107 protein-coding genes, 6 tRNA genes, 1 other RNA gene and 1 CRISPR repeat array (2 of these 115 only partly in view) are annotated in these 111,465 nt (G+C 67.6%); of the genes, 71 read left to right on the plus strand and 43 right to left on the minus strand.

Annotation, left to right across the window (positions count from 1 at the left end; all coding sequences use genetic code 11):
- The 4 genes in view from MARKY_RS07050 to MARKY_RS07065 are tightly spaced (each overlapping or abutting the next) and all read left to right on the plus strand, a layout consistent with a single transcriptional unit that may run on beyond the window.
- Positions 1–172 carry the final stretch of an aspartate carbamoyltransferase catalytic subunit gene (locus MARKY_RS07050; RefSeq protein ID WP_013704185.1) on the plus strand. 746 nt of this gene lie to the left of the window's left edge, so 172 of the gene's 918 nt are visible here — the last part of the coding sequence; its start codon lies beyond the left edge, outside the window; the stop codon is at positions 170–172.
- Positions 169–1,464: a dihydroorotase gene (locus MARKY_RS07055; protein ID WP_013704186.1), complete on the plus strand. Its 1,296-nt coding sequence runs from the start codon at positions 169–171 to the stop codon at positions 1,462–1,464. Before MARKY_RS07050 ends, MARKY_RS07055 begins: the two co-directional genes overlap by 4 nt.
- Positions 1,451–2,236: an iron-sulfur cluster-binding protein gene (locus MARKY_RS07060; RefSeq protein WP_013704187.1), complete on the plus strand. Its 786-nt coding sequence runs from the start codon at positions 1,451–1,453 to the stop codon at positions 2,234–2,236. Before MARKY_RS07055 ends, MARKY_RS07060 begins: the two co-directional genes overlap by 14 nt.
- A complete protein-coding gene (locus tag MARKY_RS07065) occupies positions 2,217–3,116 on the plus strand; it encodes a dihydroorotate dehydrogenase (protein ID WP_013704188.1) in 900 nt (299 codons plus the stop codon). The genes MARKY_RS07060 and MARKY_RS07065 overlap by 20 nt, the downstream gene beginning before the upstream one ends.
- Before the next feature lie 51 nt (positions 3,117–3,167).
- On the opposite strand, the gene MARKY_RS07070 is transcribed toward MARKY_RS07065, so the two are convergent.
- The 3 genes from MARKY_RS07070 to speD form a co-directional block, all read right to left on the minus strand.
- Positions 3,168–3,812 carry a DsbA family protein gene (locus MARKY_RS07070; protein ID WP_013704189.1) on the minus strand — a complete coding sequence of 215 codons (645 nt, stop codon included), beginning with the start codon at positions 3,810–3,812 and terminating at the stop codon, positions 3,168–3,170.
- Positions 3,813–3,899: 87 nt separating this feature from the next.
- Complete coding sequence (gene speE, locus MARKY_RS07075; RefSeq protein ID WP_013704190.1) at positions 3,900–4,847, minus strand: polyamine aminopropyltransferase; 948 nt, start codon at positions 4,845–4,847, stop codon at positions 3,900–3,902.
- Between the two features lie 3 nt (positions 4,848–4,850).
- Positions 4,851–5,270, minus strand: a complete 420-nt coding sequence (speD, locus tag MARKY_RS07080) for an S-adenosylmethionine decarboxylase (RefSeq protein WP_013704191.1) — start codon at positions 5,268–5,270, stop codon at positions 4,851–4,853.
- 42 nt (positions 5,271–5,312) lie between these two features.
- Between speD and MARKY_RS07085 the strand changes: the two genes are divergently transcribed.
- A complete protein-coding gene (locus MARKY_RS07085; protein WP_041657930.1) occupies positions 5,313–6,449 on the plus strand; it encodes an acetate/propionate family kinase in 1,137 nt (378 codons plus the stop codon).
- Here the strand turns inward: MARKY_RS07085 and MARKY_RS07090 are convergent.
- Both MARKY_RS07090 and MARKY_RS07095 read right to left on the minus strand, forming a co-directional pair.
- Positions 6,446–7,186, minus strand: a complete 741-nt coding sequence (locus MARKY_RS07090) for a ZIP family metal transporter (protein ID WP_013704193.1) — start codon at positions 7,184–7,186, stop codon at positions 6,446–6,448. The genes MARKY_RS07085 and MARKY_RS07090 overlap by 4 nt on opposite strands.
- Before the next feature lie 49 nt (positions 7,187–7,235).
- Positions 7,236–7,523 (minus strand): winged helix-turn-helix transcriptional regulator, encoded by a 288-nt coding sequence (locus MARKY_RS07095; RefSeq protein WP_013704194.1) that lies wholly within the window; start codon positions 7,521–7,523, stop codon positions 7,236–7,238.
- Between the two features lie 118 nt (positions 7,524–7,641).
- Between MARKY_RS07095 and MARKY_RS11905 the strand changes: the two genes are divergently transcribed.
- The 4 genes from MARKY_RS11905 (at position 7,642) to MARKY_RS11960 (ending at position 10,380) form a co-directional block, all read left to right on the plus strand.
- The gene (locus MARKY_RS11905; protein ID WP_013704195.1) at positions 7,642–7,782 is read left to right on the plus strand and encodes a hypothetical protein; all 141 of its coding nucleotides are present in this window, start codon (positions 7,642–7,644) and stop codon (positions 7,780–7,782) included.
- 51 nt (positions 7,783–7,833) lie between these two features.
- On the plus strand, positions 7,834–9,369 hold the full coding sequence (locus MARKY_RS07100) for an acyl-CoA mutase large subunit family protein (protein ID WP_041658333.1): 1,536 nt from the start codon (positions 7,834–7,836) through the stop codon (positions 9,367–9,369).
- Positions 9,370–9,386: 17 nt separating this feature from the next.
- A complete protein-coding gene (locus MARKY_RS07105; protein ID WP_013704197.1) occupies positions 9,387–9,788 on the plus strand; it encodes a nuclear transport factor 2 family protein in 402 nt (133 codons plus the stop codon).
- 64 nt (positions 9,789–9,852) lie between these two features.
- Positions 9,853–10,380 (plus strand): hypothetical protein, encoded by a 528-nt coding sequence (locus MARKY_RS11960; RefSeq protein WP_013704198.1) that lies wholly within the window; start codon positions 9,853–9,855, stop codon positions 10,378–10,380.
- A 42-nt stretch (positions 10,381–10,422) separates the two neighbouring features.
- On the opposite strand, the gene MARKY_RS07115 is transcribed toward MARKY_RS11960, so the two are convergent.
- Positions 10,423–11,403: a YpdA family putative bacillithiol disulfide reductase gene (locus MARKY_RS07115; RefSeq protein ID WP_013704199.1), complete on the minus strand. Its 981-nt coding sequence runs from the start codon at positions 11,401–11,403 to the stop codon at positions 10,423–10,425.
- A gap of 74 nt (positions 11,404–11,477) precedes the next feature.
- Between MARKY_RS07115 and MARKY_RS07120 the strand changes: the two genes are divergently transcribed.
- From MARKY_RS07120 to MARKY_RS07160, 9 genes are all read left to right on the plus strand, one after another.
- A complete protein-coding gene (locus MARKY_RS07120) occupies positions 11,478–12,878 on the plus strand; it encodes a class II fumarate hydratase (RefSeq protein WP_013704200.1) in 1,401 nt (466 codons plus the stop codon).
- 143 nt (positions 12,879–13,021) lie between these two features.
- Entirely contained in the window at positions 13,022–13,639 is a 618-nt protein-coding gene (locus MARKY_RS07125) for a superoxide dismutase (RefSeq protein WP_013704201.1), read from the plus strand.
- A 118-nt stretch (positions 13,640–13,757) separates the two neighbouring features.
- Positions 13,758–13,833 (plus strand) — tRNA-Lys (locus MARKY_RS07130).
- Between the two features lie 24 nt (positions 13,834–13,857).
- Entirely contained in the window at positions 13,858–14,760 is a 903-nt protein-coding gene (locus MARKY_RS07135) for a sensor histidine kinase (RefSeq protein WP_013704202.1), read from the plus strand.
- Positions 14,757–15,353 (plus strand): response regulator transcription factor, encoded by a 597-nt coding sequence (locus MARKY_RS07140; RefSeq protein ID WP_013704203.1) that lies wholly within the window; start codon positions 14,757–14,759, stop codon positions 15,351–15,353. Before MARKY_RS07135 ends, MARKY_RS07140 begins: the two co-directional genes overlap by 4 nt.
- Before the next feature lie 60 nt (positions 15,354–15,413).
- The gene (locus tag MARKY_RS07145; RefSeq protein ID WP_013704204.1) at positions 15,414–15,767 is read left to right on the plus strand and encodes a FixH family protein; all 354 of its coding nucleotides are present in this window, start codon (positions 15,414–15,416) and stop codon (positions 15,765–15,767) included.
- Complete coding sequence (locus MARKY_RS07150) at positions 15,764–17,173, plus strand: 4Fe-4S binding protein (protein WP_013704205.1); 1,410 nt, start codon at positions 15,764–15,766, stop codon at positions 17,171–17,173. Before MARKY_RS07145 ends, MARKY_RS07150 begins: the two co-directional genes overlap by 4 nt.
- Positions 17,174–17,725 carry a hypothetical protein gene (locus MARKY_RS07155; protein WP_013704206.1) on the plus strand — a complete coding sequence of 184 codons (552 nt, stop codon included), beginning with the start codon at positions 17,174–17,176 and terminating at the stop codon, positions 17,723–17,725.
- The gene (locus MARKY_RS07160; RefSeq protein WP_013704207.1) at positions 17,718–17,945 is read left to right on the plus strand and encodes a hypothetical protein; all 228 of its coding nucleotides are present in this window, start codon (positions 17,718–17,720) and stop codon (positions 17,943–17,945) included. Before MARKY_RS07155 ends, MARKY_RS07160 begins: the two co-directional genes overlap by 8 nt.
- A gap of 44 nt (positions 17,946–17,989) precedes the next feature.
- Here the strand turns inward: MARKY_RS07160 and MARKY_RS07165 are convergent, their stop codons facing one another.
- Together MARKY_RS07165 and MARKY_RS07170 are read right to left on the minus strand one after the other, a co-directional pair.
- Complete coding sequence (locus tag MARKY_RS07165) at positions 17,990–19,630, minus strand: CTP synthase (protein WP_013704208.1); 1,641 nt, start codon at positions 19,628–19,630, stop codon at positions 17,990–17,992.
- Positions 19,631–19,699: 69 nt separating this feature from the next.
- Positions 19,700–20,509 carry an MBL fold metallo-hydrolase gene (locus MARKY_RS07170; RefSeq protein WP_013704209.1) on the minus strand — a complete coding sequence of 270 codons (810 nt, stop codon included), beginning with the start codon at positions 20,507–20,509 and terminating at the stop codon, positions 19,700–19,702.
- Positions 20,510–20,641: 132 nt separating this feature from the next.
- On the opposite strand from MARKY_RS07170, the gene miaB reads away from it, so the two are divergent.
- The 3 genes from miaB to MARKY_RS07185 are packed head-to-tail and all read left to right on the plus strand — an operon-like array spanning position 20,642 to position 23,214.
- Positions 20,642–21,979, plus strand: coding sequence for a tRNA (N6-isopentenyl adenosine(37)-C2)-methylthiotransferase MiaB (gene miaB / locus MARKY_RS07175; protein ID WP_013704210.1), 1,338 nt, complete (start codon positions 20,642–20,644; stop codon positions 21,977–21,979).
- Between the two features lie 10 nt (positions 21,980–21,989).
- Positions 21,990–22,328 (plus strand): protein BatD, encoded by a 339-nt coding sequence (locus MARKY_RS07180; RefSeq protein ID WP_148230412.1) that lies wholly within the window; start codon positions 21,990–21,992, stop codon positions 22,326–22,328.
- Positions 22,329–22,341: 13 nt separating this feature from the next.
- On the plus strand, positions 22,342–23,214 hold the full coding sequence (locus MARKY_RS07185; RefSeq protein WP_013704212.1) for an FAD-dependent oxidoreductase: 873 nt from the start codon (positions 22,342–22,344) through the stop codon (positions 23,212–23,214).
- Here MARKY_RS07185 and lon read toward each other — a convergent pair.
- The 7 genes from lon to MARKY_RS07220 form a co-directional block, all read right to left on the minus strand.
- On the minus strand, positions 23,211–25,586 hold the full coding sequence (gene lon, locus MARKY_RS07190; protein WP_013704213.1) for an endopeptidase La: 2,376 nt from the start codon (positions 25,584–25,586) through the stop codon (positions 23,211–23,213). The genes MARKY_RS07185 and lon overlap by 4 nt on opposite strands.
- A gap of 81 nt (positions 25,587–25,667) precedes the next feature.
- Complete coding sequence (clpX, locus tag MARKY_RS07195) at positions 25,668–26,891, minus strand: ATP-dependent Clp protease ATP-binding subunit ClpX (protein ID WP_013704214.1); 1,224 nt, start codon at positions 26,889–26,891, stop codon at positions 25,668–25,670.
- Complete coding sequence (locus MARKY_RS07200; protein ID WP_013704215.1) at positions 26,878–27,462, minus strand: ATP-dependent Clp protease proteolytic subunit; 585 nt, start codon at positions 27,460–27,462, stop codon at positions 26,878–26,880. Before MARKY_RS07200 ends, clpX begins: the two co-directional genes overlap by 14 nt.
- A gap of 120 nt (positions 27,463–27,582) precedes the next feature.
- Positions 27,583–28,806, minus strand: coding sequence for a trigger factor (tig, locus tag MARKY_RS07205; RefSeq protein ID WP_013704216.1), 1,224 nt, complete (start codon positions 28,804–28,806; stop codon positions 27,583–27,585).
- Positions 28,807–29,006: 200 nt separating this feature from the next.
- Positions 29,007–29,477: a hypothetical protein gene (locus MARKY_RS07210; RefSeq protein WP_013704217.1), complete on the minus strand. Its 471-nt coding sequence runs from the start codon at positions 29,475–29,477 to the stop codon at positions 29,007–29,009.
- 108 nt (positions 29,478–29,585) lie between these two features.
- Positions 29,586–29,670 (minus strand) — tRNA-Leu (locus tag MARKY_RS07215).
- Positions 29,671–29,725: 55 nt separating this feature from the next.
- Positions 29,726–29,802 (minus strand) — tRNA-His (locus tag MARKY_RS07220).
- A gap of 123 nt (positions 29,803–29,925) precedes the next feature.
- Between MARKY_RS07220 and MARKY_RS07225 the strand changes: the two genes are divergently transcribed.
- From MARKY_RS07225 to ftsZ, 20 genes are all read left to right on the plus strand, one after another.
- Entirely contained in the window at positions 29,926–31,824 is a 1,899-nt protein-coding gene (locus tag MARKY_RS07225) for an alpha-amylase/4-alpha-glucanotransferase domain-containing protein (protein ID WP_013704218.1), read from the plus strand.
- Complete coding sequence (locus MARKY_RS07230; protein WP_013704219.1) at positions 31,817–32,392, plus strand: CPBP family intramembrane glutamic endopeptidase; 576 nt, start codon at positions 31,817–31,819, stop codon at positions 32,390–32,392. The genes MARKY_RS07225 and MARKY_RS07230 overlap by 8 nt, the downstream gene beginning before the upstream one ends.
- A gap of 64 nt (positions 32,393–32,456) precedes the next feature.
- Positions 32,457–33,734: an NADP-dependent isocitrate dehydrogenase gene (gene icd / locus MARKY_RS07235; protein ID WP_013704220.1), complete on the plus strand. Its 1,278-nt coding sequence runs from the start codon at positions 32,457–32,459 to the stop codon at positions 33,732–33,734.
- Positions 33,735–33,798: 64 nt separating this feature from the next.
- Positions 33,799–34,350, plus strand: coding sequence for an NUDIX hydrolase (locus MARKY_RS07240; protein ID WP_013704221.1), 552 nt, complete (start codon positions 33,799–33,801; stop codon positions 34,348–34,350).
- 32 nt (positions 34,351–34,382) lie between these two features.
- An RNA gene (gene rnpB / locus MARKY_RS11525) (RNase P RNA component class A) lies at positions 34,383–34,772 on the plus strand.
- A gap of 280 nt (positions 34,773–35,052) precedes the next feature.
- The gene (mraZ, locus tag MARKY_RS07245; protein ID WP_013704222.1) at positions 35,053–35,481 is read left to right on the plus strand and encodes a division/cell wall cluster transcriptional repressor MraZ; all 429 of its coding nucleotides are present in this window, start codon (positions 35,053–35,055) and stop codon (positions 35,479–35,481) included.
- Entirely contained in the window at positions 35,478–36,323 is an 846-nt protein-coding gene (gene rsmH / locus MARKY_RS07250; RefSeq protein ID WP_013704223.1) for a 16S rRNA (cytosine(1402)-N(4))-methyltransferase RsmH, read from the plus strand. Before mraZ ends, rsmH begins: the two co-directional genes overlap by 4 nt.
- Positions 36,320–36,568 (plus strand): hypothetical protein, encoded by a 249-nt coding sequence (locus MARKY_RS07255; RefSeq protein WP_013704224.1) that lies wholly within the window; start codon positions 36,320–36,322, stop codon positions 36,566–36,568. The genes rsmH and MARKY_RS07255 overlap by 4 nt, the downstream gene beginning before the upstream one ends.
- On the plus strand, positions 36,565–37,956 hold the full coding sequence (locus tag MARKY_RS07260) for a peptidoglycan D,D-transpeptidase FtsI family protein (RefSeq protein ID WP_013704225.1): 1,392 nt from the start codon (positions 36,565–36,567) through the stop codon (positions 37,954–37,956). The genes MARKY_RS07255 and MARKY_RS07260 overlap by 4 nt, the downstream gene beginning before the upstream one ends.
- 18 nt (positions 37,957–37,974) lie before the next feature.
- On the plus strand, positions 37,975–39,258 hold the full coding sequence (locus MARKY_RS07265; protein WP_013704226.1) for a UDP-N-acetylmuramoyl-tripeptide--D-alanyl-D-alanine ligase: 1,284 nt from the start codon (positions 37,975–37,977) through the stop codon (positions 39,256–39,258).
- The gene (locus MARKY_RS07270) at positions 39,245–39,988 is read left to right on the plus strand and encodes a hypothetical protein (protein WP_013704227.1); all 744 of its coding nucleotides are present in this window, start codon (positions 39,245–39,247) and stop codon (positions 39,986–39,988) included. Before MARKY_RS07265 ends, MARKY_RS07270 begins: the two co-directional genes overlap by 14 nt.
- Positions 39,985–40,848, plus strand: a complete 864-nt coding sequence (locus MARKY_RS07275) for a phospho-N-acetylmuramoyl-pentapeptide-transferase (protein WP_013704228.1) — start codon at positions 39,985–39,987, stop codon at positions 40,846–40,848. Before MARKY_RS07270 ends, MARKY_RS07275 begins: the two co-directional genes overlap by 4 nt.
- Positions 40,845–42,113, plus strand: a complete 1,269-nt coding sequence (locus MARKY_RS07280; RefSeq protein WP_013704229.1) for a Mur ligase family protein — start codon at positions 40,845–40,847, stop codon at positions 42,111–42,113. The genes MARKY_RS07275 and MARKY_RS07280 overlap by 4 nt, the downstream gene beginning before the upstream one ends.
- Positions 42,092–43,159 (plus strand): FtsW/RodA/SpoVE family cell cycle protein, encoded by a 1,068-nt coding sequence (locus MARKY_RS07285; RefSeq protein ID WP_013704230.1) that lies wholly within the window; start codon positions 42,092–42,094, stop codon positions 43,157–43,159. The genes MARKY_RS07280 and MARKY_RS07285 overlap by 22 nt, the downstream gene beginning before the upstream one ends.
- Complete coding sequence (gene murG / locus MARKY_RS07290) at positions 43,156–44,196, plus strand: undecaprenyldiphospho-muramoylpentapeptide beta-N-acetylglucosaminyltransferase (RefSeq protein WP_013704231.1); 1,041 nt, start codon at positions 43,156–43,158, stop codon at positions 44,194–44,196. Before MARKY_RS07285 ends, murG begins: the two co-directional genes overlap by 4 nt.
- Entirely contained in the window at positions 44,193–45,551 is a 1,359-nt protein-coding gene (murC, locus tag MARKY_RS07295) for a UDP-N-acetylmuramate--L-alanine ligase (RefSeq protein ID WP_013704232.1), read from the plus strand. Before murG ends, murC begins: the two co-directional genes overlap by 4 nt.
- Positions 45,548–46,384, plus strand: coding sequence for a UDP-N-acetylmuramate dehydrogenase (locus MARKY_RS07300; RefSeq protein WP_013704233.1), 837 nt, complete (start codon positions 45,548–45,550; stop codon positions 46,382–46,384). The genes murC and MARKY_RS07300 overlap by 4 nt, the downstream gene beginning before the upstream one ends.
- Positions 46,381–46,971, plus strand: a complete 591-nt coding sequence (locus MARKY_RS07305; protein WP_013704234.1) for an FtsQ-type POTRA domain-containing protein — start codon at positions 46,381–46,383, stop codon at positions 46,969–46,971. The genes MARKY_RS07300 and MARKY_RS07305 overlap by 4 nt, the downstream gene beginning before the upstream one ends.
- On the plus strand, positions 46,968–48,215 hold the full coding sequence (gene ftsA / locus MARKY_RS07310) for a cell division protein FtsA (protein WP_013704235.1): 1,248 nt from the start codon (positions 46,968–46,970) through the stop codon (positions 48,213–48,215). The genes MARKY_RS07305 and ftsA overlap by 4 nt, the downstream gene beginning before the upstream one ends.
- A 9-nt stretch (positions 48,216–48,224) precedes the next feature.
- Positions 48,225–49,295 carry a cell division protein FtsZ gene (gene ftsZ / locus MARKY_RS07315; protein ID WP_013704236.1) on the plus strand — a complete coding sequence of 357 codons (1,071 nt, stop codon included), beginning with the start codon at positions 48,225–48,227 and terminating at the stop codon, positions 49,293–49,295.
- Positions 49,296–49,366: 71 nt separating this feature from the next.
- Positions 49,367–51,215: direct repeats of the CRISPR family, unit length 30 nt; unit sequence GTTTCAAATCCCAGAAGGAACGGTGAAAAC.
- A gap of 254 nt (positions 51,216–51,469) precedes the next feature.
- Here the strand turns inward: ftsZ and MARKY_RS07320 are convergent.
- The 4 genes from MARKY_RS07320 to tsaD all read right to left on the minus strand — a co-directional run bounded on the left by MARKY_RS07320 (position 51,470) and on the right by tsaD (position 56,737).
- Positions 51,470–51,838: a response regulator gene (locus MARKY_RS07320; RefSeq protein ID WP_013704237.1), complete on the minus strand. Its 369-nt coding sequence runs from the start codon at positions 51,836–51,838 to the stop codon at positions 51,470–51,472.
- Between the two features lie 66 nt (positions 51,839–51,904).
- Positions 51,905–52,657, minus strand: a complete 753-nt coding sequence (locus MARKY_RS07325; protein WP_013704238.1) for a metallophosphoesterase — start codon at positions 52,655–52,657, stop codon at positions 51,905–51,907.
- A gap of 22 nt (positions 52,658–52,679) precedes the next feature.
- Positions 52,680–55,697: a preprotein translocase subunit SecA gene (gene secA, locus MARKY_RS07330; protein ID WP_013704239.1), complete on the minus strand. Its 3,018-nt coding sequence runs from the start codon at positions 55,695–55,697 to the stop codon at positions 52,680–52,682.
- Positions 55,698–55,741: 44 nt separating this feature from the next.
- Positions 55,742–56,737 carry a tRNA (adenosine(37)-N6)-threonylcarbamoyltransferase complex transferase subunit TsaD gene (gene tsaD / locus MARKY_RS07335; RefSeq protein WP_013704240.1) on the minus strand — a complete coding sequence of 332 codons (996 nt, stop codon included), beginning with the start codon at positions 56,735–56,737 and terminating at the stop codon, positions 55,742–55,744.
- Positions 56,738–56,808: 71 nt separating this feature from the next.
- On the opposite strand from tsaD, the gene MARKY_RS07340 reads away from it, so the two are divergent.
- The 3 genes from MARKY_RS07340 to MARKY_RS07350 all read left to right on the plus strand — a co-directional run bounded on the left by MARKY_RS07340 (position 56,809) and on the right by MARKY_RS07350 (position 60,551).
- On the plus strand, positions 56,809–57,930 hold the full coding sequence (locus tag MARKY_RS07340) for a methyltransferase (RefSeq protein WP_013704241.1): 1,122 nt from the start codon (positions 56,809–56,811) through the stop codon (positions 57,928–57,930).
- A 55-nt stretch (positions 57,931–57,985) separates the two neighbouring features.
- Complete coding sequence (gene rpoD / locus MARKY_RS07345) at positions 57,986–59,419, plus strand: RNA polymerase sigma factor RpoD (RefSeq protein ID WP_013704242.1); 1,434 nt, start codon at positions 57,986–57,988, stop codon at positions 59,417–59,419.
- Positions 59,420–59,651: 232 nt separating this feature from the next.
- Positions 59,652–60,551 (plus strand): delta(1)-pyrroline-2-carboxylate reductase family protein, encoded by a 900-nt coding sequence (locus MARKY_RS07350; RefSeq protein WP_013704243.1) that lies wholly within the window; start codon positions 59,652–59,654, stop codon positions 60,549–60,551.
- Here MARKY_RS07350 and MARKY_RS07355 read toward each other — a convergent pair.
- On the minus strand, positions 60,539–62,002 hold the full coding sequence (locus MARKY_RS07355; protein WP_013704244.1) for a DUF3084 domain-containing protein: 1,464 nt from the start codon (positions 62,000–62,002) through the stop codon (positions 60,539–60,541). The two genes, MARKY_RS07350 and MARKY_RS07355, sit on opposite strands and share 13 nt — an antisense overlap.
- Positions 62,003–62,011: 9 nt before the next feature.
- Positions 62,012–62,776: an LPS export ABC transporter ATP-binding protein gene (gene lptB, locus MARKY_RS07360; RefSeq protein ID WP_013704245.1), complete on the minus strand. Its 765-nt coding sequence runs from the start codon at positions 62,774–62,776 to the stop codon at positions 62,012–62,014.
- A 56-nt stretch (positions 62,777–62,832) separates the two neighbouring features.
- Between lptB and MARKY_RS07365 the strand changes: the two genes are divergently transcribed.
- The 4 genes from MARKY_RS07365 to MARKY_RS07380 all read left to right on the plus strand — a co-directional run bounded on the left by MARKY_RS07365 (position 62,833) and on the right by MARKY_RS07380 (position 67,684).
- A complete protein-coding gene (locus tag MARKY_RS07365; protein ID WP_013704246.1) occupies positions 62,833–63,111 on the plus strand; it encodes a hypothetical protein in 279 nt (92 codons plus the stop codon).
- Positions 63,112–63,181: 70 nt separating this feature from the next.
- The gene (locus MARKY_RS07370) at positions 63,182–65,878 is read left to right on the plus strand and encodes an ATP-binding protein (protein ID WP_013704247.1); all 2,697 of its coding nucleotides are present in this window, start codon (positions 63,182–63,184) and stop codon (positions 65,876–65,878) included.
- A gap of 61 nt (positions 65,879–65,939) precedes the next feature.
- Positions 65,940–66,653: a hypothetical protein gene (locus MARKY_RS07375; protein WP_013704248.1), complete on the plus strand. Its 714-nt coding sequence runs from the start codon at positions 65,940–65,942 to the stop codon at positions 66,651–66,653.
- Between the two features lie 68 nt (positions 66,654–66,721).
- Positions 66,722–67,684: a patatin-like phospholipase family protein gene (locus MARKY_RS07380; protein ID WP_013704249.1), complete on the plus strand. Its 963-nt coding sequence runs from the start codon at positions 66,722–66,724 to the stop codon at positions 67,682–67,684.
- Between the two features lie 302 nt (positions 67,685–67,986).
- Here the strand turns inward: MARKY_RS07380 and MARKY_RS07385 are convergent, their stop codons facing one another.
- The 6 genes from MARKY_RS07385 to MARKY_RS07410 all read right to left on the minus strand — a co-directional run bounded on the left by MARKY_RS07385 (position 67,987) and on the right by MARKY_RS07410 (position 73,839).
- The gene (locus tag MARKY_RS07385) at positions 67,987–68,724 is read right to left on the minus strand and encodes an amino acid ABC transporter ATP-binding protein (RefSeq protein WP_013704251.1); all 738 of its coding nucleotides are present in this window, start codon (positions 68,722–68,724) and stop codon (positions 67,987–67,989) included.
- A 12-nt stretch (positions 68,725–68,736) separates the two neighbouring features.
- A complete protein-coding gene (locus MARKY_RS07390; RefSeq protein ID WP_013704252.1) occupies positions 68,737–69,867 on the minus strand; it encodes an amino acid ABC transporter permease in 1,131 nt (376 codons plus the stop codon).
- Positions 69,867–71,045: an amino acid ABC transporter permease gene (locus tag MARKY_RS07395; RefSeq protein ID WP_013704253.1), complete on the minus strand. Its 1,179-nt coding sequence runs from the start codon at positions 71,043–71,045 to the stop codon at positions 69,867–69,869. Before MARKY_RS07395 ends, MARKY_RS07390 begins: the two co-directional genes overlap by 1 nt.
- A 59-nt stretch (positions 71,046–71,104) precedes the next feature.
- Entirely contained in the window at positions 71,105–72,130 is a 1,026-nt protein-coding gene (locus MARKY_RS07400; protein WP_013704254.1) for an amino acid ABC transporter substrate-binding protein, read from the minus strand.
- Between the two features lie 67 nt (positions 72,131–72,197).
- Positions 72,198–73,022: an amino acid ABC transporter permease gene (locus MARKY_RS07405; RefSeq protein ID WP_041658340.1), complete on the minus strand. Its 825-nt coding sequence runs from the start codon at positions 73,020–73,022 to the stop codon at positions 72,198–72,200.
- Positions 73,023–73,074: 52 nt separating this feature from the next.
- On the minus strand, positions 73,075–73,839 hold the full coding sequence (locus MARKY_RS07410; RefSeq protein ID WP_013704256.1) for an ABC transporter substrate-binding protein: 765 nt from the start codon (positions 73,837–73,839) through the stop codon (positions 73,075–73,077).
- Positions 73,840–73,926: 87 nt separating this feature from the next.
- On the opposite strand from MARKY_RS07410, the gene MARKY_RS07415 reads away from it, so the two are divergent.
- From MARKY_RS07415 to glpX, 4 genes are read left to right on the plus strand one after another with little or no spacing between them, the layout of a single operon-like run.
- The gene (locus MARKY_RS07415) at positions 73,927–75,153 is read left to right on the plus strand and encodes a class I SAM-dependent RNA methyltransferase (RefSeq protein WP_013704257.1); all 1,227 of its coding nucleotides are present in this window, start codon (positions 73,927–73,929) and stop codon (positions 75,151–75,153) included.
- A 24-nt stretch (positions 75,154–75,177) separates the two neighbouring features.
- Positions 75,178–75,948: an imidazole glycerol phosphate synthase subunit HisF gene (gene hisF / locus MARKY_RS07420; RefSeq protein WP_013704258.1), complete on the plus strand. Its 771-nt coding sequence runs from the start codon at positions 75,178–75,180 to the stop codon at positions 75,946–75,948.
- Positions 75,945–76,565: a bifunctional phosphoribosyl-AMP cyclohydrolase/phosphoribosyl-ATP diphosphatase HisIE gene (hisIE, locus tag MARKY_RS07425; RefSeq protein WP_013704259.1), complete on the plus strand. Its 621-nt coding sequence runs from the start codon at positions 75,945–75,947 to the stop codon at positions 76,563–76,565. Before hisF ends, hisIE begins: the two co-directional genes overlap by 4 nt.
- A 53-nt stretch (positions 76,566–76,618) precedes the next feature.
- A complete protein-coding gene (gene glpX / locus MARKY_RS07430) occupies positions 76,619–77,587 on the plus strand; it encodes a class II fructose-bisphosphatase (RefSeq protein ID WP_013704260.1) in 969 nt (322 codons plus the stop codon).
- Between the two features lie 46 nt (positions 77,588–77,633).
- Here the strand turns inward: glpX and MARKY_RS07435 are convergent, their stop codons facing one another.
- From MARKY_RS07435 to MARKY_RS07445, 3 genes are read right to left on the minus strand one after another with little or no spacing between them, the layout of a single operon-like run.
- Positions 77,634–79,658, minus strand: coding sequence for a DUF3048 domain-containing protein (locus MARKY_RS07435; protein WP_013704261.1), 2,025 nt, complete (start codon positions 79,656–79,658; stop codon positions 77,634–77,636).
- A complete protein-coding gene (locus MARKY_RS07440; RefSeq protein WP_013704262.1) occupies positions 79,655–80,047 on the minus strand; it encodes an ExbD/TolR family protein in 393 nt (130 codons plus the stop codon). Before MARKY_RS07440 ends, MARKY_RS07435 begins: the two co-directional genes overlap by 4 nt.
- On the minus strand, positions 80,025–80,648 hold the full coding sequence (locus MARKY_RS07445; protein WP_013704263.1) for a MotA/TolQ/ExbB proton channel family protein: 624 nt from the start codon (positions 80,646–80,648) through the stop codon (positions 80,025–80,027). The genes MARKY_RS07440 and MARKY_RS07445 overlap by 23 nt, the downstream gene beginning before the upstream one ends.
- Positions 80,649–80,727: 79 nt before the next feature.
- Here MARKY_RS07445 and MARKY_RS07450 point away from each other — a divergent pair, with 79 nt between their 5' ends.
- From MARKY_RS07450 to MARKY_RS07460, 3 genes are read left to right on the plus strand one after another with little or no spacing between them, the layout of a single operon-like run.
- Positions 80,728–81,165: a hypothetical protein gene (locus tag MARKY_RS07450; RefSeq protein ID WP_013704264.1), complete on the plus strand. Its 438-nt coding sequence runs from the start codon at positions 80,728–80,730 to the stop codon at positions 81,163–81,165.
- A 24-nt stretch (positions 81,166–81,189) separates the two neighbouring features.
- The gene (gene mqnE / locus MARKY_RS07455) at positions 81,190–82,314 is read left to right on the plus strand and encodes an aminofutalosine synthase MqnE (protein WP_013704265.1); all 1,125 of its coding nucleotides are present in this window, start codon (positions 81,190–81,192) and stop codon (positions 82,312–82,314) included.
- A gap of 2 nt (positions 82,315–82,316) precedes the next feature.
- Positions 82,317–83,129 (plus strand): menaquinone biosynthetic enzyme MqnA/MqnD family protein, encoded by an 813-nt coding sequence (locus MARKY_RS07460; protein WP_013704266.1) that lies wholly within the window; start codon positions 82,317–82,319, stop codon positions 83,127–83,129.
- A 61-nt stretch (positions 83,130–83,190) separates the two neighbouring features.
- Here MARKY_RS07460 and MARKY_RS07465 read toward each other — a convergent pair whose 3' ends face one another.
- Positions 83,191–84,426, minus strand: a complete 1,236-nt coding sequence (locus MARKY_RS07465; protein WP_013704267.1) for a S1C family serine protease — start codon at positions 84,424–84,426, stop codon at positions 83,191–83,193.
- A 90-nt stretch (positions 84,427–84,516) separates the two neighbouring features.
- Between MARKY_RS07465 and MARKY_RS07470 the strand changes: the two genes are divergently transcribed.
- Positions 84,517–85,572, plus strand: a complete 1,056-nt coding sequence (locus tag MARKY_RS07470) for a butyrate kinase (RefSeq protein WP_245526771.1) — start codon at positions 84,517–84,519, stop codon at positions 85,570–85,572.
- Positions 85,553–86,515, plus strand: coding sequence for a bifunctional enoyl-CoA hydratase/phosphate acetyltransferase (locus MARKY_RS07475; protein WP_013704269.1), 963 nt, complete (start codon positions 85,553–85,555; stop codon positions 86,513–86,515). The genes MARKY_RS07470 and MARKY_RS07475 overlap by 20 nt, the downstream gene beginning before the upstream one ends.
- Before the next feature lie 23 nt (positions 86,516–86,538).
- On the opposite strand, the gene mutL is transcribed toward MARKY_RS07475, so the two are convergent.
- Together mutL and mutS are read right to left on the minus strand one after the other, a co-directional pair.
- Positions 86,539–88,173 (minus strand): DNA mismatch repair endonuclease MutL, encoded by a 1,635-nt coding sequence (gene mutL / locus MARKY_RS07480; RefSeq protein ID WP_013704270.1) that lies wholly within the window; start codon positions 88,171–88,173, stop codon positions 86,539–86,541.
- On the minus strand, positions 88,170–90,707 hold the full coding sequence (gene mutS, locus MARKY_RS07485) for a DNA mismatch repair protein MutS (RefSeq protein WP_041658342.1): 2,538 nt from the start codon (positions 90,705–90,707) through the stop codon (positions 88,170–88,172). The genes mutL and mutS overlap by 4 nt, the downstream gene beginning before the upstream one ends.
- Before the next feature lie 65 nt (positions 90,708–90,772).
- Here mutS and MARKY_RS07490 point away from each other — a divergent pair, with 65 nt between their 5' ends.
- Positions 90,773–91,222, plus strand: a complete 450-nt coding sequence (locus MARKY_RS07490; RefSeq protein WP_013704272.1) for a SufE family protein — start codon at positions 90,773–90,775, stop codon at positions 91,220–91,222.
- 6 nt (positions 91,223–91,228) lie between these two features.
- On the opposite strand, the gene MARKY_RS07495 is transcribed toward MARKY_RS07490, so the two are convergent.
- Entirely contained in the window at positions 91,229–91,726 is a 498-nt protein-coding gene (locus MARKY_RS07495; protein ID WP_041657947.1) for a 2'-5' RNA ligase family protein, read from the minus strand.
- A 19-nt stretch (positions 91,727–91,745) separates the two neighbouring features.
- Complete coding sequence (locus MARKY_RS07500; RefSeq protein ID WP_013704274.1) at positions 91,746–92,987, minus strand: aspartate kinase; 1,242 nt, start codon at positions 92,985–92,987, stop codon at positions 91,746–91,748.
- A gap of 62 nt (positions 92,988–93,049) precedes the next feature.
- Between MARKY_RS07500 and MARKY_RS07505 the strand changes: the two genes are divergently transcribed.
- From MARKY_RS07505 to MARKY_RS07525, 5 genes are read left to right on the plus strand one after another with little or no spacing between them, the layout of a single operon-like run.
- Positions 93,050–93,538 (plus strand): GNAT family N-acetyltransferase, encoded by a 489-nt coding sequence (locus tag MARKY_RS07505; protein ID WP_013704275.1) that lies wholly within the window; start codon positions 93,050–93,052, stop codon positions 93,536–93,538.
- Positions 93,539–93,545: 7 nt separating this feature from the next.
- Complete coding sequence (locus MARKY_RS07510; RefSeq protein ID WP_013704276.1) at positions 93,546–94,568, plus strand: homoserine dehydrogenase; 1,023 nt, start codon at positions 93,546–93,548, stop codon at positions 94,566–94,568.
- Positions 94,569–94,570: 2 nt separating this feature from the next.
- Positions 94,571–95,626 (plus strand): threonine synthase, encoded by a 1,056-nt coding sequence (thrC, locus tag MARKY_RS07515; RefSeq protein WP_013704277.1) that lies wholly within the window; start codon positions 94,571–94,573, stop codon positions 95,624–95,626.
- Between the two features lie 27 nt (positions 95,627–95,653).
- Positions 95,654–95,944, plus strand: coding sequence for a hypothetical protein (locus MARKY_RS07520; RefSeq protein ID WP_013704278.1), 291 nt, complete (start codon positions 95,654–95,656; stop codon positions 95,942–95,944).
- Positions 95,941–96,246: a hypothetical protein gene (locus MARKY_RS07525; RefSeq protein ID WP_013704279.1), complete on the plus strand. Its 306-nt coding sequence runs from the start codon at positions 95,941–95,943 to the stop codon at positions 96,244–96,246. The genes MARKY_RS07520 and MARKY_RS07525 overlap by 4 nt, the downstream gene beginning before the upstream one ends.
- A gap of 4 nt (positions 96,247–96,250) precedes the next feature.
- Here the strand turns inward: MARKY_RS07525 and MARKY_RS07530 are convergent, their stop codons facing one another.
- Together MARKY_RS07530 and MARKY_RS07535 are read right to left on the minus strand one after the other, a co-directional pair.
- Positions 96,251–97,234 carry a S41 family peptidase gene (locus MARKY_RS07530; protein ID WP_013704280.1) on the minus strand — a complete coding sequence of 328 codons (984 nt, stop codon included), beginning with the start codon at positions 97,232–97,234 and terminating at the stop codon, positions 96,251–96,253.
- Positions 97,231–98,679 carry an ATP cone domain-containing protein gene (locus tag MARKY_RS07535; RefSeq protein ID WP_013704281.1) on the minus strand — a complete coding sequence of 483 codons (1,449 nt, stop codon included), beginning with the start codon at positions 98,677–98,679 and terminating at the stop codon, positions 97,231–97,233. Before MARKY_RS07535 ends, MARKY_RS07530 begins: the two co-directional genes overlap by 4 nt.
- Positions 98,680–98,791: 112 nt before the next feature.
- Here MARKY_RS07535 and MARKY_RS07540 point away from each other — a divergent pair.
- The 3 genes from MARKY_RS07540 (at position 98,792) to MARKY_RS07550 (ending at position 99,027) form a co-directional block, all read left to right on the plus strand.
- Positions 98,792–98,866 (plus strand) — tRNA-Cys (locus MARKY_RS07540).
- Between the two features lie 4 nt (positions 98,867–98,870).
- Positions 98,871–98,947: transfer RNA gene (locus MARKY_RS07545), tRNA-Val, on the plus strand.
- A 3-nt stretch (positions 98,948–98,950) separates the two neighbouring features.
- A tRNA-Val gene (locus MARKY_RS07550) sits at positions 98,951–99,027 on the plus strand.
- Positions 99,028–99,083: 56 nt separating this feature from the next.
- On the opposite strand, the gene MARKY_RS07555 is transcribed toward MARKY_RS07550, so the two are convergent.
- From MARKY_RS07555 to MARKY_RS07570, 4 genes are all read right to left on the minus strand, one after another.
- Positions 99,084–99,290, minus strand: a complete 207-nt coding sequence (locus MARKY_RS07555) for a hypothetical protein (protein WP_013704282.1) — start codon at positions 99,288–99,290, stop codon at positions 99,084–99,086.
- Between the two features lie 10 nt (positions 99,291–99,300).
- Positions 99,301–100,983: a cbb3-type cytochrome c oxidase subunit I gene (locus MARKY_RS07560; RefSeq protein ID WP_013704283.1), complete on the minus strand. Its 1,683-nt coding sequence runs from the start codon at positions 100,981–100,983 to the stop codon at positions 99,301–99,303.
- A gap of 18 nt (positions 100,984–101,001) precedes the next feature.
- Positions 101,002–101,616, minus strand: coding sequence for a cupredoxin domain-containing protein (locus MARKY_RS11430; protein WP_013704284.1), 615 nt, complete (start codon positions 101,614–101,616; stop codon positions 101,002–101,004).
- A gap of 175 nt (positions 101,617–101,791) precedes the next feature.
- A complete protein-coding gene (locus MARKY_RS07570) occupies positions 101,792–102,826 on the minus strand; it encodes a BtrH N-terminal domain-containing protein (RefSeq protein ID WP_169311732.1) in 1,035 nt (344 codons plus the stop codon).
- A 125-nt stretch (positions 102,827–102,951) separates the two neighbouring features.
- Here MARKY_RS07570 and thrS point away from each other — a divergent pair, with 125 nt between their 5' ends.
- Positions 102,952–104,892, plus strand: coding sequence for a threonine--tRNA ligase (gene thrS / locus MARKY_RS07575; RefSeq protein ID WP_041657950.1), 1,941 nt, complete (start codon positions 102,952–102,954; stop codon positions 104,890–104,892).
- A gap of 66 nt (positions 104,893–104,958) precedes the next feature.
- Complete coding sequence (locus MARKY_RS07580; protein ID WP_013704287.1) at positions 104,959–105,750, plus strand: PaaX family transcriptional regulator; 792 nt, start codon at positions 104,959–104,961, stop codon at positions 105,748–105,750.
- Here the strand turns inward: MARKY_RS07580 and MARKY_RS07585 are convergent.
- Positions 105,747–107,042 carry a replication-associated recombination protein A gene (locus MARKY_RS07585; protein WP_013704288.1) on the minus strand — a complete coding sequence of 432 codons (1,296 nt, stop codon included), beginning with the start codon at positions 107,040–107,042 and terminating at the stop codon, positions 105,747–105,749. The genes MARKY_RS07580 and MARKY_RS07585 overlap by 4 nt on opposite strands.
- Positions 107,043–107,061: 19 nt before the next feature.
- Here MARKY_RS07585 and MARKY_RS07590 point away from each other — a divergent pair, with 19 nt between their 5' ends.
- Both MARKY_RS07590 and MARKY_RS07595 read left to right on the plus strand, forming a co-directional pair.
- Positions 107,062–107,793: a nucleotidyl cyclase domain-containing protein gene (locus tag MARKY_RS07590; RefSeq protein WP_041657952.1), complete on the plus strand. Its 732-nt coding sequence runs from the start codon at positions 107,062–107,064 to the stop codon at positions 107,791–107,793.
- A 146-nt stretch (positions 107,794–107,939) separates the two neighbouring features.
- The gene (locus tag MARKY_RS07595) at positions 107,940–110,072 is read left to right on the plus strand and encodes an Ig-like domain-containing protein (protein ID WP_013704290.1); all 2,133 of its coding nucleotides are present in this window, start codon (positions 107,940–107,942) and stop codon (positions 110,070–110,072) included.
- Here MARKY_RS07595 and MARKY_RS07600 read toward each other — a convergent pair.
- Positions 110,069–111,184 (minus strand): pyridoxal-phosphate-dependent aminotransferase family protein, encoded by a 1,116-nt coding sequence (locus tag MARKY_RS07600; RefSeq protein WP_013704291.1) that lies wholly within the window; start codon positions 111,182–111,184, stop codon positions 110,069–110,071. The genes MARKY_RS07595 and MARKY_RS07600 overlap by 4 nt on opposite strands.
- Before the next feature lie 192 nt (positions 111,185–111,376).
- Here MARKY_RS07600 and dnaJ point away from each other — a divergent pair, with 192 nt between their 5' ends.
- On the plus strand, positions 111,377–111,465 hold the start of the coding sequence (dnaJ, locus tag MARKY_RS07605; protein WP_013704292.1) for a molecular chaperone DnaJ. Its footprint extends 997 nt past the window's final position; 89 of the gene's 1,086 nt are visible here — the first part of the coding sequence; it begins with the start codon at positions 111,377–111,379; its stop codon lies off the right edge, out of view.

Here is a 111,465-nt window from a genome sequence, read left to right on the forward strand (position 1 = left end):
CTGGGCCAAACCCCAAGCGCCGTTGCTGCACCCCGGCCCGATGAACCGGGACGTGGAGGTGGACGGGCGCCTCGCGGATTCGGAGAACAGCCTCGTCACGCGCCAAGTAGCGAACGGCGTGGCGGTGCGCATGGCCGTGCTGTACCACCTGCTCGTGGGGAGGAACCGATGAAGCGCCTCATCAAAAACGCAACCCTTGTGGACGCCCGCGGCAACCACGGAAAAGCGGACGTGCTGATCGGTGAAGGCCGTATCCTCTCGCTCTCCGGGGGTGACGCCGACGAGGCCATCGAAGCGGACGGGCTCATGCTCGCGCCGGGTTTCTTCGACCCGCACGCGCACCTGCGCGAGCCTGGCCAGGAGGTCAAGGAGGACCTGGAAAGCGGCCTCAAAGCCGCGGCCAAAGGCGGGTACACCGGCGTGGTCGCCATGCCCAACACCACCCCCCCCATCGACACTCCCGAGGCCGTCCAAGCCCTCTACAAACGGGCTCGAGCCATTCCAGGGGCTCGGCTTTACGTCTCCGCCGCGCTCACCCAGGGCCAGGAGGGCGCCCGCCTCACCGAGGCCGGCCTGCTCAAGGCAGCCGGGGCGGTCCTCCTCACCGACGACGGGCACACCAACGAGGACGGGGGGCTCCTCGCCCTCGGGCTCCGCTACGCGGCGAGCTACGGTCTGCCCGTCGCGGTGCACGCCGAGAACGCGGGGCTTCGCAGGAACGGCGTGATGAACGAAGGCCCGGTCTCGGAACGGCTCGGCCTCCCCGGCAACCCCGCGGTCGCGGAAACCGCGCGCATTGCCCGCGACCTTGAAATCCTGCGCTACGTCCAGCAAGCCCTCGAGCCCACCGGCCACACCCCGCGCCTACACGTCCAGCACCTATCCACCGCGCGGGGCCTCGAGCTGATCCGTGCGGCCAAGGCCGATGGGCTGCCCGTCACGACCGAGGTCACGCCGCACCACCTGACCCTTACGGACGCCGTCCTGGAGGGCATGGACCCGATCTACAAGGTCGCGCCGCCGCTGCGTACCCAGGCGGACGTCGAGGCCCTCATCCAGGGGCTCGAGGACGGCACGATCGACGGCATCGGCACCGACCACGCACCGCACACGCTCGCGGAGAAAGAGCAGGACCTCCTGCGGGCGCCTTTCGGCATCCCCAACCTCGAGGTGGCCTTCCCCTTGCTCTTCACCGAGCTGGTCCTCAAGCGCGGCCTGAAGCTCGAGGTGCTGATCGCGCGTTTCACCGACGGGCCGCGCCGCGCTTTGGGACTCGAACCGATCCACCTGGAGGAAGGCGCTCCCGCGGACCTGGTGCTGTTCGCTCCGAACGCGGAGCGACCGGTGGACCCGGCGCACTTCGTCTCGAAGGCCAAGTTCAGCCCGTGGAGCGGCTGGAAGCTCGCGGGATGGCCGGTCGCGACCCTCGTCGAGGGCCAGGTGGTGTGGCGTGCCGAGGCGTGAACCGGTCTGGAACGACCACGCCGCGCGCCTCGTGCACAAGACGGTGCGGGGCGCGAAGGGCGTGCTGACCTTCGAAGCGCCCACCCTCGCGCCGCTTCTCGAGCCGGGGCAGTTCGTGAACCTCGAGGTTCCCGGGCACGTGCTGCGCCGCCCGATGGCCCCCGCCTCAGGAGGGGGGCGCACCTTCGCGATCGTGATGACCGCCCGCTGGGAGGGCACCCGGGACCTCCTGAACCTTCCCCTTGGCGCGGAAGTTCGGGTCCTGGGGCCTTTAGGCAACACCTTCCCTCCCCCCACGGGCCGCGCGATCCTGGTCTCGGGCGGGAGCGGGGCGGGGCCGCTCGCGTACCTGGCGAACCGCCTCGCGGCAACCGGGCGCGAGGTCGTCGTACTGCACGGCGCGCGCGACGCTTCGGAGGCGCACCTCATCCCCCTCTTCGCCCGCGGCGGCGCGCGGGTCCGGTACTTCAGCGAGGATGGCGCTCACGGCGAGCAAGGCCTCCCCACCCAGGCTCTGCCCGAGCTGCTCGCGGCCGGGCCCGCCACGGTCTACGCGGTGGGCCCGGAAGGGTTGATGCGCGAAGCGGCCCGGCTTGCCGCGGCACACGACGCGCCGTGTTACGTGAGTCTCGAGGCCCACATGGCCTGCGGCGTGGGGGCCTGCCTCTCGTGCGTGCACCCCACCACCCGCGGCACGGTCCACCTGTGCGTGGACGGCCCCATCTTCAACGCGGAGGAGGTGATCTGGGGGGATGAACCCGCTCAGCATTGATTTTCTCGGCGTGACCTTTCCCAACCCCGTCGTGACCGCCTCGGGCACCTTCAACTTCGGCAAGGAGTACGCGCACCTCTACCCCCTCTCCCGGCTGGGCGCGATCACCACCAAGGGCACCTCCCCCCGCCCCATCCCCGGCGCGCCGCCGCCGCGCGTGACCGAAACCCCCGGCGGGATGCTGAACGCGATCGGCCTGGAGAACAAAGGGGTTGAGCGGTACGTGCAGGACGAGCTGCCCTGGCTTCGGGAGCAGGGCGCGCGGGTGATCGTCAACGTCTTCGGCGATACCCCCGAGGAGTTCGCCTACGTCGCAGAGCGGGTCAGCCCCTTCGCGCACCTCCTCGAGCTCAACCTCTCCTGCCCGAACGTGCACGGGGCGGGCCTGCCGTTTGCGCACGACCCCCAGGCCGCGGCGGAGGTTGTGCGCGCGGTGAAGGACGCGACGGACCGCCCAGTGATCGTCAAGCTCTCGCCCAACGCGCCCATCCTGCCCGTCGCCGAGGCGTGCGAAGCCGCGGGGGTGGACGGGTTCAGCCTGATCAACACCCTGCTCGGGATGCGGATCGACCTCGAGACCCGCCGTCCCGTGCTCGGCCACAAGACCGGCGGCCTCAGCGGCCCTGCGGTCAAGCCCGTCGCGGTGCGGCTCGTCTACGAACTCTACCGGCACACGGACAAGCCCATCCTCGGCATGGGCGGGATCCGTACGGTGGAGGACGCGCTCGAGTTCGCCCTCGCGGGGGCCCGCATGGTCGCGGTGGGCACCGCGACGTTTAGCGACCCGTTCGCGCCCTTAAAGCTCGTCGAGGGGCTCGAGCGGTTCTTCGCGGGGCGCACGGACACGTGGCGGGACTGGGTGGGCGCCGCGCACCGTTAAGCACCCCACCGTGGCGTTCGCCACGGTGGGATCTCATAACGAAGCGGTCCGTTACTTCTCGGCGAGCAAGGCGTCGAGGAGGCGCTGCCATTCCTCGTAGGGCAACACCCCCCGGTACATCTTGTCCCCGATGAAGAAGGTGGGGGTGCTGTTCAGGTTGAGGGCCTCCGCAGCCTTTAGGTCCTCGAGCACGATGCGTTCCTTCTCACCGCTCGCGAGGCAGGCCGCGAACGCTTCCCGATCCAGCCCGATCTGGCCCGCGTAGTCGATGAAGAGGCGGTCCAGCGCCTCCCCGCGGTACCGGCCCCACTGGCCCTGGGCGCGGAAGAGGAGGGTGTGGTACTCTAGGTACCGTCCCTGGTCCGCAGCGCACGCGGCGGCTTCCCCAGCCCGCACCACGGGGCGGTAGGTCGGCGCGCCTTTAAAGGGGAAGTCGCGGAAGACGTAGCGTACCTTGCCGGTCTCCACGTAGTCCCGCAGGATGCGGGGCAGCACCTCGAGGGCGTGGGTGCGGCAGTGCGGGCACTGGTAGTTGGCGAACTCCACGACCGTGATCGGCGCGTCGGGACGCCCCACCGCGAAGTGCGCGCCCGCCGCAGGGTCCTCGGCTGGGAGCGCGGGCCGGGTAAACACAAAAAGCCCTGCGGTGAAAAGCGTGGCTATGATCAGAACACCGAAAAACGCTTGCCGTTGCATCGCTCCTAGTATAGAACCGATCTCATGAGGAGGGTTCGCATGCGGGCCTGGCCCCCTTGAGGAGGCCAGGCCGGATGGGGTCGGAGGTCACTCCTGAGGGTACGGGGCCTGCCGGGCCTCCCCTTCGGGGGTGAGGTAGAAGGGGTTCGCGTCCGTGGAGACCAGGGTCTCGTTCTCGATCGCTTCCGTGAGGTCCTTGGGCAGCACGAACAGGGACTCGAGATACGGCGCGGTCAGGTGCTTAAGCGGCAGGTTCCGCTCGCGAATGCGGGCCTCGATCGTCCCTTCGGAAAGCGCGGCAGGATCGAAGGACTCAGAAGCGAGGATGAATCCGAAATCGAGGAAGAACCCTGGGATGTGGTTCTTGTAGCTGCGGGTGTACCGGAAGACCTCCCGCACCGTACGGTGGATCACGGGGTGGGCCTTGTGGTGGGTGAGCATGATCATGCCGGCCTGCATGCCCATCACGCCGCCCGGGTTCAGACGGGACTTGACCAGGCTGTAGAACTCCACGGTGTACAGCATGCGGGCCGGGTTGTGCTCGCCCACCGGGTCGGTCAGGTCAATGATGATCACGTCGAAGGTGTCGTCGTGGGTCTCGAGCCACTTGCGGGCGTCGTCGTAAACCACCTCGGCCCGCGGGTCCTCGAAGGCCCCCTGGTGCCACTCGGGCAGGAGGGTTTTGGCCATCTCCACCAGCTGGTCGTCGATATCCACCATGACCACCCGCTCGACGCTCGGGTGGCGCAGGACCTCGCGGAGCGTGGCCCCCTCGCCACCCCCCACGATGAGGACGCTCTTCGGCTCGGGGTGCGCCAGCATGGGGGGGTGCACCAGGGTCTCGTGGTAGATGTACTCGTCCCGCTCGGTGGATTGTACGTCCTTGTCCAGGATCAGGACCTTGCCGAAGCCTTTGGACTCGAAGATGAAGAAGTCCTGGAACCGCGTCCGACCCGAGGCCAGCACCCGTTCCATCCGGCGAACCAGCGTCTCATAGGGCGTCACGTGCTCGAAGTAGTACATCCCGTAGTCCATACTTCATCCCTCCGGATTCTTCGCGCCTGGGATTCCCCGGCGGCGAACCTCCCGCTCGCCGCCGCGCCAATAGCGAAACGCGTTCTCGCGTTTGGCGCCAAACGCGCGGGCCAAGCCCTCCAGCACCTCGTCAGGGTTCACGTCCCCCCGGTAAAAGTACAGGTCGAGGGTCGCCGAAGCATCGTCCTCCGGCCACGTGTGGATCATCACCGCCGCCACGGGGCTCACCACCGCGGCCGAAAGCCCTTGCGGGTGGAACTTGTACACCACGCTCTTCGTGCTCTGCGGGGAAGCCCCCAGCCGGATGACCGCGTCCCGAAGCGCGGCCTCAACCATCTTGGCGTTTTCGATCACCTCTACGTTACAACCGTAGATCTCCGCGACCCAGCGCCCACCCGGTGGTCCAGTGCGTACGTCCGCCACGAGGGCCAATCATACCACAGCTTCCTCCGTAGACTGGAGGAGATGAAGGTGCTTGTGCTGAACGCCGGCTCCTCGAGCCTTAAGTTCTCCGTGACCGACACGCGCGCCCGCCGCCACCTCACGCGCGGCGTTGTGGAGCGCGTGGGTAGCGAGGACGCTGTCCTCCGCTGGAACGGAACGCACCCGGTCCGCGCGCGGGACCACCGCGAGGCGCTGGAGGCCGTCCTGGAACGCGTGGATCTCACAGGAATCCAGGCCGTGGGGCACCGGGTGGTGCACGGAGGGGACCTCACGGAAAACGTGCGCATCGACGCCAGGGTGCTCGAGCGCCTCGAGGCCTTCATTCCGCTCGCGCCGCTGCACAATCCCGCGAACCTGGCGGGCATCCGCGCGGCTCAGGCTCTTTTCCCGGAGCTGCCGCAGGTGGGGGTGTTCGACACCGCCTTCCACCAGACCCTTCCCCCCGAGGCGTACCTGTACGCGATCCCCTACGCGCTCTACGAGCAACACGGCCTCAGGCGATACGGGTTCCACGGCACCTCACACCGGTACGTGGCCCGAGAGGCGGCACGCCTTCTGGAGCGGCCCCTGGAGGCACTGCGTCTCGTGACCCTGCACCTGGGTAACGGCGCGTCCGCCACCGCCATCCGGTTCGGGAAAAGCGTGGACACCAGCATGGGCTTCACGCCCCTCGAGGGGCTCGTCATGGGCACGCGCAGCGGGGACCTGGATCCCGGGGTGGTCCTCGAGCTCGTGAAGCGCTTCGGTTTAGAGGAAACCCGCCGCATCCTGAACCAAGAAAGCGGCCTCAAGGGGCTTTCCAGCCTGAGCCACGACCTCCGGGACCTCCACAAGGCCCGCCAGGAAGGGCACGCAGGTGCTGAACGAGCGCTTTCGGTGTACACCTACCGCATCAAGAAGTACGTCGGGGCGTTCGCCGCCGCGATGGGGGGGCTGGACGCGCTGGTGTTCACGGGCGGGGTCGGGGAGAACGACCCGGAAGTCCGGGCGCGGGTGGTGCAGGGCCTTGAGTTTTTGGGATTTGTGCTCGACCCCGAGCGCAACCAGGAGGGCGGACCGTACCTCACGCGTCCTGAAAGCCCGGCACACGCTCTGGTCGTACCTACGGATGAGGAGCTCGCGATCGCCCTCGAGGTCGCGCAGGTGCTGGGCGCTTAGGGGCGCAGCAGCACCTGGAAGATCATCATCGCGCTGACCGAGAGGGTGACGGTGGTGGCCACCCGGTCGTGTGGGGCGTCCTTGAGCGCGTCGGGAAGCAGCTCGGAGAAGACCATCCAGATCATGGCGCCTGCGGCGAAGCCGAGCCCTACGGGAAGGAAGGGCTGGAATACCTCGACCAGGAGGAACGCGGGGACGGCCATGAGGGGCTGGGGTAGGCTGGAAAAGACGCTCCACCCCCCGGCCTTCCACCACGGCACGCCCCGCGGAACCAGAACGAGGCTGATCGCGATACCTTCAGGAATGTTGTGCACGGCGATCGCCGCGGTGATGAAAAGGCCCAGCGCCTCTCCCCCCCCGAACGATACACCGACCCCGACGCCTTCCGTGAAGGAGTGGAGGGTCATCACCCCGACGATGAGGAGGGCTTTGCGGGCGTCGAGACCGTTGAGTTGACCGAGGCGTAATCGGTCGTAACGGTGGAGGACGGCGTGGGCCCATAGGATAAACCCAAGACCGAGGAGGACACCGAGGACCGTCCGGAGAAGGTCTTCAGCGATGCCTTCATAGATCAGGCCGAAGCTCGCCGCGAGCATTAACCCTGCGGCGATGGCGTTCGCTATGCCCAGCCAGGCGCGCGACACGCTACGGAAACGTACGAACGGAAGCGCGCCAAGTCCTGTCGCCACAGCGGTCACGAGGGCGTAAGCGAATACCGTGAGGGTGGAGACTTCCACGCCCCCATCTTAATGCAAACGATTATCATTATCAATACAAACCGGGCCGCTATCCTACGGCCTTCGCTAGGTGCTTCAAGGCCTCCAGCACCCGCTGCCCCAACGGGGTGAGCGTATACTCCACGCGCGGGGGCACCTCCGGATACGCGGTCCGCTCGATCAACCCTAGCTCGGTTAACTCCTTTAATCGCTCCGAGAGGGTGCGCGGACTCACCCGGGTGGCCTGCTCGAGCTGGGTGAAGCGCGTGGGGCCCTCGGCTACCGCGTTTAGGATGTCCCATCCCGCCTCGTGGGCCACCGCCTTAAGCACGAGTTTGAACTTGGTTACGTCCGCCATAGCTACCTCATCGTAGCACAAGCGTAAAGCTTCTTACTATACATCATGGAACGCGCCCCCAAAGGGATCCAGAGAGATGCACTGCCCACCCCCCCACTCGGGGTAGAATACACAAACGATGCCCGAGGACCTGAAACCCGACTGGAAGGACTTCCTAGCGCTCGTCATCGCCGCGTACCAGCTGCTGCTCGTACCGGTCCTGCTCATCATCGGCGGGATCGTCCTCGCGTTTCTCCTAATCAACGGGTTCTTTGGGTAGCCTACCGGTCGTGGTAGATTGGCCCCGAGAGGTGGAAGCATGGAAACCACGCTGAGCGGCCTGTACGAAACCCTCCCCGAGGACTACCGGGAAAAGCTCGGCCGACCCGGCGAGTACCCCTTCACCCGCGGTGTCTACCCCCGCATGTACCTGGATCGCCTCTGGACCATGCGCCAGTACGCCGGCTTCGGGTCCGCCGAGGAAACCAACGCCCGCTTCAGATACCTGCTCTCCCAAGGCCAGACCGGCCTCTCCGTAGCCTTCGACCTCCCCACCCAGCTGGGGCTGGACCCCGACCACCCCCTGGCCGTCGGCGAGGTCGGCCGCGTCGGGGTCTCCATCGCCTCCATCGAGGACATGAAGCGCCTCTTTGAGGGGATCCCCCTCGACCAAGTCACGACCAGCATGACGATCAACGCCCCGGCGATGATGCTCCTCGCGCTCTACCTGCTGGTCGCTGAGGAGCAAGGCGTCCCCTGGGACAAGGTCGGCGGCACCATCCAAAACGACATCCTCAAGGAGTACATCGCCCGCGGCACCTACATCTACCCCCCGCGCCCCTCGATGCGCCTCATCACCGACATCTTCGAGTACTGCGCCCAGCACGTCCCCCGCTGGAACACGATCTCCATCAGCGGCTACCACATCCGCGAGGCGGGCTCGACCGCGGCCCAGGAGATCGCCTTCACCCTGGCCAACGGCATGGCCTACGTGCGCGCCGCCATCGAACGCGGCCTCGACGTGGACCAGTTCGCGCCCCGGCTTTCCTTCTTCTTCGCCGCGCACAACGACATCCTCGAGGAGGTCGCCAAGTTCCGCGCCGCCCGGCGCATGTGGGCCCGCATCATGAAGGAAACCTTCGGGGCGAAGAACAAGAAAAGCTGGATGCTGCGCTTCCACACCCAGACCGGCGGCTCCACCCTCACCGCCCAAGAACCCCTCAACAACGTGGTGCGCACCGCCTACCAGGCCCTCGCTGCGGTCCTGGGCGGCACGCAAAGCCTGCACACCAACGCCTACGACGAAGCCCTCGGCCTCCCCACCGAAAAAAGCGCCCTGATCGCCCTCCGCACGCAACAAATCCTCGCGTACGAGTCCGGCGTCACCAAGGCCGTCGACCCCCTGGGGGGCAGCTTCTACCTCGAGCACCTCACGGACAAGCTCGAGGCGGAAGCCCAGGCGTACCTGGACGAGATCGAAAAGCTGGGCGGCGCCGTAGCCGCCGTCGAGGCCGGGTACGTCCAGAAGGAGATCGAGGAGGCCGCGTGGCGCTTCCAGCAGGAGGTGGAGTCCCAAGAACGCATCATCGTCGGGGTGAACAAGTTCACCTCCGCCACCCACGAGCCCGTCCCCGTACACAAGATCGACCCCGAGGTGGACCGCCGCCGCGCCGCGGAGATCCGGGCCTTCCGCGAAAACCGGGACGGCCAGAGCGTCCAAAACGCCCTCGAGGCCCTCCGCGCGGCCGCCCGCGGCACGGACAACCTCTTCCCCTACGTGCTCGAGGCCTTCCGCCGCCGCGCCACGCTCGGCGAGGTGTGCGGCGTGCTGCGCGAGGAGTGGGGAGAGTACCAGCCCGGTTACTGATCGGGATAGGCTGAGGTATGGAGCAAGAAATCTGGGATACCCTACACCGCCACCTCTCCGCCATCTTCGCGGGGGATTACGCGACCTACGCGGAGACCACCGCGCCGGACCTCGCGGTTTACGAGTGGTTCGTCACCCCGCACCGCCTCGACGGGCTCGAGTTCCACCGCTTCATGATCGAGCACGACTGGGCCGGGGCGGGCCAGGACTGGCGGTACGACCTGCTCGAGCCCCGGCTCCAGCGCTACGGCACCACCGCGATCGCCAGCTACACCCTCCTCTTCACGATCGCTCGCGAGCACGGCGTGGAGCACAAAACCGTGAACGAGACCCGCGTGCTGGTGCGTTTTTCCGAGGGCTGGAAGGTCGTGCACGTCCACAAAAGCCCCGGCGCGTCGCCGCCCCACCCCGCACCTTGAGACATTTGTCTCTAGCCCTGCCCCTCAATGAGCCCTAGGATGGGTTCGAAAGGGGGCGACAACCATGAAGAAAGGCGCGCTCGGCCTGATAGGGGTGCTGGCCATGGTTGCGCTGGTCGTTTTCGCGGGGAAGGCGCGCGACATCTACGAGGGCAGCCTGGAGGCGCGCGTGGACGCGCTGGCCTCGATCCAGCCAGGGCTTGGCACGGTGATGATCGAGTACGGCAACCGATTCACCGACCTGTACTTCGCCGCCCGGGGTGGCAACTGGGCGCTGGCCCAGTACCAGCTCAAGGAGGCCATCGAGATCCAGGAGGTCGGCGAGGTCACCCGTCCGGGTAAAGCCGCGATGCTGAGCACCTTCGAGCGCACCTACCTCGACCCCCTCGAAGAGGCCATCGAAACCCAGGACTGGGACGCCTTCGAGACCCGCTTCGAGGAGGCGGTCGCCGGGTGCAACGCCTGCCACGCCGCCACCGGCTATCCCTACATCGAGTACACGCTCCCGGAACAACCGGTCGAGGCCTACCTCAACTTCAACCTCAAGACAAGCCCCACGCGCACCCTCGAGGAGGAAGAGGAAAACGAGTAGCCCAAGCCTGGCGCGCCCCTGGGCCAGGGCTGGCCCAGGGGCCTAGCCCTCCACCCCGGCGGCCTCGAGCCGCCGGGCGATCTCCGCGACGGCCTGAGCCGCGTGCTCCCGGCCGTTCTCGATGAAGACGGTGCGGGTGTTGGCCCCGAACCCCGCGGACCCGGCGACGAAGAGGCCGGGCACGCTCGTCTCAAACGCCTCGCTGAGCAGCGGCTTGTCCCCCTCGTAGCGCGCGCCGGCGTTGCGGATCAGGTCGTCGACCGCGCGGTACCCGATCTGGATCACCACGAAGTCCGCGGGCACCTCGAGGCGTTCCCCCATCCGCTCCACCACGACCGCCCGCGGGGTGATCTCCGTCACCCGCGCGTTATAGAGCGCCTGGATCGCACCCTCTTTTACACGGTTCTCGAAGTCCGGACGCAGCCAGTACTTCACCCCCGGGCGCACGCTGGGCCCCCGGTGCACAAGCGTCACCCGCGCGCCCCCGCGGTACAGGTCGAGCGCGGTCTCCACCGCGCTGTTCGAGCCGCCGACCACCACGACCCGCCGCCCCCAGTACGGCGCGGCCTCGGTGTACCGGTAGGTGACGTGCGGCAACTCCTCGCCCGGCACCCCCAGCCGGTTCGGGGCGTCGAAGTACCCGGTCGCGACGAGCACGTACCGGGCCTCGAGGCTCCCCTCCCCTTCTCGGTCCCGGTAGTGCACGCGGAACGCGCCCTCGCGCCCCTCGAGGCGCGTGACCTCGGTGTAGGTCCAGACCTCCAGCCCCTCGGCCTCCACCACCCGCCGGTAGTAGGTCAGGGCTTCCTTGCGCGTGGGTTTCGGACCGAGGCTCACGAAGGGGTGCCCGCCCACCTCGATCTTGCGCGCCTCGCTGAAAAACACCATGTCCAAGGGAAAGCGGTAGACCGTGTGCGCGACCGTGCCGCGCTCCAATAACCGCACGGCGAGCCCTTTGCGCTTCGCTTCGATCCCCGCAGCGATCCCGACCGGTCCGGCGCCAACCACAACCAGGTCCAACATGTCTTCCATGTTACCGGCTTCCCAAGCCCTGGACCGTCAGCGCACCCCGATTCGCGGGTAGAATGAAACACGCTATGGAATACCGCATCGAACGCGACTCGATGGGCGAGCTGAAGGTCCCCAAGGACGCGTACTACGGCGCGCAGACCGCCCGTGCGGTGGCCAACTTCCCCATCAGCGGCCTGCGCTTCCCCCGCACCTTCATCCAGGCCTTAGGCGCCATCAAGCACGCCGCCGCCGCGACGAACCTCGAGCTCGGCCTGCTCGACGAGACCCGGGCTAAGGCCATTATGCAGGCCGCCGAGGAGGTCATCGAGGGCAAGCTCGACGATGAGTTCGTGGTGGACATCTTCCAAACCGGGTCCGGCACCTCGAGCAACATGAACGCCAACGAGGTGATCGCCTCCCGCGCGAACGAGATCCTCACCGGCAAGCGCGGCGGCAAGGAACCGGTTCACCCGAACGACCACGTGAACTTCGGCCAGTCCTCCAACGACACCATCCCCACCGCGATCCACGTCGCGGTCGCCCTCGAAACCCACCGGACGCTGCTGCCCGCCCTGCGCGAGTTGCACGCGGCTTTGCTCGAGAAGGCCCGGGCCTGGGACGACGTGGTCAAGATCGGCCGCACGCACCTGATGGACGCCACCCCCATCCGATTGGGCCAGGAGGCCTCGGGCTGGGCCCGCCAGGTCGAGCTCGGCATCCAGCGGCTCGAGGACAGCCTCACCCGCCTCTACGAGCTCGCCCAGGGCGGCACCGCGGTCGGGACCGGGATCAACACCCACCCCGAGTTCGGCCGGCGCGTAGCGGCGAAACTCGCCGAGCGTTTCGGGCTGCCCTTCCGGGAGGCGGAGAACCACTTCGAGGCGCAGCACTCCAAGGACGCCGCCGCGGAGTTCGCCGGGCAGCTCTCCACCGTGGCCACCAGCCTCATGAAGATCGCGAACGACATCCGCTGGCTGGCCTCCGGACCGCGCTGCGGCCTCGGGGAGATCCAGCTGCCCGCGGTGCAGCCCGGCTCGAGCATCATGCCTGGCAAGGTCAACCCCGTGATCGCCGAGGCCCTCATGATGGTGTGCGCCCAGGTCATGGGGAACGCCGTGACCGTACAGGTCGCGAACACGCACGGCAACCTGGACCTCAACGTCATGATGCCCGTCATCGCGCGGAACCTGCTCGAGTCCGTTACCTTCCTGGGGAACGCGGTGCGCGTGTTCACCGAGAAGGCCGTGCGGGGGATGGAGGCCAACCGCGAGCGGGCCGAAGGGTACGTGGAGTGGTCCCTCAGCATGGTGACCTCGCTCGCGCCGGTGATCGGGTACGACCGCGCCGCGGAGATCGCCAAGCGCTCCGTGAAGGAAGGCCGCACCGTGCGCGAGATCTGCCTCGAGGAGAAGGTGCTGCCCGAGGAGGAGCTCAACCGGATCCTCGACCCGCGCCGCATGACCGAGCCTGGGGTCGCCAAGGAGTAGTGGCCTGGTGCACACCTAAATGCTTCGCAGCTTGTTAGGCTGATTCTCGGCTGTAAAGCCTGGGGGCCGCGCCTCGGCGGCCCGAACCATATCGCCATCCGGCCCCTTCCGAGGCGGGGGCCGCTCATAGGGAGGGAAGACGCATGGGGTACCCGTTTAAGCTACCCGAACTCGGTTATGCCTACGACGCGCTCGAGCCGCACATCGACGCGCGCACCATGGAGATCCACCACACCAAGCACCACCAGGCGTACGTGAACAACCTGAACGCCGCTCTGGAGAAGCACCCGTACCTGCACGGGGCGGGCCTGGAGGCCCTGTTGCGGAACCTGGCGGCCCTGCCGGAGGAGATCCAGACCGCGGTGCGCAACAACGGCGGCGGGCACGCGAACCACAGCCTTTTCTGGGAGGTGATCGCGCCCGGCGGGAGCCGTGAACCCACCGGGGCGTTGGCCCAGGCGATCCAGGAGACCTTCGGCTCGTTCGAGGCCTTCAAGGAGCGGTTCGCTAAGGCTGCGGCGACCCGCTTCGGCTCGGGGTGGGCCTGGCTCGCGGTGGACGCCTTCGGGAAGCTGCACGTCTTCTCGACCGCGAACCAGGACAGCCCCCTCATGCAGGGCTTCACCCCCATCCTGGGCCTGGACGTGTGGGAGCACGCCTACTACCTGAAGTACCAGAACCGCCGTCCCGAGTACATCCAGGCCTTCTGGAACGTGGTGAACTGGGACGTGGTCGCTCAGAAGTACGAGGCGGCGAAGTAAGTCCTCACGAACCGCCGGGCAAAAGCCCGGCGGTTTTTCGTACCGGCGAGGCTTGACAGAAACCCCGTCACCGACTAGACTTCTAAGCGTGCTTCGGGCGAAGCCCGGAGGCGTTCGTGGGCCGCTAGCTCAATTGGTAGAGCAACCGACTCTTAATCGGTGGGTTACAGGTTCGAGTCCTGTGCGGCCCACCATTTTCATTTGGTAGGCTGGAGGGCGTGCGACGGGGAGCCTACCGCGCCATCATCCTCGGAGCCGGCCTCGCGTACCTCGCGCCCCTCCTCCTCCTCTTGCTGCAAGCCGCCGCAAGCGCCAGCCCCCCCCTACGCGCCTTCTACGCCACCCACCACGCCGCCGTGGACATGACCGCGGCCCTCCTCGCGGCCAGCCTGGGCGGCGGCACCGCCCTACTGGTCCTCGGCCGCGTGCTGCGCCCCTGGGTGCGCCTCGAGGCGGCCCTAAACGCCCTGCTCTCCGGAAAGGAGCGCCTAGCCCCCGTAGGCGAAGCGCACGCGGACCGGGTCGTCGCGCGGATCAACACCCTGCTCGAGCTACAGCGCGACCTGGTGCGCCTCCTTGAGCTCGAGCGCGCCCGGCTGGCCCGCGAGCTGCACGACGGCGCGATCCAATCTCTCCTCGCGGCCCGCTGGGCCCTCGAGGAAGGCGACCGGGACCGTGCTCTCGCGGCGCTCGCCGAGGCGGAAGCGGTGCTGCGCGCCGCCACGCGGGGCCTCATGCCCCCCGCCCTGGAGCACCTGCCCCTCGAGGACGCCCTCACCGAGCTCGGCGAACAGCTGGGCCTGTCCGTCACCGCCCATGTGGAAGGCACGCTGGACCCGGAGGCCCGGCTCGAGGCCTACCGGATCGTGCAGCACGCCCTCCATAACGCCAAACGCCACGGGGAGGCCGGCCGGGCCTGGGTGCGCGTCACGGGCGGGACGGAGGTCACGGTGCGCGTGGAAGACGACGGGCATGGCGAGGTGCTGCGGGAAGGCCAGGGGCTCGAGCTGCTCCGCGCCCGATTGCGGTTATTGGGCGGCCGACTGGAATGGAAGCGGTCGCGCCGGGGCAGTACGGCCCTGATCGCGGCCTGGCCGCGGGAAAGGAGTTTTGAGCCGTGAAGATCCTTCTCGTGGAGGACCACCACCTGGTACGCGAGGGGCTCACGCGCCTCCTCCGCGAGGTCCTTCCCGACGCCCAGGTGCGGACCGCCGGCTGCATCGCTGAGGCACGGGAGCGGCTGGCCTGGGCGGAACGCGTTTTGCTGGACCTCTCCCTGCCCGACGGGCACGGCCTGGGCTTCCTCGAGGAGATCGCCCGGCGGCACCCGGACCTGCCCGTGGTGATCCTCACCGCCTACGACGAACCCGCGTTCCAGCGCCGCGCTGCGGCCCTCGGTGCCGTGGCCTTCCTCTCCAAAGCCGACCCGCCCGACGCGCTCCGCCAAGCGCTCGTCGAGCTCAAGGGACCAGCGCGGTCCCTCCCGTACACGGACCGGCTCTCCCCCACGGAACAGCAGGTCCTGGCCCTGTTGGGGGAGGGGCTCAGCACCGCCCAGATCGCCCAGCGGCTCGGCGTGGAGGAGAAGACCGTGTACACGCACCGCCGGCGCCTCATGTTCAAGCTGGGCCTGAAGAGCGCGCAGGCCCTCGTGCGCTTCGCTGCCCTGTACCACACCGGGCTCACCCCCCCGTCGGGTAAGAAATTCTCTTAGGTCCCCCGTCCCTTCCCACCTCGCGAGGGACTCGCTAGGGTGCCGCGTGGAGGTACGGGTATGCGCACGCGAATCCTTCTCCTGACCTTCCTTACCCTCACAGCCTGTCGTCCCACAGGCCCCGCTGCGCTTGAAGCGAAGGTGGAGGTCCACCCCTGGCCGCCGCGCGTGGGCCCCGCGGTTGTGCAGGTCATCCCGCCCGAGGACCTTCGGGTGCAGACCCTGACCGTGACCGGGGACATGACGCACGCGGGCATGCAGCCGGTCATCGCCGAAGCCCGCGAGACGCGGCCGGGCGTCTGGGAGACCCAGGGGTTCCGCTTCACCATGCGGGGCGACTGGGTGCTCACGGTCGAGGCTACGGACGCGAACGGCCGAACCTACCAGCAGGAAGTACGGTTGACCGTGCCATGATCCAACCAGCCCCCACCCGCCGCTGGGACCTGTTGCGCCTGCCCCTGGTACGCCGCTTCGTCCGGTGGCGTTACAGCCGGTTCGTCCTGCAGTTGCCGCTTTTCCTCCTCGCCCTCCTCGCGCTTTTCGACGGGTTCACGGGCCGTCAGCTCGCCCCCAAGAACCTCGCGACCGTCTCCGTATGGCTGCACTACCGGGGGCTCGTGGTGCTCGCGATCGCCCTGCTGGGCAACGTGTTCTGTGCGGCCTGCCCCTTGATGCTCACGCGGGGCGCGAGCCGGGCGCTCAAACGCTGGCTGCCCGAATGGCGCTGGCCCCGACGGCTCCGCAATAAGTACGGGGTGCTGGGGCTCACCCTCCTCTACCTCTTCGCCTACGAGTACTGGGACCTCTGGGCGAGCCCCTGGCTCACGGCCTGGCTGATCCTGGGGTACTTCGGCGCGGCTCTGGTGGTGAACGCCATCTTCCCCTCGGGCACGTTCTGCAAGTACGTCTGTCCCCTCGGGAACTTCAACTTCGCGCTTGCCACCGCGTCCCCCACCCAGATCACCGCGCGCGACCCCGCCCGTTGCCTTACCTGCGAGGGCAAGTACTGCGTCAACGGCCGGGGCGCGGCGTACCCGGGGTGCGAAACCCGCCTGTTCGTGCCGCAGATCCAGAGCAACACGGACTGCACCCTCTGCCTCAACTGCGTGCGGGCCTGCCCCTACGACAACGTAGCCCTCGAGGTCCGGTCCCCCGTGCGCGAGTGGGTTACGGCCCGTTACCGGCCGGACTGGGCGCTGTTCGGCGCGCTGCTCCTATTCGCCGGGGTCATGAACGCCTTCGCGATGGTCCCCCCCTACTACGCGCTGGCCGAAGCGCTGGCCCGCGCGCTCGGCACGACCCACGAGGGCGTGCTGCTCGGCGTCATCTTCGCCGCGTGGGTCGGGATCGCGGGCCTGCTCAGCGTGGGACTCAGCCTGCTCTCGAGCTGGCTCGCGGGAATCCACGAGCGCCCCCTACAGGCCGTGCGCCGCTGGGGCGCGGGGTACCTTCCCATGGCCTTCGCCGTGTGGGGCGCGCACTACGCCTACCACTTCCTCACCGGGTGGGCTTCGATCGTGCCGGTCACCCAACAAGCCCTGGGCCGTTTGGGCCTCTACCCGGGAAGGCCGGACTGGGCGCTCGCCGCTCAGGTGCCTGAAGCCCTCCTCTTCCCCACCGCGGCGCTCGCGATCTACGCGGGGCTGGCCGCCTCGAGTTACGTCCTCGTGCGGCGAAGCCTCGCGCTCGGGCGGGGGTACGCGGCCCTACCGGTCCTGGCGCTGCTCGTTTACCTGGCCGCGCTCACGCTGTGGGTCCTGGCGCAACCCATGGAGATGCGGGGCACCCTGCTCGCCCCGTCCCCCTCGGGAGGGATCTAGATGCGGCGGTTGGCGATCGCCTGGCTCATCCTTGCCGGTCTCGCGTTGGCGCACGCCGAGCCCGTAACGGCCAAGGTCACGCTCTGGATCAGCGATGGGTACCTCCACATCAGCGCGGCCTTCGTCGGGGAACAAAGCGAGCAACCGGTGCTGGACGCGCGGGTGGAGGCCCTCCTGCTCGAGGCGGGGGCGTCCTTGCCAGGGGGAACGGTCCGGGGCCGTCCCCAGCTTTCCGGGATCGTCGCGCGGCAAGCGTTGCGGGAAGCCACGCCCGGGGTCTATACGGCGCGGATCGCCTCCCCCCCGACGGCCTTCCTGCTGGTCCTCGCGGACACGAGCTTTTCCGGCGAGACCGCCTTAGCCAGCGCCCCCGTACGATTGCCCTTGCCCACGGGAGGTGCGGTGCTGACGCTCGTCTTCCCAGCCACCGCTACCCCCACGCCGTGGCTAACGCGGGCGCTCGCCTGGCTCTGGCTCCCCGTAGCGCTCGGCGCGGGGCTGGCCCTCGCTGCGCAGCGCGCCAGGCGCGTATACTCGAGGAAGGATGCGTAACCTCAATCGTTGCGGCTGGGCCCTTCTGGTAGGGCTCGGTGCGGGATCGGGCCTCCTCAACCCGGGGTACGCGACGCACCTCAAGCTCGAGGGGCTCGGCCAGAACTGGTGGGTCATCCCCATCGTGGGGCTCGTGCCCTTCGTGCTGGTGGGTGGGATCGCCTACCTGTTGTACCGCGCCGCGCGCGCCAAGGGGCCCCGCTCTAAGGGCGAACGTTAAGCCCCGCGCCCGGAGGCTCCGGGCGCGGGGCTAGGGGTCAGGCCTTACCCCTCTGCAAGCACCCGCGTCTTGCGTTTGCGTGCGATGGCCGCCGCGACGAAAGCCGCAAAGGGCGGGCTCGGACGCATGGGCCGGCTTTTGAACTCGGGGTGGGACTGCAGCGCGAGGAAGAAGGGGTGGTCCGGCAGCTCGATCGCCTCCACCAACCCCTCGCCGCGCCCCTCCATGCCGGGCGTGACCCCCGAGACCACGAGCCCGGCCTGGGTGAGGCGGTCCACGAACGCCGGGTTCACCTCGTAACGGTGGCGGTGCCGCTCGCGCACCAACGGTTTGCCTTCGTACACCCGGGCTAGGAGCGTGTCCGGCTTGATCTGCATCGGCCAGTCGCCTAAGCGCATCGTGCCGCCCAAGTCCTCGACCTCGAGCTGCTCGGGCATCAGGTCGATCACGGGGTGCGGGGTGTAGGGGTCGAACTCGGTCGAGTTGGCCTTCTCCAGGCCCGCCACGTTCCGGGCGAACTCGATCACCGCGACCTGGAGGCCTAAGCAGATCCCCAGGTACGGCACGCCGTTCTCCCGGGCATACTGCGCGGCGCGCACCTTCCCCTCGATTCCGCGCACGCCGAACCCCCCGGGCACGAGGATCCCGTCCACGTCGCGGAAGGCCTCCTCAAGATCCCCATTCGCGAGCCCCTCTGCGTCTACCCACTTGATCTCGACGCGCGCTTGGTTCTTGAGCCCCCCGTGCTTGAGGGCCTCGAGGAGGGAGAGGTACGCGTCCGGCATCTGCACGTACTTCCCCGCGATGCCGATGCGGACGGTCTCTTCCGGCTCTTTGAGCACGCGCACCGCGTCCTGCCAGACCGAGAGGTTCGGCAGGACCTTCTCCAGGCCGAGCTTGCGCTCCACCGTCTTCCCCAGGCCCTGCTCCTCGAGGATCAGGGGAACCTCGTACAGGTGCTCCACGTCGTGGCTAGAGAAGACCTCGTCCGGGTGCACGTTCGTAAAGAGCGCGATCTTTTTGCGCACCTCGGGGGGCAAGGGGCGTTCGGAGCGCACCACGATCACGTCCGGTTGGATCCCAACCCCGCGCAGGGTCGCGACCGAGTGCTGGGTGGGTTTGGTCTTGAACTCCTCGGAGGTCCGCAGGTACGGCACGAGGGTCAGGTGAATGTAGAGCGTGTCCTCCGGGCCCTCGTCGAAGCGGAACTGGCGGATGGCCTCGAGGAAGGGCAGGCTCTCGATATCCCCCACCGTGCCGCCCACCTCGACCACCACGATCTCCGCCTGCTGCGCCTCGGCGACCTGCCGGATGCGGCGTTTGATCTCGTCGGTGATGTGCGGGATGACCTGCACGGTCTGGGAGAGGTACTCGCCCCGCCGCTCCTTCTGGATCACCGAGAGGTAGACCTGGCCGGTGGTGATGTTGTTACCGCGGGAGAGGTCCCGATCCAGGAAGCGCTCGTAATGCCCGATGTCCAGATCGGTCTCGGCGCCGTCCGCGGTAACGAAGACCTCCCCGTGCTCATACGGGCGCATCGTCCCCGCGTCCACGTTGATGTACGGGTCGATCTTGACCGCGGTAACCCGGTACCCGCGCGCCCGAAGAATCGCTCCGAGCGACGAGGTCACGATGCCCTTCCCCAGAGAACTCACGACCCCGCCGGTAACGAAAATGTATTTCATGCCCCCAAAACCTCCGGGGCTCTAGCCTACCACGTCCGCCCCTCCCCCTACCGCCCCGGCGCACACGGTCTAGGCGGGTGGTATACTGCTACCGTCCCGGTTCTTCCCTAAGGCCAGATCGACCGCTTGGCGGATGAGCGCCTCCTGCGAGAGTTCGCCCCGGCTTACGTGCCGCTCCAACGGCTCCGGCCCCAAGAGCTTCCGGCTGATCTCCCGCACAGGCCACCCCTTACGCCCCAGTGCCCCAGCCGCGTCGATCAGCTTCAACAACCAGTCGCGCTTGGCCCTAAGGGCCGCGCTAGGGTCTTCCACGAGGCCGGCGTGCGCGCAGTACAGGCGGTGGGGCTTGAGCTCGAGCACCCGATCCAGGCTCTCGAGGAGCGCCTCGAGATCGAACTCCGGGGTCGCAAACCGGGCCCGGCGACCCAGGTACAGGTCCCCGGTGAAAATCAGTCCGGCCTCCGGGTCAAAAAGGGCCGTGTGGTCGGGGGTGTGGCCAGGCGTGGGGACGAGCCAAAACCCTGCGAACCGCGCCTCCGCCGTTTGTACGGGCGCAGAGTGGGGCCGCCCCCAGGTGAGGTGGCGGTAGAAGGGGATGCGCGCTTCGTGGATGCGTCGCACTCGCTGGGCGGTCTCCCGACCGGCGTACACCGGTACGCCTCGCCGCGTGAGGGCCTGGGCGCCGCCCGAGTGGTCCTCGTGCCAGTGGGTGAGGAAGGCCGCCTCGGCCTCGAGACGCGCGAGGCGGTGCGCTGTCCAGCGGCACCCGGTGTCGATCAACACCCCTTTGTACCGGTACACCCAGACCGTGTACCCCATCCGGCGGGAGAAGACGGTGCCCAGGCGTACCCCTTCAACCGTGCCCAAACGCCCCATCATTTTAACCGAGTATAACATTTTACTCGGTAAATCTTTTAGGGAAGGCTCGGCTTGGTTTACACCGTGCGTATGGCGTATGCTACTTGAGATAAAGAGGACCCGGGATCCCCCCGGCCCTCCTCAGGAGGTAGCATGTCGAACGCAAACCTTCGAGCCCACCTCATCACCTTCGGCTGCCAGATGAACGAGTACGACACCCACCTGGTGCAAAGCGAGCTCGCGAGCCTAGGTGCGGAGTTCGTGGACACGATCCAGGACGCTAACTTCGTCCTGGTGAACACCTGCGCGGTGCGCGGCAAACCCGTGGAAAAGGTCAAGAGCCTGCTCGGAAAGCTGCGCAAGGAAAAGGAACGCCGCCCCCTCCTCGTGGGCATGATGGGCTGCGTGGCGCAGCTCGAGGAAGGCCAGGAGATCGCGAAGAAGTTCGACGTGGACATCCTCCTGGGCCCCGGCGCCATCACCCAAATCGCCAAGGCGCTGGAAAGCCACGACAAGTTCTGGGACCTGACCTTCCGGGACGAGGTGAACACCTACGTCCCCCCGCCCCCCAAAGGCACGCTCTCCGCGTTCGTGAGCATCATCCGGGGGTGCAACCACCACTGCACCTACTGCATCGTCCCCAAGACCCGCGGCCCTGAGGTCAGCCGCCACCCCGACCTGATCCTGGAGGAAATCGAACGCCTTAAGGCGGCCGGGGTCCTCGAGGTCACGCTGCTCGGCCAGAACGTGAACTCCTACGGGAAGGACCAGCCCGGCTACCCCTCGTTCGCGGAGTTGTTACGAATGGTCGGGCAGATCGGGATTCCCCGCATCAAGTTCACCACCAGCCACCCGGTAAACTTCACCGACGATATCATCCAGGCCATCGCGGAGACCCCCCAGGTGTGCCGCTACATCCACCTCCCGGTCCAGTCCGGCTCGAACCGGGTGCTGCGCCGCATGGGCCGCGAGTACCGGCGCGAATGGTACCTGGATCGCGTCCGCGCGATCAAAGAGGCCCTGCCGGACGTGGTGCTCTCCACCGACATCATCGTGGGCTTTCCCGGAGAGACCGAGGCGGACTTCGAGGAGACCCTTACCCTGTACGACGAGGTGGGGTACGATCACGCCTACATGTTCATCTACTCGCCGCGGCCCGGCACCCCGAGCGCGCGGCACTTCCAGGACCTGCCCCGCGAGGTGAAGGTCGCGCGGCTCCAGCGTCTCATCGAAAAGCAAAAGGAGTGGAGCTACCGCAAGAACAAACGCTGGGAAGGCCGGGTCGTGGAGGTGCTGGTGCGCGGCACGGCTAAAGAAGACGGGTACGCCGAGGGGCACGACCGCGGCAACCATCCGGTCCTTGTCCCCGCCGCGCAAGCCCCCGAGCCGGGCTTGTACCAGGTCGAGATCAAACAGGCCACCCCCCACCTGCTCTACGGCGAGGTGGTCGGCAGCACCGCCCCCACCACGATCCCGCTCACGGTGATGTGAGATGCAAGGCGTGATCCTCGCTGCATCCGCCGCTATGCTGGGATTCGCGACCCTCTGGTTCACGAGCGCGAACCTCTGGGCCTCCCTCGGGATCGGGCTAGCGCTCGCGGGGCTGGTCCTGCGCTGGCACCAGCGCCTCGTGCGCCAAGGCCTACCCCCAAACGCCCGAGAGCGCCTCGCGATGCGCCTCGCGTGGCGGCGTGGCGGGCGCATCACCGTCGACGAGCTCGCCCAAGCCGGCCTGAACCCCCACGAGGCCCGTGCTACCCTCGAGGCGCTCTGCGCCCGCGGGCTCTGCCGAGCGGACGGGGACGGGTACCGCTTCTACAACGACCCCACCGCCCGGTAGGAGGTCTGCGGCAATGGCCGACGCGATCGTGGTAGGGGCCGGCATCGCAGGCCTAGCTGCAGCGGACGCTCTCCAACGCAAAGGGCTTCGCGTCACGGTCGTCAGCCCCACCCTCGGCGAGGCCAGCCGCGTCCCGGTCGCGCTCGTGAACCCGGTGCGCGGCCGCAGGGGCGCGATCGCGCCTGAAGCGGAAACGGCCCTCGAGGCCGCCTGGCGCTTCTACCCGCGCTTCGTGCCCGTGCACCCGGGCCTCCGACGTCCCGTGCCCCCTGAGGCCCAAGCCCGGTGGGACGCTCGGCTGCGCGAACGCGCCGTAGCGTACCGCTGGGAAGGCTCCACCCTGTACCTACCGGAGGCCTTCTGGCTCGAGCCGCGAGCGCTCCTCGCTCGGCTCGCGGCGGGGCTCGAGGTGATCCGGGACCGGGTGGTGGCGGGAGCGGCTGGGCGCGTGCGGCTCGCCAGCGGGCGGGAGCTCGCCGCCCCCCTCATCGTGTACACGACCGGCGCGTCCGGCGCGGCCCTCACCGGCCTTGGGGGGCGGTTCACGGCGGGCAGCTTACTCCTCACGCATCAACGCTTCCCTGAAGCCCGCTCGTGGGGCGTGTTCGCCGCAGGGTGCGCGCTGGGCGGAAGCTACCGTCCCCACACCGACCGGTACGCGCCCCACACCCCCACCCACGGCGAGGTCGCCTGGATTCTTGCGCAAGCCGAGGCGCTGCTCGGGTTCCGCCCCACCCCCGTCGGCGTGTGGGGCGGCGTGCGGTACCGGTTGGACGGCCTGCACCTACGAGAAATTCCCGGTAAGGGCTGGGCCCTCACCGGGTTCGGTTCCACGGGGTTTCTCTACGCGCCCTTGTGGGCCGAGCGGCTCGCAGCGCGCCTCTAGACGCCCGGTTGCGCGCCCGGCCGTTCCGCCTCAGCCGGCAGTACCAGGGGTTTCGGCAAAAGCACCCGCCCCAGAACCTCCCCGACCTCCTCCACCAGCGTGATCTCGAGCTCTCCCCGGATCTCCTCCGGGATCTCCTCGAGCTCCGCCGCGTTCTCACGCGGGAGGATCACCTTGCGGATCCCAGCCTGGTGCGCGGCGAGGAGTTTTTCCTTCAATCCCCCGATCGCGAGGATCTTCCCGCGGAGCGTCACCTCCCCCGTCATGGCGACATCCATCCGCACCGGCCGGCCGGTAACCGCCGAGGCGATGGCCGTTGCGATCGTGATGCCCGCAGACGGCCCGTCCTTAGGCGTCGCGCCCTCCGGCACGTGCACGTGGATGTCCCACTTCGTGTGGAAATCCTCCGGCAATCCCCAAGCGTCCGCGTGCGCGCGGAGGTACGTAAGGGCAGCCTGGGCCGACTCCTTCATGACCTCCCCCAGGTTCCCCGTAAGGTTCAGCTTGCCCGTCCCCAGCACGGCCACGGCCTCGACCGTGAGGAGCTTCCCCCCCACCGGGGTCCAGGCCAGCCCCTGCGCCGCCCCCACCTGGGGCTCAGCCTCCATCCGGTCCGGCCGGTGCTTGGGCACGCCCAGGTAAGCCTGGATGTCGGCCGCGTCCACGGTCCGCACCCCCTCCCAGGGCTCCTCGAGGAACTGCTTGGCCGCCCGGCGGGCAAGCTTGCTCAGCTCGCGCTCGAGGTTCCGCACCCCGGCCTCCTCGGTGTACTCCGCGATCACCCGGTCCAACGCCGCGTCCGTCAGCTCGATGCGGTCCGCCATTCCCGTGGCCTTAAGCTGCCGCGGCCAGAGGAAGTACCGGGCGATCTTCTTCTTCTCGTGCGCGGTGTAGCCGGGAATCTCGATCACTTCCATGCGGTCCAAGAGGGGCCGCGGGATGGTGGAGAGGGTGTTCGCGGTGGTGATGAAGAAAACCTTGGAGAGGTCGTAGGGCACCTCGAGGTAATGATCCTGAAAGGCGTGGTTCTGCTCCGGGTCAAGGACCTCGAGCAGCGCCGAGGCCGGGTCGCCCCGCCAGTCGGAGGAGAGCTTGTCCACCTCGTCCAGCAAGAAGACCGGGTTGATCACTCCCGCGGTCTTCATTCCCTGGATGATCTTGCCGGGCAACGCCCCGATGTAGGTGCGCCGGTGCCCCCGGATCTCAGCCTCGTCCCGCACACCACCCAGCGAGATGCGCACGAACGCGCGGTTCATGCTGCGGGCGACGGACCGCCCCAGCGAGGTCTTCCCCACGCCGGGCGGCCCCACGAGGCACAGGATCGGCGCGCGGCTCCGCTCTTCCGTTTCCTGCGTGAGCTGGCGCACCGCGAGGAACTCGAGAATCCGTTCCTTGACCTCCTCGAGGCCGTAATGGTCCTCATCCAGGATCTTGCGCGTGTGGTTGATGTCCAGAACCTCTTCCCGGGCCTCGCTCCACGGCACGTCCAACAACCAGTCGAGGTAGGTGCGCACCACGGTAGCCTCGGGGCTCCCGGGTTGCATGCGCTCGAGGCGGCGGAGCTCTTTCAGGGCTTTCTCCTTCACCGCCTCCGGCATGCCTTTGGCCTCGATGCGCTCCCGCAGCTCGTCCACCTCCGCGAGCAGGTCCTCCCCACCCCCCAGCTCGCGCTGGATGGCCTTCATCTGCTCGCGCAGGTAGTACTCCCGCTGGTTCTGGTCCATCTGCTCCTTGACTCGAGCGGCGATCTTCTTGTCGATCTCGAAGCGCTCGAGGTCCCGCGTCAGGTAGCCGAGGACGAGCTTCAGGCGTTCCTCGAGGGCTTGGACCTCGAGGACCTTGATCTTGTCCTCGACGCTCCAGGTGGCGTGCTGGGTCACCATGCCCACCAGGACCACGGGGTCTAGCGTGCTCTGGATCGCCTCGATCTGGTATCGGTCCAGCCGGAGGTTCTTGTTGGCAGCGACGTAACGCTCGAAGGCTTCCTTAACCTCCTGCATCAGCACGCGGACCACCGCGTCGTCGTAGTGGGAGGGTTCGGCCAACACCTCGCCCCGCGCGCGCAGGTACGGAGCAGGCACGTAATCCAGGATCCGCACGCGGTTCTTGGCCTCCACCAGGACCTGCAGCGTGCCGTCCGGCAACCGCATGACCTGCTTGATCGCGGCCAGCACCCCGTGGGCGTACAGGTCACTCCCCAACGGATCGTCCACCTCGGGATCGCGTTGCGTCACCAGAAATAAGAACCGATCCGCGGCCATGGCCTCCTCGATCGCGCGTTTGGACTTCGCGCGCCCCACGTCGACCGGTGAGGTCACGTGAGGGAGGATGACCGTGTTCCGCAAGGGGATGACCGGCAATTCAAGTTGCATGTTGCCTCCTAAACCGATTCTACCCACCCTTGTTTAAGGCAAAGGGTCTTCAAGCGCACACACCCCTCGGGTCACGGGGTTCTACGAGGCCTGGTGCAGCCGCGCCGCCTCCAACGCCGCCAAGGGGCGATCCAGGTGCTCCCGGTCAAACACGATCACTTTCACCCCGGACCCCGGCGCTTCGTACATCAACTCCACCATGGCCTTCTCGATCACCGCACGCAACCCGCGGGCTCCCGTACCGCGCTTCATCGCGCGGCGCGCGATCTCCCGCAACGCCTCCTCGGTGAACTCCAGCCGCACCCCTTCCATGCGGAAGAGCTCCTGGTACTGCTTGATCAAGGCGTTTTTGGGTTCGGTGAGGATGCGCACCAGCGCCTCCTCATCGAGCGGGTCCAGCTGCACGATGACCGGCACCCGCCCCACGAACTCAGGGATCAGGCCGAACTTCACCAGGTCCTCGGGAATCACCTCGGGCTTCTCGTCCTTCGCCTTGCGCGCCGCGAACCCGATGGGGCTCTCGTCCACGCGGCTTTTCACGATGGCCTCGAGTCCCTCAAACGCCCCCCCGAGGATGAAGAGGATGTTGCGCGTGTTGACCGGGATGAACTCCTGGTGCGGGTGCTTGCGCCCTCCCTGGGGCGGCACGTTAGCCACGGTGCCCTCGATGATCTTGAGGAGGGCCTGCTGCACCCCCTCGCCCGAGACGTCGCGGGTGATCGAGGGCCCCTCGGACTTGCGGGCGATCTTATCGATCTCGTCGATATAGATGATGCCGCGCTCCGCGGCCTCCACGTCAAAATCCGCGGCTTGCAGCAGCCGGAGCACGACGTTCTCCACGTCCTCCCCCACGTACCCCGCCTCGGTCAGGGTGGTGGCGTCGGCAATCGCGAACGGCACGTCGAGGAGGCGGGCCAGGGTCTCCGCCAACAGGGTTTTACCGGTTCCGGTCGGGCCGATCAGGAGAATGTTCGATTTTTGGATCTCGTCGACCAGGCCGTCCTTCTGCTGGGCGTACATCAGGCGCTTGTAGTGGTTGTACACCGCGACGGAAAGCGCCTTCTTCGCCTCCTCCTGGCCGATCACGTACTGGTCGAGGTGCGCCTTGATCGCCTGGGGCTTCGGCAGGTGTCGCGGCCCGCGGTACCGGGCGCGCCCCTCCTCGTCGTAACTCATGAGGAGGTCGTACGCCCGCTCCACGCACTCGTTGCAGATGTAGGTATCCCCTCCCGGCGACTCCAAAAGGCGCTCCACCTCAGGGTGGGCGCGACCGCAGAAGTTGCAGGTGGGCTTACTCCGCTTCACGGCTCACCACCTGATCCACGATGCCGTACTCCTTAGCCATCTGGGCGTCCATCCAGAAGTTGCGGTCCGTGTCGCGCGTCACTTTTTCCAACGGTTGGCCCGTGTGCTGGGAGAGGATCTTGTTCAGGTTCTCCCGCATCTTCAGGATCTGCTCGGCCTCAATCGCGATGTCCGCAGCCTGGCCTCGAGCCCCACCCCAAGGCTGGTGAATCATCACGCGGGAGTGCGGCAACGCGTACCGCCGCCCCGGCTCCCCCGCAGCCAGGATCACCGCGGCCATGGAGGCCGCAAGCCCCACGCAGATCGTGGAGACCGGGGCCCGCACGTACTGCATGGTGTCGTAGATCGCGAGGCCCGCGTCCACCTCCCCGCCGGGGGAGTTGATGTAGAGCTTGATCTCCTGGTTGGGGTTCTGCGCCTCGAGGAACAGGATCTGGGCCACCACCGTATTCGCGACCTGGGTGTCGATCGGGGTGCCCAGGAAGATGATCCGGTCTTTCAAGAGGCGGGAGTAGATGTCGTAGACGCGTTCGCCTCGTGCGGTCTGCTCGATTACGTAAGGAACCACCATAGCCGACTCCTATTCTATCCCCTGCGCGGAGCCCAAAGGGAACGAAACCCGCATTTCACGGCGATACAAACCTGGCCCGGAACCGACGAGCGCGATTCCGGGCCGGAAAGAGCCCCCGCGTTACCCCAGGCGCTTCACGGCCTCCTCGAGCGCCTTCTCCCGCAGCAAGCCCAGCCGCTGCCGCTCCAGTTCCGTCGGCCCCACCGCCCGCTGGAACTCCGCAGGCGTCATGCCGTACGAGCGCGCCAGCGCCGCGAGGTGCTCCTTCCACTCCTCATCGGTCAGCTCCACCCCCAGGTCCTCCACGAGCTTTTCCAGCGCCAACCCCCGGCGCACGCGACGCTCGGCCTGTTGGCGGAGGTCCTGCTTGAACTCCTCGAGCTTACCTTCCTTCTCTAGGTCCTTCAGGTAGTCCCGAAGGGGCACGCCCCGCTGCGCAAGGTCCTCCTCCAAGTGGCGCAGGAGGTGGCGTTCCTCCTCCGCGATCATGGAAGGCGGAATCTCCACCTCGAGGGCCTGCGCGAGCTTATCCAAGAACTCGTCTTTCTTGGCCTGTGCGAACTCCCGGTCGGCCTGCCGCTCGAGGCTTTCCCGAACCTTACCTTTGAGCTCCTCCAGGTTCTCCGCTTCAGCGGTCTTGGCGAACTCGTCGTCCAGCTCCGGGAGGCGCACCTCCTTGACCTCGAGGATCCTCGTGCGGACCTCGCGGGTCACGTTCCCCTCTTCGTCCTTGATGGGCACCTGCACCTCATCCCCGGCCTTGGCGCCCATGAGGGCCTCCTTCACGTGCGGCTGTGCCCGCGTAAGATCCACCGGGAAGCGCGCGCCGTCCTCGGTCTCGATCACCACGTGGTCGCCCTCTCGCGCCTCCCGCTCCACCGTGACGATCTCGGCGTAGCGCTGACGCAAGCGCTCGAGCGCCTCAGCGACCATCTCCTCCGTGACCTCGACGCGCTTGGCCTCGAGGGCGAAGGACTGCCAGTCGGGCAGCGTCACCTCGGGGTAGTTCTCCACCTCAGCCACGTAGGTGAAGGGCTGCCCTTCCTCCACCGGGCTGGTCTCGTCCTCCACGATGCGGGCGCTTACCGGCAGGAGCTCGAGTTCCTTGACGGCCTCGGGATACGTGCGGTCCACCAACCGCTCGCGCGCCTCGGCCAGCAGGGCCTCCCGCCCAATCCGGGCCTCGATGACCTTGCGCGGCGCCTTGCCCGGACGGAATCCGGGGACGCGCACCCGTTTCGCATACTCCTTGACCACGGACTCGTAGGTGCGCGCGACCTCCTCCGCCGGCACTTCTACCTTGATTTTCACACGATACCCTTCGCGCTCCAGGATCTCCGCCATGCTACACCTCACAAACAGAAACGGCCCGACCCCTTTCCGGAAGCGGACTTAAGCCCTCGCGGCCCGGTTCACGTTCCGCCCCCCGTACGTCGTCGCGGCCGCGTTCTTCGGCCCACTGTGCCCACCAACGCCAGGGCACCTCCAGCGCACTGAGCATACTCCGAGCCCCTACCAGCGTCAACTCCAGCGCCCGTTTAGGGTCAAGGCCCGAGCGTGAAGCGGTACTGCCCCACCCGCACCCCGTTAAACAAGAAGTACACCTCCCACTCCCCAGCCTCGGCTCGAGCAAGAGCTGGACTGAGCTTGATGAACCAGTAGGTTCGGATGGGCCGACCAATCATGCCCGGCGTGACCTCGAAGACAAAAGCCTCCTCGCCCACCTCCCCGCTCGGCGCGAGCGTCAGCATCTCCAGCGGGTACCGGCCCACGTCCTCGGCACGAAACGCCCAGGTCAGGATCATCAGCACCGCCCTATCGCTCCCGCTAAACCGCTCGCGCGCTTCGCGGATCACGTAGGTGGAGAAGTCCTCCGGGTTCCAGTACGCTACCGGCACCCCGGCCTCCACTCGAGCGAGCGGCGGGGTCTCCGCCCAAGCCCCTCCCAGCAGGAGGGAAAGACCGGCCACAAGCACAGCGATCCCCGTTCGCTTCGCGTAGCGCGTCCCTACCACGCCCCAAGCCTACCCGGGGGCGGCTTCACCACAAGGTGACGTACCCCCCAAGGCCCAACCGTGCCCCGGTTGCGCGGCGTTAGAAACAGGAGAAGCGGCCCGGGCGCCTGGTGCGAGGAGCGGGACTTGAACCCGCACGGGTTTCCCCACCAGATCCTAAGTCTGGCGCGTCTACCAATTCCGCCATCCTCGCGCGCCGCGCCGGGCCGCTTTTCTCAAGAATACCACCCCGCGCGGGGTGGCTAATCTGGGGTGAGCGATGGGACTTGAACCCACGACCCCCGGTTCCACAGACCGGTGCTCTAACCAGCTGAGCTACGCTCACCACGCCCAGCACCCGCCATTTTAGAGGCTCACCCCCAATGCGTCAAGCGCCCCGCGCTCGAATACACTAAGGAGGAGGGCTAGACGCCCAAAGTAAGTGCAAAGACCCGAAACCGGAGGTAGCGTGGCGCGGTTAGCCCTAATCCTACACCACCATCAACCCTATGGCGCGCCATCCAGCACATACGCGGCCGCCTACGAATCGACGTACCGACCCATCCTCGAGGTGATCGAACGTACCCCCCAAGTCCACGTCCTCCTACACTACAGCGGCAGCCTGCTCGACTGGCTCGAGGCTCACCACCCCGAGTTCCTCGAGCGCGTCGCGCAGCTGGCCGCCCAAAACCGCGTGGAGGTACTCGGGGGCGCGCTGTACGAGGCGGTGCTACCGCTTTTACCCGAGCGGGACGTGGAAGGTCAGCTGGAGGACATGGCCGAACGCGTCGAGGAGGTCTTCGGGGTGGAGGCACTCGGCGCGTGGCTGCCCGAGCGGGTGTGGGAGCCCTGCCTGGCGCGCGCCTTGACCGCGGCCGGGTACCGCTATACCCTGCTCGACGAGCTGGCCTTTACCGCGGCCGGCCTCCCCCCTCAGGCCCGCGTCGCCCCGGTCATCACCGGGCACGACACGCACCTCCTGCGCGTCTACCCCATCACTCAGGCCCTCAGCGCCGCCCTGTGCGGATCCACCTCCCTTCCCGAGTTGCCTCCAGAAGGGTTGTGGGTTGCGGCGGTCCCCGCCGAGTCCGTGCGTTGTATCCAGCGCCTCGAGCGCACCCTGCGCGAGGCTTTGGATAGTGGGCACACGTGGGTGCTCTTGCGGGAGACCCTGCACGCGCCGGCCGTCCGCGCCTACCTGCCCGCCGCGGCGCATCTCGAGCTGGAGCGCCAGGCCCTCCCCCCAGAAACCCAAGCGCGTTGGCTACAGTGTAGAGAGTTGCTAGGAGAAGCGGCGACCGGGGTGATGCGCGGCGCGCCCTTCCATAACTTCCTCTCCCGATACCCACAAGCGCTTGACCTTTGGGCCAAGATGCGGTACGTCTCCGAAAAGGTAGAGGAAACCAAACGCCCTCCGGAGGAGGCCTACCGCGCCTTGTACCGCGCTCAGGCCGCCGACGCTTTCTGGCCGGCGGCCTCCGGGGGCGTCTACCGACCGGAGATCCGGATCGCTGCCTGGCGCGCTTTGATCGAGGCGGAGAACGCCTGCGAACCCCGGAAGTACGCCTGGCTCGAGATCGAGCAGGAGGACATCGATCAGGACGGGGAGGCCGAGATCATCGCGGAAAGCCACACGCTTAACCTGTACTTCCGCCCTCGCGACGGGGGCAGTTTGTTCGCCCTGGACGTTCGCGAAGTGGCTTGGCCCCTCCTCGCAGCGATGGTTCAACCCCCCGAACCGCAGATCCCCGCGCCGGGCCTTCCCACCCGCAGCCTGTTCGACTTCGTCTGGCCGGACACGACCGACCTCGAGGCCTTCCTCTCCGGAGACAGCACCTCGCTAGCGGGGTTTCACGAAACCGCATTCCAGGCCGCCAAGTACCGTGACCGCATCACCCTGAGCGCCGAGTGCACCTTCCAAACCCCGGAGGGAACGCCGGTACAGCTAGGGTTGCGGAAAACGGTTCGGGTCCTGCACCGCGACGAAACCATCGCGTTTGAGTGGCGCCTTGCGAATCTGTGCGCCCTGGAGTTCCACGGGCTTTACGCAACGAACCTGCACTTCGCCGCGCCCACCCCCGCCACGGTCGCGCTCGAGGTGGATGGGGCCGCCCGCCCGGTCGAAACGCCGTGGGTAGCGCACGACGCGACCCGCGCCTGCTGGCGGAACGCGGCCGTGCCCCTCGAGGCCTGCCTGGAGTTCGGCTCCCGGCCCGCCGCGCTTTGGCACTACCCCATCCAGGCGCGTGCGCCGCAGCAAAAAGCCGCGTGGTTCCAGGGGTTCGGCTGGATGCTGGTCTTCCCGCTGAGCTTATCGGCCAACCGCAGCCGCCGGTTCCGCGTCACGCTCCGGTTGCGCCATGGGTAGCCCCGTTCGTTTCCTTTTCCAGCTACAAGCCACGCTGCTGCTCGTGGGGCTCGTGTGGATGGGGCTCGGGGGATACGCCCTTGTCGCACGCCCGGATCCCTTTCGGGACACGGTCGCCTTCCTGGCGCTGTTCGGCGCGCTCGTGGGCCTCGAAGGCGTGTTTCGCCGGGCCTTTCCGCGATCTTTGGACCAGGCGGAAGGCATGCTGCGCCAGCTAGGGCGCGCCCTTCGGCGGCTCGGGTTTGGGCATACACACGGGCTTGCCCTGGCGCTGCTCAGCGGCACCGCGGAGGAGGTGTTCTTCCGAGGAGGGCTGCAAAACCTTTTATTAGGCTTCCTTCCGGGAGGGAGCGCTATTCTCCTGCAAGCCGGGGTCTTCGCCGCGCTTCACCCGGTTTCCGATCGACGCGCCTGGGCGTACCCGGTCTGGACGTTCCTCGCCGGCGTGCTGTTTGGGGTGACGTACGCGGTGACAGGCAGCCTCATCCCGGGGATCCTGGCGCATTATTTGTATAACGCCAAGGGGTTTTACGCCATGCTGGACTCGTCCCACCCTGATCCGCATTGATCCTCGTTCAATCAAGCACTAAGGCGCGTTTTTGGTATGATGCTGCCGCAGGGAGGTTGCACACATGGCGTACCAGAAGATTCGAGTTCCTGAGGGCGACAAGATCACGCTCGAAAACGGTAAACTCAACGTCCCGGATCAGCCCATCATCGCCTTCATCGAGGGCGACGGGACCGGCCCCGATATCTGGAGAGCCGCCCAGCCGGTCCTGGACGCTGCCGTAGAACGGGCGTACGGGGGCCGACGGCGGATCGCCTGGATGGAGGTGTACGCTGGGGAAAAGGCCAATCGGGTCTACGGCGAGGAGGTCTGGCTCCCTGAGGAAACCCTCGAGGCCATCGACGAGTACGTGATCGCGATCAAGGGTCCGCTCACCACGCCGGTCGGGACCGGGATCCGCTCGATCAACGTGGCCCTGCGCCAGAAGCTAGACCTGTACGCGTGCGTGCGGCCGGTGCGGCACTTTACGGGCGTGCCCAGCCCGGTGCGGCACCCGGAGCTCGTGAACATGGTGGTCTTCCGGGAGAACACGGAGGACATCTACGCAGGGATCGAGTGGAAGAAGGGCAGCGAGGAGGTCAAGAAGTTCCTGAGCCTGCTCCGCGAGCACTTCCCGGAAGCCTACCAGAAGATCCGCTTCCCCGAGACCTCGGGCATCGGAATCAAGCCCGTGAGCGAGGAGGGCACGAAACGCCTGGTGGAGGCCGCGATCCAGTACGCGATTGACAACGACCTGCCCAGCGTCACCCTCGTGCATAAGGGCAACATCATGAAGTTCACCGAGGGCGCGTTCCGCGACTGGGGGTACGAGGTTGCGCGGGAGCGCTTTGGGGCCGAGCCCCTCGACGGCGGTCCCTGGCACGTCCTGAAGAACCCCAAGACCGGCAAGGAGATCGTCGTGAAGGACGTGATCGCGGACGCGATGCTGCAGCAGGTCCTCACCCGTCCCGCCGAGTACAGCGTGATCGCCACGCTGAACCTGAACGGCGACTACCTCTCCGACGCCCTCGCCGCGCAGGTAGGCGGGATCGGCATCGCCCCCGGCGCGAACATCAACTACAAGACCGGCCGGGCGATCTTCGAGGCCACGCATGGCACCGCACCCAAGTACGCCGGCCAGGACAAGGTCAACCCCTCCTCGGTCATCCTCTCCGGCGAGATGATGCTGCGCCACCTCGGCTGGCACGAGGCCGCGGACCTGATCATCCAGGCCATGAACCGCACGATCCAGCAGGGCCGCGTCACCTACGACTTCCACCGCCTCCTCGTCGCCGAAGGCAAGCCGGCCACCCTCCTCAAGACCAGCGAGTTCGGTCAGGCCTTGATCGAGAACATGGGTTAATCCCCCCCCTACCCCAGGCCACCCCGCTCCCAAGGGCGGGGTGGCCTTCCTCAAAGGAGGCCGCATGCGTCCCTGGAAGCGCCTCAGCATAGAGGACCTGATCACCCACCCGGTGCACATCGTCCGCGAACGGGTCCGAACGCACACCGGGAAGGAGCTGGAGTACGTGTACCGCCCCGGCCCCGTCGAGGCGGTGTTCGTGCTCCCCGTCACCCCTCAGGGTACGGGCCTGTTCATCCGCCAGTACCGCCACCCCACGGGCCGTTTCCTCGTCGAGGTGCCCGCCGGCAAGGTAGACCCAGGGGAAACCCCGGAGGCTGCCGCGCGGCGAGAGGTGCTGGAAGAGGTGGGCGCGGCCGTGGATACCCTCACCCCCTTGCCTCCCTTCCATCCGCAGCCCTCCTTCACCGCGGTGGTCTTCCGCCCCTTCGTGGCCTTCGGCGCTCGGCAGGTGCAACCCCCCACCCTCGAGGACGGAGAGTTGATCGAGACCCTCGAGCTCCCGCTCGTTGAGGCGTACCAGCGGCTCGAGGCTGGAGAGATCGAGGACGCGGCCACCGCCCTGACCCTCTTTTACGCTGAGCGTCACCTGCGGGCCCAAGGGCTGCTCGGTTAGACAAGCTCCGGACCCTTCGCTAGAATAAGGAGCGGGAAGGGGGCACGGTCGCGCCGCCTGCCCCCTTGGGGCTGAGGCGGTGAGGAAAGTCCGGGCACCGGAGGGCAGGGTGCCAGGTAACGCCTGGGCGCCGTAAGGCGACGGAAAGTGCCACAGAGAACAGACCGCCGATCCGGCCTGGGGTTCCCCAGGTGTCATGGAGGCAAGGGTGAAACGGTGGGGTAAGAGCCCACCAGCGTCCCGGGAGACCGGGGCGGCTCGGTAAACCCCACCCGGTGCAAGGCCAAGTAGGCAGGGAGGGCTTGCCCGGCCCGAGAGAACCTGCGGGTTGGCCGCTCGAGGCCGGTGGCGACACCGGTCCCAGAGAGATGACCGTGGCCCCGCAAGGGGTACAGAACCCGGCTTACACCCCTTCCCAAGACCCCACCCGTGGGTGGGGTCTTTGCTGTGTCTCCCCCACCCCAAGACCGTTCTCATCCTCCCACGCCTCGTTTCTGCTGTGTCCGTGGGGGCAAATTTCCTATTTAATCCCTCTCGTCATACGCTAAGGTGGGAAAGGAGTGGGAGGGAAGTGGGATACGGTGGTAGATCGTGGGGGAAACGTGGTAGACTGATTTTTGAAGCAAGGCCTCGTTAGGTAAGGGAAGGTCAGGGTTCGGACGTCGGCTATTCAAGCTGCACCGCGGTGGGAGACAGTGGGGAATGCCGTTCGGTGAGTATCAGTACAGCCTGGACGACAAGGGGCGGGTGGTGATCCCGGCCCCTTTCCGGGAGTTCATCGAGGACGGCCTGGTCCTCACCCGCGGGATGGAGGGCTGCCTGTACGTCTTCCCCCTGGCGAACTGGCGCAAGATCGAGGAGCAGCTCGTCGGCCTCTCCCTCACGGACGCCGAGTCCCGCGCCTTCGTGCGCTTCTTCTACTCCGGCGCCTACAAAACCCGGCTGGACAACCAGGGGCGCGTGTTAATCCCTCCCACCCTACGCCAGTTCGCCGGCCTGGAAAACGACGTGATCATCGCCGGCGCCCCGAACCGCCTGGAAATCTGGAGCGAAGCGCGGTGGTGGGAAGCCATCCAGAACGTCATGCAGAACCCGCCCGCGCCTGAAGCCTTGAGGAGTCTCACCGGATGAGTCACGTACCCGTGCTGTACCACGAAACGCTGGAGCTCTTAGCCGTCCAACGCGGCGGCCTCTACGTTGACGCCACCCTCGGCGGCGCGGGGCACACGCGCGGCATCCTCGAGCGCGGCGGCCAGGTCATCGGGTTCGACCAAGACCCGGAGGCGATCGCTCGGGTTCGGGCCCTGCGCCTGGACGGCCTGACGCTTGTTGAGGGGAACTTCCGCCACCTCGAGGCCCACCTCAACGAGCTGGGCGTCGCCGAGGTGGACGGCGTGCTGGCCGACCTGGGCGTCTCGAGCTACCACTTCGACAATCCCGAGCGGGGTTTTAGCTACCGTCACGAAGGCCCCCTGGACATGCGCATGAGCGGGGAAGGCCCCACGGCGGCGGATGTGGTGAACACCTACCCGGTCGAGGAGCTCGCCCGCATCCTCCGCACCTTCGGCGAGGAACCGCGCGCCTGGCGGATCGCCCGCCGGATCGCGGAAGTGCGCGAGCAGCAACCGATCCGCACCACGACGCAGCTCGCCGAGGTGGTGCGCCAGGCCGTGGGCTGGCGCGGCGCGGGGCACCCTGCCCGCAAGACCTTCCAAGCTCTTAGGATCTACGTGAACGACGAGCTGGGCGCCCTGGAAGCCTTCTTAGAAGCCGCCGCGCGCGTCCTCAAGCCCGGCGGGCGGCTGGCAGTGATCAGCTTTCACTCGCTCGAGGACCGCATCGTCAAACGCTTTCTCAAGGAAGACGCGCGGTTTCAGGTCCTCACGAAAAAACCCATCACGCCCAGCGATGCGGAGCGGGCTACGAACCCCAGGGCCCGCAGCGCCAAGCTGCGCGGGGGGGTGCGGGTATGAAGCGCACGGCCTTGCGCTGGGGGTTCCTGTACGCCCTGGGGCTCATCCTGGTCGCGGTCACGGGGTTCGTAAGCCAGGCGGAGGCGGAACGCCTAGAAGCGCTTCAAGCGCAGCGCCAGGCCCTCGCCGCGCGCTTAAAAGCGCTCGAGGCCGCACGCGCCCAAGCCCTCTCGCCCGCCGTGATCCTGGCCTGGGCTGAAGCCCAAGGGTTCATCCCCATGAGCGTAGGGCGGTGGGAACCGTGAGCACCGTAGGCGTACAACGCGTCTGGGTGGTCATCGCTTCGCTGGCCGGGTGGTTGGGGCTTTTAGCCTGGGGGGTGTTGGGCATCGTTCAGGAGGTCCGCGTCCTTCCGTCCATCTGGCCGCACATCGCCCCGCCGCCCGCCCCGCCCCCCACGCGCGGCGCGATCCGCGCGGCGGACGGCACCCCCCTCGCCATCAGCCTACCCACCGGCGAACGCCTCTACCCCCTCGGCGCCTCGGCCGGGCAGGTGATCGGGTACACCGAACGCTTCCGGGACCGGACGCAGAACCGGGTGGTGTACGGCGCGGGCCTCGAGGGCGTAGAGCGCTTCGCGGAAAACAAGCTCGCCGCCGGCCAGGACGTGTACCTCACGCTGGACCCGGTCGTACAGGCCCTGGCGGAGCGGGCCTTGTGGGCAGGCGTCGCGGCCGCCGAAGCGGAATGGGGTAGCGTCGTAGTGATGGAAACCCAAACCGGGCGGTTGCTGGCGGTCGCGAACGCGCCCGCGTTCGACCCCGCCACGAAACGGGGACAACCGGGGAACGACCCGCGGCTTTTGAACTACGCCTTCCGGTACTTGATCGAGCCGGGCTCCACGCTCAAGGTCATCACCGCAGCCGCGTTGCTCGAGGAAGGAAAAGCCACCCTCGAGACCCGGGTCGAGGCCCCCATGCAGCGCAAGGTGGCGGACGCCGTGATCCGCGACGTGGTGCGCCACCCCGAAACGCTGACGCTGGCTGAGGTGCTGGCCTACTCCTCGAACGTAGGGATCAGTACACTAGCGGAGGCCCTCGAGCCCGAGACGCTCTACCGGTATTTTGAGCGGCTGCACCTCACGGACCCTGACCTGCTCACGCCCCTCTACGTCGAACGCCCTCTAGTGAACGGGCCGGAGTCCTGGGGGCCGGTGGAGTTCGCGAACGCCACCTTCGGTCAGGGGCTTGCGATCACGCCACTGCACCTGGCGGCGGCGTTCAACGCGATCGCGAACGACGGGGTGTTCGTGCGCCCCAGCCTGTTCGAGCCCGCGGGCGCGCCGCAAACGGCTCGAGTCTTCCAGCCGGAGGTGGCCCGTGCCTTGCGGGAGGTGTTGAGCGCCTACAACGCGCCGCTCGCACGGCTCGAGGGGTATGTGCTGGGCGGTAAGACCGGAACGGCGCAGGTTGCGGTGGATGGGCGGTACTCGCGGGAGGTGTTCACCGCGCTCTATGCGGGGTTCGTTCCGGCGGATCGGCCGCGCGCCACGGTCGTGGTCGTGCTGTACCACCCCCGCACCTCGATCTACGGCTCGCGGGTCGCGGCTCCCATCTACCGGGCGTTGGCGGAGGGCCTCCTGGCCTATTGGGGGATCCCCCCCGAACGGGGTAAACTGGTGAACGGTGAGTAAGTTGTGCATGGTGTGCATATGATGCATGAACCGCGGATCGACCCGAACTGGGCCGCCGCGCACACCGCCGGCGTGGCCGCCCCCGCCGCCGAAGCGGCTCGAGATCTGGTCTGGGACTCCCGCCAGGTCACCCCAGGCGCGGCCTTCGTCGCACTCCCCGGCACCCGCACCCACGGCAATGCCTTCATCGAAGACGCCGTAGCGCGCGGCGCGGCGTTCGTGTTGACCGACCGCCCCCACCCCAAGGCGGTGCAGGTCCAGGACCCCTGGCAGGCCCTATTGCGCCTCGGACGCGCGCTCAGGGACCGGTTTCCCGGCCCGGTCGTGGGCGTCACGGGCAGCGTAGGGAAAACCACCACCAAGGAAGCCCTCGCGCAAGGCCTCGCCTGGCCCGCTCCCGAAGGCAACCTGAACACCCCGCCGGCCCTCGCCCGATTCTTCCTGCACCTCCCCCCCCAGGCTCCCGGAGCCGTCGTCGAGCTCGGCATCGACCGCGTCGGTGAGATGCAGGAACTGGTCTTCCTCGCCCAGCCCACCATAGGAGTACTCACCGCGATCGCCCCGGCTCACCTCGAAGCGCTCGGCAGCCTCGAGGTCGTGGCCCGCGAAAAAAGCCAGCTCCTCCAAGCCAGCAGGGTACGGATCGCGTCCACCCAAGCCGCACGCTACCTCTCCCTGCCCGAGGTGCGAACCTACGGGTTCGAGGAAGGCACCTTCCAAGGGCGCGACCTCACGATCACCCCCGAAGGCACCCGATTCCGCTACGGTCAGCGCACCCTCCACCTCCCCTACCCCGGGTACGGCCCCGCCCTGGGAGCCCTCGCCGCTCTGGCCGTCGCCGAGGTGCTCGGGCAGGACCTCGACCAGGTTTGCCAACACCTCGAGGCCCTGCGCCTTCCCCCAGGGCGCATGCACCTCGTGCGGCGCGGCGGCGTTCTCTTCATCCACGATGCTTACAACGCGAACCCCGCCTCGGTCCGCGCCGGCCTGGAGAGCCTCGACCGCTTCCCCGGCCGTAAGATCGTCGTGCTCGGCACCATGAAGGAACTCGGCCCCCAAGCCGAGGCCTACCACCTGGAAGCGGCTCGCCTCGCAGCTCGCGTCGCGCAACGCGCCGTTTTCGTCGGGGAGTACGCCCCGCAAATGGCCCGCCTCTTCGAGGGCGCCCTCGCCGTCACGGACGCCGAGACCGCACGCCAAGCCCTAAAAGCACAAGTGCGCCCCGGGGACGTCATCTACCTCAAAGCCTCGCGAGCCGTAGGCCTCGAACGCGTACTGGAGGGGTGGGATGAGGATGCGTGAGGGCGCACGGGTGATCCTCGCGGGGCTCGGCCTCGCGCTCGGGGCCTGCGCACCGAGCCTCACCCAGCCCACCGCCCCCTCCCTGCTCGTGCCCGGCGGGCGGATCGAGGGCGGCTGGGCGGTCCTCGAGCGCCTCACCTTTCCCCTCGCCGGCCCACCCCTCGCGGCCGATCGCTCGGGAGGCACGCTGTACGCGGCCTACCCGTTCCAGCTCCTCGCGTACCGGGAGGGTCAGCTCGTCGAGGCGCTGCCCCTGCCGGGCGTGCCTCGCTTCGTGCGGGCCCGCCCCGCCCTCGTGGTGGGGCTCGAGCAGGGCCTGTTCGTTCCTGAGCGGGGCTTGCTCGAACTCCCAGCCCAAGACGCCGTACGGCGAGAGGACGGGGTGTTCTGGGTGGGGCGGGAAGGGTTCTGGCGCGGACGCGCCCGGCTCGTTCAGGGCGCCTTTCGGGCTGTCGCAGGGAACGACCGTTTCGTCTTCGCGCTTGGGGAGACGGCCTACCGCTTCCCGGACGGCCTGACCTTCCCCCTTCCCGCAGGGTGGCGGGCCGCCGGACTGGCGGAGGACCTGTACCTCCTGACCCCGGAGGGCGTGGTGCGGCTGAGTCCCGAAGGGCTCGAGCTCGACCGGCTCGAGGGGACCTTTGACGCTTTGGCCGTGGACGCGTCCGGGGTGTGGCTCCTCGCCGGGAACCGAGTCATCCGGTTGTCGCTTTCGCTGGAGGAACGATGAGCATCGCAACGGCACTCGCGCTGAGCTGGTTTCTCGTGGGGATGCAGGTGAGCCTGATGCGCAGCCTCCGGTGGGGTAAGGCTGTGCGGGCCGAAGGCCCCAAAGCGCACCTGGAGAAGGCCGGCACCTCCAGCATGGGCGGGGTGGCCTTCACGCTCGCGGCTACGCTGGTCTACCTCCTCACCCCCGACGACGGCCTGCGCTCGGTCTGGCTGCTCGCCATGGGGTACGGCCTGCTCGGACTGGCGGACGACCTGGGCGGGCTTTGGGGCCGCCCCCTAAAGGCCCGGGAGAAACTCCCCCTACAGTTCATGATGGCCGCCGTGTTCGCCGCGTACGCGCTCCGCGAGGTTTCATACACCCCGTATCCAGCGCTGGATTTCGTATTGATCGTCCTCGCCGTGGTGGGTGCAGCGAACGCCCTGAACTTCACCGACGGGCTCGACGGCCTTGCGGCCACCGTCTCCGTCGTGCTTCTGCTGCCCTTCAGCCACACCATCCTCGCCCAGAGCTTCATCGGCGCGCTCCTGGGCTTCTTGTGGCACAACGCCCCCAAAGCCAAGATCTTCATGGGGGACGCGGGCAGCCAGCTCCTGGGCGCCTTGATCGCGGGCGTGTTCATCCTGGAGGGCAAGCTCTGGTACCTGCCGCTCGCAGCGATCGTGCCGGTCCTCGAGGTCCTCTCGGTCGTGGTGCAGGTCGTGTACTTCCGCCGCACCGGCCGCCGCATCCTCAAGATGAGCCCCCTGCACCACCACTTCGAGCTCTCCGGGTGGGAAGAACCCAAGATCGTCTTCCGCTTCGCGGTCCTCACCGCGCTCGCCACCGCGCTCGCAGCGGGCCTTTGGGGGGGCGTATGAGCACCCCACGCCTCGTCTTCGGCCTCGGGCGCAGCGGCCTCGGCGTGCTGCGCTTCCTCGCGCGGCGCGGCCTTCCCGCCCGCTTCCACGACGAACACCCCCGCCCCCAGGACCTCGAGGCCGCCCGAGCCCTTGGGTTCCTGGAGGACCCGGACCCCAAGCCCGGCGCGTACCGCGAGGTCATCGCGGCGCCCGGCGTGCCGATCGATCACCCCCTCCTCCAGCGCCTCCGCGAGGGCGGCGCCGAGGTGATCGGCGAGGCCGAGCTCGCCTACCGCCACGTCCCCACCCCCCTGATCGGCGTGACCGGCACCGCCGGCAAAGGCTCCACCACCCTCTTCACCGCGCACCTCCTCCGTGCCTCCGGCCTCCGGGCCGTCGCCGGAGGTAACCTGGACCCGCCCTTAGTGGACGTGGTGGAGGACGCCGAGGTCGCCGTGGTCGAGCTCTCCAGCTTCCAACTCGAGCGCGTCGTGCATTTTGCCCCTAGGGTCGCGGTCCTCCTCAACCTGGGGGTGGACCACCTGGACCGACACCGCACCCCCGAGGCGTACCACCAAGCCAAGCTGAACCTCCTCAAGAACCTCACGGACCAAGACGCCCTGGTCTACAACGCTGCGGATCCCCGCGTGCGCCAAGCAGCGCACCGCACCCCGGCCCGACTCTACCCCTTCACCCCCGGCCCCACCCCCCGCGAAACCAACCTCGAGGCCGCCTACTGGGCGGCGCGCGCCTACCTGGAGGGGGTGGGCCTCGAGGTCGACGAGGCCCGGCTCCGCGCCGCTCTAGCCACGGCCCCCTCGCTTCCAGGGCGGTTCGAAACCTTCGGACGGGTGGGTGAGGTGGTTTTTATTGACGACTCGATCGCCACGCGGACCTTGGCCGTGCAAGCCGCGCTCGCTGCGGCGCCAGCCCCCATCGCGTGGATCCTGGGGGGCGTGAGCAAGGGCGCGGCCCTGGAGGACCTGCGGCCCCTCGTGGCGCGGAAGGTGCGCGTCCTGCTCGCGATCGGCCGGGACGGTCCCCAAATGGCTCGAGCCTTCCGCGACCTGGTGGAAGTCGTCGAGATCTCCGAAACCGACGGCAACACAGCCCTCGAACGGGCCATCGCGGAGGCGCTGGCCCGGATCCAGCACGGGAGCGTTCTCCTGGCTCCCCTCGCAGCGTCGTTCGACCAGTTCGCGGATTACAAGGCGCGCAGCCGCGCGTTTCGTGAAGCAGCCCAGCGGATAGGAGGTGCGGCGTGGACCCCCTCCTCGCCCTAGCTCAGCTCCTCCTCGTCGGGTTCTCGCTCCTGGGTGTGGTCACCGCGGCTCCGGAACTATTCCAGGAACACGCCCTCCGGATCGGGGTGGCTCTCCTAGTGACCGTCGCCGCGGCCCTCGTCTCCCCCAAGCTGGTGGTGCGCCTGGCTCGCCCCTTCTACCTGCTCGTCCTGGTCCTACTCATCGCGGTGCTGATCTGGGGGGAGGGGCCGGAAGGGGTGCGCCGCTGGCTGTACCTCGGCGGCATCGCCTTCCAGCCCTCCGAGCTCATGAAGCTCGCCATGGTCGCGTACCTCGCGAGTTTCTTCGATCAGCACGGCCCGGACTACCCGGTGATCGGCCCGATCCTCGCGGTAGGGCTCGCGGTCGGGCTGATCGCCCTCGAGCCGGACTTCTCCACCGCGGTGTTCCACCTGTTCATCGCGATCTTCCTCCTGCTCGTGATCGGCGTACCCTGGCGTCGCCTCATCGCGATCGGATTGTTTACCTCGGTGCTCGCGGTGAGCTTGCAAGGACTGTACCTCTCGCGCTTCCGCTACGTAAAAGAACGCTTTTTAAGCTTCCTCGCGCAGCTAAACCAGACCGCAGACCCTCAAGCCGAAGGGTTCCAGACCAACCAGGCCCTCGAGGCCGTACTGCAAGGCGGCCTCTTCGGGCAAGGCCCTGGCGGCCCCATGCCTTTCGTGCCCGCAGGCCACAACGACATGATCTTCGCCGCCATCGCGTTTAGCGGGGGATGGCTCGCCGCTGCGGTGCTGGTCCTCACGTACGGGCTGATCTTCGCGCGAGGCATGCAGATCGCCGCGCACAGCCACGGCGCGGTCAGCGTCCTCGCGCTGGGCCTCACCGCGGTCATCACCGTCCAAGCCGCGATCAACATCGGAGTGACCCTAGGCTTCCTGCCCGTTACCGGCGTCGCCCTGCCCTTCGTGAGTTACGGGGGCAGCGCTACCGTCGCTACCGGAATCGCGTTCGGGTTGCTTCACAGCACCGCACGCGCCGCGCTGCGCACCCCCCCGACGCGAAAGCAAAGGAGGGCATCATGAGGTTCGTCGTCACCGGCGGCGGCACCGGCGGGCACATCTTCCCCGCGATCGCGGTCGGCGCGCGCCTCGCCGAACTCGGGCACGAGGTGCACTACGTAGGTAGCCGCACGGGCCTCGAGGCTCGCCTGGTCCCTAAGCACGGCCTCCGCTTCCACGGCCTCACGGCAGGCAAGTTCGACCGGACTGCCTTCCGGCCTGGAGAAGCGTTCAAGGTCATCCGGGGACTTCTCGAAGCCCGGTCCTTGCTTCGGGAGCTCCGGCCCGACGCGGTGCTGGCCACCGGGGGGTACGCCGCCTTCCCCTTCGCGTTCGTCGCCGCACGCGCCGGCGTGCCCCTCGTCGTGCACGAGCAAAACGCGCGCATGGGCCTCGCGAACCGCTGGCTCGCTCCCCACGCCCGGCGGCTCGCCCTCGCGATGCCGATCCCCAGCGCCCCCGCGAAGGCCGAGGTGGTGGGCCTGCCCGTGCGCGAGGTGCGGCACGACCCGCAAGAAGCACGCCACGCGCTAGGCCTCGAGCCGGACCGCCCCACCCTGCTCGTCTTGGGGGGCAGCCAGGGCTCCAAAGTCCTGAACGAAGCCCTGCCCGGCCTGCTCGAACCGTACCTCGAGACGTGGCAGGTCCTGCACCAGACCGGGGAACGCTGGCTCGAGGAAACCCAAGGCCGCGTGCGGCACCCGCACTACCACCTGGCGGGGTTCGTGGACACCACCCTCGCCTGGGCCGCGGCTGAGATCGCCATCACCCGCGCGGGAGCCATGACCCTAGCGGAAGCCGCCTACCACCGGGTGCCCCTCCTGCTGGTTCCCCTCCCCCCGGAGATCGACAGCGGCGCGCAGCGCGCCAACGCCCGTCTCTACCAAGAACGCGGCGCAGCGCGTATGCTGGACCAGGGAAACTGGGAGCGGTTTCACGACGCTCTAGCCCCGCTGCTCGACCCGGCCCGGCGGGCCGAGATGCGCCGGGCCCTGGCCACGCTAAGTCCCGAGGGGGCCGCCGACCGCACGGCCCGCCTCGTTCTGGAGGTTGTACGGTGAAGCACTACCACTTCATGGGCATCTCCGGCGTAAGCATGAGCGCACTCGCTTGGTTGCTGCTGCGCAACGGGCATCGGGTCACCGGGTGCGACCTCGCCCCGTCCGAGCTCGCCTACCGCCTGGAAGGGGACGGGGCCCTGATCCTTAGGGGGCACAGCCCGGACCACCTCGAGGGCGTGGACGTCCTCGTGGCCTCGACGGCGATCCCCGACCATCACCCCGAGCTCGCAGCGGCCCGGGCGCGGGGCATCCCGGTCCTGCGCCGCATCGAGCTGCTGGGGGAGATCCTCGCACGTGGACGCTCGATCGGCGTGACCGGCACCCACGGCAAAACCACCACGACCAGCATGCTAGGCGCCGCCTTCATCCGCGCGGGGAAAGACCCCATGGTCCTCGTCGGCGGCGAGGTCGCGGACCTCGGCGGCAACGCCCGGTACGGCGAGGGCCCCTACCGGATCGCCGAAGTAGACGAGTCCGACCCTCTCTTCCAACACCTCCAGGTCAACACCGCCCTCCTCACCAACCTCGAGGACGACCACGTAGCCGCGCCGGGCCAAACCCGCCAGAACTACCACGAGAGCTTCGAGGCCCTCATCCAAGCCACCCGCCGCTTCGCCCAGCGCGCTGGCCACGTGGTGTACAACGCGGACTGGCCCCTCCTCGAGGAGGTCACGGCCGGGCTCGAGCGCGTCGGGTTCGGCCTCGAGCACGGCGCGTTCCGCGCCGAAGCGGTGGACCTCTCCCCCGAAGGCAGCCGCTTTCGCGTCGTGTGGGACGGCACGGTGCTGGGGGAGGCGCGGCTTAGGGTGTTGGGACTCCACAACGTGATGAACGCGCTCGGCGTGATCGCCGTAAGCGCGCTCGAGGGGCTGGATCTGGAGGCCGTCTTCGCTGCGCTGGCCGAGTTTCGCGGCGCGCACCGGCGGTTCGAGCGCGTTGGGGAGATCAACGGGGCCTGGGTGGTGGACGATTACGCGCACCACCCGACGGAGGTCGCGGCCACCCTACAGGCCGCGCGCGCCACGGGCCGGCGGGTGCGGGTGGTGTTCCAACCGCACCGGTACCTCCGCACCCTACAGATGTGGGAGCGCTTCGCTGAAGCCCTCCAGCTCGCGGACGAAGCCGTGGTGCTCGAGGTGTACGCCGCGGGGGAAGCCCCGATCGAGGGGGTTTCGGGCCGCCTCATCGCAGAGCGGCTTCAGGCCCTAGGGCACCCGGCCCGGTTCATGGAGTGGGACGAGGCACAGGCCTACCTCACGGAAAGCGCCCGCGCGAACGACCTGATCCTCACGATGGGCGCGGGGGACGTGTGGCGGCTCGGGGTGGAGCTCGCCCGAACTGGGGAGGGCGCATGAGGGTCGAAACCGTCCAGCTCAAAGGGTACACCACCCTGGGCGTGGGGGGACCAGCCGAGCTGTGGACGGTCGAGACCCCCGAGGACCTTAAGGAAGCCGCCCAAGCCCCGTACCGCGTCCTGGGGAACGGCTCGAACCTCCTGGTCTCCGACCAGGGGGTGCCGGAACGAGTGATCAAGCTCGGCGGGGTTTTCACCGCGTGGGACCTGAACCTCACCCCCCGAAACGGGGCGTACATCACCGGCTGGATCGGCGCAGGCGCGATGCTGCCCCTGCTGGTGCAAGAAGCTGCCCGCAAAGGGCTCTCAGGCCTCGAGGGCCTCCTCGGCATTCCCGCCACGGTCGGCGGCGCGGTGCGCATGAACGCGGGCACGCGTTACGGGGAGATCGCGGATGCCCTCGAGGTCGTCGAGGTGTTCCACGACGGCCAGCTCCGCCACTACCGGCCGGAGGAGCTGGGTTTCGCGTACCGCACGAGCCACCTGCCTCCCGGCGGGATCGTGACCCGCGTCCGGTTCCGCCTCACCCCATCCACGCCCAAGGCCGTGCGGGAAAAGATGGCCCTCGTGGACCAAGCGCGCAAGGGACAACCCAAAAAGAAAAGCGCGGGGTGCGCCTTCAAGAACCCTCCGGGGGACTCAGCAGGCCGCCTCATCGACGTGCACGGCCTCAAGGGCCTGCGCGAAGGGCAAGCCATGGTGAGCCTGGAGCACGGAAACTTCATCGTGAACCTGGGCGGGGCCACGGCGCGGGACGTGTGGCGGCTCGTGCAGCGGATCCGGAGCGTGATCCCCCTCGAGCTGGAGTGGGAGGTCTGGGGGGTGATCGAATGAGCCGTTTGTTGGTGGCCGTTCTTGCCCTGGCCACGGCGTACGTGGCGAGCCTGGTCGTCCTGCCCATCGAGAAGGTAGAGGTGGTGGGGACCGCGCACCTCACGAAACCCGAGGTGCAGCGCCTAACGGGGTTGTATCCCGGGGAGTCCTGGTTGTGGGCGACCTCCTTCAAGCTCCGCGCGTTGCGCGCCGATCCGTGGGTCAAAGCTGCGCGGATCGAACGCCCGGCCCTCGGCGTGGTCCGGGTAGTGGTCACGGAACGGGTACCCGTCGCCACGCTGGTGCGGGGAAAGGAAGAACGGTTGGGCCTCGCAGGGGACGGAACCGTCCTCCCCGGGGCTCCCCGCGTAGGGCCGGAAATCCAAGGGTTCGGGCCCGACCGAACCCGAGAAGCCCTGGAGATCGTCCGGCTCTTCCCCGACGCGACCTCAATTCACTACACCCCGGCGGGGTTTAGCGTAAACTGGCAGGGAAGGAAGCTTTGGGCTCCCGACGCCCGAAGCTTGCGGGCCGTCGCGGACCGTGCAAGAATGAGCGCGAGCACCGAGTACTACGCGTACACTTGGGGGGTGAGCCTTCGCCGATGAGTGAGCGGATCATCGTTGGACTGGACGTCGGGACCACAAAGGTGTGCACCGTGATCGGCGAACTAGCCTCGGACGGCGTTCTAGACATCATCGGGGAAGGCACCGTCCCCTCCCAAGGCTTAAAGCGCGGCGTCGTCGTGAACCTGGAACGCACCACCGAGGCCATCCGCGCGAGCGTGCGGGCCGCCGAACGGGTCGCGGGCGTACCCGCCGAGCGCGTCTACGTAGGCGTAGCCGGCGCGCACATCCGCAGCGTCACCAGCCACGGCCTCGCCGCGATCCGCCGCGGGCACAGCATCACCCCCGCCGACGTCGAACGCGCGATCGAGCAAGCCAAAGCCTTCCCCTTCGAAGGAGACCACGAACTCATTCACGCTTTGCCGCTCGAGTACCGCGTGGACGGACAGGAAGGCATCCGAGACCCCGTAGGAATGGCCGGGGTACGCCTCGAGGTGGACGTGCACCTTGTGGCGGGCGGCAAAGGGCCTTTAGCGAACCTGCGCCGCGCGGTCGAGGCCGCCGGCCTCGGTGTGCAGGGTCTGGTACTGCAATCGTACGCCTCGGGCCTTTCTGTGCTGAGCCCCGAGGAGCTAGGCATGACCGTGATGCTGGTCGATATCGGGGGCGGCACGACCGACGTCGCGGTCTTCCGGGGGGGGCGCCTCGCGCACTCCGCCGTCGTGCCGCTCGGCGGCGACCACATCACCGGGGATATCGCGCAGCTCCTCAAGATTCCCTTCGAGGAAGCCGAGCGCGTCAAGAAAAAGTACGGCGCGGCCCTCCCCGAACTCGCGGATCCCGACCTCGTTCTCGAGATCAACCACGAGGGTAACCCCATGGGCGGGATTCCCGCCCCTGAACTAGCTCGCATCATCCGTCCTCGTGTACGCGAGATCCTGCACCTGGCGCGCTCGAGCGTGGACGAGGTGCTGGGGCCGCTCGAGGTTTCCGTGAGTAAGGTGGTCCTAACCGGCGGGGCTGCCTTGATGCGCGGCATCGAGGAGCTCGCCCGCAAGCAATACAACCTGCCCGTGCGGTTGGGCCGTCCCGGCGGCATCTCCGGCCTTACGGACGTGGTTTCTTCCCCCGCCCACGCAACCGCGGTGGGACTCGTGCGGTTCGGGGCGCTCGAGGATACCGTCGCCGGGGAAGCACCTCTGCCGACACGGCCTAAACGCTCGCGCGACACCCAGGAAACCAACCTATGGGAGCGGATCAAGGGTATCTTTAAGGACTTTTTCTGAGGAGGGACGATGGAGGGGGCTGTTATCAAAGTTATCGGGTTAGGCGGAGCGGGCAACAACGCGGTCAACCGCATGATCGAGTCCGGACTTTCCGGCGTGGAGTTCATCGCCGCCAACACCGACGCGCAAGTGCTGGCGCGGTCCCTTGCGGACATCCGCATCCAGATCGGGGATAAGCTCACGCGGGGCCTGGGGGCTGGAGCGAACCCCGAGATCGGAGAGCGGGCCGCTGAGGAGAACCGCGACCTGATCGCGGAGCACCTGGAGGGGGCCGACCTGGTCTTCATCACCGCCGGCATGGGGGGCGGCACCGGAACCGGGAGCGCGCCCGTCGTGGCCGAGATCGCTCGCGACCTCGGCGCCCTCACGATCGCGGTCGTCACCCGCCCCTTCTCCTTCGAGGGTCCCAAGCGGCTCCGGGTCGCCGAGGAAGGCATCAAGAAGCTCAAGGACCGCGTGGACGCCATGGTCGTGGTGAACAACGACCGGCTGCTGTCCGCGGTGGACAAGAAAATGACCCTCAAGGACGCGTTCTTGATCGCGGACCGCGTCCTGTACCACGGCGTGAAGGGCATCACCGACGTGATCAACCTCCCTGGCCTCATCAACGTGGACTTCGCCGACGTGCGCACCATGCTTTCCGGCGCGGGACAGGTCCTGATGGGGATCGGCGCGGGACGCGGCGAGAACCGCGTCGCGCAGGCCGCGCAATCCGCGATCTCGAGCCCGCTCCTGGACCGCACGATCGAGGGGGCGCGCCGGTTGCTGGTGAACGTCGTGGGTTCCGAGGAACTTAGCCTGATGGAAGCTTCGGAGGTGGTCGAGCACGTCCGGGAAGCTACGGGTTTCGAAGACGTGGATATCCTGTATGGAGTGACCTATGACGAGCGCGCGGCGGACGAACTGCGCGTCATCTTGATCGCTGCGGGCTTCAACGAGCCTCAGGTTTCAGTCTACCCCTCGGACACCTCTCGCATCATGGACTTCGCCCCCCAGGGAACGATCGATCCTACCAATTACGAGATCCCCGCTTTTATCCGCTACGGCGACGGCGATTACCCTCCTAAACGCGGAAACTAAGCTACTGCTCCTTTTTAGGCCCCACCGCAGCGAAAACCGCGGTGGGGTTTTAAGTGTTGTTGAAGGAAGGGATTTCAAATCCCAGAAGGAACGGTGAAAACGAGACACGCGGGGTGTTTGTTCTATACTCGAGGTGTCCCGTTTCAAATCCCAGAAGGAACGGTGAAAACAGAGTTCGCGAAAGCGGTCCTTGAAGAGCTCGAGGAGTTTCAAATCCCAGAAGGAACGGTGAAAACCTCCTTAGCGCGGTGAGCGGTGAGCGCCCCCCGCGCGAAGTTTCAAATCCCAGAAGGAACGGTGAAAACCTCCTTAGCGCGGTGAGCGGTGAGCGCCCCCCGCGCGAAGTTTCAAATCCCAGAAGGAACGGTGAAAACCCCGGAAATGCTGATCACGAGCAGGCGGCACCCCGTCACGTTTCAAATCCCAGAAGGAACGGTGAAAACCTGCACAAGGGCATGGCAGGGGGGGCGGACGTATTGGCGTTTCAAATCCCAGAAGGAACGGTGAAAACCGCGGCCAGCGCCTCGCCGACGCCGAGCATGTCCAGGAGTTTCAAATCCCAGAAGGAACGGTGAAAACCTGCCCGCAACGGGTTCCAACCTCCGCGCCGCCGCTTCATGTTTCAAATCCCAGAAGGAACGGTGAAAACCCGGGCGCGGCGTGAGGCGGATATGTGGGCCAGGGAGGTTTCAAATCCCAGAAGGAACGGTGAAAACCTGCGGATCGTGATCGGTGTGGGCTACGTGGGAGCGGGTTTCAAATCCCAGAAGGAACGGTGAAAACCCCCGAGAGCCCGAGCCCGTTCCAGCGCTTCATTGACGTTTCAAATCCCAGAAGGAACGGTGAAAACCGAAAGAACTCCCGCTCCCGGAACTCCGGGAGCGATATTTCAAATCCCAGAAGGAACGGTGAAAACCGGTTTTCCGGTTAGGGGTTGTTCCTGTGTTTGGATGTTTCAAATCCCAGAAGGAACGGTGAAAACTAGTAACTCCAGGATCACATACCACGGAATGATTCGTTTCAAATCCCAGAAGGAACGGTGAAAACCTCCGTGCTATCTCTGTTTTTGGCCTCCCCTCCCCTGTTTCAAATCCCAGAAGGAACGGTGAAAACCCCCCCGCCCAATCCGGATCACGAAACTGCACTCGGGATTTCAAATCCCAGAAGGAACGGTGAAAACCGTGCTCGACAACCTAGCCAAAGCCTACGGGGTAGCGGTTTCAAATCCCAGAAGGAACGGTGAAAACCTTCATCTTGTCCCCCCTACGGCGTTCTTGAGGTTTACTTTCAAATCCCAGAAGGAACGGTGAAAACCGGGCCGCCTGAGGGTAGGCCTCCTCAATGATCTCGTCGAGTTTCAAATCCCAGAAGGAACGGTGAAAACCTGTTTCAGTTTGTATACCCCCCGGAAAAATGATGAGGTTTCAAATCCCAGAAGGAACGGTGAAAACCGACGCGATGCGCCCCAGGAGTTCACCGGCTTTTTCGCTTTCAAATCCCAGAAGGAACGGTGAAAACCCGGAACGCGCGCGCGACGCCTGAGCCCCGAGGAGCGCTTTCAAATCCCAGAAGGAACGGTGAAAACCGCTTGGTCTATTTATTCATCCGTGGGGGCCAGGACGATTTCAAATCCCAGAAGGAACGGTGAAAACCTGCAGAAGACCTGATGGAGCGGCTCGGCCGCCTGAATTTCAAATCCCAGAAGGAACGGTGAAAACCAGGAGGTTTGAGGTGGCCCAGGATCTGGAGAAACTCTATTTCAAATCCCAGAAGGAACGGTGAAAACCCAAACCCAGACGACGGGAGTGGTGCACGTGGAAAAGTTTCAAATCCCAGAAGGAACGGTGAAAACCGGGGACGTCATCGAGATCCGCAGGGGCGGCAGCTGGAATTTCAAATCCCAGAAGGAACGGTGAAAACCCCATAACATCCCCTACAGAAGGGCTCTCGTGGATTTGCGTCTTTGTTGTCAAAGAGCAACCCAGAATACAATCTGGGAAAGAATGCGCGATAAGAAAGGGCTGTGTTGAGAGCGCGTTGCTTGCATCAACCTACCGGGATTATAGCACGACCGGAGGTAGAAAAATTTTATACCAAGTCAAAATATCCGCGTAGCGTCTCCCCTACTCCTGATCCAAACCCCACACATCAAGCAGCGAACCCCGGAAGAAAAATCAGCTCGAGCCTTCAAGATGCATGCGCACCGCGGCAAGCAACCCCTCCCGCGAAAAGGGTTTAGTGATCAATCCGGCCGCGCCGAGGTCTAGGGCCCGCCGTTCGTCTTCCACGTGCCCGCGGGCGGTCAGCACGAGGACCGGGGGAACGCTTTTTCCACGCAGCGCCTCTAGCAAACCAAACCCGTCCAGTTCCGGCATGGCGAGGTCGGTGATGATCAAGTGCACCTCGGTGCCGCGCTCGAGGCAGTCCAGGGCTTCGCGTCCGTTCCGCGCCACGAGTACCTCGTACCCATCACGGACGAGTAGGTTGCGTACCAGGTGCCCCACGAACGGTTCATCGTCCACCAATAACACACGTTTCCCCATGGCTTTACCCTTCCCGTGAAGATCCCGGTAAGGAGTGTACTGTGGTCGGGAAGGCGAGGCCTACCCCTATTTGGGGGAGCGGTGGCACGGTGCCAGTTCATGCACGGCGATCTCTGGGGGGCAGTTCCAGCGTAGTGGTAGGGCACTCACCCCAAGGCCGCGGGAGATGAAGGCTCGCTGCGGGGCCTCCACCCACCCCGCGACGAAACGGCGCCCGTAGCGCGAGCCTGTGTGGATCGCTCCAATCCCCGGCAAGCACACCTGCCCGCCGTGCGTGTGCCCGGAAAGCACCAGCTCCACCGGCGTGCGTAACTCCGCTAAAAGATCTGGGTTGTGGCTGAGAAGGAGGCGCGCGCCTCCTCGCCATCCGGCCAGCGCCGCTTCAGGATCCGGCCGGCCTCGCCACAGGTCATCCACACCAGCGAGGAAGAGGTCGGGCCTGAGCTGCACGCCGTGGTTCTCCAGCATCCTTACGCCAGCCAAGGCCAGGGCCTCCCGGAGAGGATCTAGGGGGTTGAAGCGGGAGCGGTCGTGGTTCCCCCACACGCCCCATACCCCTAAAGGCGCGCGTAAGGGATCGAGGGCCTGTATGAGGCCCTCAATCCCGTCCCGCAGTCCGGCATCCACAAAATCCCCGGTAATGACCACCAGGTCCGGTGCTTCTCGAAGCGCCGCCTCCACCCAACGCGTGACTAATTCCTTGCGGATCCATGGCCCGTAGTGCAGGTCGCTCAGGTGCACCACCCGGACTGGGGCCGTAAGTCCCGCTAGTGTCCGGGTGTGCCGCGTGAGTTGGAAGCGGTCAACGCCGCACCTCATGCCATGCCGGGCACTGCCCCCTCTAGCTCCGGCCGTGGCAGTGCTTGTACTTCTTGCCGCTACCGCACCAGCACGGGTCGTTCCGGCCGATCTTCTTGGGTTTCTTCCCCGACTCCCGCGCCTGGGCCGGTTGCGGCGCGGCAGTAGCTTGACGGGCCGGGGGCGTGGCGGCCTTGGGGGGCACCGGCGCGTGCGCCCGTGGCTTGGGTGGCTCCACCTCCACCTTGAGGCGGAAGAGGAACTTCGTCACCTCCCCCTTGATGTACGCGATCATGTCGTTAAACAGGCGCGTGGCCTCGAACTTGTACTCCTGGAAGGGATCGCGTTGGCCGTAGGCGCGCAGGCCGATCCCTTGACGGAGTACGTCCAGGTTGTGCAAGTGTTCCTTCCACGCCCCGTCCACCACGTTCAGGATGACGAAGCGTTCCACCGCGCGCATCAAGGGCGGCCCCAGCTCCTCCTCGCGTTTCGTGTAGAACTCGAGCCCCGCCTGTACGATCTTCTCCACCGCATCCGCTGCTTTTTCTTGGCGTAACGCCTCGAACTCGAAGGTTTCAAAGGCTGGGATGTAGTCCAGCAGCGTGGCCTTGAGGCTGGCGAGGTCCCAGTCGTCCGGGTGGATCTCGGGGTTGATGTAGTTCTCCGCCACCCCCGCGACCGTTTCCTCAACCATGGCGAGCGCGGCTTCCTTGACCTCCTCGTCCTTCCCTAGGAGGATGGTGCGCCGCTGCGCGTAGATGACCTCGCGCTGGCGGGACATCACGTCGTCAAAGCGCAGCAGCTGCTTCCGGATCGCGAAGTTTCGGTCCTCCACGCGTTTTTGCGCCCGTTCGATGGCGTTGGTCACCATGCGGTGCTCGATCGGCTCGGAGTCATCAAACCCCATCCGATCCAGCATGGCTACCACGCGGTCGGAGGCGAACAGGCGCATCAGGTCGTCGTCGAAGGAGACGTAGAAACGGCTCTCGCCGGGGTCTCCTTGGCGTCCCGCACGACCCCGGAGTTGGTTGTCGATCCGGCGGGACTCGTGCCGCTCGGTCCCGATGATCGCGAGCCCCCCGAGTTCCTTGACTCGTTTTTCGTCCTCGCGGCACGCGTCCCGAAGGCGTTTGATCTCCTCGATCGTCTCCTCGCTCACGCCTAACTCAGCGGCCAGCGCGCGCGCTTCGCCCTCCTCGCCTTGCACCAGCTTCTTGATGAAGAGCTCGACCTTCCACTCGTACCGGTCGAACCCCTGTTTCTCGAGCAGCACGGCCGCCATGTGCTCCGGGTTCCCCCCGAGCTTGATGTCCGTACCGCGGCCCGCCATGTTGGTCGCGATGGTGACCGTGCCGCTGCGCCCCGCCTGCGCGACGATCTCGGCTTCCTTCTCGTGGTGCTTCGCGTTCAGGACCTGGTGCGGGATGCCCTTACGGATCACCTCGAGGGTGTGCACGCTGCGCTTTAGCTCTTCCCAGGCGTCCTTCAGGGCTCCTTTCGCGTTCTCCAGGAGCGGCTCGAACTCGCGAAGGGCTTCCTCCCTTAGGTTCGCGGGGCGCTCGAGCAGCCGCTTTAGCCGCTCCCACGCCTCGCCCTGCTGCTTCGCCGCAGCCTTGAGGAAGGACTGGACGCGCATCTCGAGGCGGGGCAGGTAGTGGCGCGGTTCGGTGAGCATCGCGGAGAGCCGCTCCGACTTTTCGATGCTGATCGTGCCCACCAGGACCGGCTGCCCCCGCTCGTAGCGCTCGGCGATCTCCTCCACCACCGCGAAGAACTTGCCGCGCTCGCTGCGGTAGACCACGTCCGGGTGGTCCTGGCGGATCACCGGCCGGTTGGTGGGCACCACGATCACGTCCATGCCGTAGATTTCCTGGAACTCCTTCTCCTCCGTCTTGGCCGTGCCGGTCATGCCGGCGACCTTCTCGTACTGGCGGAAGAAGTTCTGGTAGGTGATCGTGGCGAGCGTCTGGTTCTCCCGTTCGATCTTGACGCCTTCCTTAGCCTCGATCGCTTGGTGGAGGCCTTCCCCATACCGTCGGCCGGGCATCAAGCGACCGGTGAACTCATCCACGATGATGACCTGCCCGTCCTGCACGATGTAGTCCCGGTCGCGGAAGTACAGTTCCTTCGCCCGGATCGCCTGGATCAGCATGTGCGCGATCTCCATGTTCTCCGGGCTAAACAATCCTTCGATGCCCAAAAGCTTTTCGGCCTTGGCGATGCCCCGCTCGGTGAGGTGCACGCTGCGCTGCTTCTCGTCGATGGTGTAGTCCCCTGTGGGTTCCTTGTCCTTCTCGCCCGGCTCGGGCTTCTCGCCGCGCTCGAGCTTTTGCGCCAGCTCGGCCATGCGGTAGTACAGGTCCGTGGCCTTTTCCGCCGGGCCCGAGATGATGAGCGGGGTGCGCGCCTCGTCCACCAGGATCGAGTCCACCTCGTCCACGATCGCGTAGTGCAACGGCGTGTCGTGCCGCAGCACGAGCTGTTCGGGCGAGAGGGCCATGTTGTCCCGCAGGTAATCAAAGCCCAGCTCGGAGTTCGTCACGTACGTCACGTCGCACAGGTACGCCTGGCGGCGCTCGTCCGGTGTGGAGCTGTGCTGGATCACGCCCACCGTCAGGCCAAGGCCGCGGTAGACGGGGCGCATCCACTCCGCGTCGCGCCGGGCGAGGTAGTCGTTCACCGTGACCAGGTGCACGCCCTTACCGGTAAGGGCGTTCAGGGCGACCGGCAGGGTCGCGACCAGGGTCTTTCCTTCCCCGGTCTTCATCTCCGCGATCTTGCCCTCGTGCAGCACCGCCCCACCGATGAGCTGCACATCGTAGTGCCGCATGCCTAGGTAGCGCTTCGCGGACTCTCGAGTCAGCGCGAACACCCGCGGTAGCAGCTCGTCGAGCGAGGCGCCCTTTTGGTGCTGTTCCCGGAGTTCCGCGTAGGCCTTCGCGAGGTCGTCGATCCGCTCTACCTCCGCCTCCAGGGCGTTGGTCGGTTCGACGACCGTCTTCCAGTAGCGCTGAATCTCGCGCTCGTTGTTGTCAAAAATTCGTTTCAGTAGACCCAACATAACTTCTTAGTATTCTACGTCCCCAGTATGAGTCCGTGGTGGGCTCACCCCTCGCGTCCCGGACTCGAGCCTTCCGCCAACGGCAGGTACGGACGCGCCGCGAGGGTAAGCGCATCCCCCCGCCCCTGCCAACGCCGCCACGCGGCCAGCGCGATCATCGCGCCGTTATCCGTGTTCATCCCCTTTGGGGGAAAGACGGTCTCGAGATCGCTCTCCTGAAACCGCGCGCGTAGGGCCTGGTTCGCTGCGACCCCCCCGGCGATCACCACCTTCTGGCGTCCTCGTGCACGCGCAGCGCGCGCTACGGTCGTGTAGAGCGCCTCAACGACCACGCGCTGGAAGCTCGCCGCGATGTCCTCCGCGCGGTACCCTTGCTCCACGAAGCGGGCCGCTGCCGTTTTCAAGCCGGAGAAGCTGAAGTCAAACCCCGGCTGGTCCTTTAAGGGTACGGTAAACGGCACCGCTTCGGGATCCCCATGCTCCGCGAGCCGGGCGATCTCCGGCCCGCCCGGGTACCCGAGCCCCAATAGGCGCGCCACCTTGTCGAAGGCCTCGCCCGCCGCGTCGTCCCGCGTCGCGCCGAGCAGCTCATACCGTCCTTCGGCGGGCACGTCAAAGAGGTGCGTGTGCCCCCCGGAGGCCACCAACACCAAAAACGGGGGGGCCAGGTCCGGACGGTCCGCCAGCGCCCCGTAGATGTGCCCCTCCAGGTGGTGCACGCCGACGAACGGGCGCTCAAGTGCGAAGGCTAAGGCTTTCGCGTAAGTCAGGCCTACGAGCAACGCACCGATCAGGCCGGGTCCTCGAGTGGCGGCGATCACGTCCACCTCCTCCAAGCGCACTCCGGCCTCCTCCAGCGCTGCGGCGACCAGCGCGTCGATCACGCGGGTGTGCTCGCGGCTCGCGAGTTCCGGGACTACGCCCCCGTACGTCGCGTGCAACTGGGTTTGGGAAGCCACTTGGTTGGAGAGGACCCGCCCGTCCCGCACTACGCCGACCCCGGTGTCGTCACACGAAGTCTCGATGCCGAGTACGACCACGTCTCCCAGTCTACGCCAGCCCGCCGCACCGTGCCTCCTCGCTCTGAGGGGATCGCGTATACTGGTAGCTTGTGACGCTGGAGGCGTACCATCGACTCAAGCGCATCCCGTTCGCTCACGGCGGGCTTTACGCTAAGCCAGGCGCGCGCGGTTACCCGGATCCCGTGCATGACCTCCTGGCCCGCACGCTCGAGCCCATTGGGGAGCGGGCCTTGGACCTCAACCCGGGCGTGGGCCTCACCAGCCTCACGCTGGCCCACGCGGGGCTGGCCGTGGACCTCATCGAGACCTCCCGCGCGGCCCTGCGGTGCCTCGAGGCTACCGCGCGGGAGGTCCGCGCCTGGCGGGTGCGGCGGGGGCTTCCCTGGGAGGTGGAGCCCGAGGCGTACGATCTGGTCGCGCTGCCCCTCCCGGCGGAGCGGGGCTCGGCTTGGGTGCGCCAGTGTCTCATCGCCGCGTCGCGCGCCTTGAAGCCCGGCGGGCGCTTATGGCTCGCGGGGGACCGGCGCAAGGGGTTCGAACGCTACTTTAAAGAGGCCCGCGCGCTCGTCGGTTACGGCGTGGTGGTGACCCGGGACGGACCGTACCGGGTCGCTGTGCTTGAGCGGGAAGGCCCCGCGCCCGCGCCCGAGGAGGCCTGGCGGCGCTTCGAGAGCACGGTGTTGGGTCAGCGCTTGGCGTTCCATCATCTTCCCGGCGTGTTTTCCGCAGGAAAGATCGATCCCGCGAGCCTGCTGCTGCTCGAGGCCCTCGAGGGGCCGGTGAGGGGGTTGCGGGTTCTGGATCTGGGGGGTGGGTACGGGGCGCTGGGGGCTCCGCTCGCGCGCCTTGGGGCCGAGGTGACCCTGGTGGAGGACGAGTGGCCCGCGGTCTTGAGCGCCCAGCGTACCCTCGAGGCTAACGGGCTCGAGGGGCGGGTGCTGCACTCCGATGTGGACGAAGCCTTGAAAGAAGGGGAGGCTTATGATATAGTGGTTACGAATCCCCCGTTTCACGTGGGGGGTAACGTCATTCTAGACGTGGCCAGGGCATTCGTACAAGCAGCTTACGCGCGCACCCGTCCAGGCGGAAGGTTTTTCCTGGTGGCCAATCCTTTCTTGAAATACGAGCCGCTCATGGAAGCGTTGTTTGGCAACTACCGGACCGCTCGCGTGGACCGGTACAAGGTCCTCGTGTCCGAGAAGCCAGCCTAGCTAGGGACCCTATCGCCACCACGCACGCAGGACCAGTGGGGGTGAACGCTGCATCATGGACAAGGAAAAAAAGCGCAAGAAGAAAGCCGCCCAGGAAGTGATCGACGCCCCACCCAGCGAGAGCACCACCAAGCGCCGGCGCCGCAGCGCCAAGAAAACGGAGGGCACGGCGGAGGACGTGCTGGAAAGCCGCGCGGTCCGCACCCTGCTGCAAAAGGGGAAAAAGTCCGGCAGCCTCTCCCAGGAGGAAGTCCGCCAAGTTATGGAGGAAGCCCTCCCGAACCTCGACGACGACGCCTTCGAGGAGTCGTACGAGGAGGTGATCGATCTGCTCGAAGGGGAGGGCATCGACGTACTCTCCGAGGATGAGGAGCTCGAGGAACCCATCCTCGAGGGCGAGGACGACCTCAGCGAAGACGAACCCGCCATCGCCACGCGGGTCTCGATCTCCGACCCGGTCCGCCAGTACCTGCACGAGATCGGTCAGGTGCCCCTCTTGACCCTCGAGGAGGAGATCGACCTGGCCCGGCGCGTCGAGGAGGGAGAAGCCGCCATTGAGAAGCTCTCCGAGTTCACCGGGCTCGACGCGCACCTCATCAAGCAGGTCATCCGCGCCCAGGTGCGCCACGGTGGCCGGGTGCCCCACATCCCCGGGGTGGACACCGAGATCGACGAGGAGACCGTGCAGGCCGTGGATGCACGGCTCCGCGCCCTGCCCAAACCCCAAAAGCGCTACCTGCACCTGGCCCGGGACGGGGAGCTCGCCCGGCAGCACCTGATCGAGGCGAACCTCCGCCTCGTGGTCTCCATCGCGAAGAAGTACACCGGTCGTGGCCTTAGCTTCCTCGACCTGATCCAGGAGGGCAACCAAGGCCTGATCCGCGCGGTGGAGAAGTTCGAGTACAAACGGCGCTACAAGTTCTCCACCTACGCCACCTGGTGGATTCGGCAGGCCATCAACCGCGCGATCGCTGACCAGGCCCGCACCATCCGCATCCCGGTGCACATGGTCGAGACGATCAACAAGCTCACCCGCACCGCGCGGCAGCTGCAGCAGGAGAAGGGCCGTGAGCCCAGCTACGAGGAGATCGCTGAGGCCATGGGACCCGGCTGGGACGCCAAGCGCGTCGAGGAAACCTTCAAGATCGCGCAGGAGCCCGTCTCCCTCGAGACCCCGATCGGCGACGAGAAGGACTCGTTCTACGGGGACTTCATCCCCGACGAGCACATGGCCTCCCCCGTGGACGCCGCCGCGCAAAGCCTCCTCTCCGAGGAGCTCGAAAAAGCCCTCAGCAAGCTGAGTGAGCGCGAGGCCATGGTGCTCAAGCTCCGCAAGGGCCTGATCGACGGGCGGGAGCACACCCTGGAGGAGGTCGGCGCGTACTTCGGCGTGACCCGGGAGCGCATCCGCCAGATCGAGAACAAGGCCCTCCGCAAACTGAAGTACCACGAGTCGCGCACGCGCAAGCTGCGGGACTTCCTGGACTAAACCGTTCCGGAGCGTGAGGATCCGGGGGGCGGGCATGGCAACGCGTCTAGGTTGCAGCATCGAGGTGAACTCCGAGCAAAACGCCCCCCACCCGTACATCGGGTTGGGCTGCCCCTCGTGCTTGAGGGGAGATCTCTGGAACGTTCACGGGTAAAATCATCGGTGTGATCGCGCATCGCCTCCCCGTGCGGCCCGCCCCCAACCCCGGGGCGAACCTCCAGTGGAGGAAACGATGGAACACCTCAGCGCCGAAACCACCGCCGCCCACCTGCCCTACCCGAAGCTCGCTGACGCTATCGCCCAGGTCCTCCAATCCTGGGCTCGAGGGGAAGCCCACGCGCCCGAACGCAGCGTCCTTTCCCTCCCGGGAGGCGGTACCTTCCTGGTCATGCCTGCCACCAGCCCCAGGATCGCGATCACGAAGCTGGTGACCGTCCACCCCCAAAACGCGACGCGCAACCTCCCCACAATCGAGAGCGAGGTCATCGTCATCGACGCAGCCACCGGGGTGCGGCGGGGCATCCTGGAGGGCAAAACGGTCACCGCCCGCCGCACCGCGGCCCTTTCCCTCCTCGCGGCGAAGCTCCTCGCTCCCAATCCCACCGGTCCCCTGCTCATCGTTGGGGCCGGCACCCAAGGCCGCGCGCACCTCGAGGCGTTCGTTGAAGGGTTGGGGGTCCGCCAGGTCTACATCGCTTCCAGAACCCGCCAAAACGCGGAAGCCCTCGCGGCATACGCCCAGACCCTGGGCGTTCACGCTGAGGCCGTCGCCCGTCCGGAAGAGGTGTTGGAGCGCGCCCCCCTCATCGTGACCGCCACCACCAGCGCCACGCCGGTCCTGCCCCCCACGGTGCGGGAGGACGCCTTCATCGCTGCGGTGGGCGCGTTCCGCCCCGAGATGGCCGAGCTTCCCCCCACGCTCATCCAGCGCGCCCGGGTGTACGTGGACACCCTGGAAGGGGCCCAGGCCGAAGCGGGCGACCTGATCCAAGCTGGGGTGGACTGGGCGCGGGTGGTTCCGCTCCAGCGTGCCTTAGCACAACCCCGCCCCACCAAGGGGCCGGTGATTTTCAAAAGCGTGGGGTCCGCCTTGTGGGACCTGGCCGCCGCGATGCTGGTTTACGGCACGTAAAGCACCTGCAACGCGACCCGCACCGGTCCCGTCGTGAAGAGGTCCTCCAGCGCGACCACGCCCACCACCACGTTCCCCGTCAGGTCCGCGAGCGACGACTGGAAGCGGGCAAGATCCCCCAGGGTCAAGCGGCCTTCCGCCACCCGCTCGGGAAGGATGCCCGCCTGAAGCAACCGCTCCTCCGCGTCCTTACGTAACGCGATCAGTCCTTCGCGCACCCGTTCCGGCTGGTAACGAGGTGGGGGCAGCTCGCGCATCGAGATCACCTGGCCCAGCACGAAGCGGCGCTCGGTCGGCACGAAACGCACCCCGACCACCAGCTTCCCCTCCGGGGTAATGCCCTGGGCTCGAGCCTGCAACACCCCAGGCCCCGTCCATCCGTCAATCTGCTCCTCCCCTGGGAGCAGCACCCCACGGAACCCCGCCACGCGCGCCTCAACATCTGCCTTCCGCACGACCTCAGCCCACGCTTGCTCCGACGAGCGCCCCTCCCCCAGCGGCACCTCGGCCAACACCGTATCCTTAAGCACCCGCGAGAGCCCCTGGCGTAATACCTCAATCCCTTGCTCCAGCCGCGCCTGCTCCGCCTTTAAGCGCGCCAAGCTCGCGTTCAAGCGCCGTTCCTCTAACTGCGCGGCCTCCAGCTGCGCCGCGAGCCGCGCGTTCTCCTCCTCTAACTGGCGGCGGCTTCGCTCCAACCGGTACTGTTCGCTCAACAACGCGTTCAAATCCCCGCGCAACCGCCGCCGGTCCTCCTCCAGTCGAGCGATCTCCTCCCGAATGGCTTGCAGCCTCGCCTCAAGGCGCCGACGCGTCTCGTCCGCGGAGCTGAGTACCGTGGACTGCGCCTCACGAAGCTCCTCGAGCTCTTGGAGCAGCTGGTTCTGCGCTGCTTGCAGTTTTAAGAACTCCGCTTCCGCCGCGTCGCGCTCCGCCTCGACCTTCCTCAGCTCCTCCTCGCGCTGCGCAAGAGCTTCCCGCACGGAACGCACCTGCTCTAAAAGCAGGTCCCGCTCCGCCTGAAGCTTCTCCAACTCTCGCCGCGCCTCCTGTAGCTGGAACTCCGCGAAGTTCAGGTTCGCCTCTAGGCGGTCCCGCTCCTGAAACAACCGCTCCCGCTCAGCGAAAAGCTGCGCGACGCGCCCTTCGTAGCTCTGCACCTCCCCCGAAAGGCGCGTCACCTCCTCCCGAAGCCGGTCCCGCTCGAGGCGCACCTGTTCAGCCTCCAGGATCGTGCGGCGCGCGTCCTCCGCCAGGAAGAAGAAGGCGAAAAACGCCACCAGCGCGATGATCATGCCGGTGAGAATCGCGAAGACCAAAGCGGTGGTGCGGGGCCTTAGGCCGAATAGACGCAGGTGGCGCCGCCCCACACGCCGACCGACCACGTCCCCTACGTACGCGATCAGTCCCGCGAGCAGGACCAGACTGCCGACAAGCGTCCAGAGGTTCATGCTGCGTGCTTACAGCTCGAACTCATCCCCAAGGTAGTAGTTCCGCGCCCCGGTATCGCGGGCGAACTCCTCGGGCGACCCGTGGAAGACCACCTGGCCGTCATACATCAGGTACACCCGGTCCGTGATGGCCAGCGTCTCCCGCACCGAGTGGTCCGTGATGAAGATGCCCACCCCGCGCCGCAAGCGCAACTCCTCGATGAGCTTCTGGATGTCCCGCACGTTCTTAGGGTCCACGCCGGTAAACGGCTCGTCCAGCAGGATGAAGTCCGGGTTCGTGGTCAGCGCGCGCGCGATCTCGAGGCGGCGGCGTTCCCCGCCCGAGAGGGTGTAGGCGTACTTGTCCTTGAGGTGCGCGATGTGGAACTCCTCAAGGAGGGACATGGCGATTTCCATGCGTTCCTGCTTCGGGATCGGTTGGTGCTCCAGGATCGAGAGCAGGTTCTCGAGAACCGTCATGCGCCGGAAGGCGGAGGGCTCTTGGGGCAGGTACCCCAGGCCCAGCCGGGCCCTGCGGTACATGGGCATCCGCGTCACGTCGTGCCCCTTGAGCATGATCCGCCCTTCGTTCGGACGGATGAACCCCACCAGCATGTAGAAGGTGGTGGTCTTCCCCGCCCCGTTCGGCCCGAACAACGCCACGATCTCTCCCCGCCCCAGGGTCAGGTCCACTCCCCGCACCACCTCGCGCCGGCCGTAACGCTTCCTCAATCCGGTAGCCATTAAGCGTGCGCGCTGCGCCTCCTCGATTGCGTGGGACAGGGCCGTCTCCATCGCACTTATGGTAACACTACGGCGTTAGGCTCCTGTGAGAGGGGTATGATTGAGGTATGCGCGTACTCGGATGGATTCTGCTGATCCTGGGGATCGCCCTCGCGCTAGGAATCGCCGGCCCGATCCTCGCGGTGCTTGCCCTGGGGCTTGGTCTGGTGGGGGCCGTGGTTGGCCTAGCCCTCCTGCCCTTCCTCGTCCTGCTCGGCCTCGTGCTCGGCGCGATCGGCCTCCTCGTCGGCCTCGCCGCCGTCGTGCTGAAGTGGGGCATCCCCCTCCTCCTCGTGCTGGTCGGCCTCTGGCTCCTCCTGCGGGACCGCGCTCCGCAAGCGGCCTGAATCCCGCCACGTCCCGGAGGGCCGACGCGGTTTATAATGGGGCCCAACGCCCACTCCGGCCTCTGGGACCATGACCGGGCTCCGCCCTAAGCCCAGCATCCGGTACCTGGTACGCCCTCGTTTGCTCCGCCGGCTCCCCGACGATCCCGGCTACGTGGTGTGGCTCCAGGCTCCGTACGGTTACGGCAAGAGCGTCCTCGCCAGCCAATGGGCTGATCGCCTCGAGGCCGAGGCCTGGCGGGTCATCTGGATCGCTCTCGCCAGACGCAAGCTCCGCCCCGCCCTCGCTCAGGCCCTGGCGCTGCCCCCCAACACCCCCTGGGATGTCCTCACAGAAGCGCTCTGGCACGCACCAACCCTGGTCGTGCTCGAGGACCTCCACAAGAACGCACCGGTAGGCCCCCTGCTGCGCACCCTCGGGGGGCTGCTTCTGCTCGCGAGCCGTCAGGAGCTGACCCATCCCGAGCTTCCCCGCCTCGACAGCACAGGGCGGCTGGTCCACCTCAAGGCCGCGGACCTCGCCTTCACGCTGGAGGAAGCCGAAGCGCTCTTCCCAACCCCCCAAGCAGCCCACGCTGCCTGGCGGCAGTGCCGGGGTTGGCCCCTGCCCCTGCACCTGGCCGCCCTGCACGGCCGCATCCCGGAGCGGGAGGCGTTGTTGGAGGGCGCCCGGCAAAGCCTGTCCCCAGAGGCCTGGGCAGAGGGTTTGCTGCTCGCTGCTGTGCCGTACCTGCCCCACGGGGCGGCCACTCCCGCCACCCGCGCTTTGGTCGAGGCCGGATTCGCGCAGGAACTCATGGGAGGGTATCGGCTCCACCCGCTCATCGCCACAACCCTACGCAAGGTGTACCCCAAAGCGGTGCGGCAAGCGGTGCGCGCGGCCGTCCGGCGGCTGCCGCCCCTGACGCACGGAGAGGCCCTGGCCGGCGCCGGGATGCTCGAGGAGCTCGCCGCGTTTCTAGAGGAGGATTACGCTCCTGCCGGGCACGAGCCGGAGGCCGTGCTGCGTTGGGATGCCCTGGCCCCAGGTCCAAGGGGGCCGACGCGCCTGTTGGGCCTGGGTTGGGCGCTTTCCGCTACGGGAGCCAACGCACGCGCGGTGCAAGCGCTTCTTCAGGCCGCCCGCCACCCTAGCGCCACCGCCGACCAGATCGTGACCGCCCTGGGGTGGGCAATTACCTGTCTTCCCCCCACCCCATCTCCCGAGGCTCACGCCTTCATCGCGGAGGGCGAGCGGTGGGTGGAGCAGGCGAGCCCCGAACGCGCCGCGGCCTTCTTCACCAACGTCGGCGAGTACTACCTCGCGGCCGCGGAACCCGCACGGGCAGAGGCCTTCCTCCAGCAAGCTGCCCAACGCATGCCCCCAGGCCATTACAACCGGGCGGTGCTCCAAAACACCCTCGCCGAAGCTCAGTGGGAGCGCTGGGGGGACCTGGAGGGGTACATCGCGCGCGTAGAGGACTCCTTGACCGTGATGCAGGCCCACGTGCCCTATAACCTCCCGGCCAACCACCGGAACCTCGGCGTGTTCAAGGCGCTGCTCGGTCAAAGGACCGAAGCCCTTCAACACTTTGACGAAGCCGTGCGCTGGGCGAAACAGAACCGGATCCTCGCCCTCGTCGCTCAAGCCGAAAAGGCCGCCCTCCTAGAGGCCCTCGAGCCGCTACCCGAACTCGCGGCGCGGTGCACGGCCTGGCGACACCCCTGGGCCCAGGACCGAACGCACGCCCTATGGGCCCAGGTTCTCCGGAAGGCCAAGGATCCCGAGGCCGCGCTTAGGGTCCTCGAAGGCCAGGACGGCCCTTTCGCTCAAGCGGAGCGAGCCCTAGTCCTCCTAGACTTAAACCAACCTGACGCGGCCCTGGCGTGCGCCGACCGGAGCCTGGCGGGGTGCCGGACCCGCGAGCAACGCCTCGCCGCCCAAGCAGCCCGCTATCGCGTCACCCGCGCCCCTCAGGACCTCCAAGACCTGCTCGAGCTCACCCTCGCGCGGGAACGCGTACTGCCCGGCCTGGTGCCCCTCGAGTCCCTCCCTCAGGACCGCCCCACGCTTGCGCGGGCCTACCCCCTGGAGGCGGTGCTCCGCTCGGGGTGGAAGGACGCGGTGCGCCTCCGGCACGCGGAGATCCCCCCGCTCGAGCTGGAGGTCCTGGGCGGGGTACGCGCCCGCACGCTCGGCGCTTCCCTCCCCCTTACTACTCGCCAGCGGGAGATCCTCACGCTGCTCACCCTCCGGCAGAGCCGTGAAGCGATCGGGGCAGCCCTGTGGCCGGAGGCCGATGCGGAAAAGGTGCGCAACAACCTGCACGTGCAGCTGAACCTGCTGCGCAAGACGCTCGAGCCCTGGGGCGTCCCAACCTTCCTCACACCCGAGGGGCTCGCTCGCACGCGCTGCGACCTTTGGGATCTCGAACGTGCCCTCGAGGCCAGGGACGCCGAGGCGGTGCTCGGCCTGTACCGCGGTCCGTTGGCCCCCGAGGTGGACCTGCCTCTGGTCAACGAAGCTCGAGCCCACCTCGTAGAGCAGGTGAACGCGGCGCTCTTCGCCGCATCCAGCGCGGCCCCTCCCCTAAGGGCGGAGGCCATGCTCCTTCGGGTCCTCGAGCTTGATCCGCTTCACGAGGAAGCGTTAAAGCGCCTGCTCTGGCTCCTCGTACGGCGGGGGCGGAAACGGGAGGCCTGGCGACGCTACCGGGCCTTCGCCGAGCGGCTGTGGACGGAGCTGGGGGTGGAGCCCTCACCCGAAACGCGGAACCTCTTGGCCTAAACCCCCGGATTTAAGCACGGTTTAAGCCCCCACGCGCGAGGCTGGGGATGGGAGGTGGATCGTGAACCGCGCGCGTCGTCAACGCCTGGTTCGAGTCGCGCTCTTCGTGGGCGCGTTGAGCAGCGCAGGGCTTGGTCTTGGGGTGGCCCAAGGAACCGGCTCGGGGTGTGGTCGGTTTGAGCAGCTCGTCGCCTGGTTCTTCAGCCGTTCCCCCGCCGACCTCGCTCCGGACATCAGTACCTGGGTCTACTACAGCGATCCCTACTACCTACCCTACAGCTTCTGGCACCCTCCGGACTGGCAAGCGCGCTCGCTGGGCAACCCGTCCGCACGCACCGTCGGGGTCGCGCTCACCGCAGCCGACAGAAGCGCGGCGATGGTCATGCTCGCCATGCCGCCCCCCTACCCCGGCATGACCCCCCGCGACCTCGCCGCCTGGGGCCTCGAGGCCCTCATGGGGGAAAGCCGGGCGCTGGAGGTCCTCTGCGTCCTCGATACCCCACCCGGCCCACTCCAACCCGCCCAGACTCAGATCGCCCTCACCGACGGGCAGACGATCGTCCTGGTTGGAGCCACCCTATACGCTGTGGGCTCGAGCGAGGCGATCTGGTCCGACCTCACCCTGTTCGTTGCTCCGGAAGCCACGTTCGAGCAGTACTACACAACGGTCTTTGCTCGCATCCTCTACCAGTTTTTCATGGGGGGGTCGGGCACCGAGGACGGAAAGAAGAAAAAGAAGAAGCGGAACGGGGACGGTCCCGACGACGACGAGTAGGGACCACCCCCCCACCCCTGTACTCCCGCAACCAAACGCGTACCCACACCTACGCTAGACTGAGGTTAATGAAAGGCTTGGCGCTGGCACTCGGCGGAGGCGGGGTCCGAGGATTCGCCCACCTCGGCGCCCTACGAGTGCTGCGGGAACACAACCTCCCCGTCAAAGCCCTGGCGGGGAGTTCCGCGGGCGCGCTGGCCGCGGCCGCGTTTGCTTTCGGTTTGCCCTTAGAACCCGACCCGTACCTCGAGCACATCGCCGACCCTCGCGCTGGTCGTTTATTCCAGGACGAAGGAAACATCTTTCGCCGCCTTGCCCGGCTGCAGTCGCAGCTGTTCAAAGCCTTGCGCAACCCCTCGCTGGCCAGCAACGAGCGGCTGCGGGAGGGGCTCGAGGCCCTCTTCGGCGACCGCCGCCTCGAGGAAAGCCCGATCCCCTTGGGCATCGTGGCGGCGGACCTGTACCGCGGCGAGATGGTGGTGCTGCGGGAGGGGCCGGTGGTGGAAGCCTTGCTGGCCTCGAGTGCCGTCCCGGGCATCTTCCCGCCGGTCCCGTGGGGGCCGTACCTGCTCGTGGATGGGGACGTTGCGGAGAAGGTTCCGGTCACGGCCGCCCGCGCCTTGGCCGGGGGGCCGGTCGTGGCGGTGGACGTCTCCAACCCAGCCCCGGCCGCCCCGCCGCGTACTACGTTCGATGTGCTGCTTTTGGCCGGGCAGGCCGCGCGCGAGCGTCTGAAACGGCTCGCGATGCAGCAGGCCGACCTCGTGCTCCCCCTGTGTCCGGAGACTCCGGTGGAAACCTTTGATTACGAGAAGGCCCGCGCCGTGTACCAGCTCGGCATCGAGCGAACCACCCTGTACCTGCCGGCCCTCGAGCAGCTCCTTGCTCCCCGGTTCGTTCGCTGGTTACGCCAGCTTGGGCGCTTCCCGAAGGCCGTACGCGAACACCCCGCTCCCGAGCAGGACGAAACCCACAGGCCAGAGGTCGAACCCGAGGTACTCGAGCAGAACCGCGAAGAGCAGAAACGCTGAGGGAGCGGAGGCGAGGAGCATCACCGCGACCCACCGCCCCTCGGGGCCGGGGGTCTGGCGGCGGGCTCGTCGGGCAAGCCACCGCATCCCGAGGGCCTCGAGGCCAGCCAGGGCGAGGAGGCCCCCCGCCACCCATCCGGGCAGGGGGGCCTGGACCTTCGGTAGCGGAAGAACCCAAAGCAGCACGGCAACCGTGGACTGTAAGCCTACCGTGGCTAGGTAGAGCGCGCGCAGGCCGCGGCGCACCTCGTCGGGGGAGGCGTCCGGATCAGCGGCGCGCAGGATGGCGCGTAGCATCGCGGTTAGTGGTGCAGCACCCGCGCGAGGAAGGCGCGCGTGCGCTCGTGCTGCGGGTTGGCGAAGAGGGTGTCGGGCTTGCCTTCCTCCACGATCTGGCCCTGGTCCATGAAGATCACGCGGTCCGCCACCTCGCGCGCGAACCCCATCTCGTGCGTCACTACGATCATGGTCATGCCGCTTTTAGCCAGCTCGCGCATCACGTCGAGCACCTCCCCCACCATCTCCGGGTCGAGGGCTGAGGTGGGCTCATCAAAAAGCATGATCTTGGGCTGCATCGCAAGGGCCCGGGCGATCGCCACACGCTGCTGCTGCCCTCCGGAGAGCTGCGCCGGGTATTTTTCCGCCTGGTCCGCGATCCCCACGCGCTCCAAGAGCTGCATCGCCACCTCCACAGCCTTTTCTCGAGGCCATTTGCGGACCTTGATCGGAGCGAGGGTGACGTTGTCCAGGACCTTCATGTGGGGGAAGAGGTTGAACTGCTGGAAGACCATCCCCACCTCGCGGCGGATCGCCTCGATGTTGCGCACGTCGTGGCTCAGCTCGATTCCGTCCACCACGATGCGCCCCTCCTGGAAGTCCTCCAGTCGGTTGATGCACCGGATCAGCGTGGATTTACCGGAGCCAGAGGGGCCGATCACCACCACGACCTCGCCGCGCGCCACCTCCAGGTTGATGCCGCGCAGCACGTGGAGTTTGCCGAAGTACTTGTGCAGGTTCTCGATTTGGATGATGGGTTCCATCTTTCCTCCAGTCTATCGGGTACCCAGCCCCATGGCCCGCTCGAGCTGGCGGGAGGCGTAGGACATGAGCCCGGCCCCGATGAAGTACACCACCAGGAGAAAGAGGTACACCTCGCGCTCGAGGCCCAGGTAGTTGGGGTTTGCGAGGACCGATTGCGCGATGCCCAAAAGGTCGAGAAGGCCCACGATCGCCACGAGCGAGGTGTCCTTAAAGATCGCGATGACCTGGCCGATCAGGGCAGGGATAACGGAGCGAATCGCCTGGGGCAGGATGATGTAGTAGGCGGTCTGGAAGCCGTTGAGTCCCAGCGCCCAGGCGGCCTCGTACTGTCCTTTGGGCACGCCCTGCAACCCCCCGCGGATGTACTCGGCGAGGTACGCGGCGGCGAAGAGCGTGAACCCCGCGATGACCCGCACAAGCTGCGGTGGCCGCCAGGCTTCGGGCACGAAAAGGGGCACCATGATCCAGGCGAGGAACAAAACCGAGACCAAGGGCACGCCCCGCACCGTCTCGATGTAGAGGGTAGCGAGGATGCGGATCGCCGGAAGGCGGCTGGTGCGCCCCAGGGCGAGCAAAAGCCCTAAGGGGAAGCTCAGCACCACGGTGAGCAGCGTGATGAGCAGGGTGAGGAGCAGGCCGCCCCAGAGGTTCGTGTTCACCCCGGAGAGCAGGGCTCCCGCGGCGAAGAGGCCCAAAAGCCACAAAAGCGGCAGGTAGGGCCGCAAGCCCCTAAGCCGCGCGCCGGCCCAGATCGCGCCGGGCAGCGCCGCAGCGGTGGCTACCGCCCAAGCCCAGGTGGCCGGGAAGACCAGGGGCCACAGCAAAACGGCGAGGAGTAAAGCGCCGCCCCAGAAGGCCCGCCAGGCGCGCGGCAATCCCTGCGCGAGTACGCCGTAGCTGAGGCCGCCGAGCACCGTGGTCTCCAACACCACCAGCCAGACCCGCCAGACCGCCTCCGGCGGGAACGGCCCCACCATGAAGAGGCGGAAGTTGTTGGGAATCACGGCCCAGCGGGCTTCGCTCAGCGCCCAGAGCAGCACGGCCTTACCGAGCAGGAAGATCCCTGCCCCGGTGAGCAGGGTGAGGAGGGTGTTCCACCACCCGTTGAAGAGGTTCGTACGCATCCAAGCCCAGGCCCGCATCACCGCACCCCCACGAGCGTCACCCGGCGGTTGTACCAGTTCACGAGCGCGCTGATCGTCAAGCTCATGCTCAGGTACGCGGCCATCACGATGAGGATGCCCTCGAGGCTGCGCCCGGACTGGTTCGCGATCGTGCCGTAAACGTTGAAGAGCTCGGGGTACCCGACCGCGATGGCCAGCGAGGAGTTCTTGGTGAGGTTCAGGTACTGGTTGCCCAAGGGTGGGATGATGATGCGCATGGCCTGCGGCAGGATCACGAGCCGCATGGTCTGCGCGTAGGTGAGGCCGAGGCTCGTCGCCGCTTCCCACTGTCCTTTGGGCAGCGACTGGATCGCCCCGCGCACGATCTCCGCGATGTAGGAGGCCGTGTAGATCACGAGCGCGAGAAGCACCGCGCTAAACTCCGGAGAGAGCGTGAGACCTCCCGTGACCCTAAAGCGGCCCAGCTCCGGCTCGGAGATCGCGAGCGGCCCTCCGCTCACGAGCCACCCCACCCCCCAGGCCAGCACCAGCGCGCCCAAGGCGCTCCAGCGGGCCCAGCCCTGCCTGCGCAACGCGAGGTACACCCCCACGGCGAGGAGCAAACCACCCCACAAAAAGGGCTCAAAGCGGGGCCAGGCGTCCGTAGGGACCGGCCAGGGCAGAAAGATCCCGCGCTGGCTCGCGATCAAGCCGCCGAACCACTCGCTAGCCTGGCGCACCGGGGGGAATTTCAGGATCGCCCCGAAGTACCAGAAGAACATCTGCACCAGTAGGGGCGTGTTGCGCACCAGCTCGACGTAGGCGAAGGCCAAGCGGTTCACCAGCCAGTTGCTGCTCAAGCGGCCGATGCCCACCAGCACCCCCAGGATCGTGGTGAGCACGATCCCGACTAACGCCACGCGCAGCGTGTTGTAGATCCCGGCGAAAAACGCTTGCCAGTACGCGTCGCTAGGCTTGAACGGCCTGAGGACGAGCCGTCCGTCCTCCAGTGCGAGCACCGGCCCTTCGCTGATCGTGAACCCGGCCTCCTGGCCAAGGAAGCTAAAGGTGAACGGGATGCCCCGGGCCACCATGCCGCGGTAGGCCGTGAAGAGGAGGAAGGCGATCAGGCCGAGGGCGAACAGCGCCGCGAGTACCTGAACGACGAGGTTCAGGACGCGCGCGTCTCTCCAGAATGGGATCGTTCTCCGGTTCATCGTTCCTTGTTTAGGGCGGCCCCAGGTGGCTGGGGCCGCCCGCTTGCGTTCGTTAAACCTTACCGGAAGGGCGGGGCGTACAGCAGACCACCGCGGGTCCAAAGCTCGTTCAAGCTCCCCTCGCGCGGGATGTAGAAGGGGCTTTCCGGCCCGAGGTGGCGGTCGTAGATCTCGCCGTAGTTCCCCACGTGCCGCAGGATCCGCACCACGAAGTCGTTCGGCAGCCCCAGATCCTCACCGAACTTGCCCTCGACCCCGAGGAAGCGGCGGATCGCGGGGCTGTCGCTCTTGAGGAACTCGTCCACGTTCTCGGAGGTGATGCCGAACTCCTCCGCCTGGATCAGGGCATACACGATCCAGGTCAGGGCGTCGCGCCACTTGCTGTCGTTCTGGAAGGTGAAGCCCGCGAGCGGCTCCTTGGAGATCGTTTCCGGCAGGATCACGATCTCGTCAGGGTTCGACGCCTGGGCCTTCCACCCCGCCAGCCCCGACTTGTCGGTGGTGGCCGCGTCGCACCGCCCGCTGATGAAGGCGTTAAAGACCTTGGAGAAGTCCTCGAAGGTCAGCAGCTGACCGCCCTGCCACCCCTGGGCGCGCACGAAATCCGTCCAGTTCTTCTCGGTGGTCGTGCCCTGGTTCGTGCAGACCGTGGCGCCCTCGAGCTCGAACACGGAGGTCACGCCGAGCTCTTTTTTCACCATCACGCCCTGGCCGTCGTAGAAGTTCACCGGGAGGAAGTCCACGCCCACCGAGCTGTCCCGGCTCACGGTGATGGTGGTGTTGCGGAAGACCACGTCCACCTCACCGGTCTGAATCGCGCTGAAGCGCGCCTTGGCCGTGAGGGGAACGTACTCCACCGCGTCCGGGTCGTCGAACAGGGCCGCGGCGACCGCGCGGCAGAAGTCGATGTCGAACCCCTCGAACCGCCCGGTCTGCTCGTTGAGGAAGCCGAATCCCGGCGCGACGTTGTTCACGCCGCAGACCAGCTTGCCCCGCTCGAGCACGACGTCCATGCGGGACTGCTGCGCGAAGCCGAGCGCACCCACCAAAAGCACCGCTACCAACAAAAACCCACGACTGCGCATAGTTTCACCTCTAACGCCGACTTGGCGGCACCAATATACTGAAAACCCCGTTCATTTTGCAACTTCATCACCGCGCCCCGCTCGCCTGCAGCCGGCGCTCGAGCCAGTTCGTGAAGAAGGTGAGCACCGTGGTCAGGATGAGGTACACCATCGCTACCGCTACGTAGATCTCCACCGGGCGGAAGGTCGCCGAGATGATCCGTTGCCCGGCCAAGACCAGCTCGAGCAGGGTGATGGCCATGGCGAGGGAGGAGTCTTTGAGCAGGGCGATCACGTTGTTCACGAGGGGGGGGACCACGATCCGCACCGCTTGGGGAATGACGATGTAGCGCATCACCTGGGCGGGCGAGAGCCCCAGGGAGTGCGCGGCCTCCCACTGCCCCTTGGAGATGGCTTGAATCCCCGCGCGGATCACCTCCGCGTTGTACGCCCCCACGTTGAAAGCCAGCGCCAAGAACGCCGCCCAGTACGGCACCAGAATGTCCTGGATCGACGGCAGCCCCAGCGCCTCGAGGGGCCGCCACAAAGGATCGAGCAAAAAAGGCAGGCCGTTATAGGCGAAGAGGATCTGCACCAACAGGGGGGTGCCCCGAATGACCCAGATGTAGAACGCCGCAGGGTAGCGGAAGAGAGGGTTCCGCGAGAGCCGGGAGATCCCGGCAACAAGTCCGATGATCAACCCCGCGATCGAGGAGATCACCGTGAGCTTCAGGGTGACCTCGGCCCCAAAACGCAAGGATTGCGCGTAAAAGGAGATCTTTTCCGGAGTAAAACCGAAGAACGCGAGGTACCGTTCGAGCAGCCAGGCCAGCCCGTTAAAAAACGCGATGTAGGCGAGCCAAAGCCCCGCGCCGGCCAGCAACAACCCTAGTAGTAATCGCAACGCGCGCACGATGCCCCCAAAAACGGGAGGGGACACACCGCCCCTCCCGTCACTCGTTCACTTACTTACAGCGAATATCCTGACCGAACCACTTCTCCGAGATGGCCGCGTACGTGCCGTCCGCCAGGATCTCATCCAAGGCGTTGTTGAGCGCCGCGAGCAGGGTCTCGTTGCCCTTGGCCACGGCGATCCCGATCTCTTCCCGGACCAGCAGGTCGCTCAGCTGCAGCTCCACGTCCCGCTGCTTCATGGCTTCCAGGGCGGTGAACTGATCGGTAATCCAGGCGTCGATCCGCTGGTTCAAGAGGTCCTGCAGGGCGTCGGGGTTCGTCTGGTAGGTCTTGATCTCCTTGATCCCCTCGATGGTCTGCGCGTACTCGAAGTAGGTGGTGCCGACCTGGACCCCCACGACCTTGCCTTTGAGTTCCTCCGGGGTCCGGGGCCCGCCGGGCAGGGCCACGATCAGGTTACCGGTGCAGTAGTACGGCTTCGTGAAGTCCACCGCCTGGGCCCGCTCCGGGGTGATGGTGTGCGAAGCGATGACGAAGTCGAACCGGCCCTGGTTCAGGGCGATCAAGAGGGTGTCGAAGGCCTGCGCCTTCCACTCGTACTTCACCCCGAGCCGCTCGGCCAAGGCCTGGCCGATCTCGATGTCGAAGCCCACCAGGTTCCCCTCGTCAAAAAAGTTAAACGGCGGGAAGGCCCCTTCCGTACCGATGACGATCGTGCCGTCCGCCTGGATCTGGTCGAGGCTGCGGAAGCGCTGCGCCAAGCCCAGCGACGCCCATAGCATAAGCACCAGAAGAAGCCAGACGCGTTGTTTCATCCCACTACCTCCCATACGAAATTTTGAAGCAGCACAGTATGATTATACGGGTCTTTTCCCGTTACGCAAGCTGCTAAACTCATAACGGTGACGCTCACGCTGACCATCGAGAAACTCGTGACCGGCGGGCGGGGGCTCGCCCGCACGCCGGAAGGCGTCGTGATCGTGCGCGGCGGGCTCCCCGGAGAGCGCGTCCGCGCCCGGGTGCGCCGCCGGAAGAACCACCTCGAGGGTGAGGTCCTCGAGATCCTCGAGCCCTCCCCCGACCGGGTGGATCACCCGCTGCCGCCCGGCGCCGACCTTCCCCTCGCCTACGAGGCTCAACTCCCCGTCAAACAGGGCTTCGTGCGCGAAGCGCTCGCGCGCCTCGCAGGCCTCGAGGCCACCCTCGAGCCGATCGCTCCCTCCCCCGAGCCCATGGGGTACCGCACCGCAGCCCAGTTCGCCCTCCATCCCCTTGGGGGGCTGGCGTACCGCGTGCCGGGGTCGCACGAGCTGGTGCGGGCGCACACGGACCCTTTGCTCGCCCCGCCCCTCCAGGAAGCGCTCAGTTTGCTCAACACCTGGCCGCTCGCGAACGTCGTTGAGGTCGTGCTTCGGGGCAGTCTCCACGAGGGTCGCGTCCAGGTGGGGCTCATCGGGGGTAAGGCCCGCATGTTCCGCACGGTAGCGAAGGGCCTCGTGCGCGAGGGAATCGCCGGGGTGTGGTGGGGGGCCTTGGACCCCCGGGGGCGGTTTCGCGGCCCGGTCAAGCACCTCGCTGGAGCGGCGCACCTCCTCGAGGCGTTCGGCGAGGTCCTGGCCTCGGTGGACGTGGTGAGCTTCGCGCAGGTGAACCCTAGGGCGGCCGCACGGCTCTACCAGGAAGCCGCCGCGCTCGTTCACGGGGGCCGGCGCGCGGTGGAGCTCTACGCGGGGGGCGGGGTCCTCTCCTTTCACCTGGCCGCGGCCTTCGATGAGATCGTCGCGGTGGAGCTGAGCCGGGCCGCCATCCAAAAGGGCCAGGCTGACGCCCGGCGGCTGGGTCTGCCCAACGTGCGGTTTCACCGGGGGGACGCGCGCGAACTCGTCCGCTTCGCCCCTGCGGACCTCGTGGCGGTGGATCCGCCCCGCGCGGGGCTTGCCCCGGAGGTGGTGCGCACCCTCCTCGAGGCGCGGCCCCACCAAATCCTGTACATCTCCTGCGACCCAGCCACCTGGGCGCGGGACGTGAAACGGCTTGTGGCGGGCGGGTACCGGCTACGCTTCGCCCGCCCCTACGACTTCTACCCCTTCACCCACCACGTGGAGGTCCTGAGCCTGCTTGTACGCTGACCGCTCGGGCGTATAATCTCAAGCATGCTCGCCAAGCGCATCATCCCCTGCCTCGACGTCCACGCCGGCCGCGTGGTTAAGGGGGTGAACTTCGTGAACCTGGTGGACGCCGGGGACCCCGTCGAAGCCGCGCAGGCCTACGACCGGGCCGGGGCCGACGAGCTCGTTTTCCTAGACATCACCGCCACGCACGAGCAGCGCGCGATCCTGTTGGACGTCGTAGCTCGCGTCGCTGAAACGGTCTTCATCCCCCTCACCGTGGGGGGCGGGGTGCGCACCCTCGAGGACGCCCGTCGGTTGCTGCTCGCGGGAGCGGACAAGGTCAGCGTGAACTCCGCCGCGGTCAAGCGCCCCGAGCTCCTTACCGAGCTTGCAGGCCACTTTGGCTCCCAAGCCGTAGTCCTCGCGATCGACGCGAAACGCCAGGGGGCTTCCTGGGAGGTGTACGTCGCCGGGGGGCGCGTCCCCACGGGCCTCGACGCGGTAGCGTGGGCGGTGCGGGGCGCGGAGCTCGGCGCCGGGGAGATCCTGCTCACGAGCATGGACCGAGACGGGACGCGGAACGGGTACGACCTCGAACTGACCCGGGCCGTGGCCGAGGCCGTCCCGGTACCGGTGATCGCCTCGGGCGGCGCGGGGGAAAAAGCGCACTTCGCTCAGGCCTTCACCGAGGGAAAGGCCGACGCGGCCCTCGCGGCCAGCGTCTTCCACTTCGGGCAGATCCCGATTCCCGAGCTGAAGCGGTACCTGGCCGCGTCCGGGATTCCCGTTCGGCTGGAGGAGGCGAGCGTATGAACCTGGAGGAGGTCAAGTTCGACGAACGCGGACTGGTGCCGGTGGTGGTGCAGGACGCCGAGAGCGGCCAGGTGCTCACCCTCGCGTACGCGAACCGTGAGGCCCTCGAGCGCACCCTCGAGACGGGGTACAGCCACTTTTACAGCCGCTCCAGACAGGCCCTCTGGAAGAAAGGCGAGACCTCCGGGCACGTGCAGGAGGTTCTCGAGGTGCGCCTGGACTGCGACGGGGACGCGGTGCTGTACCGCGTGCGTCCCCGCGGCCCGGCCTGCCACACCGGCGAGGTCACCTGTTTTCACCGCGCCCTTTCCGACCAAGCCCCCCACCCGCCGCTCGGCGAGGTGCTCGAGCGGGTGTACCGGCAGATTCTGGAGCGCTTCGCGCAACAACCGGAGGGCTCTTACGTCGCCCGGCTGCACCGGGAGGGGCTGGACCGCATCCTGAAGAAGGTCGGGGAGGAGGCGGGCGAGGTGATCATCGCGGCGAAGAACGCGGACGCGGAGGAGCTCGCCTGGGAGGCAGCGGACCTGGTGTTCCACCTGCTGCTCGTCCTGGCAGAGGCGGGGCTTGCCCCGGAGGACCTCGCCCGCGTGCTGTGGGCGCGCCACAAGCCCTGAGATGGAAACGTTACCAGCCCCACATTTCCCGGGGTTTTTGCTATGGTGAAGCCATGAACATCGAACGCGAGCTCGTCCTCGAGATCGTCCGCGTCACCGAAAACGCCGCTCTGGCCGCCAGCCGCCACAGCGGCAAGGGCAATAAGCACGCCGTGGATCAGGCCGGGACCGAAGCCATGCGCACGGTCCTGAACGAGCTCGAGATCAGCGGCACCGTGGTTATCGGTGAGGGCGAGATGGACGAGGCCCCCATGCTCTACATCGGGGAGCGCCTCGGCAAGGGCGGCCCCGAGGTGGACATCGCAGTAGACCCCGTCGAGGGCACGAACATCACCGCCAAGGGACAGCCAAACTCCGTCGCGGTCCTCGCGATCAGCGAGAAAGGCGGGCTCTTCCACGCGCCGGACATCTACATGGAAAAGCTCATCGTCGGGCCGCCCGCCGCCGGGCGCGTGGACCTCACCTGGCCGGTCTCCGCGAACCTCAAGGCGATCGCCCTCTCCCTGCAGCGCTCGGTGGAGGACCTGGTGGTCGTGGTGCTCGAGCGCCCGCGCCACGAGAAGCTCATCCAGGAGATCCGCGAGGCCGGCGCGCGCGTCAAGCTGATCGGGGACGGCGACGTGATCGCGGCCATCTCCGCCGCGATCCGCGGCACCGGCGTGCACGCGGTGATGGGGATCGGCGGCGCGCCCGAAGGGGTGCTCGCCGCGGCGGCGTTGAAGTGCCTAGGGGGTGAGATCCAGGCCCGCTTCCTCCCCGAGACCGAGGAGGAACGCCAACGCCTCCACGCGATGGGCGCGAGCGAGGACCGCATCTACCGCACCGAGGACCTCGCCCCAGGCAAAGAGATCGTCTTCGCCGCGACCGGCATCACCGACGGGGATATCCTGGAGGGGGTGCGGTTCTTCGGCGGCGGGGCGCGGACCCACTCCCTCGCCATGGGGTACGCCACCCGCGTGGTGCGCTTCATCGACACCGTGCACCTCTTTGACCGCGGGGCACGGGTCACGATCCGCGTGTAAACCCGACCCGATCCCCCACCCGGGCCTAACCCCCGGGTGGGGCTTATTACGGCGCGCGCGACACCCGCGCCCACTGCGGCGAGAACAGGTACCACACCCGGTAGGGCTCGAGGTCCACCGGGTTCCCCTGGAGGTCGGTCAGCACGAACCCCCGCTCGTACCGCCATCGCACCGGGACCCGTTTGCCCATAAGGTAAACCTCCCCGTCCCCCCCACCGAGGTCGAGGGCGAGCCGGCCCACGTCGTCGATCTCGCGGGCCTGGCCTTTCAAGAGCACCACCGCCTTGACCCGCACCGGCCTTCCGGACTCGTCCCGCGCGGGCCGTCCGTTGCGGTACCAGGTGTACCCCCCCTCCTCAAAGCGGAACTCGCTGACGTACCCTTGCGCGTACCGCACCGCGACGCTCAGGCCAGGCTCCGCGTTCGGCGCGGGGGTGTAGGCCTCTCCTCTTAGGGTTTGGATCGTTTCCAGGCGCAGCTTTCGGAGCTCCTCGCGGAGCTTGTCCCCTCGAGCGTAGACGTTGTGCGGCCGGGCCCGCTCGTCATCCCGGTAGAAGGGGCTTTCTCGGAGACGGCCGAGGAGGATCTCATCGAAGGTGATCACGTCCCGCCGCTGGATGATCGCGAGCGCCTCGGGGCTCCCGCCCACGTGCACCAGGATCGCGCCCAGGTCTTGCGCGAGGCGCACGGTGTAGCTGCGGGCGCTGCGGACCGGCCCGATGCGGTCCCCCTCCCCTCCGGTGAAGACCGCCATCAGCCGGGTCACGCCCCCCTCAAAGGGCAGCTCGTACACGGCGACCGCCCGGTTCAACCCCGCCTGGGGGTACGCCCCGTCGGCGTTATCGATGCTTACCATGAGGGGCCGGTTCCGCTCGAGCTCGTACGGCTCCCGCCCCGGACCGATCGGCGCGCCCGCCTCGGGTCCTGGCAGCGGCTCCCCTCCAGCCGCCACCTCCGGTGCCGGGGGCGGCTCGAGCGGGGCGGGCGGCGCAGGCGCGAGTTCCGAAGCCTCTGCGCGGGGCGGCGCGGGCTCCGTTGGCACCTGGGGCGGCAGGGCCGCAGGCTCGAGGGGAAGCGGGGCGGGGGGCGCGGCCGGGGTGGCCTCTACCGGTGCGGGCGGGACGGGGGGTGGGGGCGGCGCGGCCGCCGCGGCCTCGGCGGACGGGGCGGGCGCGACCGGCTCGAACGCGGGGCCCGCCGCCTCAGGCGTGGGCTCCACCGCCGGTGGTGGCGCCTCGGGAGCCGCCGGCGCCGGTTCTTCCGCTCCGGTTGCCTCCACCGGAGCGGGGGGCACCGCAAGGGCCTCTTCCTCCACGATCGGCGGTGCCTCCGGAACACGGGCCGTTTGCGGCGCCGGTTCAGGCGCCGGAGGCACCTCGGGCTCCGACTCCACCGCTGGAGCCGCCTCCGCCGAGGTGGGCGGTTCGGGGGGCGCGGGCTCCGCCGCTGAGGGAGCGGCCTCCGGAGCGGGCGGCGACTCGGCCTGGGCGGGGACCGGCTCGGGCGCGGTGACCGGGGATGGGGAGGGTTCCGGGGCGGGTTCCGTCACCTCGGGCGCGGGCTGCTCTGCCGGCGGCGCGGGCGGCTCCTCCGCCGGGGCTGCCTCCGCCGGGACCGGCTCAGGCGCCTCGGCTACCGCTGGGGCCGGTTGATCCGCAGGCTCCGCCACCTCGGCCTCGACCTCCACAGCCGGAGGGGAAGGCGTGGCCTCCGCCGGAGCCGGCGCGGGCTCTGTCACCTCCGGGGGCGGCTGATCCACGGAGGGTTGCGGGGCCGGCTCCTCCGGCGCGCTCGCCGTTTCCAGCGCCGGCTCCGGCTCCACCTCCTCTACCTCGAGCGGCAACGGTGCGGGCGGCTCGGTCGCGACCTCCGGCTCCGGCAACGGTTCGGAAGGCGGGGCCGGGAGGGCGTCCTCCGCCCGCGCGGGGGCCCCCTCCCCCAGCTCGAGCACCAGGTACCCGGTCGCCTCCATGGGGGGTGGGGGCGGTACCGTTACCAGCACCAGGTAAAAGAGCATGAGGAGGGACGAGAACAGCAGTGCGAGAAGGAAGGCCCGGCGTTTCCGCTTCATGGGATCACAGCAATCGCTACGCGTTTCGCACCCGCCCGGCGGATCGTGTCCATGACCTCCACCACACGCCCGTGCGGCACTTTACGGTCCGCTCGAAGCACGACGGTGCCCACCGGGTCGTCCACCAGCGCGCCGCGTAGCGCGACAAGGAGGGTCGCGTCGTCCACAGCCTGGCCCTGCCAGTGCGCCTGCCCTTGGGCGTCCAGCACCACGACGGGCGCACTGGCGGGCTTCGCCTCACCCGTCACCGCCCCCGGAAGATCGATCGGCAACCCGGTCTCCGGGGTGATGAAGGTGCTCGTCACCATGAAGAAAACCACGAGCAAGAACACGATGTCGATAAACGGGGCCAGGTTGATCGCAGGGTCAAGCTTCGGCCTTCTGCGCATTGTCGACCTCTACAAGCGCGCCGAGGAGCTCCTCGCGCCGTTGCTCGAGCTCGGTCAGGAGGTCCTCCACCCGGCCCGCAAGATAGTGGTACCCCATGAGAGCCGGGATGGCGACGATCAGCCCCCCGGCGGTGGTGAAGAGCGCTTCCCCAATCCCGCCCGCCAGCAGCTGCGCGGTGGTCTGCCCCTCCACAGCCAGCACGTTAAAGGCGCGTATCATACCGGTCACGGTGCCCAATAACCCCAATAGCGGCGCGACCTGAGCAGTCACGCTGAGGACCGCCAGCCCGCGCGAAAGCCGGGCTTCCTCCTCCAACAGCGCGGCTTTAAGCGCCGCGTCTACCGCGGCGACCCCGTACGGCACGCGAGGCAGCCCTGCGAGCACGAACCGCCCCAGGGTCCCGCCGTGAATCCGGCAGGCTTCCATCGCAGGCTCTAGCCGCCCCCTGCGGAGGCAGGCCTCAACCTCGCGCATCAGCTTGTCCCCCCCGAGGCGCTCCCGCCGGAGCGAAAGAAACCGCTCGAAGAACACGTACGCGGCGTACACGGTAAGGAGGAGCAAGATCACCAGAATCCATCCGCCCTGCGAGACCTGCAACATGCCCCCAGTCTACCCACCCCCGAAATGAGAAAGTAAGCCCACACTCCGCCTGTCCATCCCAAGGCTAAACTCGCTCCGTATGGACGCGAAGACCACGCATTCCGACCCTCTTCCCCCGCTCGTGCAGGCCGCAGGTCAGGTGCTGGCCGTCTCGTACCCGCTGCTCGCCTTCTCCACCGGAGGACGGGCCGTGTACCAGCTCTTCTTCAAACCCAACGTCACCTACTACCTCCCCCCCCTCCTCAGCCTGGTGGCCGCCCTGTGCTACCTCCTGGCCACGATCGGGTTCGTCGTGCGCCGACGGTGGGCCTGGCGGCTTTCGGTGGGGGTGCTCGCCTTCGAGACCATCATGACCCTCCTCGTGGGGACCCTGAGCCTCCTGGAGCCCGAGTTCGTGGGGCGCACCGTGTGGCGGCTCTACGGGATCGATTACGGGTTTTTCCCGCTGGTACAACCGATCCTCGGCCTCATCTGGCTGCTCTGGCCAGGCACCCGGAAGGCCTACATGACCTCATAACGGGCAAGTGATAGGATCAAGGGCATGAGGTGGCTTCGTGACCGTCGGCTCGAGCCGATCGCCGAGAAGGTTCTGGCCGGCGAACGGATCAGCTTCGAGGAAGGCCTGCTCCTGTACCGCACCCCGGACCTCCCCGCCCTGATGCGCCTCGCGAACATCGTGCGGGAACGCAAGCACGGGGACAAAACCTACTTCGTGCACAGCCTGCGCCTCTCCCAAACCAACATCTGCTACGTGGGCTGCACCTTCTGCGCCTTCCAGCGCCGGTTCGGGGAGGAAGGCGCCTGGGACTGGGATGTGGACGAGGTGATCGCGTGGGTGCGCGAGCGTTACCAACCGGGCCTCACCGAGATCCACATCTCCTCCGGGCACCACCCCAAGCGGCCCTTCAGCTACTACCTCGAGCTCGTCTCGGCCCTAAAAACCCACTTTCCCGGGGTGCAGGTCAAGGCCTGGACCGCGGCGGAGATCCACCACTTCACCAAGATCGCGAAGGCCGATTACCGGACCGTGCTCACCGAGCTGAAGGCCGCGGGGCTCGACGCGATGCCCGGCGGCGGCGCGGAGATCTTCGCTGAACGGGTCCGCAGGCAGATCGCCCGCGCCAAGGTCAAGGCCGAGGGGTGGCTCGAGGTGCACCGGACCGCGCACGAGCTCGGCATCCCCACCAACGCCACCATGCTCTACGGGCACATCGAGACCCTCGAGGAGCGCCTGGACCACATGGACCGCCTGCGCCAGTTGCAGGACGAGACCGGCGGGTTCATGAGCTTCATTCCTCTGGCCTTCCAACCGGACGGGAACCCCCTCGCGCGCGCCCTTGGAAAGCGCGAGTTCACCACGGGGGTGGACGACCTCCGGAACCTGGCCGTCGCGCGGATCTACCTGGACAACTTCCCGCATATCAAGGGGTACTGGGCGACGCTCACCCCCGAACTGGCTCAGGTCTCGCTGCACTGGGGCGTGACGGACATCGACGGCACCCTGATCGAGGAACGCATCGTGCACATGGCCGGAAGCCCCACGCCGGAAAGCCTCACGAAGGAGGAACTCGCCGGAATCATCCGTTCCGCGGGGCGCATCCCGGTCGAGCGCGACGCGGTGTACAACGAGATCCGGGTCTACGACACCCCTGCCCCCCACCCCTGACCATGTACACCCTCGGCATCCCTCCCTACGCGAACACCGCGCCGTTGTTTTACTACCTCGAGCCCGGGTACGGCCTGGAGGTGCGGCGCGGCGTGCCGACCGAGCTCAACCGCTGGTTGCTGACGGGCGAGGTGGACCTCTCCCTGGTCTCCGCGTACTTCTACCTACAGCACCAGGACCGGCTCTGCGCCCTGCCGGACTTTTCCGTCGCGGTGCTGGGCCCGGTGTATTCGGTGAACCTGTTCCACCGCGTGCCCTGGACCGCCCTCCGCCGGGTCGCGGTCACGACCGAGTCCGCCACCTCGGTCCGGCTCCTCGAGTACCTGATCGCCCAGGACGGCGTTTACCCCGAGTTCGTTCGGGAGGCGGGAGGGTTGGAGCTTCTGGAGACCTACGACGGGGTGCTGCTGATCGGCGACCGCGCGATCCAGGCGTACGCCGGCCTGCTGGACGCGCCTCCGCGCTCGGTGCACCACCTGCCCACCCGCCTTCAGGGCCTCGAGGTCACGGACCTCTCGATGCGCTGGTTCGAACGCACCCGGCTGCCCTTCGTCTTTGCGGTGTGGGCTACCCGCAAGGACGCCCCGCCTCCACCGGAGGTCGTGGACCGGCTGCGCGAGGCGCGCTCGAGGGGCCTCGGCCATCTCGCCGCGATCGCCCGGGAGGAAGCCGAGCGGCTCGGGGTGTCCGCGAGGCTCATCCAGCATTACCTGTGGAACTTCCGGTACCACCTCGAGGTCCCGGATCGGCTGGGGCTCGAGGCCTTCGCCCGAGCGGTGGGGCTTCCCGAACCGGGGGCGTACTGGGAGGTCTAGCCGCTCCGCTGAACACAACCGCCGGCCCGAAGCGCTTCGGGCCGGCGCATCCAAAGGGCGTTTAGCGGATCACCCGCACCTTGACCCTCACGGTGACCTCCTGGCCGTCCCGCCACACCTTGAGGGTGACCGTGTCGCCGGGTTTTTTGGTGAAGAGGACGCTCCGGAGGTCGGTGATGTTGCGGATGGGCTGGCCGTCCGCCTCGAGGATCACGTCGCCGTCCACGCCGAGGTCTACGGTCTGCCCGCTAGGCGTGCTGAGGAAGACGAACCGCTCCGGCGCCTTCAGCCCCGCCTCCTCGGCCGGACTGCCCGGCTCCACCTCCATCACCATCAACCCACGATCGGGGAGGTTGAACCGCTCCCGCACCCGTTCCGGGAAGTTGCGCAGGTCCAGGATCTGCACCCCGAGCCGGGGACGGCTGCGGACCAGAGCCTCGCGGTCCAGGGTTTTTCCGGCTTTCAGTTCGGGCAGAACCTCCTTGGCCTGGTTGATCGGGATGGCGAACCCGACCCCCGCGAACTGCGCCGCCCCGAACTGCGCGGTCGGGGTGAAGATGAAGGTGTTGATCCCGATCACCTCACCCCGGGAGTTGAGGAGCGGCCCGCCGGAGTTGCCGGGGTTGATCGCGGCGTCGGTCTGGATCACCCGCAGCACCAAGGGATCCGCTCCGCTGGGGTTGGTGCGCACCGCGGAGACGATCCCCTCAGTCACCGAAAACTCTAGCCCGAAGGGGTTCCCCATCGCGATGACCTTCTGCCCCACCTGGATCGCGTCCGAGTCCCCTAAGGGGATAGGGGTGAGCTTCTCAGGAGGAACGTCCACCTTCAACAGGGCCAGGTCCAGCGGGGGTGCGGTGCCGACGACCTTGGCCGTGTAGTCGGTGGGGTCGTTGTGGAAACGCACGGTGATGATGTCGGCCCCTCGGATTACGTGGAAGTTCGTGAGGATATACCCATCTTTATCGATCACGAACCCCGAGCCCGTCCCTTCGCGTGGGGGCTCCACGAAGGGTTGGAAGAAGGGGGCGAACTCCTCAAACCCGGGGGGCAGCGCGGGCCGTACCGCTCGGGGCTGGGTGCGCACGGAGACGAACACCACCCCGTCCCCAAAGGCCTTGACGATGCCGATGGTGTTGCGCTCGTTTTCGAGGAAGGCCTGAGCTTCATTCAACGGCGCAACCGCGGGGGCCTCGCTTCCCGTCTGCCCCAGGGCGCTCGAGCCAGTCCACCACGCGGCACCTACGGCGAGAAGGGCGGCCATCCCCGCGATCACGGCCGGTCTTTTCCACACCATTTCACACTCACCTCCGCAACTTATTTTAGTCGATCAACTTAAAGGCTCATGAGGGACACCCGACCTACGGGTGCTGTGTATCCTGAGGGCGTGAGGGTCTTCGTGATCAACCCCGGCTCGACCAGCACCAAGCTGGCCCTGTTCACGGTGGACGCCAGCGGGGCGCACCCCCTCGAGCGCGCCGAGTTGTCCCACCCCCAAGGCCAGAGCGCCCGGGAAGACCTCGCCGCGCGCGAACCTCTCGTCCGCGACCTCGCCGCCCAATGGCGGCCCTTCGACGCCATCGCCGCACGCGGCGGCCTCGTCGGTCCGGTACGGCCTGGCGTCTACGCCGTCGACGACGCCCTAACCCAAGTCTGCCTCGAGGCCCCCCACGGCTACCACCCCGCGAACCTCGGCGCGCCCCTCGCCCAACGGCTCGCTGCCCAGTACCGGGTGCCCGCCTACGTGGTGGACCCCCCCACGGTAGACGAGATGGCAGCGGTCAGCCGGATCACCGGCGTGCCGGGAATCGAACGCAGAAGCCGCGTGCACGCCCTGAACCTCCGGTACGTGGCCCGCCGCGTCGCCGCAGCGCGGGGGCTGGACTGGAACGAAGCCGTCCTCGCCGGGGCCCACCTGGGGGGCGGCTCGAGCGCGGCCTTGTTCGTCCGCGGCCGGATGATCGACGCTACCGACGCCCTGCTCGGCGAAGGCCCGTTCAGCGCGAACCGCGCGGGCACACTGCCCATCCACGGGGTCCTTCGGGTGGTGGAGAAGCGGGGGCTCGAGGGGGCGCGCGACGTGCTCGCCCGAGGCTCGGGGTTCAAAGGGCTTGTGGGGACCGAGGACCTCAGGGAGGTCGAGGCGCGCCTCGAGGACCCCAAGGTGCGCCTCGTCGTGGAGGCGTACGCCCTCTCCATCGCTAAAACGCTCGCCGCGCTCGCTGCGCACGCACGGCCCCACGCCTTCTTCCTCACCGGAGGCGCGGCGCGGTTTAGCTACGCGGTGGAGCGCGTGCGCGCGCACCTCAACTGGATGGCGCCCGTAGAGATCGTGCCGGGAGAGTTCGAGATGGAAGCCCTGGCCCACGGAGCCTGGCGGGGCTACAACGGCATCGAACCCGTACGGCATTATGGAGACGAGGATGGAAAAGCTCGAGTTTAAAGAGATCCAGCCGCTCACCAGCATCAGCGCCGTGCTCGACCTGGCGCGGCTCATCGCTCGAGTCAAGGGTCCCAAGCGCGTCGCCGTCGCCGCGGCGGAGGAAGCACACGTCATCGAGGCGGTCAACGAGGCTCGCATCGAGGGCTTGGTGCACCCCATACTCTTCGGAAACCCCGACCGCATCCGCCGGGTCGCCGCTGAACTGGGCGTGCGCGTGCAGAACCTGGAGATCCGCCCGGCGAAAAACCCGGTGGAGGCCGCGGCGCTCGCCACGCAAGCGGTCTCACGAGGTGAGGCAGACATCCTGATGAAGGGCCTGGTGCACTCCTCGGACTTTTTGCGCGCCGCCCTGAACAAGGAGTGGGGGCTCCGCACGGGCCGGCTCCTCTCCCATGTCTTCGTTTATGAAGCCAAGGGGTACGACCGGCTCCTCTTCATGTCCGACGGGGCGATGAACATCAACCCCGACCTGCGGACCAAGATCCAGATCGTGGAGAACGCGGTTACGCTCGCGCACGTGCTGGGCATCCGCACCCCCAGGGTGGCGCTGCTCGCCGCGGTAGAGGTGGTGAACCCCGAGATGGAAACCGCGGTGGAGGACGCGATCATCGCGAAGATGGCCGATCGCGGACAGATCAAAGGAGCGATCATCGACGGTCCGCTCGCGCTCGACAACGCCGTCAGCGAGGAAGCCGCTCGCATCAAAGGCATCCACAGCCCCGTCGCCGGCAAGGCCGATATCCTGATCGTGGACAACATTGACGTGGGGAACGTCTTCTACAAATCCCTGGTCTACTTCGGACGGATCCGCGGAGGCGGCATGATCATGGGCGCCAAGGCCCCGCTGGTGCTCACGAGCCGGGCCGACCCCGAGGAGATCAAGTTCCTCTCCCTGGCCCTCAGCGTGGTCGCCGCGGAACGCCTACCGTACGCACAATCCTAACCCGGAGCGTCCAGATCACGCGCTCAGGCCTCCTCCTCCACCTCGCGGAAGGGCACCGCCCGCTGCCCTCGCCGCCCAAAACGACGCGCGAGCTCGAGCTCGCTCAACACCAGGGCGGTGGGGCGACCGTGCGGGCACACCCACGGGGTCTCGCACGCCGCGAGCTGGTCCAGGAGCGCCTGCGCCGAGGCCTGGGCCAGGGGATGCCCCGCCCGGATCGCCGGGAGGCACGCGAGCCGCCCCAACACCGCGCGCCACGCCTTCTCGAACCCCGCAGGGCCCAGCGCCCCCTTGACCACCTCCGCGACCAGCTCCGGGTGCGCCGCTAAGAACGCGGGCACGCTCCGCACCCGGTACCGCCTGCTCCCGAACGGCTCGAGGACCAGCCCCGCCCGCGTGAGCTCCGCGCTACGCTCGGCGTAGCGCGCCTCCTCCTCCGGGGTGAGGGGCACGAGCTCCGGGTGCGCGAGCTCCACAGGCGGCTCCTCCCGGTACCGGCGGCACAACTCCTCGAACAGAATGCGCTCGTGCGCGGCGTGCTGGTCCACCACCCAAAGCTCATCCTCCGCCTCGGCGATCAGGTACAGGTCGCGAAACCGCCCCAGGTACCGTAACCGAGGGAACCGATGCCCCCGCGCCGGGCGCACCCCCTCCACCGGGCGCAACTCGGGCAAAGGGCGCGCCAAGGGGTGCGCGGCGAGCGTCTCGCTCACCGCGCGCTCCACAAACTCCGCCACGCGCTCGGGCTCGAGGAGGCGTACCCGGTCCTTGGCCGGGGTGGTGTTCACCAGCACCGCCTCCGGGGGCAGCTCGAGGTTCAGCACGCCCACGGGATACTGCCCGGCCGGGAGCAGTTCGCGGTACGCGCGCACCACAGCCCTAAGGAGGCCCTCCGGCCACTCCACCGGTCGTCCGTTCACCGCGAGGTGCAACCGGTCGCGCCGGGGACGCACCAGTTCCGGCCGGGAGATCAAGCCCTCCAGGCGCAACCCCTCCTGCACCATCCGCACGGGCAACAACCGGTTCGCGGTCACCGGCCCCCAGATGAAGCGCGCGGCCTCCAAAGCCTCCCCCCCCGCGAAGACCCACTTCTCCTCCCCGTCCATCGCGAGCCGCAACCGGAGGTACGGTCGGTGCAGCAACACCCGCGTCAGGTAGGCCACGATCTTTTTCCCTTCGGCCGCCGGGCTCTCCAGGGCCGCGCGCCGGGCGGGCAGGTGCGCAAAGAGCCGGGTGACCTCCACGCGGGTGCCTGGAGGCGCGGGGTGCTCCACGAGGGTGACCGCTTCCCCCTCGGCCTCAACGGTCGCCCCGCCCAGCTGGTCCGCCGGTCGGCTCGTAAGGCGTAGGCGCGCCGAGGCGCGAATCGCGAACAACCCCTCCCCGCGAAACCCCAGGGTGCGGATCCGGGAGAGGTCCTCGAGCTTGCTGGTCGCGTGGCGCTCGAGGGCGAGGGGCAGCTCCGCCTTAGGAATCCCCGCGCCGTTGTCCGTCACCACGATCTTCTCGATCCCTCCCGCCCACAGCTCAACCTCGATGCGCGTCGCGCCCGCGTCGAGAGCGTTCTCCACCAGCTCCTTCACCACGTCCACCGGCGCGGTCACGACCTCGCCGGCCGCGATCTCACGCACCAGCTCGGGGGGCAACCGCCGGATCATCCTTCGTTCACCGCCACTCCACGTAACCGCTCCTGAATTCGGTGCAAGAGCATTAAGGCCTCCAGGGGTGAGAGGCGGGAAAGATCCACGGAAAGGAGCGCCTCCACCACCTCAGCCGCCGCGTCCCCTCCCCGGGCCTCGAGGCCCGCGAGGAGCTGCTGGGCGCGCGTCACCACCTCTGGCGGCACGCCCGCGAGGCGCGCGACCTCGAGGCCGTAGCTCTTGGAGGCCGGCCCGGGCAGCACCTGGTGGTAAAACACCAGCCCGCCCGCCTCCTCCTTAGCCGCCACGTGAAAGTTGCGCGCGGCCGGGAGTCTTTGGGGCAAGGCGGTGAGCTCGAAGTAGTGCGTGGCGAAGAGCGTGTAGGCCCGCACCGTGTCGTGCAGGTACTCCGCGGCCGCCCAGGCGAGGGAAAGGCCGTCGTAGGTGCTCGTACCGCGCCCCACCTCGTCCAAAAGCACCAGGCTGCGCTCCGTCGCGCCCTGCAGGATGCGGGCCAGTTCCTCCATCTCCACCATGAAGGTGCTGCGCCCCCCCGCGATGTCGTCCGCCGCGCCGATCCGCGTGTAGATCCGGTCCACCACGGGCAGCACCGCCTCCTCCGCCGGCACGAAACTCCCGATCTGAGCGAGCAGCACGATCAGAGCGTTCTGGCGGAGGTACGTGGACTTCCCGCTCATGTTGGGGCCGGTAAGGATCACGAGACGCTGCTGGGGGGAGAGCTCCAGATCGTTCGGGATGAAGGCCCCGTGCCGCTCGACGACCGCGTGCCGCCCCTGACGCACGCGGAACACGCCGTCCTCGCTGAAGCGCGGCCGGGTGTAGTTGTACTGGGCGGCGACCTCGGCCAACGCCGCGTACACGTCCAGCTCCGCAAGGGCCGCCGCAAGGTCCCGCACCCGCTCCGCGTACGGCACAAGCGCCTCCCTAAGCTCGCTGAAGACCGCGTACTCACGCTTACGCGCGGCCTCCTCCGCCCGCAGGATCTCGCGTTCCTTCTCGCGCAGGTCCGGCCGGGTGTAGCGCTGACGGTCCTTCAAGGTCTGGACGGCGCGGTAATCCTCGGGGACCTGAGCGTAGTAGGGCCGGGTGACCTCGAGGTAGTACCCGAACACCCCGTTGAACCCCACCTTCAACGTGGGGATTCCGGTGCGCTCCCGTTCCTTGGCCTCGAGCGCCGCGATCCACGCCCGTCCAGCCTCGGCCGCACCGCGCAAGCGGTCCAGCTCGGCGTCGTACCCGTCCTTAATCAGGCCGCCCTCCGTGAGTTTTTGCGGCGGGTCCTCCACCAGTGCAGCCTCGATGCGCTCGCGCACCTCGGCCATTCCGTCCAGGCGCTCGGCCAGAGCGAGAAGAGCGTCCTCCTCGCACCCCTCGAGCTCCGCGCGCAGTGCGGGCACGAGCCGGAGGCTTCGCGCGAGGGCCGCGAGGTCCCGAGCGCTCGCCCGGTGGCTCGCCAGACGGCCAGCGAGCCGCTCGAGGTCGTGCACCTTGTAAAGCGCGCGGCGCACCGCGCGGCGCAGCACCGCATCCCGCACGAAGGCCTCGACCGCCTCGAGCCGCGCCTCGATCAGGTTCCGGTCCAGCAGCGGGTGGCGCAACCACTCCCGCAGCAACCGCCGTCCCGGCGCGGTGCGGGTCTGGTTCAGGACCCCGAACAGCGTGCGTTCCTCCCCTCCCCCGAACTGGGCCTCGAAGACCTCGAGGGTAGCGAGGGCCACCCCGTCGAGCTGCATGTACGCGCCGGGATCGTACCGCAGAAACCGCGTGACCTGCGCCAGCCGTCCCTGTTGGGTCTCGAGGGCGTACGCGAGGACCGCGCCCGCGGCGCGCAGCAAGGCGGGAGTGTCTACCCCCTGGGGCGGTACCCCGAAGTGCGCGGTGAGGGTGCGCCGGGCTTCCTCCACGTCGAAGCGGGCCTGAGCGAGCATCACCGGGAAGCGGCGGCGGAGTTCCTCGCCGAACTCGGGGTGCTCGTAAAGCTCCGGGGCGAGCAGCACCTCTGCGGGACGGTAGCGCACGAGCTCGTCGTAGAGCGCGGTGCGGCTGTAGAGGTGCGTGCCGCGGAACTCGCCGGTGCTGACGTCGATCAAGGCCAGGCCGTACCCGTCCCCGGTCGCGAGGGCCGCCAGGTAGTTCGCGTCGGGACGCAACAGGTTCTCTTCGGTCACCGTGCCCGGCGTGATGAGCTGGGTCACCTCCCGGCGCACGAGCCCCTCGGCCGCCTGGGGGTCCTCCACCTGATCCGCGAGCGCGACGCGCACCCCTTGGGCCAGGAGGCGTTCGATATAGGTGTCCGCGCTCCGGACGGGAATCCCCGCCATGGGCGTGGTGAAGTCCTTCGAGGTTTTATGCGTGAGCACGAGGCCCAACGCCCGGGCGAGGCGCTCCGCGTCCTCCCCAAAACACTCGTAGAAATCCCCCACTTGAAAGAGCAGCAGGTACTCAGGGTACTGGTCGCGCAGCTCCACGTACTGCTGCAAAAGCGGTGGCAGGGGCCCTTTACCCTCGCCCTTCAGCGTCATGCTTCCCATCATAAACGGCGGCGGGGTAACCCCCCCCACGTTGGCTCCCGAACCGCGCGGCCTAGAATGAAGGCATGGACGTGCGTACGGACCCGCGCCTGGAGCGCTGCACCCCCAAGCTTCGCGAGATCATCCAGATGTTCGCCCAAAGCCCCAAGATGCTTAAAACCGAGCTTCTGCTGGACTTCGCCAAGCGCATGCCCCGCCTGCCCGAAGGGGTGGAGGTGCCGCTCGAGCGCGTTCACGAGTGCCAGACACCGTTCTTCGTGCACGCGGAGGTCCGCGACGGACGGGTCGCCCTGTACTTTGACGCCCCCAAGGAAGCGCCCACGGTGCGGGCGTTCGCCGGCATGCTCGCCGAAGGCCTAGGCGGTGCTACGCCCGAGGAGGTCCTGGACACCCCGGAGGACTTCTACGTACCCATGGGCCTGAGCGAGGTCGTGAGCCCCTTGCGGCTCCGCGGCCTCGAGGCCGTGCTGCGACGCATCAAGCGCCAGGTTCTGGAACGCACGGGCCGCGCATAATCCCGTCTAGGCAGGGTCGAGGGAGAAGCGGGCGACCTCGACCAGCCGCCCGTCATCGTCCCGCACCAGCGCCACCTCGCGCAGCAGGAAGGACTTCCGCTTCGGAAGCGGTAGGCGCGCGGCGAGCGCCTCCGCTGCCTTTCCGTCCAACCCCAACGCCAGGGTCAGGTGCGGGATGTAGCTGGGGCCTTCGATCTCCTTCTCCGGCGGTGCGAGGGGCTCTAGCGCGTGGTACAGGCGCTTGAAGGGCGTGCCGCCGTACGCGCGTAGGTACACGACGCCGCTGCTGAAAGTACGCCACCCCCCAAGCCGCACCCGGAAGGCGTGGTGCCCCCGCAGGATGCCCTCCACCGCACGCGCCAATGCCTCTTCTCCCCATTCCCACTGAAAGGGCTGCCGTAGGTTCAGGTGGGGTGGCCCGTAACCGGAAACCCCGTGCACCGCTTGCAGTTCCTTAAAAAAGCGGCACAGGTCCTTTGGAGGCCACGCAAGCACACCGTACACGACCCAATAGTATACGGGGTTACTCGGCCCCCTCCGCCGCGACGTCGAGACGGTCCAGTTCAAACGCCGCGTGCACCGCGCGCACCGCGGCCTCCGCGTACTCCGCCGGGATGATCACCGAGATGCGCACCTCGCTGGTCGCGATCATCTCGATGTTCGCGCCGACCGAGGCGACCGCTTCGAACATCCGCGAAGGAATGCCCGGCGTGGAGGCCAAGGCCACCCCCACGATGGAGACCTTGGCGATATTGGGGTTGAGCACGGCCTCCCCCCCTAGTTCGGCCAGGACGTCCTCGAGCGCCTCGAGGGCCTCCTCCGCGCTATCCTTGGGCACCGTGAAGGCCATCTGCTGGCGGGAGGGGTCGTGGCCCGGCACACCCTGAATGATCATGTCCACCGCGATGCCGCGGCTCCCCAAAGCCTCGAAGACCTTGGCCGCTACGCCCGGCCGGTCGGGGATCCCGATAAGGCCGATCTGGGCGTGGTTCAGGTCGAGGGCGACTCCGGTAACGGGACGATCCAGTTTCATGCCTTCCTCCGCAACGATCGTGCCTGGATTGTAACTGAAGCTCGAGCGGACGTGCAGCACCACCCCGTACCGCTTGGCGTACCAAACCGCGCGGGGGTGGAGGACCTGCGCGCCGAGGGCGGCCATCTCCAGCATCTGGTCGTACCCGATGCGGGGCAGTTTGTTCGCCTCGGGGATCAGGTGCGGGTCGGTGGTGTACACCCCTTCGGTGTCGGTGTAGATCTCGCAAGCCTTGGCGCCGACCGCCGCAGCGATCGCGACCGCGGTGGTATCGGAACCGCCGCGTCCAAGCGTGGTGAGCTCGCCCTCGGGCGTGGTGCCCATGAAACCGGCCACGACCGCGACCTTCCCCTCCCGGACCGCTTCGAGGATCCGGTGGGGGTTCACCTCGGTGATGCGGGCGTTGGCGTACCGCCCGTCGGTGCGGATCCCGATCTGGTGCTGCACGAACCCCCGGGCGGGGATGCCCATGGCCTGGAGTTGCAGGGCCAAGAGCGCGACCGAGGTCTGCTCCCCGGTGGTGGTGAGGAGGTCCAGCTCGCGAGGGTGGGGACGAGGGTTAACCCGCCGCGCGAGGGCGATCAGCTCGTCGGTGGTTCGCCCCATCGCGGAGACCACCACGATGAGCGCATACCCCTTCTCCCGGTAGTGCTGAATCCGCTGGGCCACCTTGTGGATCCGGTCCAGATCCCCCACCGAGGTGCCGCCGTATTTCTGCACGATCAGCGCCATAATTAGCTGTGTATATTAACACAAGCCGGGGCGGGCCTCGAGCAGCGAGTATACTCAGCGCAATGCGGGTCCGCACAGCCGCACCAAGCGACATCCCCGGCGTGCAAAAAGTCGCGCGCCTCGCCTGGTGGGATACCTACCAACACCTCCTCCCCCACCCCCTGATCGCGCACTTCCTAACGCACGCCTACAGCACCCAAGCCCTCGAGCGCACCCTAGCGTGCTGCATGGACCTATTCGTGGTAGCGGAGACGCAAGGCGCGGTCGTGGGGTTCGCGCACTTCGGTCCGATCGCGCCTCGGGTGGCCGAGCTCTTCCGGATCTACGTTCTGCCCGCTCACCAAGGGGCTGGGGCCGGCAAGGCCCTGCTCGAGGCTGGGCTTTCCTGGGCCTGCGCGCGCGGCCTGGCGCGCCTGGAGGTCTCCGTCCTGCGCGGCAACACTAAGGGCAGCGCGTTCTACGAACGCCACGGCTTCACCCTCCAACAGGCGCAACGCGTGGTGGTGCGCGGGGAGGGCGTTCCCCTGCTTCGCTACGCGCGCCTCGTATAATCCTGCCATGGAAGCGCTCCGCGTAGCCTTGCTCGGCGCCGGAACGGTGGGCAGCGGGTTCGTGAAGCTGCTCACCGCTCACGCCGAACGGCTGGCAACCCTAGGTACGGAGGTGCGCATCACCGGCATTCTGGTGCGCGACCCCGCCAAGCCCCGACCCGCCTGGGTGCCCACCGACCGGCTCACGACCGAGGCCGACGCCCTGCTCGCCGACGCCGACGTCGTGGTGGAAGCGATGGGCGGGACCGGCCGGGCCCAGGAGTTGGTGCTGGCGGCGCTCGAGGCCGGCCTTCCGGTCATCACAGCGAACAAGGCCCTGCTGGCCGAGGCGTGGGACGCACTCAAACCCCATGCCCTCGAGGGGCTGCTCTTCTACGAGGCCGCGGTAATGGCGGGCACGCCCGTGATCGAACCCCTGTCGGGCGCGTTGCGCGGCAGCAGCTTGATCGAGCTGCACGCGATCCTGAACGGCACCACGAACTACATCCTGGGCCGCATGGAGACCGGAGCCACCTTCCAGGAGGCCCTAGCCGAGGCGCAGGCCAAGGGGTACGCCGAGGCCGACCCCACGCTGGACGTCGCGGGCATCGACGCGGCGCACAAACTGGCCGTGCTCGCGCGGCTCGTGGCCGACCCCAGCTTCCCCTGGGAAGCGGTGCGGCGGCACACGCGGGGGATCGAGCACCTCACCCCGGCGGTGCTGCGGGCGGCCCGGGGTGAGGGGAAGGTGGTGCGGCTCGTGGCGAGCCTGTACGCCCAGGAGGGCCGCTGGCACGCGCGGGTGCGTCCGGTCAAGCTGCCGCAGGACCACCCCCTGGCCCAGGCCTCCCTCTCGCAGAACGCGCTGTACTTCAAGGGCGACGCGGTGGGCGCAGTGTGCATCGTGGGCGGCGGGGCGGGCAGCCTGGTCACCGCGAGCGGGCTGCTCGGGGACCTGTACCGCCTGCTGGAAGGGTACCCCGGCCACCCGCCCCTCCCCGCTCCAGTCCCCGCCCCCGCGATCGAAGCTTCAAGGTTCGAGGAGGTTTAGCGATGCCCCGACCGTTGATCGAACGCTTCCGTGAACGCCTCCCCGTGAGCGAACGCACCCCGATCGTCTCGCTCCTCGAGGGCTCCACCCCCCTCATCCCCCTCAAGGGTCCCCCTGAGGCCCGTCAGCGCGGCGTGCAGCTTTACGCCAAGTACGAGGGCCTGAACCCCACCGGCTCGTTCAAGGACCGCGGCATGACCCTGGCGGTGAGCAAAGCCCTCGAGGCTGGCGCGCAGGCGGTGGCCTGCGCCTCCACCGGGAACACCTCGGCTTCGGCCGCGGCCTACGCCGCGCGGGCCGGAGTGCGCGCGATCGTGGTGCTGCCCGCGGGGTACGTGGCCCTAGGGAAGGTCGCGCAAACGCTGGTGCACGGCGCGCGGATCGTCCAGATCGAGGGGAATTTTGACGCCGCGCTGCGGCTAGTGCGCGCGCTGAGCGAGGCCTACCCGGTCGCCCTCGTAAACTCGGTGAACCCCTACCGGCTCGAGGGGCAGAAAACCCTGGCCTTCGAGGTGGTTGAGGCGCTGGGGGAGGCCCCCGAGTACCACGCCCTGCCCGTGGGGAACGCGGGCAACATCACCGCGCACTGGATGGGGTACAGCGAGCTCTTCACGGACGGTGTGATCGGAAAGCGCCCCCGGATGCTGGGCTTCCAGGCGGCCGGCGCCGCGCCCATCGTACAGGGTCGGCCCGTCGAGGCCCCTGAGACGATTGCAAGCGCGATTCGCATCGGGAACCCCGCGAGCTGGCAGGGTGCGCTGCGCGCGCGGGACGAGTCCGGCGGCGCGGTCGAGGCCGTGACCGACGAGGAGATTCTGGCCGCCTACCGGTACCTCGCCGCGGAGGAAGGGATCTTCTGCGAGCCCGCCTCGGCCGCAGCCCTCGCGGGGGTGTGGCGCTGGCTGCGCGCGGGCCGGATCGATCCGGGCGCTCGCGTGGTCCTGACCCTCACCGGTCACGGCCTCAAGGACCCCGGCACCGCGGAACGCCTGGCCCGCCTGCCCGAACCGGTGCCCGCGACCCTCGAGGCCGTGGCGCGCGCGGCGGGGCTCGAGTAGGGCCGGGCTTGCGCTAAACTGGGGGGCATGGAGAAGAGAGAGCCGTTTCCCGGGGCGTACACCGCGGGCCTACTGATCACGGTGAGCCTGCTCGTGCTGCTGGTCGTGGTGGGCAGCGCCCTGCCCCCCGCGGCGGCCGGGTTTTTGATCGCGTCGTTGCTTGGCTTGACGGTCAACCCTAAATACGCGCCGCTCTTCTTGATCGCGGGGGTCGTGAGCAGCGCGTTGGGGTTCGCGGGGCAGGAGCCCCTCGTGGCCTGGGGCGGGGTGGGGCTTGCCCTGGCCTCGGGCGTCGTGTGGCGTTGGGTGCGCATATGATGGCAAGGCTGGACGCCAAACGGGTCGCGGAAGCCCTCGTGTGGGCCGCCGCGATCTTTTACCTGTACTGGTTCTTCGGGAACCCCAACCCCGTGGGGAGCGGCGTCGCGATCGGCCTGCTCTTCGGGGCATGGAGCGTACAGTACCGCCCCACTCCCCGCGTTCATCCGTTCATCGCGGGCATGGGGCTTGTCCTGCTTCTGGTGCACACCGTATACGGCACGCCCTTCGCCTACCTCGTGGGAGCTGCCCTCGGCCTGGGGCTGCCGTACGCAGCGTACCGCCTTATGCCCAAAGGCTAAGGCCTCAGCGCTCCTGGATGCGGGCGTGGAGGTACTCGAGCGCCCGCTCGAGCTGCCGGTCGGGGTCGGGCTCCACCAGGTCCGGCTCAATCCCCCGGCCTTCCCAGGTGGGGCCGTTGAGGGGCGCGAGCACCCCGGTCGCGACGAAGGCCACGGCCCCGTCCGGGAAGCAGTAGGGCAGGATCACCTCGGTGTTCCCCGCGGTGCGTTCGCCCACCACCACCCCCCGCCCGGCGCGTTGCAGAGCCCCTACAAGCCCCTCCGCGGCGGAGTGCACGTTCGCGTTGGTCAGGATGACCAGGGGTTTTTCGGTATCAGGACGCCCCCAAAACGGCAGCGTGGGTTGCGGCATCACCCCTAAAGTGCGCGTCACGATGCGCCAGGGCACGCCGCGCATGAAGAGGGAGGCCACCTCCGCCATGCTCAGGGCGAGCCCACCGGGGTTGTCGCGCAGGTCCAGCACGTACCCCTGCACGCCCTGCGCCTCGAACTCGCGGACGGCGCTCCGCAGCGTTTCGGGTACGCTCGGGTCGATCAGGTGGGGCACGCGGAGGTACCCTACCTCGCCCATGCGTTCCGTGTGCACCTCGCCCTCGAGGGCTTCCAACGGCTCGGCCTCCTCCGGCTCGGGGAGGGTCGTGGCGTCTGGAGGAGGCGCCTCCCACACCTCAGGAAACGGCACCGGCAGGCACGCCGCGCCCTTCAGGGCGCGCCGGGCCTCGGCGGGGCTCAGGAAGGCCGAGTGGTCGTCCCCCAGCTCGCGGTACATCTCGTCGAGCAGCTGGTAGAGCGCCTCCCAGCTTTGTACCTCCTGCGCTCGCGCGCGGTAGCGTTCGCCCACCGCGTCCCAGTCCGTGCCGTTATAGGCGGTGTCCCAGTACAGTTCCTTCACCAGCCGCCAGGCCTGGTCAAACCGGGCCTCAAACGGGTTCGCAAGCCCCATCCCCACGCCCAGCAGAACAAGGCTCCCAATAAATACACGCTTCACCGTGCGCCTCCCAACTCTCCTATACGATACACTTCCTGGAATTTATCCGTAATGACCTCGATGCATTTTTCAATCGCTTTGTCCAGGTTCTCCCCCGGAATCACGGGGATGTTCGCGGTCACCGCGAGCTCGAGCAAGTAGTCCTGGATCAAACGGATCCAGTGGAAGTGCTTGAGGTACCGCTCCACCGAGCGCCGCCCTTGGGTCTCGGTGTCGCGCAGCTTGAACCGGCCGCGGTGCACCTCCTCGTCCTCGACCACGACGAGCATCGGCACCTGGATGACCTCCGCCTGCGCGGGGTGCGCCAAAAAACCAGGGACCACGTGCACCCCTTCGATGACGAGCGAGGTGTGCTCGCGGGCACTGCGCTCCTGGATGGCGCGAATCCCGACCGCAACGCGCGAGACCTGGTCGCGAAACCCCTGCAGCACCTGCTCATCGCTGGGCGAGGCCTCCTTTGCGCTCTCCACCCCGGCCAGCGCACACCAGGCGTCAAAGGTCGAGGTGTGCAGCGTCGGCACGAGGGGCTGCGGCACGGTCGCCCGCAGGATCTCGCGCACCGCGTCGGTGGAGATCATGCGCGTGATCCCCAGCCGGTAGGCGAGCGCCGAGGCCAGCACGCTCTTCCCCACCCCGCTCACCCCGCCGATCAGGATGTGTACCGGCCGCTCGAGCCGCCGCACCGCCCGCAGCATTAGGTAGCGGGTGGCCACCTCCTCCCCGGCTTCCTCCTGTAAAATCTCCGCAACCCGCTCCCGGAGCGCGTTCCGGTCGATCACGACCCGCCCAGACTCCACCAGGCTGCGCTCCACCTCGCGCGCGATGCGGTAGGCCTGCTCCGGCCCCAGCCCCACGCTCATGATGGACTGGGCCAGGATGCCCTTCGAAAAGGGCATGCGGGGCTCGCCGCCGGGCTCAGCTACGAACACCTCCCCGGCGAGGGCGAGCCGCTCCCGGTACCGTTCGCGGGCCGCCGCACCGTAACGCCGCGCGACCTCATCCCCGACGACTGCCTCGAGCTCCTCCCCCGTGAGCGAGCGCACCCCCGCGCGGCGGAGGCGCTGCTCGACGGCTTTGGCCAGCTCGTAGGCCTCGCGCAGGGCAAACCCGGCCTCCTCGAGGCTGCGCACCAACAACCCCTTGGAGAAAGGGCGGACGCCCTGCTCGTCCCGCACCAGGATCTCCTCGAAGCTTTGGGTTTGGCGCGCGAGCCGTTTGGCGATCTGCGCGTTGCCGGTGCGGCGGACCTCTTGAAGCAGCATGCGCTTCAAGGCGCCGGTGGTGATCTCGGCCTTGCGCCGCTGCTTGAGGCGCTCCTCGAGGGTGTGCGCGACGGCGTTCGCGGCTTCCACACCGAGGCCGGCATTGATCAAGGACTCGATGATGAGGCCCTTAGAAAAGGGCCAGCGGTATCCTCTGGGCGTGACGACGTAGATTTCCCGCATTCTCATGAACCGCCTATACCCTGCACTAACATAAACTAAAGTTTTGTGTCCAGACAGACCCCTTGTCGGTTGACACTCCCTTAGGGGCATGCTAACATATCGGGTGCTGCGGGGCGCCGTAGCCAAGTGGTAAGGCAGAGGTCTGCAAAACCTCCATTCGCCGGTTCGAATCCGGCCGGCGCCTCCAAAGTGGGCGCGTAGCTCAGGTGGCTAGAGCGCTACCTTGACACGGTAGAGGTCGGTGGTTCAAGTCCACTCGCGCCCACCACATAGGCGCGTAGCTCAGGTGGCTAGAGCGCTACCTTGACACGGTAGAGGTCGGCGGTTCAAGTCCGCCCGCGCCTACCATAACAACCCGCCGGGAAGCTTCCCGGCGGGTTTGGGTTTTAGCTTACCGAGAGCGTTCAGCCCTGGCGTTGCGGATCCTCCTCGTGATCGCGCCCGCTTTGGCCCTCCGCCCACACGAGCCAAAGGAACAGGATTAGGAAGACCCCCGCACCAACCCCCCATCCCCGCGCGCCCTCCACCATGCCGAGGACCGGCACGAAGATGGCAGCGATGAAGGCCCAGATGAGCATTAGGACCAGCAGCGCTTTTGCGTCCCAGCTCATGGCTCACCCCCTAGTGCCCGCCCCCGCCGATCGTGACGAGCGGCAGGCTCTGCATCAGACGAAACGCCACCCAGGTCACCGCGTACATCACCACGAGCAGGGTGCCGGCAGTCACCGGCGCGAACCAGGCCGGCTGCCCCGCCGCGTCCTCCGGGCGAAGGTTCGCCACGGGGAAGGCCTCGACCCGCAGGCCGGCACGAACGTTCAATAAGGCGCTTACGGCCAGAACGGCGACGTACGCCAACAAGACGAGGACCATGACGAGCCCCGCAGTGCCCACAACACTCATCAGCGTGACCCACAAGGCCGGCGCATCTCCTCCAAAACTCACGTCCAGCGTGCGGCGCGGAACCCCCGCGTACCCGGCCCACACCCCGGCGAACCCAAAGACGTACACCGCCACCGCGAGCACATACGGGAGGGCCGTGGTGAGCGAGGGCAACCAGAGCGGCCGCCCGGTCAAGGCGGGAATCATGTAGACCAGCGCCCCCAGGAAGGTGAGGCTAACCATGCCCACGGTGAAGAAGTGGAAGTACCCCGGTACCGCGAAGGTGTCGCTGACCAGAGGCGCGAACCGCTCTTGGATCAGCACGTAGGAGACCGCCCCGCCAGCGAGCGCGCTCACCGGCGCCAGGCCGATAGCAGAAAACGCCGGATTGCGCCAGGGAAGGTAACGGAGCCAACCAAACAACCCCCGCGCCCCCTGGCCCTGGGCCGCAGCCTGCAACGAGGAGGCGATGATGAGCCCCACGGCCAGCGTCGGCACCCCGATAAAGGCGGAAAGGATGGAGCCGATCAGCTTAGTGGAGGCCGGCACCTCGGGCTCGAGGAACATGTGGTAGGGCGAAGTGACGGGAACGAGCACCAGATACAGTGAAAAGATGAACTTCGAGAACCGCTCGCCGTAGATGCTCTTCACCCCGGTCGTGGCCTCGGCGAGGACGTACCACACGAGCACGGTGGACATTAAAGGCAGGTAGTGGGTGTTGTGGAACATGACACCCCAGCTCATCTCGTAGTTGAAGTTCTTGATGAAGGGCGTCATGCCGAGCATCATCTGCAGCGCGGGTACGTACGCGATCAGGGCGATGAAGGAGGCCACCACCAACAGGCCGTTCCACAGTGCGGCGGCGAAGGTGATCGCGCTCCACTCCCGGACCTGCCCCCGGAGTTTGGGAAGGATCGCCGTGGCGATGGCGGCGATCCCCACAAGCACCTGGCCGAGATCCGTAAGGATGTACCCGAGGAGGAAGGCCGTTCCTCCCTTGAACTGCTGGGTCAGCGGCTGAGGCGCGCTGTAGAGCACGGCAGCCCCGCCCATCGCGCTCAACACGGTGACGACCCACCCAATCCCCATGAGCCCAAGCCCGCCCCAAACCAACGAGCTCCACGGGGGCTGTAGCCGGGCCCCTGGCGTGTAGGCGAGGATCAAGGCCAGCGTGACCCCCGCCTGCACGAAGTACAGCCAGTAGAAGAAGGCCGAGGAAGCGTGCACCGTGAGGGCCTTGAAGACGGTAAGCGGCGGAAGCTTAACGAAGCCCGCGGCTTGGAGGCCCAGTAGCATCGCCCCAACAGCCCCAGCGGTGAGCGCTAACAGGGCGAGCGCAAAGTACACCCCTAGGATCCGCTTCTCGCCGGGCGTCAGCGCTTTCAGCCCTTCCCTTAACTTCGATGTCGCAGCAGTAAGGCTCATTCATCCACCTCCTACGCCCTACATCTCACCTTCCGCAGGCTCAACGATGATGCGCGCCTTCATGAACGGGTGCCCCACCCCGCAGTAGTAAGAGCAGTAGATGAGGTACTCGCCGGGTTTGGTGAAGACCACCTGCTGCTCCACCTCCACTCCGGGCGGCAACCGGACCATATAGCTCGCATCACCCAGCTGGATCGAGGCCCCGTGGGTCACATCGGTCGCCATCATCTTGAAGGTGTAGGCCTGACCGGCCTTGAGGCAGAGTTTGGGCGGGAAGTAGCCGAACTGCATGGCGCGGAGGTAGACCACGGGGTTTTCCTCGTGATCTTCCTCATGCTGCGCGAGCGTGGCCTCGTGCCCATCGGCCTCCACCACGTCCTCCACCGGCTGGGCGTAGGTGGGGTCCACGCACCCATCGGGGCGCGTGTTCGACACGAGAAAGGCCTGGGCCTGAGCAACGAACTCCTTAATAGCGGCCTCCCGCGCCATGGCCATACCTCCGCCGTGCCCCTCGCCTTCTTCCGCCTCGGCGGGGCTCTGGAAAAACCCTAGCGCTGCCCAAAGCGGTATCAGCAGCACGATGACGAAGGAAAGGGCAAGAATAACCCCGGGCCGTGTGGTTAGGTGCCGCATCGCTCCCTTAACACCTCCTTAACACTCGCCTAGGAATATAAGGGTGGGGTTTTCGCTTTGTAAGAGCCAGAGGTCCCTTTACTTTTTTAAAGGATAAGAAAAGCATCCCACGTTGCCTCTCTACAACAGGGATACTGGCTATACAAAATTGGGGTTGGCCCGGAACGTCCTCTTCCTACCCCGCTTCCCCCACAACCGCCAAATCCGCCCAAATCCGCCGCTCAGCCTCCCAGACCTCCCGCATCCGCGCGGCCACCTGCCCAAACCCCTTAGGGTCCTGCTCAACGAAGACCCGCTTAAAGAGGCGCGCCAGCTCCCGCCACACCCTCCCCACCGCGCGCATACGCCGGGCCGCCTCGAGGCGAGCGAGCTCGGGCAGGTAGCGCGCGGCCTCCTCCAAAAACGCCGCGTAGAGCAGCCGGAAGTTCCCCCCGCCGGTGCCGCGCTTCTCGATGGACTGGTAAGCGAACCGGGCGCACCACGCCCAATCCGGGGCCTCCCCCCAAGCGGGCAGGTCCGCCACGAGCTGCCGCATCGCCCCCAACCCCTCGCGCTCCGGGTCCTCCGGCTCGAGCATGCCCCGCACCGCCACCCGGATGGCGCGGCGGAACACCTCCGGCTCGAGGTGCACCTCGACCCGCGGGGCCGCCGCCCAGCGGTACGGGGCCAGCATGGGCGGCGCCGCGACTGAAAGCGCGGCCTTAAGGCGCTCGAGCGGCACGGTCTGGAGCGCTGGGCTGGCCACGTCGGCGAGGGTCGCGGCGCCCGCGGCGAGGTCCACCCCCACAACCACCACCCCGTGCCCCGGGAAGTGCACCGGATCGTAGTACGGGAGGGCCTCGAGGTCCGTCTGCGCCAGGACCGGTCGTCCCGCCCGGATCGCCCGCGCGAGGCCCTCGGGGTCCCAGCGTCCCGCCCACTCGAGCGCGTACCCCAGGTTCCGGTAGAACTTGCCCTCGAGGTCGGGGGCCCGGCCGTTGAAGCGGTGGGTCGGCGAGCGGCTCGAGTGCCGCCAGTACAGGAACCCCGCTCCGCTGCCCAGCCCGAAGATCACGGCTTCCGGCAGCACGACGCCGTCGTAGGCCAAAACGCTCCTCAAGCTCGTCGAGGAGCAGTGCTGGCCTGGTTCGTGGGGGAAGGCCTCGAGCTGAACGCGCATCCACACCTCCCGGCTCCAGGATTGACGCGGCGTGCGGCCGAGCGCTACCATGAAGCCTAACATGAGGCGGCCGGCCAGCACGACCACCACCTGGGGCCGGGGGGGAAGTTAGCCCGAGCGGCGCGCATCCCCCCGGCTCGCTTAGGCGGGCCGCGTTTTTTTGGGGAGGTTGAATGATGACGGTACGACTGCCGGACGGGAAACCCCTCGAGCTCCCCCAAGGCGCGACGGCCAAGGACGTGGCGGAACGCATCAGCCGGAGCCTCGCCAAGGAGGCCGTCGGCGCGATCGTGAACGGGGAGCTCTACGACGTGTTCAAACCCCTGCCCGAGGGGGCGGAGGTCCGCATCATCACCCGCAAGGACCCCGAGTACCAGCACCTGTTCCGCCACACGCTGGCCCACGTGCTGGCCCAGGCGGTCAAGGAGTTCTTCCAGGAGAAGGGGTACGATCCAGACGCGGTCAAGCTTGGGGTCGGGCCCGTCATCGAGAACGGGTTCTACTACGATATCGACGCGCCCGAACCGATCTCCGACAGCGACCTCCCGGCGATTGAAAAGCGCATGCACCACATCCTCAAGCGCAACCTGCCCCTCCGGCGCTACGTGCTCTCCCGGGAGGAGGCCCTCGCCCGCTACCGCGGCAAGGACCCGTACAAGACCGAGCTCATCCAGGACCTGCCCGAGGACGAGGAGATCAGCTTCTACGAACAGGAGGGGTTCACCGACCTCTGCCGCGGCCCGCACGTGCCCTCCACCGGCAAGATCCCCCCGTTCTTCAAGCTCACGCACGTTGCGGGCGCGTACTGGCGCGGGGACGAGACCCGCCCCATGCTGCAGCGCGTGTACGGGGTCGCGTTCCGCACCAAGGAGGAGCTCGACCACTACCTGTGGCAGCTCGAGGAGGCCAAAAAACGCGACCACCGCAAGCTCGGGCGCGAGCTCGAGCTCTTCTTGATCGACCCCATGGTGGGCAAGGGCCTGCCGCTCTGGCTCCCGAAGGGGAACACCGTACGCGAGCTGCTGGTCCAGTTCATGCGCGAGGAGCAGCTCCGCCGCGGGTACCAGCTCGTCACCACGCCGCACGTGGGCTCCCTCGAGCTCTACAAGACCTCGGGGCATTACCCCTACTACGCGGACAGCCAGTTCCCCCCGATCGAGCTCGAGGACGAGGCCTACCTCCTCAAACCCATGAACTGCCCGCACCACATCCGGATCTACGCCGCCCGTCCCCGCAGCTACCGGGAGTTGCCCCTGCGGCTCGCGGAGTTCGGCACGGTGTACCGTTTCGAGCAGTCCGGGGAGCTGCACGGCCTGACGCGCGTGCGCGGCTTCACGCAGGACGATGCGCACATCTTCTGCACGCCCGAGCAAGTGAAGGAAGAGTTCTTGAGCGTACTGGACCTGACGATGCACGTCTTCCGCACCCTCGGGATGGAGAACTACCGTGCCCGGATCGGGGTGCGCGACCCCAGTTCGGACAAGTACGTGGGCGAGGACGCGAAGTGGGCGCTCGCCGAACGCCAGATCCAGGAGGCCTGCGAGGAGGTGGGGCTGGCCTACACGGTCGAGGCGGGGGACGCTGCTTTTTACGGCCCGAAGCTCGACTTCGTGGTGAGGGACGCGCTGGGCCGCGAATGGCAGCTCGGCACGATCCAGGTGGACTACAACCTCCCCGAGCGGTTCGACCTCACCTACGTGGGGCCCGACGGCGAGCCGCACCGACCCGTCATGATCCACCGCGCGCCCTTCGGGTCGCTGGAGCGGTTCATCGGGATCCTGATCGAGCACTTCGCGGGTGAGTTTCCGCTTTGGCTCGCCCCAGTCCAGGTGGTGGTGGTGCCGATCACGGACCGGCACCTCGCATACGCGCGTGAGGTCGCCCAAGCCCTCCGCGAGGCCGGGATCCGGGTCGAGGTGGACACCCGCAGCGAGCGCATGAACGCCAAGATCCGCGACGCGGAAACGCAGAAGGTGCCCGTGATCCTGGTGGTGGGGGATCAGGAGGTAGCGCAGCGTACGGTCGCCGTGCGGGATCGGCGCACCAAGGAGCGCGCCACCCGCCCCTTGGAGGCGGTGGTGCAAGACCTTGTCGCTCGCGTCCAAGCCCGCGCCTAACCGCCGAAACCTCACTGATTTCACGCACCCGAGCCCAAAAACGCACGGGTTCGGTAGACTGTACGTATGCGGGCACGCTCGACCCTCTTTACGCTATACATGGAGTTCCTCTACCCCAAGAACCGGGCCTGGGTAGGGGACCTCGTGCGTTGGATGGAGGCGCTGGGCTTCAGTGAGCCCGCCGTGCGCGCCGCCGTCTCCCGCAGCACGAGCCGCGGCTGGCTGATCCCGGAGCGCGAAGGCCGGCGCGCGTACTACCGCTTAAGCCCCCGCGTGGCCTGGCAGGTCAAGCAGGTACGCGAACGCCTCTACCCTAAGGACGGCGCCCAATGGGACGGCAAGTGGCGGATCCTCGTTTACGCCGTTCCAGAAGACAAGCGCTCGCAGCGCGACAAGTTCCGCAACGAACTCGTCCTCCTCGGGTTCGGCACCCCCGCCCCTGGCGTGTGGATCAACCCGAACGCCAAACTCGACGCGGCGCGCGACCTGGTGCGGTTTTACCGGCTCACCCCCTACGTCGAGCTCTTCGAGGCCGAACGCCTCACCGAGGCCGCGCCGCTCGAGCTCATCCGGAAGAGCTACCACCTCGAAGAGATCCAAAAGCGGTACCGGACGTTCCTCGAGATGCCCGAACCGGCGTTTGACGCCCTCTCCCCCCAGGAAGCCTTCGCGCGGCTCGTCCGCCTCGTGCACGAAGCGCGCAAGTTCCTCTTCCTCGACCCCGGCCTGCCCCCTGAACTAACCCCCCCCGGCTTCCTAGGTCCCCAGGCCCTCGAGCGGTTCTTGTGCTGGCGCGCGGCCCTCTACCGGCGGGCGGAGCCCCTGCTTCACCCCACCCTCTCCGCGGCCTCGCGTTAACCCTCCCGCCCCCGCTTTGCCTCCGCGAAGCGTTTCTTCAGGGCCGCGAACCGCTCACGCAAGCGCGCCTCCCACCCTTCGCCACGCGGCTCGAAAAAGGACGCCCCCTCAAGCGCTTCGGGGAGGTAGGCTTGCGCGAAGCTGCCCTCGGGATCGTCATGGTAGTACGCGTACCCTTCCCCGTACCCGAGGGCCTTTAAAAGGCCCGTGGGGGCGTTCCTGAGGTGGAGCGGCACCTCGGCGTGGGGGTGGGCCTGCACCGCGTCCCGCGCGCGTTTCCACGCCACGTACACGCTGTTCGACTTCGGGGCGAGCGCCAGGTACACCGCGACCTCCGCAAGCGCCAGCTCCCCCTCCGGCGAGCCCAAGAACGCATAGGCTTCCTTCGCCGCGATGGCCAGGCGCAGCGCGTTCGGATCCGCGAGGCCCACGTCCTCCGCCGCAATCCGCACGAGCCGCCGCGCCACGTACATTGGGTCCGCGCCCCCCTCGACGAGCCGCGCCAGGTAATACAGCGCCGCGTCCACGTGCGAACCGCGGATGGCCTTGTGCAAGGCCGAAGTCAGGTCGTAAAAGGCCTCGCCGCCCTTGTCCATCCGGCTTCCGCCCGCCCCCAGCGCCTCCCTGGCCGCAGCCACGGTTACGCGCCCCTCGCCGAGCTCCGCGGCCAGCTCGAGCGCGGCCAGGGCCCGGCGCGCATCCCCCATCGCGCCCGCAGCGATGAGGTCCAGCGCCGCCGCCTCCGCCGCGACGCCGGGCAGGCCCTCCGGGTGCTCGAGGGCCCGCTGCAACACCCGGAGCAGGTCGGCCTTCTCCAGGGGTTTCAGCACGTACACCCGCGCCCGCGAGCGCAGGGCGGGGTTCACCTCGAAGGAGGGGTTCTCGGTGGTCGCACCGATCAGGGTGAGGAGGCCGGACTCCACGTGGGGCAACAGAGCGTCCTGCTGGGCCTTGTTGAAGCGGTGCACCTCGTCCAGGAAAAGCACCGTGCGCCGCCCCACCCGCGCCGCCGCCTCGGCGCGCGCCACGGCCTCCCGGACCTCCTTAACCCCAGCCGCCACCGCAGAGAGCGGGATAAACTCCGCCCGCACCCCCTGGGCCAGCACCCGGGCCAGCGTGGTCTTCCCCACCCCCGGAGGCCCCCAGAGGATCATCGAGTGGAGCCGCCCGATCTCGAGCATGCGGCGGAAAGGCTTGCCGGGACCGGTCAGGTGTTCCTGCCCCACGACCTCCTCGAGGCTCCGGGGCCGCACCCGTTCAGCAAGCGGCGCAGAAGGGGTAAACAAGCCCATCCTTGCTATTCTAATGGAAATGAAGTTGATGCCGCCTTGGATGGGGTTGCTCCCTTGGTTGTTCGTGGTGGCGGGGCTCGCGCCTTTCGCGGTGTACGAGGTGCGCCCCGCCCCGCTCGGAGCCGGGTTCGTCCATCTGCTCGCCGCCCTGCTCCTCGCGGGGTGCGCGAGTCTTTACGCGCGGGCCCTCGCACCCCAGCCTACGCGGCTCGCGTGGAGCGCGGGGATCGGCAGCCTCGCGGGCGGCGTGGCCTTACACTCCGCGAATGCGCTGCTCGAGCTCGGCCCTACAGCGGCACAGCTCGGCATGGTTGAAGGCCTCGCGTACGCCCTTGCAGCCCTCGGGTTACTGGCCGGCCTCCGTCCGCTCAACCACCGCCCCCTCCAACCGCTTTTAGAGGCGCGTTACCAGGACGCGCGCACCCGCACCATGAACCGCAGGGCGCTCGAAGCCCTATCGGACAGCCTGGAGCGCCTCGCGCGACGGCACCCGGTCATGCTGATGCTGTTCGAGGTAGCCCCCGAACAGCACCCGCGGGTTCGCGATCTGGTCCGAGGCCCGGACCTGGTGTTCTACCTGGGGAAAGACCGGTTTCTGATCGTCCTCCAAAACGCAGCTCCTGAGGCAGCGTTGCGGGTTCGGGAGCGGCTCGAGCGGGCTCTGGGGGTTCCTCGGGTGTGCGTCTTGCCCTTTCAAGGAGGGGATTTGCGGCACGCGCTTACACAACTGCAAGCCGAGCTCGGCGTATAATTAAGGGCTTCCTTACCGGGCCTGGGTAGGGTGCCCGTGATCGCGCGTCACGGGTTCACGTGACGAAGTGATCGTCGTGTCAGCAGCGACACACATGCTCCACCCCACACACGGGCAGGCTAGGGAAAACGAAAGGGGGGACCTTAGTGAAAGGCCCCAAACTCATGATCGGTATAGCGTTGGCCCTCCTGGTCGGGGGGCTTCCCCTAGCGGCCGCACAACGCACGCAAGGCTCGCCTTCGGGGGTGGTGTTCCGCGTCTTCTCCGTGAGCGACGAGCTCACGGCGGATGGCATCAGCACCACCACCCTGGTCGCCTTCCTCTCAGACGGAGCTGGGAACACCTTCAATAACGAGCAGGTGCGTTTCATCCTACAAGGCGGGGTGGGCACGCTCTTCACCCCAGAGCTGGGCAGCGACGCGAGCGCCGAGGCCGCGCAAGACGAGGCGTCCCTCGACCGCAGCCGCCAGGTTGCGCGCAACAGTGTGAACGGCGTGAGCCTCGGAAACGGGATGTACGTGGCCCGGTTTCGGGCCGGCACGGTGCCCGGAACCGCAACGATCACCGTGGTCTGGCTGAACTTCCCAGGCACGAACGTGCCCACCGAGACCCTCGAGATCGAGCTTGCGGAGGAGGAGCAGCTGGACGTGTTCGTGGACGACGCGGTGCTCCTCGCGGACGGTAAGGACTCGGCCACAATCATCGCGTACGTCCTGGATGAACTGGAACGCCCCGCGCTGGACGCCGAGGTGACGTTCAGCGTGGTGAACGGCCCCGGCACCATCACCCCCGTCAGCAGCGCCGGCGGGCGGTACGTGGCCCGCTACACGGCCGGCCGCGCTCCGGGCAACGCCACGATCGAGGTGACGCTTCCCACGATCTCCCGCTCGCTCAAAAAACGCGTGAGCATCAAGACCGTGGAAGCCGCCCGGCTCACGGGCAAGGCCTTTCCTCAAGAGGTGCGGGTCCTCGAGGAGGACGGCAGGGTAACCCCGGGCAACACCGCCACCATCGTGGTCGCGGTGCGCGACGGGGATGGCAAGCTCGTGCGGGGCCTTTCCGAAGGGGAGCTCTTCGCGCAGGTGGTGAATGGCCCCGGCCGGGTCTCCCAAGGCCGCGAGATCCCGCTCGCCTCAGGGGAAGGCTCGGGCGTGTACTACTTCACCTTCACCGCCACGCGGGAGTCCGGCAGCGCCACGGTCCGCATCACGAACGTCTCTACCCTCCGGAACCCTCGTACCGACGTGCGCATCCGCACCGTCTCCAGCACGCGCCGGCGCAGCAGTCAGCGCCAGCAGCTGGAGGTCACAGCGTACGCCGATGATCCCTTGTTCAGCGACGGGCAGTCCAAGGGCCTTGTCGTGGTCGCCTACACGAACGCAGCCCTCGAGGAGGCCCCAGACTTCGAGTTGAATCTGGCCTTTACCGAAGGGGACGCGACCCTGGATCAGCCCCCGCAAGAGCTCGAGAACCTCTCCGGAGCGGAAGGAACCGGCGTGTACGTGGCTTCCTTCACCGCGGGCGAGTCCGTGAGCCGGAGCCGGGCACGGGTTCTCGCCACGATCCTCCTCCCCGACGGGGAGACCGAGAGCGAGTCCGACGAGATCACGACCGCACCGCCCGAACCCCCTACCGTCGTAGTGTTCCCCGACCGGCTTCCCGCAGGCCAGGCGCAGGCCTTCGTGGATATCTTCAACTTCGAGGGGCTCGAGCTGGAGCGGGAGGGCAACCGGTACCTGACCGAGGTGGTGAGCGGGCCGGGCCGTATCCTGCAGGAGGCGCGGAACGATGGAGAGTTCCCCGACGCCCTCGCGGGGGATAACGTGCACTCCGCGCTGTACGAGGCGGGGGGCACCTCCGTGGAGCGGGAGATCATCCTGCGCGTCACGGACCTCGCCCCGCGCAGCCGGCCGTTCGAGCAGGTCGAGCTCGAGCTGGACCCCAGTGCGGAGATCGAGGCGATCGCCTTTCCCATGACCGCGAACCGGGTGGAGATGGTCCAGGTGGTGGCGTTCGTACGCGACGCGTTCGGCCTGCCGGCCGTGGGGCACGATCTGTTCTTCACGGTCACCAGCGGGGACGGCGACGTGGTGGCTGACGGGCGGATGTTCGATGACGGCGGAACGGTGGCGGGCTTCCGGGACGCCTACGCGAACGACGGCGTGTACGTGGGCGCGTTCCGCCCGAGCGGCACCGCGCGCGGCTCGATCACCCTGCGCATCACGGACACCACCCCGACCCCGCAACCCACGGAGGACGTGCGGGTGCGGGTGCGTTAACGGACCGGCGCCTCCAGGGCCCCAGCGAAGGCCTCCTCCAGCCCGGCACGCCCCAGCGCTTGCTCTAACGCGCGGAAGAAGGCGCGGTAGTGCGCCTCGCGCGCTCCCTCACCCATCAGGCCGAGCCGCAGGACTCGCCCGGCCGTGGGGCCGATACCTCCGGCCACGACCACGCCCGCTGCCCGCAGCCTTCGGCGGAGCTCGGCCTCGTCCAAGAATTCGGGAACCGTCACCACCAGCACGGTCTCGAGGCGAGCCCCTTCCCGAGCGAACACCCGAAACCCCAGGTCTTCCAGGACTGAGGCCGCCGCCCGGTACAACCGCTCCGCCCGTGCCCGGCGGGCCTCCAGCCCCTCCTCAAACACCACGGACAGGGCTTCCTCGAGGGCGTAATGCAGCGGGACGGGGGCGGTGTGGTGGTAAGCGTGCTGCTCCCAGTAGGCCGCAATCCGCGTGAAGTCCGTGTACCAGACACGCCCCGTCCCGAGCGCTGCGCGGGCACGGGCCGAGAGGGCGAAAGGCGCGAGGCCTGGCGGTGCGGAGAGGCATTTCTGGCTTCCGGTGAAGGCGTAGTCGGCCCCAATCCTTTGCATGGAGAAGGGCAGCATTCCCGCGGTGGTCACGGCGTCCACCATGTATAAGGCCCCGTGCGCCCGGGCCAGCGCGCCGATCGCCTCGACGGGGTTACGCACCCCGGTCGAGGTCTCCCCGTGCACCACCGCTACGATCCGGTAGCGCCGCGCCCGCAGGGCCCGCGCCACGTCCTCCGGGTCCACCGGCCAGCCGGGCGGAGCGGAAACAACGTCGACCTCGAGGCCGTGCTGGCGTGCGATCTGCGCGATACGAGCACCGAACGCGCCGTTTTCGAGGACGAGCACGCGATCCCCCGCACGAGTGAGCCCCGCGAGGCCCGCTTCCATGCCCAAGCTGCCGGTCCCGGCGAGCGCGGCCACGAGCGCGCCCTCCCCGGGATCGTACAGGTCGCGCAGAAAGGCTTGGATGCGGCGGTTGGTCTCGAGCACCTCGGGGTCCAGGTGGGCGCGCATGGGACGGGCGAGCGCCGCCTGCACCCTGGGGGGGATGGGGGTCGGTCCGGGGGTGAGCAGTACCATCGCGTTCCTCCCAAAACGAAATGAAGAAAGCGCCCCTTATGGGGCATACCCAGGCGAACCCTTCCCGGTCTCGGGGGAGGGGCTCGCCTTAGGGGGTAGCTCGCACAAAGAGGCGCATCTTCTGGTCCTTACTATAGCCGGGGGGCTTGCCTGGCTCAATACCCGGAGGGCGGATCTGCTAACCTGGTAGGGATGAAGGACTACTACGCCATCCTCGGCGTGTCCAGGGACGCCTCCCAGGACGAGATCAAGCGGGCCTACCGGAAGCTCGCCCTGAAGTA

The sequence above is a fragment of the Marinithermus hydrothermalis DSM 14884 genome, from assembly GCF_000195335.1.
GTDB lineage: Bacteria > Deinococcota > Deinococci > Deinococcales > Marinithermaceae > Marinithermus > Marinithermus hydrothermalis.

Bases quoted from the DNA above. Each gene is read 5' to 3' on its own strand.
- MARKY_RS07055 (WP_013704186.1), top strand. From the start codon at position 169: ATGAAGCGCCTCATCAAAAACGCAACCCTTGTGGACGCCCGCGGCAAC.
- MARKY_RS07065 (WP_013704188.1), top strand. From the start codon at position 2,217: ATGAACCCGCTCAGCATTGATTTTCTCGGCGTGACCTTTCCCAACCCC.
- MARKY_RS07070 (WP_013704189.1), bottom strand. From the start codon at position 3,812: ATGCAACGGCAAGCGTTTTTCGGTGTTCTGATCATAGCCACGCTTTTC.
- speE (WP_013704190.1), bottom strand. From the start codon at position 4,847: ATGGACTACGGGATGTACTACTTCGAGCACGTGACGCCCTATGAGACG.
- MARKY_RS07085 (WP_041657930.1), top strand. From the start codon at position 5,313: ATGAAGGTGCTTGTGCTGAACGCCGGCTCCTCGAGCCTTAAGTTCTCC.
- MARKY_RS07095 (WP_013704194.1), bottom strand. From the start codon at position 7,523: ATGGCGGACGTAACCAAGTTCAAACTCGTGCTTAAGGCGGTGGCCCAC.
- MARKY_RS11905 (WP_013704195.1), top strand. From the start codon at position 7,642: ATGCCCGAGGACCTGAAACCCGACTGGAAGGACTTCCTAGCGCTCGTC.
- MARKY_RS07105 (WP_013704197.1), top strand. From the start codon at position 9,387: ATGGAGCAAGAAATCTGGGATACCCTACACCGCCACCTCTCCGCCATC.
- MARKY_RS11960 (WP_013704198.1), top strand. From the start codon at position 9,853: ATGAAGAAAGGCGCGCTCGGCCTGATAGGGGTGCTGGCCATGGTTGCG.
- MARKY_RS07115 (WP_013704199.1), bottom strand. From the start codon at position 11,403: ATGTTGGACCTGGTTGTGGTTGGCGCCGGACCGGTCGGGATCGCTGCG.
- MARKY_RS07120 (WP_013704200.1), top strand. From the start codon at position 11,478: ATGGAATACCGCATCGAACGCGACTCGATGGGCGAGCTGAAGGTCCCC.
- MARKY_RS07125 (WP_013704201.1), top strand. From the start codon at position 13,022: ATGGGGTACCCGTTTAAGCTACCCGAACTCGGTTATGCCTACGACGCG.
- MARKY_RS07145 (WP_013704204.1), top strand. From the start codon at position 15,414: ATGCGCACGCGAATCCTTCTCCTGACCTTCCTTACCCTCACAGCCTGT.
- MARKY_RS07150 (WP_013704205.1), top strand. From the start codon at position 15,764: ATGATCCAACCAGCCCCCACCCGCCGCTGGGACCTGTTGCGCCTGCCC.
- MARKY_RS07155 (WP_013704206.1), top strand. From the start codon at position 17,174: ATGCGGCGGTTGGCGATCGCCTGGCTCATCCTTGCCGGTCTCGCGTTG.
- MARKY_RS07160 (WP_013704207.1), top strand. From the start codon at position 17,718: ATGCGTAACCTCAATCGTTGCGGCTGGGCCCTTCTGGTAGGGCTCGGT.
- MARKY_RS07165 (WP_013704208.1), bottom strand. From the start codon at position 19,630: ATGAAATACATTTTCGTTACCGGCGGGGTCGTGAGTTCTCTGGGGAAG.
- MARKY_RS07170 (WP_013704209.1), bottom strand. From the start codon at position 20,509: ATGATGGGGCGTTTGGGCACGGTTGAAGGGGTACGCCTGGGCACCGTC.
- miaB (WP_013704210.1), top strand. From the start codon at position 20,642: ATGTCGAACGCAAACCTTCGAGCCCACCTCATCACCTTCGGCTGCCAG.
- MARKY_RS07185 (WP_013704212.1), top strand. From the start codon at position 22,342: ATGGCCGACGCGATCGTGGTAGGGGCCGGCATCGCAGGCCTAGCTGCA.
- lon (WP_013704213.1), bottom strand. From the start codon at position 25,586: ATGCAACTTGAATTGCCGGTCATCCCCTTGCGGAACACGGTCATCCTC.
- MARKY_RS07200 (WP_013704215.1), bottom strand. From the start codon at position 27,462: ATGGTGGTTCCTTACGTAATCGAGCAGACCGCACGAGGCGAACGCGTC.
- tig (WP_013704216.1), bottom strand. From the start codon at position 28,806: ATGGCGGAGATCCTGGAGCGCGAAGGGTATCGTGTGAAAATCAAGGTA.
- MARKY_RS07230 (WP_013704219.1), top strand. From the start codon at position 31,817: ATGGGTAGCCCCGTTCGTTTCCTTTTCCAGCTACAAGCCACGCTGCTG.
- icd (WP_013704220.1), top strand. From the start codon at position 32,457: ATGGCGTACCAGAAGATTCGAGTTCCTGAGGGCGACAAGATCACGCTC.
- MARKY_RS07240 (WP_013704221.1), top strand. From the start codon at position 33,799: ATGCGTCCCTGGAAGCGCCTCAGCATAGAGGACCTGATCACCCACCCG.
- mraZ (WP_013704222.1), top strand. From the start codon at position 35,053: ATGCCGTTCGGTGAGTATCAGTACAGCCTGGACGACAAGGGGCGGGTG.
- rsmH (WP_013704223.1), top strand. From the start codon at position 35,478: ATGAGTCACGTACCCGTGCTGTACCACGAAACGCTGGAGCTCTTAGCC.
- MARKY_RS07255 (WP_013704224.1), top strand. From the start codon at position 36,320: ATGAAGCGCACGGCCTTGCGCTGGGGGTTCCTGTACGCCCTGGGGCTC.
- MARKY_RS07265 (WP_013704226.1), top strand. From the start codon at position 37,975: ATGATGCATGAACCGCGGATCGACCCGAACTGGGCCGCCGCGCACACC.
- MARKY_RS07270 (WP_013704227.1), top strand. From the start codon at position 39,245: ATGAGGATGCGTGAGGGCGCACGGGTGATCCTCGCGGGGCTCGGCCTC.
- MARKY_RS07275 (WP_013704228.1), top strand. From the start codon at position 39,985: ATGAGCATCGCAACGGCACTCGCGCTGAGCTGGTTTCTCGTGGGGATG.
- MARKY_RS07280 (WP_013704229.1), top strand. From the start codon at position 40,845: ATGAGCACCCCACGCCTCGTCTTCGGCCTCGGGCGCAGCGGCCTCGGC.
- murG (WP_013704231.1), top strand. From the start codon at position 43,156: ATGAGGTTCGTCGTCACCGGCGGCGGCACCGGCGGGCACATCTTCCCC.
- MARKY_RS07300 (WP_013704233.1), top strand. From the start codon at position 45,548: ATGAGGGTCGAAACCGTCCAGCTCAAAGGGTACACCACCCTGGGCGTG.
- MARKY_RS07305 (WP_013704234.1), top strand. From the start codon at position 46,381: ATGAGCCGTTTGTTGGTGGCCGTTCTTGCCCTGGCCACGGCGTACGTG.
- ftsA (WP_013704235.1), top strand. From the start codon at position 46,968: ATGAGTGAGCGGATCATCGTTGGACTGGACGTCGGGACCACAAAGGTG.
- ftsZ (WP_013704236.1), top strand. From the start codon at position 48,225: ATGGAGGGGGCTGTTATCAAAGTTATCGGGTTAGGCGGAGCGGGCAAC.
- MARKY_RS07320 (WP_013704237.1), bottom strand. From the start codon at position 51,838: ATGGGGAAACGTGTGTTATTGGTGGACGATGAACCGTTCGTGGGGCAC.
- MARKY_RS07325 (WP_013704238.1), bottom strand. From the start codon at position 52,657: ATGAGGTGCGGCGTTGACCGCTTCCAACTCACGCGGCACACCCGGACA.
- secA (WP_013704239.1), bottom strand. From the start codon at position 55,697: ATGTTGGGTCTACTGAAACGAATTTTTGACAACAACGAGCGCGAGATT.
- rpoD (WP_013704242.1), top strand. From the start codon at position 57,986: ATGGACAAGGAAAAAAAGCGCAAGAAGAAAGCCGCCCAGGAAGTGATC.
- MARKY_RS07350 (WP_013704243.1), top strand. From the start codon at position 59,652: ATGGAACACCTCAGCGCCGAAACCACCGCCGCCCACCTGCCCTACCCG.
- MARKY_RS07355 (WP_013704244.1), bottom strand. From the start codon at position 62,002: ATGAACCTCTGGACGCTTGTCGGCAGTCTGGTCCTGCTCGCGGGACTG.
- lptB (WP_013704245.1), bottom strand. From the start codon at position 62,776: ATGGAGACGGCCCTGTCCCACGCAATCGAGGAGGCGCAGCGCGCACGC.
- MARKY_RS07365 (WP_013704246.1), top strand. From the start codon at position 62,833: ATGCGCGTACTCGGATGGATTCTGCTGATCCTGGGGATCGCCCTCGCG.
- MARKY_RS07370 (WP_013704247.1), top strand. From the start codon at position 63,182: ATGACCGGGCTCCGCCCTAAGCCCAGCATCCGGTACCTGGTACGCCCT.
- MARKY_RS07380 (WP_013704249.1), top strand. From the start codon at position 66,722: ATGAAAGGCTTGGCGCTGGCACTCGGCGGAGGCGGGGTCCGAGGATTC.
- MARKY_RS07385 (WP_013704251.1), bottom strand. From the start codon at position 68,724: ATGGAACCCATCATCCAAATCGAGAACCTGCACAAGTACTTCGGCAAA.
- MARKY_RS07390 (WP_013704252.1), bottom strand. From the start codon at position 69,867: ATGCGGGCCTGGGCTTGGATGCGTACGAACCTCTTCAACGGGTGGTGG.
- MARKY_RS07395 (WP_013704253.1), bottom strand. From the start codon at position 71,045: ATGAACCGGAGAACGATCCCATTCTGGAGAGACGCGCGCGTCCTGAAC.
- MARKY_RS07400 (WP_013704254.1), bottom strand. From the start codon at position 72,130: ATGCGCAGTCGTGGGTTTTTGTTGGTAGCGGTGCTTTTGGTGGGTGCG.
- MARKY_RS07410 (WP_013704256.1), bottom strand. From the start codon at position 73,839: ATGAAACAACGCGTCTGGCTTCTTCTGGTGCTTATGCTATGGGCGTCG.
- hisF (WP_013704258.1), top strand. From the start codon at position 75,178: ATGCTCGCCAAGCGCATCATCCCCTGCCTCGACGTCCACGCCGGCCGC.
- hisIE (WP_013704259.1), top strand. From the start codon at position 75,945: ATGAACCTGGAGGAGGTCAAGTTCGACGAACGCGGACTGGTGCCGGTG.
- glpX (WP_013704260.1), top strand. From the start codon at position 76,619: ATGAACATCGAACGCGAGCTCGTCCTCGAGATCGTCCGCGTCACCGAA.
- MARKY_RS07435 (WP_013704261.1), bottom strand. From the start codon at position 79,658: ATGAAGCGGAAACGCCGGGCCTTCCTTCTCGCACTGCTGTTCTCGTCC.
- MARKY_RS07440 (WP_013704262.1), bottom strand. From the start codon at position 80,047: ATGCGCAGAAGGCCGAAGCTTGACCCTGCGATCAACCTGGCCCCGTTT.
- MARKY_RS07445 (WP_013704263.1), bottom strand. From the start codon at position 80,648: ATGTTGCAGGTCTCGCAGGGCGGATGGATTCTGGTGATCTTGCTCCTC.
- MARKY_RS07450 (WP_013704264.1), top strand. From the start codon at position 80,728: ATGGACGCGAAGACCACGCATTCCGACCCTCTTCCCCCGCTCGTGCAG.
- mqnE (WP_013704265.1), top strand. From the start codon at position 81,190: ATGAGGTGGCTTCGTGACCGTCGGCTCGAGCCGATCGCCGAGAAGGTT.
- MARKY_RS07460 (WP_013704266.1), top strand. From the start codon at position 82,317: ATGTACACCCTCGGCATCCCTCCCTACGCGAACACCGCGCCGTTGTTT.
- MARKY_RS07465 (WP_013704267.1), bottom strand. From the start codon at position 84,426: ATGGTGTGGAAAAGACCGGCCGTGATCGCGGGGATGGCCGCCCTTCTC.
- MARKY_RS07475 (WP_013704269.1), top strand. From the start codon at position 85,553: ATGGAAAAGCTCGAGTTTAAAGAGATCCAGCCGCTCACCAGCATCAGC.
- mutL (WP_013704270.1), bottom strand. From the start codon at position 88,173: ATGATCCGGCGGTTGCCCCCCGAGCTGGTGCGTGAGATCGCGGCCGGC.
- mutS (WP_041658342.1), bottom strand. From the start codon at position 90,707: ATGGGAAGCATGACGCTGAAGGGCGAGGGTAAAGGGCCCCTGCCACCG.
- MARKY_RS07490 (WP_013704272.1), top strand. From the start codon at position 90,773: ATGGACGTGCGTACGGACCCGCGCCTGGAGCGCTGCACCCCCAAGCTT.
- MARKY_RS07500 (WP_013704274.1), bottom strand. From the start codon at position 92,987: ATGGCGCTGATCGTGCAGAAATACGGCGGCACCTCGGTGGGGGATCTG.
- MARKY_RS07505 (WP_013704275.1), top strand. From the start codon at position 93,050: ATGCGGGTCCGCACAGCCGCACCAAGCGACATCCCCGGCGTGCAAAAA.
- MARKY_RS07510 (WP_013704276.1), top strand. From the start codon at position 93,546: ATGGAAGCGCTCCGCGTAGCCTTGCTCGGCGCCGGAACGGTGGGCAGC.
- thrC (WP_013704277.1), top strand. From the start codon at position 94,571: ATGCCCCGACCGTTGATCGAACGCTTCCGTGAACGCCTCCCCGTGAGC.
- MARKY_RS07520 (WP_013704278.1), top strand. From the start codon at position 95,654: ATGGAGAAGAGAGAGCCGTTTCCCGGGGCGTACACCGCGGGCCTACTG.
- MARKY_RS07525 (WP_013704279.1), top strand. From the start codon at position 95,941: ATGATGGCAAGGCTGGACGCCAAACGGGTCGCGGAAGCCCTCGTGTGG.
- MARKY_RS07535 (WP_013704281.1), bottom strand. From the start codon at position 98,679: ATGCGGGAAATCTACGTCGTCACGCCCAGAGGATACCGCTGGCCCTTT.
- MARKY_RS07555 (WP_013704282.1), bottom strand. From the start codon at position 99,290: ATGAGCTGGGACGCAAAAGCGCTGCTGGTCCTAATGCTCATCTGGGCC.
- MARKY_RS07560 (WP_013704283.1), bottom strand. From the start codon at position 100,983: ATGAGCCTTACTGCTGCGACATCGAAGTTAAGGGAAGGGCTGAAAGCG.
- MARKY_RS11430 (WP_013704284.1), bottom strand. From the start codon at position 101,616: ATGCGGCACCTAACCACACGGCCCGGGGTTATTCTTGCCCTTTCCTTC.
- MARKY_RS07570 (WP_169311732.1), bottom strand. From the start codon at position 102,826: ATGGTAGCGCTCGGCCGCACGCCGCGTCAATCCTGGAGCCGGGAGGTG.
- thrS (WP_041657950.1), top strand. From the start codon at position 102,952: ATGACGGTACGACTGCCGGACGGGAAACCCCTCGAGCTCCCCCAAGGC.
- MARKY_RS07580 (WP_013704287.1), top strand. From the start codon at position 104,959: ATGCGGGCACGCTCGACCCTCTTTACGCTATACATGGAGTTCCTCTAC.
- MARKY_RS07585 (WP_013704288.1), bottom strand. From the start codon at position 107,042: ATGGGCTTGTTTACCCCTTCTGCGCCGCTTGCTGAACGGGTGCGGCCC.
- MARKY_RS07590 (WP_041657952.1), top strand. From the start codon at position 107,062: ATGAAGTTGATGCCGCCTTGGATGGGGTTGCTCCCTTGGTTGTTCGTG.
- MARKY_RS07600 (WP_013704291.1), bottom strand. From the start codon at position 111,184: ATGGTACTGCTCACCCCCGGACCGACCCCCATCCCCCCCAGGGTGCAG.